Raw genomic sequence first — 115,343 nt, forward strand, 5'->3', positions numbered from 1 at the left:
ATCATATTATTCATTGCAATGATATTAAGTTTCTCTTTTGCTTCGAATGCTTATACTTTTCAGGAGGATACAACACTTACCAAGAAAGAATTAAAGGCATTAAAAAAAGAACAAAAGAAAAAAGCGAAAGAGCAGAAAAAAGCAGAGCGTCAAGCTTTGGAAGAAATAGCACATAATGCAGCGGTTGTGGCCATAGATAGTCAGTCGTTTGTATTAGAAGCCAATCAATTATATGATAGAAGAGGACGAACAGTAAACGTACAATCCAATATTAACTTCCTAAAAGTAGAAGGAGATGTTGGAGTTTTACAAATTGGATCAGCTTACTTAATTGGTTGGAATGGTGTAGGAGGTATAACAGTTGATGGTCGAATTTCAGACTGGAAAGTAGAAAAGGATGAAAAGACCGGTAGAACGAAAGTTTCCTTCAACATTATGGGAACAACACTAACAGCAAGAGTTATTTATGATCTAGATGGATCTGGCAACTTTTGTAATGCAACAATAAATGGTGTCTTCAGTGCGGGACAGCTTAAAATGCGTGGCGTGTTAGTACCAAATAATCAGAGTAGAACATACGAAGGTATGATAAGATATTAATCCTACTTGGTAGGATACCCAGAACAAACTCACTTATGTATAATGTTTACGTCCTATTTCCGTTTGGAAGTAGGACGTTTTGTATATAAAGATTTTAATTTCTTTCTTTTTCTATAAGCATATTCATAAACTCCACTGATAATAATAAATATAAAGAACAAGCTAACTATTGGTATAAATAAGATTCCCACTTTACCCAAGATGAAACTAAATAAACGTCCATTGTGCAGTTCAAACATATAGTTCCATAAAGGCATCTTGTATCCGTCGAGTAGTTCTTTTGGCATTGGAAAGAAGCTATCTTCATTTGGTGTATTTAATGTCAATAAACCCTGTTGGAAAGTTGAAATATATTGTATTCCGTTAGGAGATGTAAAGGCAGACATCACCATAAAGTCACTAGGCCTTTTCATAGTTTGATAATGAGGAGTCTTGTTACCATACAATAGGTCATAAGAATAGTTGTCTCCTTCTTTATAGTCGAAAAGACCATAAAAAGAACCAATTAAATAATGATGGTTGGGTAGGCTTTCAAAAACAGTAGCTCCCATCACGAAAATATTTACAGCCCACTCTGTTTTTACAAATGGTTTTTCTAAAGACCTCTTACCTTTATAAATTCCCTCAGTTGTATCGAGAATAAATTCATCATTTTCTGCATTGTAAGTAGCATTTCTAATACTATGGTACCAGGGATTTTCTAAAAGATAATTTGGTACTAGACTCACCGGCACTTTTCCATCAACTAGAGCTACCAATGCTGGTGGTCTCATGAAAAAACCAGTACCACCTATTACTAGCAAAAATAAACTTGTATAGACACCAATAACCGTATGGTTTTTAATCATCCATCCCATTCGTTGGTTAACCTTCTTCTTCGCTGTTTTATCGGTAGGCTTTCTTTTCTTTCTGAAAGTAATATATAGAGCACTTATACTTAAAAAAATCAGTATTGCTGATAGGATATCATAAAATACTCTCCCTCCAAAACCCCATAACCAACCGCTATGAAGAGCAAAAGTATATTGAATCAGATCCATAGTCTCCCTTTTATCTTTTAGGAGATGTTTTGGAGATAAACTTTTAGAAGAAGCCAATAAAGTTGTATATAGATGGGATTGTGAAAAGGCATACAATGTATCTTCCACAACGATGAGTTTTACAAATTGTTGAAGTGTTGATTCAGGAGTCTTGATCTCAGTCCATAAATTATTAGAAAGGTCTAATTTATAAACTCCCTCAAAAGTAGCAGCATATAAGATGTTGTGTTTTTTATCGAATAATAGATCATTTGTTTTTAGGTAGTAAGGAGCTGTTGTAAAACCATTATTCATTGCAGAATGAAAGGTTTTACCTCCATCTTTACTTTCCCATATACCAAACTTTCCACCTAAAAAGATATGGTTTTCATTGACGAAAATAGCATCATTAATTCCACCTCTATTCCAATTTTTTAGGACATAATCCTCTGGTAACCAATTGGTGGGAACTCCATAATTTGCAATCCAATTACTATGATTCAAAAGAATTCCAGAAATACTCATCCAGATGAGAATAATGGATATCCCAATACCAATGTATTTGTGCCATTTTTTGAAAAATGAATAGAGTTTTTTCATGAGATACTTCTTTCAGAATAAGCATAAAAGCCAAACTCATAGAAGCCTGGCTTTAAAGCTTAACTGTTCTACTATTTTATCTAAATAAAACACTAGACGATTGCGAAAAAAATATGTAATAGAGTGGAAACTCTGATAGAAAACGAAACAAATAAAAATATCTTAACCTGGTAGAAAGTAAGGAGATATTTATTTTTCACATTGTCTAATGCTGTATGTTTTGTGAACATTCAAATATAGATAGGATCTTTAAAAGATAAAAAGGTCTTTTATTCTTTTTCTTTAATAAATTTTAAGTGAGAAGGCTAAATATGATAAATATGGTGTAAATTAAGTGCTATAAATAAGAGAGCGTTTTTCAATTATGATGTTATCAAAAGCGTGTACATACGGTATTAGAGCGTTGATACTTGTGACACAGAAAAGTAATATTGGGAATAAGATAGGAGGTAAAGATGTCGCAAAACTGACAGATATGCCTGAGCAATTTGTTTTAAAAATACTTCAACAGTTAAGTAAAAAAGAGTTGATTGAATCTGTAAAAGGACCAAGAGGCGGTTTTTACATGAAAGAAGAGCAGCAAGAAGTTACTTTATATCAGGTAGTAAACGCCATTGATGGAGATCAGCTAATGACATCTTGTGGATTAGGTTTTGAGGAATGCTCTGATCTAAAACCATGTCCATTGCACTCAAAATATAAATCTATTAAAACTGAGTTAGTGAAGATGTTACATAACACTACGATCAAGGAAATGAGTGATGATGTTTTAGAGGGTAACTCTTTTCTAAAAAATATAATTAAAGACTAGATATTTAAGCCAACATCATCTTTAGTTTTAAAACCAAAGAAAGCTTTAACTTCTTTTTTTACTAAGTTCTTCTGATAGAAGAAGTAATCTTTTGCTGCCACATATAAGATTTTATCCTTTTTAAATTGAGACCTTAATAAAAAAGCAAAACCAATATAAGGTATGGAAGCCCAATAAGCTTCAAATACAGTAATCTGGTCTTTAAGTCTGTACTTAATAAATAGTGCTTTTAAGGTAGCATTGCCTACAAGAAAAAGTAATGGAGATATAGTTACCCAACTAAACTCTCCCTTAAAAAAAGAATACCCTAAAGCTCCTGGAAAAAGTAAGTTGTCGATCCAAACCGCTACAAAACTCCAAACAACAAGAACATATCCAACTCTGAGAATTTTGGATACTCCTTTTCCAAGACTACACTGGATGAGGTAGTCCATTTCTTCATTGGTATATTTTTTATTTCCTTGAACGAAACGGCAAAAATTATCTCTTGCACACTCGCAGGATTCATCAAAATCTTTCATAGGCTGATTGAATGGGAATTACTAAAATAACTCTTTATCATTTTCTATCCAACCTTTTTGCTCTCTGACCCAATCCATAAGGTTTTGATGGATGTAAGATCTAGATAAAATTGATGGAGAACCAAAGAAGAACATTTGTTGTTTTGCCCTAGTTATTGCAACATTTAGCTTACGATCTACACTACCATCCTCAGTCATTGATAGCATACTTTGCATCTGAAAAGGGGTGTTTGCACAAAAAGAAATGAGAATTACCTCTCTTTGACTTCCTTGGTATCGTTCTACAGTGTCAATACTTAAGGTGTTGGCCTCTTTCATACCTTCTTCTTCTAAAGCTTGTCGAATGGCAGCAATTTGGTTCCTGTAAGGGGCAATAATTCCCAAAGTTTTATCAATATCAAAGTACCCTTTTTGCTCTAAATATCTCTTTTTAGTTGCTGCAGCTACTTTTGCAATTTTTCTTGCTTCTTCCATATTGATCTTGTCTGAAGTTTCAGATCCTAATTGAGCAGTAGGGAAAAATAATAACCTGTTTTCGCAAAGAAGTTTTTCTAACGGAGTATATTTTTCTTTGAGTTCCCAAACCATTTCATCACTTTGCCAAGGAAGAGGAACGGTAGTTAAATTGCCTTGGTAGAAGTGTTCGTTCGCAAAGTTACCTAATACTTGATGCATCCTTCCTTGATTTCTTAAACGGTCATAAGCCCAATCCCATTTATTTTCTTGGCATAAGGAATAGATACGCTCAAAATAAGCGGTTCTTCTATCTCGAAGGTGAATATCTTTCAGTTTGTCATATTTAATTTCTGATAAAGAAGGATCTTGTTGAGTGATGGCAGGAAGCTGTTTCTGATCTCCAATAAGAACAAATCGATTCACTTTAGTCAATAATTCCATTAGTTGCGGCTCAAGTATTTGAGAGGCTTCATCAATTACTGCCATATCAAATTGCTTTAATGAAAATAGGGAGGAACGACCGGCAATAGATGCTAGTGTTGTGACAAAAATTCTATGTTGATCAATACCCTTTTTTAAGCTGTTTCTATTGTTCGATTCCTCTGCCATTTTATTCAATAGAGAGTTTCTCCATTGAGGTGAGCAGCTGTGCTCAGATCCAATTCTTAAGAATTTTCTGCCGTCTTCTAAAGGAGTTTCAATGGCTTCATCTAAGGCTTCACATATTTCATCTACAGCCCTATTGGTATAAGCAATAAATAAAATATTTCTAGTTGAGTCTGTTTTATGAAGGATATGGGCAAGGTTTTTTAGCATTCTAGAGGTTTTGCCAGTACCTGGAGGGCCTACAACTAAGCAATAATCCTCTGTAGATATTGCTTTTGAAAGTGTGTTTAACTCAGTTTGATTTAAGTTTTTATCCTGAGCCAAATCAAGAACTTCTGAATGTGTATACATTTTATCAGGATAAGTAGGAGGCTTTAATCCCAACAGAATGTCTTTCTTTCCTTTATTTTCCCAAGTAATAAAATTGAAAATTCCTCTATACATCGCATTGAAAGAAGCTTCCATAAAATCTCCTTCCAAAGCCCATTTTGTATCCGTATCAAAAATTTCAGCATTACGTTGACGATGTCTTAACTGTACGTGAACAGCGTCTTTTGTTATCATTGTGATGGTTCCACGGTTAATCTGCCCTTTGGTTGCCACACTTTCTTTATTGTTTCTTGGATAGATCGTGACGATATCACCGACTCTGAAATTCACAAATGCATTGTCTTCATTCGTTCTCTTAAAAATTAGTTCTGGAGTTGGTTCGTTGACATTATTTTCAATGACTTCTAAATCAAAAAAGATTTTAAAGCTATCTTTCTTTGCATCAAAATCATCTAACCATAAGGAAGCTGTACCCTGAGAAAAGATGGTGTCACCTACCTTTGCTAATTGATGCTCTTTGGCAATAAAGCTACAAAATGAGTATAAATAAGCCCTTTCTAGTTGAGAAGTAGCCTTCATCTTACGGATAAATGTATTCACATCCTCTTTTGTGAACTTAGCGGCAGTAGCAAAAGTCACCTCATTGATTTGTTGTAAAACCTCCCCAACGTCCTTTAAAGTTTCTGATTTAGCAAGAAGAAACTCATTCAATACCATTTCATTACGGGTATATAAAATAGCTTGCTCCATTTTAGTGGTATAAGTATCATACCTTAATGGAGCTTGTAAGGCCTTGGAATAAAAAATAAATGGATAGATAGATTGACGTTCAGCATTAAATGCATCTTGGAGTATCATCTGATACATTAATGTTTGTACGGAATGATTTTTCCATAAGCCAGAATTCCCTAAACCAGCTTGTGGGGCAGTACCAGACTTTAGCTCGACAATTTTATATTCCTTGTTTTTCTGATCGATGTGCAATAAATCTAATCGGCCTTGTAACCCATATTTTGGAGAATAAAATGATGGTTCGATGACACACCCTTCTCTTACAATATTCTGCTGAATGAAGTTATCATTAACAGTATGAAGGATATTTTTGAATTGAAACTCTGCATCTCGCATAAATCCCGTAAATCCTTCTTTCGTTTGTAAATCGGGTAAAGTGATATAATCTAGAGGATTTGATTTAAAAGTTTTGGTAAAAACATCTAAGAAATTTAGTTCATCTGTTGATGCAGAATGTATCGCTTCATCTAAAAAAAAGTTGGCAACATTACCCAATAACATGGCTTTGCTTGTATGAGTCGTTGAGAACTTTTTTAGTAGATGCATTAATGGAATACTTTGATGCATATTGAAAGATTCAGCAACAGCAGTTACATCGACAAGGTAATCTGGTTCTAACACAAAATGTGATGGGATTATAGTATCCTCGTCAAGTCTCGATGTAACCAAATGTAACTGGGCGCCTTCCCATAATTTTGAGATAAAAGTAGTGTACACATCATTAACATGGGGAACACCATATTTTACTTTTACGGGAGCCTCATTTTCGATATCATCATCTTCAATACAATGAAGAATTTTATTATCATGATCTATTTTGATTACCTCAACACGAATTTCATCAATATAATTCTCCTTATTCTTCCTAGATTCTTCAATATCAGGAAGGGGAGGAAGTGCTTGATCTAATGCCTCAGGTATATCTTCTTTGTAAATAATTTTAACGGTTTCGGCTATTCCTCTAGCAGCAAAACTCACGTCATGTTTTGTAATCGTTTTTGTAGATTTTCTAGATTGTCTATCATTAATTCTAACCTTTTGTAACCTCCACGTAAGAACATTTGGTAGTTTTAGCTTTTGACCAATGAAAGCAATTCTAGAAAATAAACTAGACAAAAGAATTTTTTCCCCTTTCGTTTCTTCTTTACATAACCATTCTAGTAAATCTTTAATTCTATGGTGCTTTTGTTGGTATGTAAACTGTACATCCTGTAATGTCGAAGAAATATAATTGTAATAATCAGAAGCTTTAAGCATGATTTTTAGATCAAATTAATGTAAAAGGAATTCTCTAGTAAATTTAGGAATACTATACTTTTGTCATTTACTTTCAAAAAATAAACTCTTGTAAAAATAATACAGATAATTGTATTTTTTTTATAGATACATCTTGAGTTTTCATAAAATAGATTAACTTTGCTTAACAATATTGCCCTATCTTGAATCTTTCCTGTCGTTGAACCAAAATCAACTATTAAAAGATGTTTTTTTAAATAGGCAACTACAAACCTATGTGAACTATTTTTAAACATGAAAAAAAATAATCTCTCGAGCCGTAGTTTTTCTTCGGCTATTCTAATTACTTCTTTGATGCTATCTACTTCTTGTGGACCAGAAATTGATGAAATTGTGGTGCCACCAATAGAAGATTATTCCATCGGTATACCAATTCTTAATGGGGGTTTAGGCTTTTCTGATTTACTAACAGAAGAGCAAATGGAAGATGTGACTATTAATGGAGACACCATGTCTTTTAGTTTTGCGGATACTTTAGAAATCGCAACAACTGAAGATCTTGTTCAAGCTTTCGGAAGTAGTAGTACTGACGACTTTTTTAGTGTGGACTTTCCAGATCCGATTGACGGATTAGGAGGAAGTGTACCAATTCCTGCAGAAGGTGTTACTTTACAGTTTGCTAAAGACGCAAGCGATTGTACACCGTCAGTTCTTCCTTGTATAGAACTTACCAATGATGTTGCCGATGCGACCGTATCATATATTAGATATATGAGTGGTAACTTGGTGGTTGGTTACAATAGCCTAGGAGTAAATGAAACTTTTAACCTAGTGTTGTCAAATATTACAACATCAACCGGACAGTCTAGTATTTCTGCAACTGGTGTTAACGGTTTAGCTCAAATTGACCTTACTGGGGTTGAATTTGAAATGTCTGAAACACCTACTGTAACAATGAATGTAACTAATTCTTCAGGTACTCCTGTGGCAAGTGGTAATCTTTCTAGAATTACATTTTCTAGCGATAACGAAGCGGATAGAGTAAAACTATTCTTCCCTAACGGTATGGCGGATGCAGGGTTTGATATCCCTATAGAAGATATCGACACAGATTATCTATCAGATATCTTCCCAGAAGGAGCACAGTTGACATTTAGAGATCCAATAATTTCATTCGATTTTGATAATCCTCTAGGTACAGCGGTACAGTTCGATTTATCAGAAGCACAGAATGGAGGTGTTGTAGCGATTGTAGGAAGTGATGAAATACCTGTTTCATTTACAGAGTCAGCTGCAGATACTGGGAATGTAAGTAGTTGTTCTCAGATTATTGATGTTGTTCCTGCAACAGATTTTGAGCAGCCTTCAAATACACTTCGATACATGTGTGATGCAGGAAATATCTTAAGTCAAAGACCTACTATTGTTAGGTTTACGGGTGCAGCAACTTATGAGATCAACAATGGAGACGAAATTTTCTTCTCTAATAATGATAAAGTAACAGCAATTTTCTCTACTAAAATCCCAATCTATATGGGCTTTACAGGTATGAACTTTACAAGTGGTTCAGATCTGGATTTAGATTTTAATTCAGAAATCGAAGAAATTAATACAGCTGTATTACGTTCACAAGTAAACAATGGGATTCCAATCGATGGTACATTGAAATTTGTCATGAAGGAATCTGAATTCGGTATTGCAACGGATTCAATCATTGTAAATGGTGGAGTAGAAGGTGCAAACCTTATTCAATCAGCTGAAGTAAATAGTGATGGTGTAGTGATTGGTGAATCTGAACAATACCTCGAAACGCCTTTGAATGAAGGACAAGTTCGAGCACTATTGAATGCAGGTTATTTGGATATTTCATTTGGATTGAAAGCAGATGCTAATCCAGATACTGAAGTACCGGAGCCAGTTTTTATTTCAAATTCACAATCTATGGATATCAAGATGGGGATGCTACTTAACGGTACTATCAATTTTGAATCTGATAATTAATCCCATCTTTTTAAAACTACACTAGTATTAACTATGAAACTTAAAAAATATATATTACTCACTTTTTCTCTAATGGCTTTAGCACATTGGAGTTCGGCACAGCAGATAAATACATTGTATTTCATGAATAGTGTGCCACAAAACACAAAACTTAATCCAGGTAAACAATCTGAAGCAAAGTGGGCTGTAGCATTTCCTGTAACTAACATGGGACTGAATGTTTTCAATGGCGTTAGTTTGAATGATGTTACTTACAGAAGCAATGACTCGACCATTTTAGATATCGATGGCTTGTTAGATAAATTGGAAGATACTAACCGCCAAATGTCGATGTTAAACTCAGAAGTGTTTGGCTTGTATTTCCAAAAATATAAGTGGGGTGTTAACCTGAGAGTGAATTACACTAACATTGAACACCTAACTTATTCAAAAGGATTGTTCAATACAGTATTAAAAGGACCTGCTTCTCAAGAAGTATTAGGCAATCCGCAACCATTAGAATCAGTAGCTAAGGTTTTTGGTTTTATGGATGTAGCGATTGGAGGTAATTATAGAATCAACGATAAATTAGTAGTGGGTATGACGGCTAAAGTATTGTTTGGTTCACATAATGTCAATGCAAAATTGAATGGTCAGATCTATCAAGACGATGAAGCAAACTTACCTTTAGTATTAAATGGTAATATTGAACTTGCTTCTAATGGCTTAGGTGATATTGTTGATGAAGAAGGTAGTGTAACTATCGATGGAGACAATATTGCAGAAGATATTGCTACATTTAAAAATGTAGGTTTTGCCATAGACTTAGGTGCTACTTATCAGTTTAGTGATAAACTATCTTTCGAAGCATCAGCGTTGAACTTAGGTACAATATTCTGGAAGGACGATACCAACTATAATTACAATGCTTCATTAGATTCTATCAATTATGATGGTATGGATCCTGTAAGTTTAATCAATGGTAATGCTGATAATCCATTTCCTAGTATTGGAGATTCATTAAATTTTGTTGATGTAGCAGGCGAAGCACCAGGTAATACACCATTACCAACTATCGTAAACCTTGCGGCAACCTATGAATTTTGGGATAGAGCTACAGCTGGAGCATTATTCTCTCAAATGTTTTACGAAGGAGAATATTATCCAAGTTTTACACTTTCTGCGGATAAGCAGTTTGGTAAATTCTTCGGCTTTGGCTTAAGTTATACAGCAGATAAATTCAATGCTTTTAACCTTGGTGGTATGATTTCAGTTGGCTTCCCAGGTTTACAAGTTTATGTGTTATCTGATAATATTTTGAGTGCTGCTATTCAATATGATAAAGCAAGAGCGGCTAACTTAAGGTTCGGTATTAACTTACCTTTTGGTGACGTAGAAAAAGACGATATGCCCAACTCTTTAAAAAAGAGAATGAGCAACAGAAGAAGACGATAAAATTAAAGGCCTGAATCTACTAAGATTCAGGCCTTTTTTATTTTATAAATTCATCATCAAAACTAACTGCAATACTCAATTACAGCTTCTCTGATATGTGTGAATGTCTCTTTTAGAAGCTCTTCATTCTCTTCAAGAAGAGTTACCCTGAATCCTTCTAATTCCGAACAAAATGAAGATATAGGAACAACACAAACCCCTTTAGCAGCCAATAAGTTGTAAACAAATTGTTTATCAAAAGGCATTTCTTCTTGAACCCATTCATCTCTCATTGCAGCAATTTTAGGATCATCAATTTTTAATGATTGTCCTGCTTTCAACATCCCTTTTTTGAAGATGATTGTATTGTAAAATGCACCATACGTTTTATTAAAAGTCAGTTGAGGTAAATCACCCAATAGACTAGCAATAATTTCAGCACGCTTTCCAATTGCATCATTCGCTTCTTTTCGATAAGGAAGGTAACGAGGATCTTTCATTATTCTAGGGATAGCCATTTGAGGAAGTTTTGTAGAACATACCTCAATCATCTTAGCATTGTCTAATGTCTGGCACAATGCATTGAATTGTGGATCGCTTGAACGGTTATAATATTCCATCCAACCACATCGAGATCCTGGCCATGGAAATTCCTTAGAAATACCTTTTAAAGCTATACCAGGAACATTTCCAATATATTCAGCCAAAGTGATGGCTTTCGCACCATTATAGGTCACATTTGCGTAAATCTCATCGGATACTAAGAACAAATTGAATTCTTTAGCAATCTCGACAAATCGATCTAGAATCTCCCTTGGATAAACCATACCTGTTGGGTTATCTGGGTTGATAATTAGAATACCTACAATATTAGGATTGTATTTGATCTTAAGATACAAATCGTCCATATCAGGATACCAATTGTTTTCTGGATCCAACTTGTAAGTAAGAGGCGTAGTGTTGGCGTGGGCGGCTTCGGCGGATGAGTGTGTTGAGTAAGCTGGTGAAGGACCAATAATTCTTGATGTAGGAACCAAGAACTGATATAATTTGGAAATGGCATCACCTAGGCCATTAAAAAAGAGAATGTCATTGGCATCAATTTGAACACCATTTAATTCATTTGTTTTTTCTGCTAAGTATTCTCTCGTCTCAAGAACACCTTTAGAGTGACAGTACCCAAAAGTTTCGTTTTCATTGATCAGGCCACCAATAATCTCTCGCATCCATTCCGGCATACTACCGTTTTTCTGAATTGGATCACCGATGTTTTCCCAATAAATTCTTCTACCTTCTTTTTTGAGTAGGTCAGCCTTTTTTACAATTCCTCGGATTTCATAGCTAAGTTCATTAGCTCCATCCCTTAATAATTTTTGTCTCATCGCACAATTTAATCGTCGACATTACCCGCCAAAGTAATGAAGACTATTGAAAATATATTATATCCTACAAAATAGAATGCCCACAAGGTATTTACCTAAATTCTATTTTTGGATGATTGTCCTCAAAATTGGGAGTTCATTAGGAAAATATCAAAAAAGTTAACAACAAATTACAATATTCAATTTGAATATAGAGTTTTATTGAGATTTCCTATAGTTTCAGGTGTTTGTGTTCTGTTGTGTAGCCTTCTCGCCATATACGAAACTTCACTCGATAGATAGTTTTTCATTTCTTCTACCGTAATCTTTTTATCTTTATTCTTATCTGCTGCTCCTTGGAGTCCTTTAAGGAAGAAATAGGTAAACATGGAATGGTAGTTTTCATCATACCAACTCGATACTTGTTCTGAAGCAGCAGAACTAAAAATTACAGCATTATCATCTTTTAATACTTTATTTTCTGTTTTGATAAATACTGGAGATATACTCTTTAATAACATTCCTCCATCAGAAGAGCCACTGAAACAGGCATCGATCACCACGGTTAGTGATTTGTAGGGAACTTGCCCCAAATTTTCATAGAACGTTGAAAGTGCATACCCATTAAACTGTATCAAAGAAGGATCTGTATCCACAGGGACAAAATATCCTTGTTGGGTTTCGGGATTGGGAGCACCATGGCCAGAGTAGTAAACAAAGACATCTGATGCATTGGGTTTGACATAATTAAAAAGCTTGCCTTTTCCATTACCTTTAATACCAAAAACAGCATTGAAATCAGCCTGTGTAGCATCCTCTAAATAAATGATATTTCCCTCTTGGAAACCATACATCTTTACAAGATATTCTTTCATAGTTTTAGCGTCATTGATTGCATAGTCTACTTTTGGAACATCATTGTGTCTATAGTTTTTATTACCAATGATCACAGCAACGGCGTCTTTATTTACTTTATCCCAAGAAGGAATGTCCTTGTCGACATCACTTAAAGGGTAGTTGTCCACAGTCTTTTCTTCTTTACTTTTTGATATTGGAACAACTACTTCATTCGTAGTCGTCGAAGTTGTTTTCTTCGGAGTTGCTGGAGCAATTGAAGGGATATTTAGTGTTGACAAATCAATATTCTTACCACTTGATTTTGCCCAATTGTATTCTTCTAAAAATGTTGAAAAATACGCATTCATTATTTCAGAAACAAAAGACTTGAGTTCATAAGAAAACCGAGTTGATGATGTCTTTTTGAAAGCTACAGTTGTATTTCCAGAAGTAGCATCTTTTACTAAAAGGTATAAATCTAAGTAATTACCTTCTATAGTTTTATTGAATTTATAAGAAACATCAACATATACATTTTGCCACCCGCCTAATAGTAAATGCCTCAACTCTTTGTTGGATAAATCGCAAGAGTTTTTGGATTTAATTTCCATCATTGGTGCATAAGTATTAATGACATTAAAGCCATTATATCGAAACACTTCTTCAATACTTTGTACTACTACTCTATTGTTATATAAAAAATAAGAATCACAGAAAGATTCATTCTCTTGTGTGTAGGGGAGAATAGCAATGCTTTTTTGAGCATAAATTTTTTGTGATGATATAAGAATAAGAAGTAGTAGAATTGAGGATCTCATATTTATTCTGATTGCTGTTAATGAAGTTTTGGTTGAATCTTTTTTAAATTCCAATTAAATATGGAACTCTTAATATAATAAACCAATTAAAATTGTAATTTTGTATGGCAAATTAGTCTTCAACACAATCCATTAAAACTCAAAATTATATGGTCGCCCACGACAAGATCCAAGCTTTAATAAATAGTAGTAATTATATCTCAAGAGACCTATCATGGTTACAATTCAACTACAGAGTTTTGGCGCAAGCTCAGATGCCTTCTAGAACTGTATTTGAACGTCTAAAATTTTTAGCAATTACGGCTTCAAATTTTGATGAATTCTTTATGATTAGAGTTGGATCACTATATAATTATATTGATTTTGGAAAACGTCGTTTGGACTATTCTGGGTTAAGAGAAGATCAATTTAAAGAAAAACTTTACGCAGATATCCAAGAGTTTACTCAAGCACAATTTGAGTTAGTACAAAAAGAATTAGAGCCACAGTTTGAAGACAATGGTTTTAAGATCGCTAAAGTAAAAGACCTTAAGAGTTCGGAAAAGCAACAAGTGGGTGAGTATTTCAAAAAAATGGTATTCCCGATGTTGACACCAATGGTATATGACACATACCATGCTTTTCCTGTGTTGAATAATTTGCTGACTATTCTTGGGGTTGTTACTGTAAATAAAAAAGAAGAAACAGGAAATAGACGTAAAATATCTTTTGTTCAGATACCTAAGAATTTACCAAAGTTCTATCAAATTGAACGAGAAGATTATTGGGTTTTTGTTCCGATTGAAGATATTATTGAAGAGCATGTTTCTCAGCTTTTCAGAAACGTTGAGATTGAGTCTGTAGATATTTTCCGTATCACAAGAAACGGTGATTTTACATTAGACGAAAGTGATGATGTAGATACTGATTTCCTAAATGAGTTAAAAGCTAAACTTAGAACAAGGAAAACAGGTAGAGTGGTAAGAATGGAGATGTCTGCCAATCCAAACCCATTATTAAGAGAAACATTAATGGAGAAGTTTGATATTGCTGAGGATAACATTTTCCTTTCTCCAGTATTCTTAGACTTTACAAGATTGTGGCAAATTGTATCACATAAAGCTTTTGCTTATTTACAGCCACCATCTCCAAACTATGCTATACCTGTAGCATTGCAATCAATTAAAAAAGGAGATTCAGACAATATTTTCAACCGTCTGAAAAAACAAGATATACTTCTTCATCATCCATACAATAGTCCTGACCATATGTTAGAACTATTGGAAGCAGCCGCTGATGACCCTAAAGTAATGGCCATTAAAATGACGATCTATCGTTTGGCGAAAGACTCTAGAGTAACAAAAGCATTATTGAGAGCCGTTGAAAATGGTAAACAAGTTTCTGCTTTATTTGAGGTGAAAGCTCGTTTTGATGAAGAGAATAACCTGAATGAAGCCAAGAAATTGCAAGAGGCAGGGTGTTTTGTGATTTATGGTGTATCAGCTGTAAAGACGCATACCAAGTTGATGCTTGTAGTAAGAAATGAGTCTGAAAAGGTAAGAAGATATGTACATTTAGGTTCTGGTAACTATAATGAATCTACAGCAAAACTGTATACCGATATTGGATTAGTGACTACGAATGATGCTTATGGTGAGGATGTATCGGAGTTTTTCAATGCCATTACAGGACACTCTCAGCCGAAACGATATAATAAGTTACTTACAGCTCCTCGACAAATGAGAAAGGGCTTTATTGACTTAATAGAAAAAGAAGCGAAAAATGCTAAAGATGGTTTGCCTGCAGGTATTGTGATTAAGGTAAACTCTCTACAGGATGATAAGATGATGGATGCTCTTTACTTGGCTTCTCAGGTAGGGGTGAAAATTCACCTTATCATTCGAGGAATTTGCTGTATTCGCCCTGGAAGAGAAGGTCTAAGTGAGAATATTACGGTGCGTTCGATAGTTGGAGACTACCTAGAGCATACAAGATTGTTCTATTTCCATAATAATGGAGATCCTGTGGTATATGGTGGTTCTGCTGATGCGATGACAAGATCTTTCGATAGAAGAATCGAATCGCAATTCGAAATTGTGGATCACTTATGTCGTCAAGAAGCAATTAATATCTTGGAGTATAACTTAAAGGATAATGTAAATAGCTTTATCATGAATGAAGACGGTACTTATTCTAAGATTACTCGAAAAGATGGTGAAAAAGCATTTGATATATTTAAAGAATTTTATCTAGTGACTCAGAAGTCTGTCAATAAGGCTAAGCTTTTCTAGGTAAGCCTCTACATAAGATTATTAAAGAAGCTAAATGTTCGGTTCTCGGGCATTTAGCTTTTATTTTTACATGGATAATTCAAATTGATCAAGTAAATGGAATTCACTTTTAAACAGATATTACCAAAGATTGCAGCTTATTGTTCCTATCAAGATCGTTGTAAACAGGAGATTACCAACCGATTGTTGAAATGGGAATATCCAGAAGAGGATATAGAAGAGGTATTGGCTTGGTTAAAGGATAATAAATTTTGGGATGAGTCTCGCTATGCAGCTTCTTTTGTGAGAGGTAAATTTAGAGGGAACAAGTGGGGAAAAAGAAAAATTTCTATGGCTTTATACCAAAAGGGAGTTGAGCAAAATATTGGAAAAGAAGCCCTCAATACAGAAATAAAAGACGAAGAATATTATGAAATGGCATTAGGAATTGCCCGAAAAAAAGTGAATCAATTGATGGGGAAAAGTGATGAAAAACACATCATCAAAGGCAAAGCACTGCAATACTTGGCAGGAAAAGGCTTTGAATCAGAAGTATGCTTTAATGCCGTTGAAGATGTGTTGTATGAATTAGAGTTATAGTTTACCAAATAGAAACACGGTCTTTTTTATTTCTCCACATACCATCACCTTCTTCTACATCAAATGCATTGTAAAAAGGAGTGAAATTTGAAAGAGGACCGTTAACTCTAAATTCTCCAGGTGAATGTGTTTCTGTTAAGAGTTTAGTTCTTAAAACTTGCACTCTTGTTTTAGATCTCCAGATCTTAGCCCAAGAGAGAAAGAAACGTTGTTCAGGGGTAAATCCATCTATTGTATTATCATGTTCCCCTTTACTTTTTTGAATATCACTAAAAGTAGCGTATGACAATGCCATACCACTGATATCAGCAATGTTTTCGTTTAAAGTTAAATTTCCGTTGACAAATCTACCTGGTAAAGGTTCATAGCGATCATATTGTGCGATCAGACGATTTGTTCTTTGTTTAAAAGTATCGTAATCTTTTCTTGTCCACCAATTCTGAATTTCACCTTTGTCATTGTATTGCCTACCGATATCATCAAATCCATGGGTAATTTCATGAGCGATAACTGCACCGATCGCTCCATAGTTAATAGCATCATCTGCCTCTGGATAGAAAAATGGAGGCTGTAAAATCCCTGCAGTAATCACAAACTCATTATGTAAAGTATGATAGTAAGCATTTACCGTTTGAGGAGTGATAATCCATTTTTTCGCGACATTCTTATCTTTTAACTTCTTTATCTTTCGCTCAAATAACCATTTGTTGCCATTTGCGACATTTCTTAAATACGATGATGTGATCTCAAAACTTTCATACGAAGGGAACTTGTTGGGGTAGCCAACTTTAACACTCAACGCATCTAGTTTTTTTCTAGCGTAGGATAACGTAGTTGGGTCCATCCATTCAATTTTACTTAAACGATCTTTTGCTGTATCCAATAGCTTTTTGATCATATCATTAGCTTTCTGCTTTTTCTCTTCAGAGAAATTTTTTTCGATATAAATCTCACCCACAGCAAAACCCATGGCTTTATTGGTAGCATCTAATACTCTTTGCCATTCTTCTGGCTTCGCCAAAAGACCATCTCTCTTCATACCAAAGTACCTGAAGTCTTCATCAACAAATTCGCTAGATAGGAATGGAGCAGAAAAGTGAATTAGTCGCCATTTTAAATATTGCTTTACTTTTTCTAATCCATTTTTAAGAATAATAGCATCTATACTTGAAAAGTAAGTCGTATTCGTCACAATAACGGTATCTGTATCAATTCCTAATTCTTTGAAGTAATCTTCCCAGATAAAAGTTTGGCAAATGTCCGTTAAACCTTTGATGGTATAGGGGTTGTAATACTTGTCATTTTTATGAGTTTTAACGGAAAGGTTGTATTGTTCTGCAATATTTTCCTCTACGGTATAGGCTATTTTAGCATGTTTTAAAGCAGATTCTTCTTCTTCACCTAAAAGCATAAACATCTTTTTAATATGCTGTACATAATCAATTCTCATATTAATAGAATTTGAATCCTGCAAGGCATAAAAATCTGTATTGTGTATGCTGATACCAGAAAGTTCTAAATAAACGGCTTGCTTTTGAGGCTGCTTTAGATCTTGAAATATGGTGGGTTTAAAGAAGGGGTTAATTTGATGTTTATGTAATCTTATGATTGCACTTTGTAGATCAAAAAAGGTTTTAATTTCATTAACCTGATCAAGTATTGGCTTTATTGGAGCCCCTTTTTCTTTTTCCCGTTTTTCTAAATCCATTCCTATACGGAAAAACTCAGCAGCTTTGTATTGGTTCGAGCCCTTTTTGTAAGTATTGTTTTGATAAGCATCAGTCAGAAGACCTTTGATAATGAGGTTGTTTTTAACCCTTAATTCGGTATAACTTCCCCAACTCCCTCGGTTTTTTGGTATATCTTCATGGTGCATCCACCCACCATTGGCATAGAGGTAGAAATTATCCTGAGGAGCAACTAAGGTATCCAAGTCGTTCCTGTTGATATAATTTGATGATGAATTTTCAGTTAATGATTGACACCCTAATAAAAAGGGAAGGTAACATAAGATAATAGCAAGCTTTTTCATAAGTTCTAATTTCAGAAAACTGAAAGAGCTTACAAAACAAGGCTTAAAGTTTTTCTGTAAAACCACTCACTAATTGCTTTCGCACAATCTCTTGCCGTAGCAAATGAATCGACAGTGATGTCTCTTAAATCGTTAGATGCTTGTAAAGTGAAGAGCTTTTGCTCAACATAATATGAGATATACATTGTTAAGTGTCGTCCTTCAATAGCTAATTCAATAAATCCATCAAATTTATTTCCATTAGAAAACATCTTTGTAAGATCTGTTTGAATCCCCTCATTTAATAATTGAGATTCTAGGGAATATAAATTTTGTTGTTGGATGATCGCTGAATTTCGAATACGCATCTGACACTTTTTCAATGCATGTGCAATTTCCATAGCATCTTCAGATACAGCTAAATCAGATTGATGGTGCCTTAATGTAAACATATAGGACTCCATTTCATGATCAAAAGCATAGTCTATGGTAATTTGGTGGAACCAAGGTGACTCCCACTCAAGGAATAAAGGAGAAGGTACAATACCGGAAACATCAAAAGTATTGTGCCATACATTGTAGAAGAAAGCTTCGTTTTGAACTACGTCTACTTCACTTTCTGTTATTTCTTCACTGATTTTTTGAACTTCATCCAGTTTACTTCTTAACAGTAAGTTTGTAGTTGTTTCTTCATCAATGTGTTTCCAAGCTCTCCAAGTAAAGTCATTCCAAGAAAAATACTGTAGATTATTTAATCTCTTTTTATAATCAAATACAGAGTCTTCGTCTAATACGTATCCAGGGTAATAATACTTTTTATTACTCATTTGGGCATATTCGATCTCAAAAAGCATACTTGTAATCCCTAAAGATTGTTTGCTGTATTTTGGATCGAAAAGGGCAAGAATACTACAGATAGATTCTTCTCCAATATCAATAAATGAAATGGCAGCGAGATGATCACCATCTAAAATTTGAAGTTCCCATGTTTCGAATGGAGATTCATCATTTCCTTCTTCGAGGAAATAGTTTTTTAGAGTAGTAGGAGAGTTCGGAGATTGAAAGCGACCTTTATGCTCTGCGTACATTCTCTCTTTCTCATCAGTAATCTCTAATGGCTGAATTTTGACATTAAAATCTTTATTCTTTCGAATAAGTTTTCGTTGTGTCTTTGAAAAGGTGAAATTTTCTAGAGTTACTCGAATTGGGACAATAGAATACACATGCTCTCTGAAATAAATCATTTCATAGCGCGACATCATTGGTCCGTCACGAAACCAAGCCTCCTCTAAATACTCATCTAATGTGCTTCCTGTACACTCAACAGGCATAAAATAATCAAAAGTCATCGCCATTGTGCCACTTCCCGTTCTATCTACTCCCAAATAAAAAATGAAATACGTACTTTTGTCGCTCGATTGCAAAAAGTTTTGCCTTCGAGACTTCAAATTTGAAGTAAATTTATCGAATATAAAAAAACTAAGTGAGATAATAGTGGAACTCATCAAGCAAAAAATTGGAGTAGTCGGTGGTAGCCAAGGTTTAGGTAGCTGGATTGTAAAATATTTTCGTTCAAAAGGTGCGGATGCAAGGTTTTCTTCTAGGAAGGAAAACAGTGAGTTCGACTCTAACTTACAACTAGCTGATTGGGCTGATATTGTGGTGCTTGCAGTGCCTATTTCGGCGATGGCTAACGTGATGGAAGAAGTTTTTCCAGCGCTTGATGATAAGTATCTTATCGATGTTTGTTCGGTAAAAAAGTTTGTGATAGAAAAATATCTACAATTACGACAAGTTTACACAGAAGTTTTACCAAAATACTGTTCTATCCATCCAATGTTTAGTCATCGCATTAAAAGTTTTGATGGGAATGTGGTATTATTTAATCACAATGATGGAGCAGAAGATCTAGAAGATGCACTGAAAAAGTGCTTTTTAGAAGACGGTGGAGTTGTTAAAGATGTTCAATATATCAAGCATGACAAGCTGATGGGCCTTGTTCAGGGACTAAATCACTTCAATGTCTTTGTTTCTGCGAAGACAATGGCGAGATTTGATGAAGATTTTGAAGATATTAAGAGCGTTGCATCACCTCCATATCGTATCTTTATCGTGTTTTATACAAGGTATGTTCTTCAGAACCCATTATTATATGCTGATATCCAGATGAGGAATGAATATGTATACGAAGTAGTTAGGATTTTCAGAGATGAAATGAACAGACTTTTCGATATTATTCAAACTCGTGATAGGGATCAATTTATGGAATACATAATGGAGATGCAGGGTTTCTTCGGACAAAATGAAGGTGATATTGAATTGTCATCACATTTGATGCAGAAATTAAGTCAGAAATTGGAAGAGAAATAGAACATCTGGGTATTTAATAAGTTAAATAAACAAAGAGGGGAGAAGGCACACTTCACGGATTAACAAAATGGAACAATATAGTCAGGCGATCGAACTCATCAAGAAAGGAGAGTTACAAGAAGCGATTTCTCATTTGAACAAAGTAATTGCACAGGATGATAAAAATGTGGGCGCATTTTACCATCGTTCAGTTGCTAGATACAAAATGAAGGCATTTGATGGAGCAATTGCAGATATCAACAAAGCAATAGATTTACAGCCTTTGAATGCTGACTTATTTGCACATAGAGGTATCATTCTTCATATGCAAAAGCATTCAAAAAGAGCCTTATTAGATTTTGATAAAGCACAGCAATTAGAGCCAGATAATCCATATAGATATTCAAGTAGAGCATTTATAAAGGCTCACATTAAAGATGTGGAGGGAGCAATTGCTGACTATGAAAAGGCAATTGAATTAGATCCTGAAGATGCTATTGCTCATAATAACTTAGGAATTATCCATGAGCAGCAAGGATATAAAGACAAAGCACAAGAGTCTTATGATAAATCAAATGCTTTAGTAGGTTACGAGGGGTTAAACCCAGAACGTTCTGATGTCTCAGACCTTTTAGATGAATGGAAAAAAGAGAAACAAGAGCAGGAAGAACATCAACGTAAACTGATTCAGGAAAGAGAAGCACTGCAAAAAATACAACAGGAAAATAATACTGAAAATGGTTATTGGGGTATTGTAAAAAGTGTTTTTACGAACAAAGCAGTTTTTAAAGAGTTCATTGATTTTATCAAAAACGGATTTAAGTTGCCTTCACAAAACGATAAATCATAAAGTCTTTTTCATATTTCGAAGAATCATTGTAAGAAATATTACATAAGTTGTAAGTATTGCGTACGCAGTGTTTTAGGAATTATAATTTTACATTATATTACCTATAGCTGTTATTCGTTATAAGTTTATCATTACTATTTAAATATTCTAATTCTACTGTTGATGATGCTGTCATTCAATAGAACATAGCTTAAATAAAAGCCTAATTAGGCTAAATTTCTCAAACCTATTATAAACTTGATACTTACTATACATGACTGAAAGAGATATGAGCGGGACAAGCAATTTTGTGAACAATGACGATTTAAACCATCATAATAAACAAAAGATGTTGGAAGACGAAAAAGAAAAAAAAGTCTCTTCAAAAGCAACAAATAATGAGGCCAATGACGGTTACTTTAGACCTGAAGATTTTAACCTAACGGAAGAAGATTTACTGTCAGAACGACAATTTGATGAGCTTCGAATTGAAGTCGATCCCAAACAAACTGCCTTAAGAATTGACAGATTCCTTGTGGATCGAATCCCTAATTTATCCCGTAATAGAATTCAAACAGGGTTAAAAGAAGGTCATTTTGTCGTTAATGGTTTACCGGTAAAACCTAACTACAAAGTAATGCCAGGTGATGTAGTAATGGTATTTATGCCAAAACCTAGATCACAAGAATTAGAGCCTCAAAATATTCCATTAGATATTGTATATGAAGATGAAGATCTTCTTATCGTCAATAAAAAACCTGGTATGGTTGTGCATCCAGGGTTTAACAATACATCTGGAACGTTAGTCAATGCATTGATCTATCATTTCAACGGATTACCTACTTCATTTAATGGTGAAGATAAACCGGGGTTGGTGCATAGAATCGATAAAGACACTTCTGGTCTTTTAGTAGTAGCAAAAAATGAAAATGCACTAACTCACTTGGCCAAACAGTTTTATGACCATACTATTGAGCGTACCTACCAAGCGATTGTTTGGGGAACTTTTCCAGAGGATAAAACGACAGGTACCATTGAGTCAATGATTGGTCGTTCAGATTCAGATAGAAGGATGTATACTGTTTTACCAGATGATACTACCAGAGGTAAACATGCCATTACACACTATAAAGAATTGAAAAACTTACGTTATGTGAGCTTAGTAGAGTGTAAATTGGAAACAGGTAGAACTCATCAGATTCGTGTGCACATGAAACATTTAGGTCATCCTTTATTTTCAGATGCCATGTACGGTGGAGATAAAATCTTAAAAGGTGAACGTACTGGTAAGTATAAAACTTTTGTAGAGAATAACTTTAAACTCTGTCCAAGACAAGCATTACATGCTAAATCTTTAGGGTTTGAACATCCAGTGACAAAGAAATGGATGCAGTTTAACTCTGAGATACCTCAAGATATGCAAAAGCTTCTCAAACGATGGGAAGATTATTTAAGATATAGTTAAAAAAATAAGGCTGTCACAATTTTGCGACAGCCTATTTTTTTTGATTGCAAAGGGTAATATAACTAAGTCTAGCAGGAATTATTATTTAGATAATTCAAACTGCTTCATTTCTTCTTCAGTGTATTTATGAGAAGTTGAAACATTGTTTCTGATTTCATTAATCACAAAGTCAACTTCTTCTTCTGTCATTTCATCAGCTTTCCAGAACAGTACTGTACCTTCTGCATCTACTAATAAAATTGAGAATGCATTATTACAATCGCCTGTATTCCAAGCATCTTGAATAAATCTCTTTGGATCAGTAAGGATTAAAGCATCAGCTTCTTGCTTTGATCTCTTTCTTACCTGACGCGTCATAAAACGTATAACACTGTTAGGGAAAGGTGAATCTGCAAGGTTCACAATACCATAAGCCATATATTCATCTTCAGGGAATTTCCATTTTTTTACTTCTTCAATAAAGTATTCGTTCATTGAAGGTTTATCTGGATCTGGGTAAAAGATTAATGTAACTTTTTCTCCAATACCAGGTGTAACAGCAGGTTTATTATTCAAGTCTCTTATATCGACTTTCTCAATTTTGTCTCCTCTTTTTAATGTCTCTTGAGCATTAACAGACGTGGCAAAAAACGTAAATAGGGAGAGTATAGTAAGTTGATAAATAAGTTTCATAATGATTCTGTTTTTGAATGATATACTTTTTAGAACGGTACTCTTTTTTCTTGAGTTGGATCTATTCGTATTTGTTTACTATTCATTTAGGTAGTTATTATTTTATCCTTTTTTAATAATAACTGATATTGAATTAATTATATTTCACAGTAAAGTGGTGGATAATCAAGGAGTTAATCCTTGTTTGTGCAATGTTTTTTAACAACAAAAAAAGACCTCTTTTATGAAAGAGGTCAATAGTTTATGAAATTTCTTTTTAAGGATTTTCTGAATTAACGTCGTTTTTCAATTTTTTGTCATACACTTTTCTATTCAGAAATTCATTGAGTTGATCAATCGAGTAAGAGCTTTCAATTTCACCTGCACTGTTGATTTTAATATCAAAGCCTTCTAGCTCTTGATTTACTTTAGGCTTAGCTGCGGTTCGCTGGAAACCATAGCGTGCTTTTAGGGATCTTAACATAGTAAGTAGTAATATTAGGTTTAACAAAACGTAGTTATCTCTGAAAAAATAGAGATTTTGATAGTAGCTAAAGATTCCCTCAATTGTCCGAGAATCCATTCATTTTTCTTTTAGATCTATATGTAATTTAGCTAATAATCACTAAATGAACTAGTTGATGTACACTATTTAGCCTCTTTGAAGAAAAAAACAAAAAAAACGATCAAATCCATTAAATTGCGTACTATAAAATCTTAATTAATTAATATCTACATCAAAATTGAACATACTAGAAGTAAACGGACTTTCTAAAAAGTATGCAAATCATACCGCTTTAAATAACATTTCTCTTAGTGTACCCAAACAATGTATCTATGGATTGTTAGGCCCAAATGGAGCCGGTAAAACTTCCTTAATACGATCAATCACTCAAATTATCACTCCAGAAGAAGGTGAAATTCTTTTTAATGGTCAAGCATTAACTCCAGCTGATGTTTATAAGATGGGGTACCTGCCAGAAGAAAGAGGCCTTTATAAAAAGATGGGAGTTGCTGAGCAGATTCTATATTTTGCTCAGTTAAAAGGAATGTCTTCAAAAGAAGCAAAACAGAAAACAAAATATTGGTTAGATCGCTTAGAGTTAAAACCTTGGCATGCTCATAATGTCGAAGATCTTTCGAAAGGAATGCAGCAAAAGGTTCAATTTATCTCAACAGTTATCCATGAGCCTGAATTACTTATTTTAGATGAACCATTTTCGGGTTTTGATCCTGTGAATGCCCAATTAATTAGAGACGAGATATTAAGATTAAGAGAAGATGGTGCTACTATCATTCTTTCTACCCATAGAATGGAATCTGTAGAAGAGCTTTGTGATAGAATTGCTTTGATTAATAAGTCTGAGAAAGTAATTGAAGGGACTCAACTTGAAATCAAGAAAGCATACAGAAATAATCAGTTTGATCTTCTTACAACCGATCCAGTTGAAATTGTAACCACTCCACATGAACTTATTCATCCCACTCAACAGGAGTTATATGGTTATAAACAAACTATTAGGTTGAAGGAGTGCTCTCCAAATCAGCTATTAGAAGAAGTAATAAAGAAAACTACTGTTCTTGGTATTCAAGAGAATATACCTAGTATGCATGATATCTTTATTGAGGCGGTTAAAAAAGGAAATGTAAAAGAATTAGTTAATTCAAATCAGGATGCATAAAGTATTACTCATAATCAAGAGAGAATATATTACAAGAGTTCGTAAGAAGTCGTTTATCATTATGTCGATATTAGGACCTTTAATGATTGCTACTTTTTACGGTGTGATTATTTGGGCCAGCATTTCTGATGGTGAACAAAAAGATATAGCTGTTTTAGACGAGTCTGGACTTTTTACAGAGTTGGTAAATGAAGAAACTGATTTGTTTAGGTTTGTCAGTATTTCAGGAGGATCAGATGTCGGGAAAAGCGAACTAAGCAGCGGAGATATTGATGGTTTTCTACATATACCAAGAGATTTTACAGCAGAACATGCTGATGGAGTGTTGCTCTATGAATCCAAAGGCCTTGGTGCTAAGGTTGTTTCTGAGTTAAAAAGAAAATTGTTAGAAAGAGTACGAGACTTAAGGTTACCGAAATTGGGTGTTACTCAAAAACAGATATTATCATTGGATCAGCCTGTTGAAATCAGAACTATAAGTTTGAATGAGGAAGGTGAAGAATCTAATAGTAATGTTGCTATTTCTACAGTTGTAGGTATCATTGGTGGGTTAATTATCTACTTTTTTGTCTTCATGTATTCTACAATGGTGATGAAAGGAGTATTGGAAGAGAAAACCAGTAGAGTGGTTGAAGTGATTGTTTCTTCTGTGAAACCCTTTCAATTAATGTTAGGTAAAATTATCGGTGTTGGTGCTGTTGGATTGACACAATTAGTTTTGTGGATCATTTTAGGTACTGTAACCATTACTCTTTTATCAAATTTTGTTGAAATTCCATATGAAGAAATCCAACAAGCAAACATGAATAATCCTCAAGCTGCTAATTTAGAGGTGGATGGTCTTTCAAAAGCATATTACATGATGCATGATTTTGATTTCTATTCTATCATCATGGTGTTTGTATACTACTTTATTTTTGCCTACCTAATGTATGCTTCTTTATTTGCAGCTATTGGAGCAAGTGTAGATAATGAAACAGATACACAGCAGTTTATGTTGCCAGTGACAATGCCATTAATTTTAGCTATAGCATTGTCGGGTGGTATTGTTTCAGACCCTCAAGGGAGTTTGGCATTTTGGTTTTCTGTGATACCATTAACATCTCCAGTGGTGATGATTATTCGAATGCCATTCATTGGTTTTGGTGGAGAAGTGGTCTTATCAATGGTATTATTACTAGGAGGTTTTCTATTTAGTTTATGGATTGCTTCTAGAATTTACCGTATAGGGTTACTTACCTATGGTAAAAAGCCAACATACGGAGAAATTTTTAAGTGGCTATTGAGAAATGATTAAAGATAACATCAAATAAAATCTCAACATCTTTAAATATTTGGTTTTTGTCTTTTTTTTAAGGCATTTTTCCTTTTAAAAAGGGAAGATGCCTTTTATATTTGTAGCCAATTAAGGAAATGTTTAAAACACTTATCTTTCCACAAATTTTTACTTATGGAACTATCAGTAGTAGTACCTGCAGCGATTGTGGCCTTTACGGTCCTAATCCTGTTTTTGGTTTTTGTACTTCTGTTCGCTCAGATGAAGTTAGTCCAAAGTGGCGACGTTAAGATTGTACTTAACGGCGATGAATCTAATCCTGTAGTTGTTGCAGCGGGTTCAACACTTTTAACTACACTTTCAGCGCAAAAGATCTTTTTGCCTTCTGCGTGTGGTGGCGGTGGTACATGTGCGATGTGTAAATGTCGCGTTACAGACGGTGGTGGAGATGTTCTCCCTACCGAAGTAGGTCACTTATCTCGTGCCGAACAACATGAAAACGTTCGTCTTGCTTGTCAAGTTAAAGTTAAACAAGACATGCAAGTTCAAATACCAGAAGAAATCTTCGGAATTAAGAAATGGGAGTGTGAAGTTGTATCTAATTACAACGTAGCATCTTTCATTAAAGAATTCGTAGTGAAGCTTCCTGAAGGTGAAACATTAGATTTTGAAGCTGGTGGTTATATCCAAATTGACGTACCTGAGGTAACAGTTAATTTTAAAGATATCGATATCACTGCTCACCCTCGTATGGGTAAGAAACCAGACGAATACCAACCAGAATGGGATAAATTCGGTCTTTGGGATCTTAAAATGGTTAACGATGAGGAGATCTTCAGAGCTTACTCAATGGCTAACCACCCTGCAGAAGGTAACATCGTCATGTTGAACATCCGTATCGCAACTCCACCTTGGGATAGAGCGAAAAACGGTTGGATGGATGTTAATCCAGGTATCTGTTCTTCTTATGTATTCTCACGTAAGCCAGGTGATAAAGTGACTGTTTCAGGTCCTTATGGTGAATTCTTCATCAAAGACACTGGTGCTGAAATGATTTACGTAGGTGGTGGTGCAGGTATGGCGCCAATGCGTTCACACTTATTCCACTTATTCCATACATTAAAAACTGACCGTAAGGTACAGTTCTGGTATGGTGGTCGTTCTCGTAGAGAATTATTCTACGAAGAAGATTTCAAGAAGATCGAGGAAGAATTCCCGAACTTCCGTTTCTATAAAGTATTGTCTGAGCCACTTCCAGAGGATAACTGGGTGCCTAAAAAAGACATGGATGATAGAGAAGGCGACGGTTTCGTTGGTTTCGTTCACCAAGCTCTTATCGACAACTACTTATCGAAACATGATGAGCCAGAGGAAATCGAATTCTACTTCTGTGGTCCTCCAATGATGAACGCAGCGGTAATTAAGATGACTGATGACTTCGGTGTACCGAAAGAGAATGTATTATTTGACGACTTCGGTGGTTAATCAATACATAAAATATATAAAAGAAGGCTGTTCGAAAGGACAGCCTTTTTTTGTATCTATCTTATAAAGAACTATAGATGATATTCGAAACATAGCATATCATTGTCAATTAAAATGCTGAGTTTACCCGTTTGTTATTTTTAGGTATAGAAATGTCGATTTCTATCCATTAACGGTCTTAAAGTGCAAATACGAGCTACTTAAACTATTTTTTAAAGAAGTATATATTATTTAATAAATGTTTTAATAAGCTGTTTTTCTTGTTATTATATTATAAATTTGTAACTTAATTTAAGTATGCTTGCATACAATTAAACTCTCGAACATATTATATTATCCGACTACTGATTCTGTCTAGTCAATACCAACTTCTACCTAATAACATTAAAAGCATGATAAAATATATCTTCTGCTTTCTGCTTGTATTTAATTTGTTTGCTACCCCTAATGCTTCAGCTGTTAATGAGATCCCTTTAACATATGAAGAAATTACCCCAGACACCATTAAATTACTTCAAGAACAAGGAAAGCTTGTTGAAGCGAAAGAATTAGTTAATCGATGGTTAAAAGTAACTGAAAGCGAATATGGTGATGAATCCATTGAGATTGTCATTCCACTATTAATTGCTTCCGAGTTGTCGATTATCCATTATGAGTATAAAGATGCGATCAAGCATTTAGAAAAATCCATTGCTGTAATGGATAAGTCTTCAGGATGGTTGTATCCTGATTATGCGATGGCTTTGAATTATTTGGCTTATTGTAAAGTAAGTATTGGAGATTCATTTGCAGCTTTTCCTCTTATAAATGAGGCTGAAATGATCTACTATAAGACTTTAACTCGCGAATACCCAGGTTATAATCTTTGTAATATCAATAGAGCTATCCTAAATAGAGAGTTAGGTGAGTTTCAGAAAAGTGAAGATTATTTTAAGAAATCAATAGAATTTATTGAAAGTAGAAAAGACATTATTTCTCATTCAAAAGTAGATAATGTCATTACAATGGAGTGGTTAAATATTCAATTTGCCAAGTTATATACTGATTGGTATAAACCTGAAAAAGCATTGCCATTATTACAATCTGCTCAAAATTCATTAATAGCGAAAGACAGAAAAACAAGTCCTATATACTCGACATTACTACAAGCTTTAGCAGAACATTGCTATTTGAGTAACAACTATAAAATGTCATTTTCATTCTATGAGCAGTTAATTGACCATAGAACTCAACATTTTGGAGAAACTCATTTAGCTACTATGCGAGCCTATTTAGGTTTGGGTAAGCTATTGGCTGATACTGGTTATCTAGATAAAGCCTTAAAATATTATGGTTTAGTTGATAAAACAGTTAGTAAACTGAAAGGGTATAACAACCTAAAAGCAGATTTATATTTAAGTATTGCTGATGTTTATTTACAAAAAGGTAAACCTTTAGAAATAGAGGATTACTTAGAAAAGGTTGAAATAGAGAAAACAACGGTTAGAGACCTTTATTTCTTCCACTTAAAAGTATTAGGAGACTATTATTTCTTAAAAGGTGATTACATCAATTCGGAATTAAAATTAATGGAATTGATATCATTGGTTCGTCAAGAAAAGGTATTTTATACGAAGTATTATAGCGAGGCGATCACGACACTTACAGACCTTTTTGTAACCTTAGGGAGAATCCAAAATGCCATAGGACTTTGTGATTCTGAAATAAGATTCCTTAAGAAAAGAGGTATGGAAGTAAGTATAGTGTATTTGGATTTAAAACTTACCTTATTAAATGCTCAATTAATTGAGAATATGATTAATGAGGAGCAAACAATGGAAAACATTGTAAGTATTGAAGATAGCCTTACTCGTTTTATTAATCCCAATCATCCTTTATTTATAAAATCAAATACTATAAAAGGAGCAATCTCGAAGAGAAAGAAGGAATACAATGCTGCTGCATCTTATTTTCATTTAGCTATTGATGTAGCTAACCGTCATGGTATTGATGAAATGCAGTACCAACGTATAAAAATTATTGATCAGGCAGGAGCGATGTTTATTGAGAAAAATGAACTGAGTAGTGCATTGGATGAATTTAGAGTTTTAAAGGGTAAGTTTTCTGAAGAATCTGTGTATTGGCCAGGATTTCTGGGTAGAGTTGCTTATGTGAAGGCATTATTGGGAGAATGGGAAGAAGCAAGAATGTTGGCAATTAAAGGAGTTGATATGCGCTTTGACCAATATGATACCCAATTAAACTTTAAGAGTGAAGATGAAAAAATAAACTATATACATCATACCTCTGGAATTTTTAATTACTTCTTTAGTTTAATGACTAGAAGTGAGGGTTTTAAATCCCCGATGATGGTAGAAAAATGTTACGACCTTCAACTTAATTACCGTAAGTATTTCTTAAAAGAAGCCGAGTTAAGAAAACGTAAGATTGAACAATTAGGTAAGTATAGAAGTAAGATGAACTTCCCTTATTATTATGAAGAATTGGATAAGCAGAAATCTAAGCTTGCAACAGCCAATTTCTTCTCAATAAAAGAAAGGAATGATCTTCATATTGATACTTATATGCTAACAGATCGTATCAATAACCTTGAAAAGTCTATAGGATTTGCAGCAAAAGCAAATAAAGACTCTTTGGATGTTGAAGGATATCTGAGTTGGAAAGATGTTCAGGCAAAATTAGAAGAAAATGAGGTAGCTGTTGAGATCATTAAACTGAAAAGTATCAACCCAACAGAAGAGTTTTATGTTGCAATTGCCGTATCATCTGACTGTAAGACTCCTAAATTTATTCCAATTGGCAATGCGAAAATCATGGAGAATGATCTTTTCAGAGCTTATAACAAAGAAACGGCTCCTCGAACAAGGTCTCTAGTGTACAAGAAAAAGTCGGAAAAGACGGTGAATGCTTATGACTTTTATTGGAAGCCAATTCAGAAAGGTTTAAATGAGTTATCACCAACAATTGATAAAATCTACTTAAGTAAAGATGGTATTTATAATGCTATCAATCTTAATGTACTTCATAATAAAGAAACAGATAAATTCTTAATTGAAGAAAAGGATATTCAATTGGTTATCAGTACTTCTGAAATTAATAAATCAGAATACCTGAATAACCTTAAGAACAATGAAATATGCTTATTTGGCAACCCAATTTTTGAAGGAGAGGTAAGCGAGCAAGCAACTCGCCAAGTAGATGAATCCAGTGCTGACCAAGAGAAGTATAGTTTCTTCTTACCTAATTTACCTGGAACAAAGACAGAGTTGGAAAACACTGAAAAACTTTTCAAAAGCAAGGATTGGAAAGTGAGTACGTATTATCAAGCAAGAGCAACGGAAGGGAATATCAAGAAATTAAGTTCATCTCCAGCAATTATGCATATTGCAACACATGGTATCTACATGGATGAGATGATTAATCCAATTCTTGAAAACCAACTACTCAAGTCCGGGTTATTCTTTACAGAAGTCAATTCTAATCAAGAAAAATCATTAGAAGATATTTATGCATCCGGTAATGATGGAATATTAACCGCTTATGAAGTGAAAGGGTTAAACCTTAAAAATACGTCATTATTGATATTATCAGCGTGTCAGTCTGGTGTATCTGATATTTCTGATGGGGATGGTATTTCTGGATTACAGTATGCTTTTAGTATCGCGGGTGTAAAATCGATTATTATGAGTTTATGGAGTGTTGATGATATTGCAACACAGAAACTGATGAACGAGTTTTATAATCAGTGGTTTTTAACGAATGATATTGATAAAGCTTTCAGAAATGCTCAATTACAATTAATGAAAGAATATAAGGATCCTTATTATTGGGGTGCTTTTGTGTTGGTTCATTAGAAAATTTCTTAAAAATCAGTCTTTTAACGAATTTTAATACACATAATCAGATTCTCTATTGTCTTTAATTATGTAAGTGAATATTCATTCAATAATTAAGCCTGATTATGCATATTATCACAAAAGACAAAGAGGAAATTTGGAACTCTATTACCCATGGACTTGGAGTGGTATTGAGTGTAGTTGCTTTGATACTATTGCTATTTAAAGCAGAATCAACAACTGAATATGTTGTTTACAGTGTATTTGGTGCAAGTATGGTCTCTTTATACTTTTCTTCAACGATGTATCATCTGGTAGCTGTTGAAAAAGTGAAATCATATTTGCAGCGTTTAGACCATAGCGGGATTTTTTTACTAATTGCGGGTACTTATACACCTTTTGCTTTTTTATCCTTAGAAAATGATGGGGGAGTAATATTAGGTATCATTGTATGGAGTGTCGCTTTAGTAGGGATGGTTTATAAACTATTCTTTAAAATGAAGTATGCTTGGTTATCGAATATCACCTACCTGGCGATGGGCTGGTTAGCTGTTTTTAAAATGGGGCAGTTACATTCTGAGTTGCAAGAAGGCTTTTGGTACTTAATTGCAGGCGGGGCCGCTTATTCCATTGGAGTTATCTTTTATATTTGGGAGAAACTACCCTATAACCATGTAATTTGGCATTTATTTGTGCTTTTAGGAAGCTTATTTATGTTTCTAAGCATTTACTTATATACTTAAACATAAAACCCCTTCTAAGTTAAATTAGAAGGGGTTTTATGTTTTATAAATCTGAATCAATCAATGTTTTCTTTTTATCTACCATTTGTTGGTCTAAATCATCTCCATCTTCCATTCTAGGAGCAATATGTAATATAGCATGCCAACGATGCCCTATTTCATCATGATAGATACCTAAAGAGTATACAGCGATCTGATTTTTTGAATCAATTTTCTTTTCCAACTTTTTGTAGAATAGCCAAACATAATCCTCTGATTTTACTTCTGTCCAGCCATCAGATTCTTTAAAGGCACTTTCAATATGTACTAAACTGTGTTTTATCGCCTCTATATCTTCATTTTTAAAGATGATTTGTACTTTTTTTAACTTGTTATGTTCAAAGACAGGTAATAAAAAAGCATCTTCATCTAAGAAATTGATTCGATAATCACCATTTACATTTTTCTTAGTTTTAAGCGTTTCTAGTAAGTACTCTGAGACTTGATCTCCAGTCATCTCAGTGTAAATACCTTTGTATAATTTAATCTGTTTTGACTTATCTATTTCTTGTCCAAATCCGAAAAAAGATAATAGTAAAAAAGAAAGGAAAAGGTAGCTAGATCTCATTGTTATTGGTCTTACATGGGTGAAATAATATACCCAATAAACTAAAAACAGTATTGATCTTTAAGTAATGCAATCAATTATCTTTTTAAACTATAATGCTTTATTGATATTCTTTTATTTAGCTGATTTTAAAGCCCATAACTAGCACATCATCAATCTGTTTCTTGTCTTTTTTCCAATGTTCAAAAGTGTCGTCGAGATGAGTGTTTTGTTCATTTAAAGAAAGGTGTGCTATTTCACAGAACTCAGCAATTAAGTGCTTTCTCATAAACTTCTTATTGTCCGGTCCGCCAAATTGATCCTGATAGCCATCTGAATAAATATAGAACATATCTCCAGGTTCAATAGTGATTTCATGTTTATTAAAACCAATCATTTTCTTACTACTTCGGTTTCCACCCACATGCCTGTTGACACCTTTATAGATCATCGGCTGACGATCTCTAACTAATACCAATGGATTTTTAGCTCCTGCATATTGTAATGACTGTTGATCAGGAGAGATCACACAAAGTGCGATATCCATACCTTCTCTTGAATCATTATTTAACCCTTGATGTAGAGTTTCAGCGATGTATTGATCTAATTTAGTAAGTATTTTATCTGGAGAAATAGCTCCTTCTACATTGATTACTTGGTTTAATAATGCATTACCCAACATTGACATAAATGCACCTGGTATACCATGTCCTGTACAATCGATAGCAGCAATGATCGTATGTTCTTTTTCTTTTCCAACCCAGTAAAAATCTCCAGAAACAATATCTCTTGGTTTGTATAATACAAAGTGCTGAGGTATGATATCATCTAATTGTTGGTTGGCAGGTAGCATAGCATTTTGTATTCTCCAGCCAGCAAGAATACTTTCATTGGTTTTTTTATTCTGAATTTGTAATGTGGATAGTGCGTTTTGTAGCTGATCTGCTGTAGTTTTTATTTCTACATTCTGCTCTGATATTTTTTCGTTTTGTTGTGATAAAGCTCGATTAACCTTTTTCTTATCATTTACGATTTTATATTGATAGCCACCAATAGTACCGATAAAAATAACTAGAAGAACTAAGGAGATACCAATCCAATTTTGTTTAGAGATTAAAGCTTCTTGTAATTGATTTTTCTGCTCCAGCATGACTATTTTCTCTGTTGCTATTTTTTCTGTTTCAATGAGCAAGTGTCTAAGATATGATTTGTCATCTTCTAGGTTTTTCAACTTCTCTTTCTGTCGGTCCAAATAATCTTTTAATAACCTGGCAGCTTCTTCTTCATCCAATTGGTTGATAGAGTCTAGAAATGAATAATGCTGTTTGAGTTCAGATAGAGCATTTCTAAGATGTTCCAATTCTTCTTGATCAGGGTTTCCAAATAACTCTAACTCTTCTTTTACCGCTTGATTATATTGACTCAAAGATATTTCCCCTCTGTAATATTTTAGTGAGTTCTGATATGAAATAGCTTCCGCATAATATCGGTTGAAATTCAAAGGATCATCTAAACTTCTATATTCTCCTGACAGGTACTCTTTTTCTTTATAAGGTTTTAATTGCTTTACCGCTTTCACAAAATAATTATAGGCATAGGTCATCTTATTTTCCTTCAGGTAGATACGGCCTAAATCAATGTTGCTAATACCTTCAAAAAATTGCTTCTTTCTTTTTTGAGAAGATTTGATGGCAGCAGAGAAATATTTTTTCGCTTTTTTACGCTCGCTGTTGGTATTTGAAGGAATATAAGTTTTACCAATACCAATTGTTGCAATTATATACAGATCTGTAAGTTGGTGCTCACTGGATAGTTTTTCAGCCTCCATGAAAAAGTGTTGAGCACTTTTAGGTTCGTCTAGATCTAAGTACATAAAGCCAATATTAATTAGCGAAATACCTTCATACTCCCACATTTTTAGAGTATGTGAGAGCTCTTGCGCCTTTGTGAAGATATCTTTGGCTTCTACAAAATTATGACTTGCTCTATAGGTGGCCCCAAGATCAAGGTAAAGTTCTATCTTTCTCGCTTCTTCTAAATTCTTTTCAGCAATAATGATTGCCTTCTTATGGTAATCAATAGCTTGATCAAAAGTAGAAAACTCACGAAACAAAATGGCTTTGGTATTGTATGCTTGAAGAAGTGCGTTCTCATCATTAATCTTACGAGCAAGCTTGATAGCCTTATTAGCAAGCATCAATGGTTTACTCTGATGATGAGGATTCTTCTTTTGTTCCATTAATGCTGTTGAAGTAAGAAAAGTAACCTTTTCTGTATCATCATTCATTAAATTCAATTGTTCATCACTTTGTTGTTGATGTGCATAAACAGAATTGATGATGAAAAATAACAGTATTAGTATAGATGTATTAGTCCTAAAATGTAATGTATTACCCAAGTTAGTTGATCTTTAAATGTATTTAGTCTGTTTAGAATCGATGGTTTCGTCGTAGTTAATTCATCAAAAAGTTTCTTACAAACTATGGTTTAATCTATTTTCAGATTACTAAGAACAAAGATGTAACCAATTTTTTATAATCAGGTGTCCTACCCCCTCAGTAACCTCTGGGTGGAATTGTACTCCATACCATGGTTTTTGCTTATGTTTCATACATTCATTATCACAACTATTGGATTCTGCTAACTTTATAAACCCATTGGGGAGAGAAACACTTTCACAGTGATCTTCTTGAAAAAGAGCATTTTGATCTATACCATTAAATATCGGATCTTCTGGGATAAGCTGATGTATTGTTTCCTCAGCTCTAGCTTCTGTGGTTAGGGATACCTTTCCACCGTCAAGTAATCCTAACATCTGATGACCAAAGCAAATACCAAATACAGGAACATTAATATCTCTTAAGAATGATAGTTTTTCTAGATATGGCTGATTATCCACTTTGGAAAGGAGGATAGGTGCACCACTGATCAATATTTTTTTTGCTTGCTGGTAATGAATAGGAAGAAGTTCATCGAGTTTTCTAATCACCCAAGGTAAATTTTCAGCTTCAAGTATTTCAGCTATGTGTATTGTTTTTGTACTTCCACAATCAATGATTAAGTGATATTCTTCCATTTTCATATTCCTAGTTAAAAAATAAAGCAGCTGTATATTAATAAATACAGCTGCTTTTTGAAAGTCATTTGATGATAATGCTATTATAACTGGTTAAAATCTGTCGATCTTTATGTGACAATAAGGTTTCTTCTGATGTTTGAAATAATACATTTGATGGTATTCTTCTGCATCCCAGAAAGTATCTGCCATAGTTACTTTTGTAGCTACTTTAAATCCTTTTTCCTTTAATTCATTAATTAATTTCTCAGCGATGTCTTTTTGATATTGATTCATATAAAAGACTTCTGATCTATATTGTGTTCCTACATCTGGCCCCTGACGGTTCACTTGAGTAGGGTCATGTATTTCAAAGAATAACCTTGCTAACTCTTCATAAGAAACCTTGTTAGGGTCATAAGTAACTTTAAGTGCTTCAGCATGGCCGGTATCTGTGTAACATACTTCTTTATAGGAAGGGTTATTTTTCTTTCCTCCGGTATATCCAACAGAAGTAGAGGTAACACCAGGAAGTTCAGCAAAGAAGTATTCTACCCCCCAAAAACATCCTCCTGCAAAGATGGCAACATTTTCTTCTTTCTTATCTGCTTCCGCCGTAGGTGTAAAGTTTAAAGAAACTGAATTGACACAATGTCTAACGTTTTTATCTGTTAGTCGTTCCCCTTCAAAAACATGCCCTAAGTGTGCATCACAATTAGCACATAATATCTCCGTTCTTCGACCGTCTTTATCTGTTTCTCTTTTAATGGCTCCTTCAATTTCATCATCAAAGGCAGGCCAACCACAGTGTGCATCAAATTTATCATCAGACTTATACAATGGAGCATTACAACGCTTACATGTATATATACCGTCTTCAAAATGTTCATCATATATGCCTGTTCCCGGACGTTCAGTTCCTTTATTGACAATGACATATTTTTCGAATTCATTTAATGAATTCCAAGTAGATTTATCTTTCATATCTTGAGCTAATATTGATACCGAACTAATGAGTAGTAATGTAAGTAATTTGATAAGTGTTTTCATAGGTGTAATGTTTTGTGATAATGTATTTTTATCTTAATAATGTTACAATTTTAAGGAAGTCTACATTATCCAAATGTGGCATAGTTCACATTTGTTTTAAATCCATTTGATTTTAACACTATTTATACCCTAAAGCATCAACCTAAATAACAGGTTGTAGGTGCAAACATCAATAAATAGATTTTTGATAAAATAAAAAAGCCATGCTGAAAGAATCAACATGGCTTTAATATTTTTATTCAGAATAACAGAGGATTATTCTGCTCCTAATTCTACTAATTTGAAACCTTGACCGTGAACATTTACGATACGTAAATTATCGTCAGGTTTTAAGAATTTTCTAAGCTTTGTGATATAAACGTCCATACTTCTTGAGTTGAAGTAGTTATCGTCTAACCAAATTTTCTTTAATGCTAATGATCTGTCCATAATTTCATTTTTATGGATAGCCAATAAACGCAATAAAGCAGATTCTTTTGAAGTTAATCTTTGCTCAGAACCGTCTTCATTGTATTTCAACATTTGAGCGTTGAAATCGAATGTAAATTTACCAATTTCGAAAATAGTTTGTTTCTCTTTCGAATCAGTTTTACTTTTAGTTCTACGAAGAATAGAAGTAATACGCGCTAAAAGCTCTTCCATACTGAAAGGCTTAGTGATGTAATCATCAGCACCCACTTCAAATCCTCTAAGAGTATCTTCTTTCATTGACTTTGCAGTAAGGAAGAAGATAGGAATATCAACATCTGATTTACGGATACGTTCAGCTAATGTATAACCATCCATTTTAGGCATCATAACATCAAAAATACATAAGTCATGATCGCCGTCTTGGTAGGCTCTTAATGCTTCTTCCCCGTCTTGTGCACGAGTAACTTCAAAGTTTTTAACTTCTAAATACTCTGTTAATAACATTCCTAAATTAGGATCATCCTCTGCAAGTAAAATTCTAGTTTTATCCATTTTCAGATATTGGTAGTTGTATTATAAATTCACTTCCTTTGCCGAGCTCACTCTTGCATTTAATATTACCTTTGTGTGCTTCGACGATATTTTTCACATAACTTAAACCTAAACCGAATCCTTTTACATTGTGTACATTTCCTGTAGGGACTCTGTAAAACTTATCGAAGATTTTACTGATATGTTCTTTTGGTATTCCTTGACCTTCATCTTTAATATGAATTTCCAAATTATCACCCTTTCTGATAGCTGAAAGGTCAATTTTTGGGGCGTCTGGGGAATACTTATTAGCATTATCTAACAAGTTAAAAATAATATTAGATAAATGTAACTCATCGCCTGTAACTTTTACATCTCCTGCAGCCCAATTGAAAGATAATTCACCGCCTCGATCTTCAATCTTAATTAATGTATTGTCGTAAGCCACTTGCATGGTCTTTTGGAGGTCTACATCAACCATTTTTAATTTAAAATCTCCTCGTTCAATTCTAGCAATTTGTAGAACTCTTTCTACTTGTCTGCTGAGACGCTGATTTTCATCTTTAATAACACCGAGATACCTTCCGGAAATACTTGGCATCTTCTGAACATCTGGATCCATTAGGGCTTCTGTGGCGAGGGCTACAGTAGCAATTGGTGTCTTTAATTCGTGTGTCATGTTCGAAATAAAATCATTCGTTATTTCTGAAATACGTTTTTGCTCTATGATAGTTCGTGCTGCGAACACAAAAGTAAGAAGTGTTAACAAAATAAATCCTAAAGAGGAGAAGAGGACAAACCTCATTTTACTGATTAAAAACTTCCTTTCTTCAGGGAATTGCACAAACAAAGTGTTAGAATTATCAAAAACGTCTTTAGGGAAAAGCGTAATATGATACGCACTTGCTATTATAGTTGCATTGCGTTCTACATTACTACTCATAATAACGGTCTCCCGATCACCTTCCCTTTGTAACACGGCAAAATCATAATCAGTTCGTATACCTTTATGAATCATTTCCTGTTTTAGAAGGGAGTCCAGCATACCGAAATTTACTCTGTCTTGTAACATTGTATTTTCGGCTAGGATCATTTCAGAAACAACCTGATTCACCAAGTCTGTTTTCTTCATAATAAGATCCATAGCGATGTCTAATCGCTTTCTAGCAGTAGAATCTGAGGTGATATTACTAACTATATGCTTGTTTTCTGTAGAATCTGTGATACCGTACTTTGCACCTTCGATATCCGATAATACGGTTTTTGTTGCCGTACCTGTTTTTTTGATAACGGCTTTTTCTTGAACCTTATAAGCTATACCTTGTTTTGCTAACTTATCAGAACTGATTGTTTGACTGATATTTATGTTTTGTTTGCTTGTCCAGTAAGCCTGTTGTTTTACGGAGTCATACTTTACATTGACATCACTATTCGTGACAGAAATGTCATCCAGAAACCTTTTGGTCACTTGTAAAACTTCTTGTTGTTCTAAACGCTTAACAACATTGGTCAACAATTCTCCAATTTCTTGTTCAAAATGACTTTTTCTCTCCGAGATAGCTTCTTTAATCCAATAATATTGTAAAGATGCCAAGCCAAACATGGCGATACACATTAATGTGATTATGGTAATGAGTCGTCTTCTAGTCATATTATTATATGATAGTATGTTGAGGTGCTAACATACCTTTTTTGTTTCAAGGTAAACAAAGTAGCTAAATAAAAACGAATAAAAAAAGCTTTGTTATTAGGCCTAAAGCCCATTTCTAACGCAGCTATTTATTGAAATACTCATTAAAAGTATTTTCACAAAGAAATAAAATGTTTTACAGTTTATTGACGATTTAACGTTTCTTATTTAAAGAATTTGTAAGTAATGCACTCAACACTGCGTACTTATATATGTATGTGAAAATTGATATAAAATTTTAAAAAAGATGTAGTAGGCCTTTAAATAGGCTTTAGCATTATTTCTAACGGGATTTATTGAGGGGGAATTAAGAAAGAATTACATATCTTAAACATTTTTAAAACAGTGTTAAAATAGGGTAAGATTCTGTTTTTAAGTCTGTTAAACTCTTGGGTTGTCTTTGTTTAAACTTGTTAGCAATTCAACGGTCTAAATCGCTATGTATACTTTATACATATTTGTATAATTGTAAAAGAAACAATAACCAATGAAAGCAAATAATTGTTTTATCAGTGAAAATAGCTCAACGGTAGAGCGTAATCAAATTCATAAATATGATTAAGATATGGGTTCGACTCCCATTTTTTGCTCTCATAGTAGAAAGTAGCAATGAGAAATAGCGAAAAAGAAGGCTTGTTTTACGAGCCTTTTTTTTATTTTCTAATAATCCCCATTTCATTCTAATTAGTGTATGAAATGGGGATTTATTTTGCTTAATTCTTAGGTGTAGTTACCGCATAGTTTGATGTTCCATTTTGTTGAGGCATTGCTGTATACCAAATGCCATTGCATACATAATACGTTTCTCCGTTAACAATCTCAGTTTTAGTTCCTTCAGGTAATTGATTAACTACAGCTCCTTGTGGTGCAGTAATTACAGTATATTCTTTTCCATTGTTCTGATAATAGTTTCCTGCATAATAGTAATATGTTCTTCCTTCAATAATTAAGGTTACCGAACCTTTGGGTAAGCTTTTTATGGTAGACCCAATTGGTGCTGCTACTACTTTATATTTACCATTGGATTGTTTTTCGTAATACACGCCATTATCGCAATAGTAATCTTTTTTCTGGTTGTTTTCATCTATCGCATGTACAACAATTGCAGTTGCGGCAATAGTCGCAGCGGTATATCCAACAGGATGCCAATAAGGTCCCCAGACAGGAGCACCTACATATACAGGATGATAAACCGGGTGTGCAACAAATGTAGGACCTGTATGTATAAAAGTAGGACCAGTATGTACCACAGCTGTTGAATGATATGGATAAGCTCTCGTAACAGTTGCTCCTCTATGCAGATATACTTGTGCAGAAGAGGTATGACTAATACAAAACAGGCTAACTACTCCTAAAATTGTATGTATATTTTTTTTAAAGAATTGCATGGTTGATAAATTTTGATTGATACCAACACATACGGTGTGAAATAAGAAAAGAGTTAAGTAGTTTGTAGTTTTTTTTGAAATGTTTAATCTGTAACAGAAAATAAATTATTTACTGATAGAGAGTAATAAGAAATTGATATAAAAAAAGGAAGCTTAAAGCTTCCTTACATCTTGATAACTTCCTGAAGTGTGTTCAAGAAGTTTAGGAAAAATACTAGCAATGTTTTCTGCAGCTTCTTTTGGTTTTGGCATTACTTCAGTACCTCTCGCAGCTTTAAGTCGCCCCATACTAGGGAATTCCTCATGGTTTACTTTTTCACATAAGTAATCTTGCATGCCTGTATCGATTAATCCAGGTGCAAGTGCTGTATAATGTGTCTTTTGGTATTCAACAGCATACAGTTTAACCAACATGTTTAATGCTGCTTTGGAAAGCGAATAGCCAGACCATCCTTTATTACCATTTACAGAAGCACCAGAAGAAATAGCGACCACCTGCTTTACATCTATACCCAAACCATATATTGTATCTAAAACTACTTTATTAGCCCATAGGTTAACATCCATAAGGTGTTTCATTTCCTCAATATTAGCGTCAGATATCCCTTTTATTTCACCTAAAAGGCCTGCGTTTAAAACTACGGTATCTACTTCTTTTACATCAGATAATAACTCTTTTAAACCACTTTCAATAGATTCAAAATTACCTAAATCAATATTTTGATGATGGTATAAATCTGCTCCTGTGAGATCATTGGGAGTGTTTCTACTTACACCATAAACTGTTGCTTTCTGATTTAAGAAGTATTCAACAAATCCATGACCGAGGCCTTTGCTGCTTCCTGTAATTAATATATTTTTCATTCGTTTAGTTACTTCAGTTTCTTTGTAATATTATCATAAATATATTCGGCATGAACTCTTGAATTTTCTATAAACCATGAGTTGGTTTTCATACCTCCACAAACAACACCGGCTAGGTATACATTTTCCATATTGGTTTCATGTGTTTCCGCATTATATTCGGGTTGTTTGATTTGATCTTCTGATAGTTTTATACCAATACGTTGTAAAAAGTCGAAATTAGGTTGATAACCCGTCATGGCTAAAACGAAATCATTCTTTATTCTGATATCTTTTTCCTCTAAATGACTGTAGAAGATAATCTCAGTTGATGTGATCTCTTTTACTTCACTTTGAAAATAACACTTGATGCTACCTTCTTTGATACGGTTTTCAATATCAGGTTTAACCCAATATTTAACTCTGTCGTTTATTTCAGGTTCCCTAATGATAAGCGTTACATTAGCTCCTTTTCTGTAGGTTTCTAAGGCACAATCGATAGCAGAATTGGCACTACCAATAACTGCAACCTCAGTGAAGGAATACAGATGAGGGTCGTCGTAGTAATGCTTTACTTTTGGTAGATCCTCACCGGGTACATGCATTAAATTGGGGATGTCGTAAAAACCGGTAGCAACAGTCACAGTTTTAGTGAGGTATGTTCCTTTTGATGTTTTTACTTCATAAATAAGGTCTTTTACAGAGTGGGGTTGCACATCTAAAACGGTTTCAAACAGATGCATATTTAGATCCCAAGTGGTTTGTACTCTGCGATAATATTCTAATGCTTCTCTTCTTACAGGTCGATGATTGTGAGAAACAAATGGAGCTCCTCCAATTTCCAACTTTTCCGATGTAGAAAAGAAGGTCATGTTGACAGGGTAATTATATAAAGAGTTGACTAAACATCCCTTTTCAATGATCAGATAATTCAGGTCTCTTTTTTTTGCCTCAATTCCACAGGCCATACCTATTGGACCTCCTCCAATAATGATGCTATCGTATATCATTTTTATTTCTTCTTAAGGCGAATAATTTCAATCTTTTGTTTTAACTGATTAAAGTACTCTTTGTTCTCAAAAATGGAGAAACCAAAATCGTTAATTGCTAAAGCTAAATCGATATGTTCTGTCTCAGTTAAGTCGTCGAAAGTGGCTGTTAATTGTGCTCTTTTTCCATCTTTAAATGTTCCATATAATGTTATGGAAACAGAGTTGACAGTAGAATAAACAAGCCTTCCACAATGTTTATAGTGTTCTTGCATTACTTTGGAAGACATTAGGGGAGCTTCAACTGCTTTTTTCCATTCCTCAGCCATATCACCCCAAAAAATATCATTGCTTCTTTCATTGATCTTTTGCATCAGAAGGTTGTAATCTGATACGAGTCCCAGAGGAAGTCTGTCAGTAAGAAGAGCAGCATATTTTTTGTGTTTATCAGGCCTAAATTGAAAACTTGCTTTTACTAAACCTGTAGAGTCATGTGTTAAAGTATCGAACATCTGAAATGTATGTTGTCTAAACTCCTGTAGGTTTTCACTTTTTAGCTTATTGACAAAAGCATTTTCTTCTTCCTGATAGGGGTTATGAGCATAGATGATAGCAGAAGACATAGGAAACAAAGCTGTAGTGTTATGCATATGAAAAGTTCGTACAGCTTGCTGAACAGAATCTACAGAAAGCAAACTCATTAAATAGTCACTGTTTGCATCTGTAGTAAAATTGATTAATCCGCTTACTACTTCTCTAATTCTTACTTTTTCCTTTAATAATTTTCGGTTGTGATGCAGGTAATCATGCCATATTTTCATCTTATTAGAATTGGCATCGAATTTTTCCAACTCATCTAATTTCACTCTTTCGGTAGGAGAGAAGTTACCATTATTTACCTGTCTAACATATTCAAGTACATAAATCCAATAAACTAATCCACCCACAGTACTTAGTTCATCATCATTCCATTTTATTAAACGTCCGAAATTATCATTGTAGGTAAGGTGAAATTTATCAGGGTTTTCCTCCATAAATTCTAAGAAATAACTGGGAGGAGTAATTTCTTGGGCATGAGTTATCTTACTAATAAATAGACATCCAAAAAAAACGACAATTGATAATGTTCTCATAAGTTTGAGGTTCTCAATGTTAGGTAGTAAAGTGAATACTAAAAAATCCCACAGCGCTTAACTGTGGGATCAAGTGACTGTTTAAGTCTTAAATATAATCAATTTTTTAAGGCGAATTTTCTTATTCGTCTTCAAGTATCATCAATTTAGCGAATGTAAGAATCAATGTTTTCTTTCCTACTTCTTCAAAAGCAATAATAGCTCTACGATCTAATCCTTCTTCTGAAAGCTTTTCAACAATGCCGTCACCAAACTTCATATGACGCACTTTAATTCCAGCAGCGAGATTATCTGTTTTCGAAGGAACAAAAGGACGGTCATCTTTTGGTTTAACAACTTTCTTAGTGAAATTCGATGGTTGCTGACGTAGAGACCTAAAGTTGGAGAAGCCAGGTACACTTCCTGGTCCTAAGTCTTCATTGATTGAACTTCTTCTCATACTGATATATTGAGGTGAAATTTCATCTATAAAGCGAGAGGGATCACACATAATCTGTTTACCAAAACGATACCTTTGCAGTGCATAAGACATGTATAGCTTTTGCTTGGCTCTTGTGATGGCAACATAGAATAATCTTCTTTCCTCTTCTAGATCTTCTCTAGTCTCCAGCATCATTTGAGATGGGAAAAGGTTTTCTTCCATACCTACTAGGTAGACATAATCATACTCCAAACCTTTAGACATATGAATGGTCATTAAGGTAATGGCATCACTTACGTCTTCCTTGTCTTGAGTTGTGATTAAAGAAATCTCTTCAAGGTAGGTAACAAGACTTTTATCTTCTTTCTCTGGATCATCTGTAAAACCCTGAATACCGTTAAGCAATTCTTGAAGGTTGTCATAACGGTTTTTTCCTTCTGGAGTTTTGTCTTCGTAAAGCTCTCTAAGAATACCAGAATTTTTGGCAATAAATGAGGCGGTTTCAAATGCATTCTTCTGTTCTGATTGCATTTGGAAAACCTTAATCATGTTCGCGAAGTTCTCTACCTGAGTAGCTACCCTTCCGCCAAAAAATTGGCGAATATTTGATACAACATCCCAGATACCTAATTTATTTTCCGCCGCCTTCACAAATAAGTTGTTGACGGTAGTTGTTCCAATACCTCTTTTAGGATAGTTGATGATACGCTTAAATGCTTCCTCATCCTTAGGGTTGGTCACAAACTTCAGATAAGCGATCATATCTTTGATCTCTTTTCTTTGGTAGAAAGAGAGACCTCCGAAAATCTGAGCTTTGATGGAGAGTTTAACTAAAGCTTCCTCCAACGCTCTTGATTGTGAGTTGGTACGGTATAAAATAGCGATATCACTAGCAGGGATATGATCTTTTATAATGGCTTGTTGAATACTCTGAGCAACAGATCTAGCTTCTTCTAAATCAGATGGAGAGCGAATAACTTCAATTCTATCACCAATAGCATTTTGTGTAAATGTATTTTTCTCTAGTTGATTTTTGTTGTGAGCAATTACCGAATTGGCTGCTTCAACAATAGTCTGTGTAGAACGATAATTCTGCTCTAATTTGATGACTTTCAACTCAGGGTAATCTTTTTCAAAGTTCAGAATGTTTTGAATATTGGCCCCTCTAAATGCATAGATGGATTGTGCATCGTCTCCTACCACACAAATATTACGGTTTCTTGCCGCTAATTTTCTTGTGATATAATATTGAGAGATGTTGGTGTCTTGAAACTCATCAATCATGACGTATTTGAACTTATTTTGGTATTTGTTCAAAACATCTAAATGCTGATGAAGAAGTACATTGGTATTAAAGAGAAGATCATCGAAGTCCATGGCGTTGGCTCTAAAACAACGGATGGCATATTCTTTATAAATTTCAAAAATTTTAGGCCTACCGCTTGCCTCATCTTCTAGTCGAAGATCATTATTTTGCTCATAGGCTCTCCATGATACTAAGTTATTTTTTGCACTAGAAATTCTAGATAAAACAACATTAGGCTTATATAGCTTATCGTCTAAACGAAAGTCTTTTACGACCCCTTTTATGACCGATTTAGCATCTTCAGTATCATAGATGGTAAAATTGGATTGATAACCTAGTTTTTCAGCTTCAAAACGAAGGATACGAGCAAAAACAGAGTGGAAAGTACCCATCCATAAGTTTTTTGCATCATCACCAACAGCTTCAACAATACGCTCCTTCATTTCTCTAGAAGCCTTATTGGTAAAGGTCAATGAAAGTATATTGAAAGGCTCAACGCCATTATTGATCAAGTGAGCAATCTTATAGGTTAAAACTCTTGTTTTACCAGATCCAGCACCTGCAATAATCATCATTGGGCCGTCCATATTCACAACAGCTTCTCGCTGTGGTGGGTTTAATCCTTCTAAATAATCCATCTTAATATTTATGATCTCTTCATTCTGAAATGCTAATTTACAATCAATTTTGTTACTTTTTTAATCAATTTGGCATTTTTCGTTAAAAAGATGCGCAAACAAAATTCAATTAAAAAAGTTCTCTATATCGTGACCTTTTATTAGGCTTTTTTATGAAAAGTATATTACAATTTCAATTTCTTGCTTATTTATTTTGGTTTATTGGATGATATTTAGAAATTAAGAATGTAATGCAATCGCTTGAAAAAATTAATGCTTAAGATGTATTGAAAATTGTCTATCTAGACTTTACTGCTATGGATTTTACTATCAATTTTGGAAATAGACCCATCGGAAATGGTGATTTACTTATCTCAGAACCATTTATGAAAGATCGTAATTTTGAACGATCAGTGATCATTGTGTGTGAACATGATGAAGTGGAAGGGTCTTTTGGTCTAATTTTAAATAAACCTTCTTTAGTTACAATCGAGGAGGTGGAAAGTAGGCTTGAAATAGATAGCCCAATATACGTCGGAGGTCCAGTAGAACAGGATACATTACATTACATCCATAAATTTAAAGATGTAACCAACGCAATACCCCTAAAAGACGGTTTGTATTGGGGAGGGAATTATGATGAAATCAAAGAATTAAATCATAAAGGCCTACTTAATGTCAACAATTGTCGCTTCTTTATGGGATACGCTGGTTGGGAAGAAAAGCAGCTTAGAGGCGAGTTAAGAGAAGATTCTTGGGTAGTTTCGAATATGAAATTAAACAATATTCTTGATGAACCTGTTGATACGCTATGGCAACATGTTTTGTATAACATGGGTGGCAAATACAAAGTGTTTGCAAATGCACCTAAGAATATTAGAATGAACTAGATTTTTATCATATAGTATACGATATTGTGTAGCCTTTGACTCAGAGCAGTTGGAGGCTACAATTTTTTAGAACAAAACTTTACTTTACATATAGAATGCAAAATCCTTTATTAAAACCTTTTAATACACCGTTTGGAACGGCCCCTTTTACTGAAATCAAAGAAGAACACTTTCTACCAGCATTTGAACAAGCAATAGTTGAAGCAAAAGAAAATATTCAAAAAATTGAAAGCAGTACAGATGCACCAACTTTTGATAATACAATCGTTGCATTAGAGCACTGTTCTGATCTTTTAGGAAAAATAAGTAGTATCTTTTTTAATCTGAATTCAGCAGAAACAAATGATGAAATTCAGAAGATTGCTCAAGAAGTTTCTCCAAAATTAAGTGGGCTTCGTAATGATATTTTATTGAACGAAAAGTTATTTGATAAGGTAAAAGCTGTATACGATCAAAGAGAGCAGTTAACATTGTCTACTGAAGACAGTAAATTACTAGAAAAATCATATAGCGACTTTGCTTTAAATGGGGCAGCTTTAGATTCAGAGAAAAAAGAACAGCTAAGAAATGTAGATCTTGAGCTATCAAAGTTATCTCTTACTTTTGGTGAACATGTATTGGCCGCGACAAATGCTTACGAAATGGTTGTCGACAATGAAGCTGATTTAAAAGGATTGCCTGATGCAATTAAAGAAGCAGCTAGCATGACGGCAAAAGAGAAAGGAAAAGAAGGTAAATGGGTATTTACATTACAATATCCTAGTTATATACCATTCATGACTTATGCGGAAAACCAAAGCTTAAGAGAAGAATTATTTAGAGCATTTGGTAGCCGTTGTTTTGATGGAGGTGATAATGATAACCAAGAAATTGTACAGAAATTAGTACATCTACGTAATGAGAAAGCACAATTACTTGGCTTTGAAAATTATGCAGATTATGTTCTTGAGAAACGTATGGCTCCATCACCACAGGCTGTTGTTGATTTCTTAAATGATTTACAGCAAAAAGCTCGCCCTGCGGCAGAAAAAGAAGTAGAAGATGTGATTGCTTATGCAAAAGCAAATGGAGCAGAAGAAGTGCAACGTTGGGACTGGGCATTCTGGTCTGAGAAATTGAAAAAAGAACGTTTTGATATCGACGATGAAGCTTTAAAGCCATACTTCAAACTTGAAAATGTTTTGAACGGCGTTTTTGATGTATCTAATAAATTGTATGGATTAAATTTCAAGGAGAGAACGGATATTCAAAAATACCATGAAGATGTAATGACTTATGAAGTTACAGATGAAAATGGCCGCTTAATATCAGTCTTCTATGCAGACTTTTTCCCGAGAGAAGGGAAAAGAGGTGGAGCTTGGATGACTTCATTCAGAGGACAAAGCTTTGTAGAAGGTGAAGAGCAAAGACCACATGTATCTATTGTATGTAATTTCACTAAGCCAACAGAAACAAAACCATCGTTACTTACTTTCAATGAAGTAACTACATTGTTCCATGAGTTTGGTCATGCATTGCATGGAATGTTGGCAGAAGGGAAGTATGAAAGTTTAACAGGAACATCAGTTTATTGGGATTTTGTAGAATTACCATCTCAGGTTCTTGAAAATTGGTGTTATGAAAGAGAAACATTAGACCTTTTTGCAAAACACTACGAAACAGGTGAAGCTATTCCTCAAGAAATGATTGATAAGATCAAAGCATCTTCAACTTTCTTAGAAGGATATCAAACATTGCGTCAAGTTAGCTTTGGTTTGTTAGATATGGGATACCATAGATTAGCAGATGGGGTAGTGGATAATGTTGCTGACTTTGAGAAAGAAGCCATGGACTCGACATCATTAAATGCGATGGCAAAAGTAGAAGGAGTTAACATGAGTGTAGCATTCTCTCATATTTTTCAGGGGGGATACGCCGCAGGATATTACTCATATAAATGGGCAGAAGTATTAGACGCAGATGCCTTTGAGTTATTTAAAGAAAAAGGAATTTTCGATAAAGCAACTGCGGATAGTTTTAAAGAAAATGTGCTTTCTAGAGGCGGAATCGAAGATCCAATGGTACTTTATAAGCGTTTTAGAGGTCAAGAACCAAAGGTAGATGCTTTATTAAGACGAGCAGGTCTTTTGAACTAGACAAAAAAATGTGCTACCTTTGTACTTATTACAAAAATTGTTTGAACAAATAAGAGCTAGCTCTTTTAAAAATAGATAATTATGATTCAAGTTTCAGATGCAGCGGCACAACGCATTATTGAATTAAGAGAAAAAGAAGGAAGAGGTGATGACCAAAATGTAAGAGTTTCTGTAAAAGGAGGCGGTTGCTCAGGTTTAATGTATGATCTTTCTTTTGATGCAGAAATAAAAGATACAGACGATATCTTTGAAGATAAAGGTGTGAAAATCTATGTAGACAAGAAAAGCTTACTTTATTTAGTAGGTACTACATTAGACTTTTCTGATGGTTTAAACGGCAAAGGTTTCCAATTTGTAAACCCAAATGCCTCTAGAACATGTGGATGTGGAGAAAGCTTCTCTATCTAATTCCCACCAAATACAAAATATTAATGAAAAAACTACTTCAGAAATGGAGTAGTTTTTTTATTTTTGTTGTGATACATCTAGCTTGAATTAAGGAAATTCCTGATGAAAATATTAAAAAGTAATTATTTAAACTTTATTATAATATTCTGGTTCTGTTTACCTATTGCTGCTTCAGCAAATGATAAATCACCGTTCTTAATAGAAGTTCCAGATTATGTTGACAAAATTTTTATTCCATCATCAAAAGTGATGGTATTAAAAGATAGAGACTCAAGATATACAATAGACCAAATTGTAAATAATAATGCAAAAAACTTTATTCCTCTTCCCAAGGTGGATAACATTGTTTTATCTGAAGAATCTTACAGTTATTGGGTTAAAATCCAATTAGAAGGAGAAGCATTATCGAAAGATCGTTGGTTTTTTGAAATTCCTGATAGTCATGTCGGTGAAATTATTGCCTATATGCAAGTTGGAAACGATCCTCCAGTCTTAATGGAAAAGGCAGGGTATGATCATATTTATACGACAAGAACATTTAGACACAAGAATATCATCTTTCCCATCGACCAATTAAATATTGGTGATAATAAAGAGGTGAAAGTATATTTAAAATACACTTCACTGTTTCTAAATGTATTGTTCTATAAGATTAGTAAGTCAGAAACATTTTTAGAGTATTCCAATACAGAATACTTAATGCTTGGGTTAAACTATGGTATTCTAGTTTGTTTAATTATTACCTCACTTCTACTATATATTACCATTAGAGACAAATCATTGATTTTCTTAATAGCATTCTTAATTGGTAGTATTTGTGTGGGCCTCACCGAAGATAATTTAGGAGCAGAATATCTATTTACCAATAAGCCCTTTCTGAATTATATTCTAATGAAGTACGCTGCTCCTGTGAGTATGCTAACGATTGTTTTCCTTGCTGTACAATTTTTAGAGATTAGAAAAGAAGCATTTAAACTCTATTTAGTAATTGTTGGTATTGCCTTATTGAATGCATTTTATTTCTTGATCTTTAAATCCATGAACGATGTGATTTGGAGAATGCCAACATTTCTATTGCCTTTCTTATTGATCTTTGGATTCATTTTAACGAAACTAAAAAGAGAAGGTGTTAAGGTGACTTACTTCTTTTTAGGATACATTGTGATTTTAGGAGGTTTAATCACCCAAGTATTGAGAAGTTATGGGATTTTTATCTCTGACAACATCTTAGTAGTGTATGCCTACAATATGGGATTACTTATAACGGGGTTATTCATGACGTTATCCCAAACTGAAAAATTTAAAATTTTAAAAGAAGAGAAAGAGGAAGCACAACAAGAACTAATTAAAGACCTCCAAATAAGAGAAAGAGTTATTGAAGAAAAAGTAGTTGAAAGAACCGAGAAAATTAAAGCCCAGAACGAGATCATTGAATTAAAAAATAAAGAATTAGAGTGGGTTAACAATGAATTGAATAAACAAAGGGTTCAAATTCAAGACTTAAATAGCCAATTACAAATAGAAAATGAACAGCTGCATGTAGATGTTGAACACTTAGAAAGTGCAAGGGTACTGATGCAGGAGGTAACCTTAGAAGAGTTTGAAAATATGTTCCCTACTGATGAAAGCTGCTATGATTATCTAGAGGAAATTAAGTGGAAAAACGGTTATAACTGTAAGAAATGCGGTAATGAGCTGTATGCAAAAGGTACAGGTCCTAATAGTAGACGATGTAAAAAGTGTAATTATAATGAATCAGTTACCTCAGGAACCTTATTTCATCGTCTACATTTCCCAATTAAGAAGGCCTTTTATATGGTATTTATTGTATACTCTAAAAAAGGGGACATCTCTTCTACTAAGATTGCAGAGCTTTTAGAGATGAGACAGAATACATGTTGGAAGTTTTCAAAGAAAATCAAAGAAGCAATGGATGTGAAAATTCATGAATTTGGTTCAGAAGAAGAATTAAAAAAGAAAGGATGGGAAGCATTGATTTTGGCTTAATTTGATTTTTTTTCTAATAAAACAAGAATGGATTTTACTATATAAATGTTAAAATCCATTTTTTTTAAATGATAGTATTATTACTTGTTAACAATACACTTATTTACTAACTTATTGATTATTAGTAGTATTTGTCACTTTTTTTTAAGTGATAAATTTTTTGTTCACCCCAAAAACACAATTTGCTCTTGAAATATTTTCCTATGACATTTGAATTAGAAAACAACAGTTGACGTCCCTGTTTTTTACTAGCAAGAGAGATATCAAATTTTTTATCTCTACAATTTATTCATTTATCGTATCTGACTTTGAAATGAAATTTTATCTACAGTTAAAAAAGCAATTTACTCTACTGCTATGCATTGGTATGTTAATAACTGCTAATGTGGTGAATGCACAAGAGAGAGTAATTTCAGGCGTTGTAAAAGACGCAAGTGATCAATCTGTACTACCAGGTGTTAGCGTACAGATTAAAGGTACATCAACCGGTACTATCACCGATTTTGATGGTCATTTTAAATTATCATTAAACCCTCAAGCTGAAGTTGTAGTATTTTCTTACATTGGATATTCTCCTCAAGAAGTTACAATTGGAACCCAAACAGAATTTACAGTCAACTTAGAGCAAGATGTTGAACAATTAGAAGAAGTAATCGTTGTTGGTTACCAAGTCCAAAAGAAATCAGTTGTTACTGGTGCTATTGCTTCAGTTAAAGCTGACGACATCACGCAAACTCCTGTACAAAATGCAGCACAATCATTACAAGGTAAAACTCCAGGTGTTTTAGTAGCTCCTGTTTCTGGTCAGCCAGGTGCCGGTATTGATATTCGTGTTCGTGGTACGGGTTCAAATGGAAGTAACACTCCATTATATGTTGTTGATGGTGTACAAATGGACAACATCAACTTCTTAAACCCAAATGATATTGAATCGATCGAAGTATTAAAAGATGCTGCCTCAGCGGCAATCTATGGATCGAGAGGTGCAAACGGTGTAGTTTTAGTATCTACTAAGAAAGGTAAAGCAGGTAGAACAATTGTTTCATATGATGGTTACTATGGTATTCAAGAAGCATGGAGACAAGCTCCCGTAATGAATGCAAGAGAATATATGACTTTCCACAACGAAGGTTCAATTAACGCTGGTGGTGCTCCTCGTTTTACTCAAGACGAAATTAACTCAAATACAGTTGATACAGATTGGCAAGACGAAATGTTTAAACAAGCACCAATTCAAAGCCATACTGTACAAATGTCTGGTGGTACTGAATCATCACAATTCTTAGCTTCAGTAGGTTACTTTGGTCAACAAGGTATTGTAGCTCCAGAGAAATCAAATTTTGATAGATATTCTATTCGTTTGAATTCTTCACACAAGATTTCACAATACTTTAAGGCCGGATCAAACATCACTTTCTCAAGAGAAGAAAAAGAAGGAATCAATGAACAAAACCAATTTGGTGGTGTTTTACAAAATGCATTGTTACATGATCCATTAACTCCAGTATGGGAGGATGATCCTACAAAAATCCAAGAATACGATACTTATGCAGTAAAACCTGCTAACAAAGATGGTCGTTACTATGGTATTTCAGAGCAAGGTTTAAGAGAGGTGGTTAACCCAATGGCTCGTATCAACAATACTTACTCTGATGATGCTTCAAATAAGTTTTTAGGTAACGTATTCTTAGAAGTAACACCAGGTATTAAAGGATTAAGATTTAAAACAGATTTCGGTGTAGATATCGGTAACTGGAGTAACAGAGGTTACAACCCAGAGGCTTACTACAATAATGTAAATCAAGTAGCTACTTCTGGTATTAACCAAGCTGCGGGTTCTTATTTAGCTTTCCAATGGGAAAATGTATTAACCTACGAAAAGAAGATTGGTGATCATAAAGTAGATGCCTTATTAGGTACTACAACAAGAAATGGTTCTGGTACTAGTGTAGGTGCTTCTAGAAATAACTTACAAATTCCAGGATGGCAGTATGCATGGGTTTCAAACGGTGCAGATGATGAAACTCAGAAAGGTTACGGTGGTCAAGATTGGCAACATAGATTAGTATCTTTCTTTGGTAAGGTAGGTTATAACTACAAAGAAAAGTACTTAGTATCTTTCACAGCTCGTTATGATGGTTCTTCTAACTTTGGACCAAACAATAAATTCGGTTTCTTCCCTTCAGTTCAAGCAGGTTGGATTCTTTCACAAGAAGACTTCTTAAAGAATAATGATGTTGTTAACTTCTTGAAATTAAGAGGTTCATGGGGTAGAGTTGGTAACGAAAACATTGGTGCTTTCGGTTACTTAGAATTATTCGGACAAACTCCTTCATATCCTTTCGGAACAACTCAAGTAATGGTACCAGGTTATGCAATTACTTCAATGTCTAACCCTGATCTTAAGTGGGAGCAAGCACAAGAAGTTGATTTAGGTATTGATATGGGATTCTTGGATGACAAAGTTACAGCAACTGTAGATGTTTACTCAAGAGAGCGTCAAAACTTATTAGGAGTACTTCCTGTTCCAGGTTTCACTGGTGTTGGTGGTCCTAACTACAACTTAGGTACAGTTAGAAACCAAGGTATTGAAGCATCATTAACTTACTCGAAAAGAGATGGTGATTTCCACTTTGATGTGACTGTAAACGGTTCATACAACGATAACAAAGTAATGGAAGTAGCTAACGGAGATGGTAAAATTTACGGTCCTGGCTTATTCCAAACTGAAGGTCAATTAATGATGGAAGAAGGTTATTCACTTCCTTACTTCTACGGATTTAAAACTGATGGAATCTTCCAAAATCAAGGTGAGATCGATGCTCATGCAAATGAAGGAAGCCCAATCCAACCAGATGCTCAACCAGGTGATATTCGCTATGTTGATGTTAACGGAGATGGTGTAATTGATCAAAATGATAGAACGAACATTGGTTCACCGGTTCACTCATGGATGTACGGTTTAAATGTTAGAATGGATTACAAAGGTTTTGACTTCTCAATGTTCTGGCAAGGACAAGCAGGTGGTAGCTTAGTAAATGGTACATTAAGACCTGACTTAAGACAAGCAGAAAACTATCCATCACGTTACCTTAACCGTTGGACAGGTGAAGGAACAACAAATTCATTCCCTCGCTTTACTTATGACGATAGAAACCAAAACTTAACACGTATGAACGATATGGTTCATGTTGAAGATGCTTCATACTTACGTTTGAAAAACCTTCAAATTGGTTACACTCTACCACAAAAAGTAAGTAAGAAAGTAGGTATGAGTAAATTAAGAATGTATGTGTCTGGTAACAACTTACTGACATTTACAAACTACACTGGAATGGACCCAGAAGTTGCTCACGGTGGTGCATGGGTAGGTTATGACAATGGTTCATACCCTCAAGCAAGAGCTTACTTATTCGGTTTAAATGTAACGTTCTAATTCAATAATTGACTCAAAATGAAAATCAAAGATATATTAGTTGCAGGTAGCATTTTAGTAGGCGTTATGTCGACTACTTCATGTACTCAATACTTAGAATTGACACCAACAGATAAGCAGTCTGCAGATACATTCTTCAAGACTTCTACAGAAGCGAAACAAGCTTTGGTTGGTATTTACGAAAAACTTCGTTCTGATTATAATGGTTATACAAACAGCGTTCAGTTTTTTGATATGGCCATGGGAGATGATTCATATGTAGGTGGGGATCCATCAGGTACAGATATGATCGAGTACCAACGTATTATGCGTTTCTCAGCTCAAACAAACAACTATGCTGCTCAAGTAGCTTGGAATAAATGTTATGGTGGTATTCAAAGAGCTAACACTCTTTTAGCCAACTATGACAATATCGACTTCACAACAGCTGAAGAAGATATCAAAAACAACTATAAAGGTGAAGCTTTATTTTTAAGAGCACACTTTTACTTTGAGCTTGTACGTTTGTTTGAAAATATTCCAATGTATACAGAGCCATTAATTGGTGATGCTTGGAAAGAACTAGAGCAAGCTACTCCGGAAGCTGTTTATGCACAAATTGCACAAGACATGAATGATGCTGTTGCATTAATGGCAACAGAAGCTCCAGAAGGAGATGAAGGTAGATTAACAAAATACGCTGCAGAAGCTGAATTAGCTAAAGTATTTTTATTCTACACAGGTTATTACAATAAGACTTCTTTACCAACTACATCAGGTGCAGAAATTACTTCATCTCAAGTAGTTACAATGTTGGAAGATGTTATTGCTAATTCAGGTGCATCACTAGTTACAGATTATGCTGATCTTTTCAACCAAAATGGTAACTATAACACAGAAGCTATTTTTGAAATTGCATTTGCTAATACAGGTTCAGGAGATTGGGGAGACTATTCATATGGTAATATGTTCTGCCAAGTCAATGGTCCTCGTGGGCATAACAGTGATATCTTAGTGCAAGGTTGGGGATTCAATTCACCATCTAGAGACTTAGAAACATCTTTTGAAGATGGTGATGCTAGAAAAGCAGCAACAATTGTTTATGCAAAAGATCTAATTGATGCAGCAGGTTCTATTTACCAAGCAAATTATAATTTTACGTCAATGCATGGCTTCAAGTACACAACTCACAAGTGGAATCAAGCAGATGTGAATGTAGAATTGAACTGGGCACAGAACTTCCAGTATATCCGTTTAGCAGATGTTTTATTAATGGCTGCTGAATTAACAGTAGATTCAAATAATGGTCAAGCTTCTGGTTATGTAAATCAAGTTCGTAATAGAGCAGGTTTAGCTTCAATTTCTGGTGTTACTTTAGAAGACATCAAACAAGAAAGAAGAGTAGAATTAGCACATGAAGGTCATCGTTACTTCGATGTATTAAGATGGTCAAATGGTAATATGGCAAATGTTTCATCAGAGATTAATGTTTCTAATTATACATTAACTCCTCCAACTGAAACAGATGCTACATATATTGATGATCAGGGTCAAAACTTAACAGGAGATTTAGGTAATGCTACAGACTTCGAAATTACTTTTGATGAGTCTAAAAAAGGTTTCTTACCAATTCCTCAAAGTGAGATTGACTTACATCCAATGTTAAAACAAAACGCGGGCTATTAATTCTTAAGATCTGATAATCATGAAACAAAATATATATTCGATATTCAGCTTAGTCATCCTATTTTGGATGGCAAGCTGTACTGAAAAAGCACCTTCATTAGGTCCAAATCCGACTTCTGATGATGTAAGTTTTACAGCAGTTCCGACTTCTGAAAACGCTAATATTTATGAGTTTACTAATACTACTCCAAACTCAATTGCTTACTGGTCTTTTGGTACTGGTGCTTCTGGTAAAGGAGAAACTGTAACTGCTGAATATGCGGTACAAGGTGATTATGATGTAACTCTATTAGTAGTAACAGCGGATGGTCAAGCTGAAGCTACAAAAACCATTACAATTGAAAGTACTGACTTTACTTTATTGGATAGAGAGGATTACAACCTTTTAACAGGTGGTGCAGATTCAATCAATGGTAAAAGCTGGGTGTTTGATAAAATGACTTTAGGTCATATGGGTGTTGGTCCTGGACCTACATTTGCAGATGGTGAAACTTTTGAACCAACTTGGTGGCAAGGTGGACCTTTAGCAAAAGAAGGTTTAGGTATGTATGATGATGTGTTAAACTTCAACTTAAATGGTTTTAAATTTAACCTTGAGAATAACGGAGATACATACGCAAAAAGTTATATGGCTGATTGGTTTACTTCTAGAGGAGGTTCAATTATCCAAGATTCAGATGACCATACTTATGCAATTACTTTTGAAGATCAATCTGATTGGACATGGTCAATTTCAGATCGTGATGGTAAGAAATATTTAACATTCTCTGGTGATGCATTCCCAGGATGGCATGTGGGTGGTTCTCAAGAATATGAAGTAATCACTTTAAATGAAGACGAATTATATTTAAGAACAGTTGGTGAGAATACTGACGAGGCTTGGTACTTTGGTTTTGTTAGAGAAGGTTTTGAAAGACCTATTATAGAGAAGCCATACCAGTCTGAAGATATTTTTGACAACTTTGCAGGAAATACAAATGTTTCTTTTGTTGCCGATGGTGCTTTATCTTTCGTAACGGGAGTATCAAACTTCGACTTTAACGATAATGATGCAGAATCAGTAGGTAGATATGTAAGAACTGACGCTGCTGGTGAAGATGGTTGGATTCAAAATTACCAAACAGAGCTTCCTTACAGAATTGATCTAACTGAACGTCATGTTTTCAAAATGAAAGTATACCTAATGCCTTCTAATGATTACACAACTGTGACACCTGCAGGAGAGACAGCTGGTTGGTTAAATGCTGATACACCATTAGCAACAACAGTTGCTTTACGTTTAGAAAGTTCAGAACATGGTGAAGCTTGGAGATCAAGAGCAGAAGTTGCTCATACAATTGGTTCAGATCAATTGGGTCACTGGGTAGAATTAACTTTCGACTATTCATCAGTAATGACTGATGGTAACTTTAACTGGGCTTGGGACGCACCAGCAATTGGTAATGACTTTTATGATAAAGTGATCATCCAAATTGGTGGAGAAGGACATACTCGTCCAGGCACATTCTACATTTCAGACTTTAGATTAGAAGAGTAAATAGACAAATAGAAGAACGAAGAGAGGGAAAAGTACCTTTCCCTTTCTTCCTCTTTTAACGAGATAACTAAATAGGGAAAAGATCACTACTGCATTTTATAATAGCATGAAACATACTTGGAGAAAGGGATTAGCAACAGCAGCATTATGCTCTATTTTATTGGGATTCGACTCACCTGATGTAGACCCTGTACAAAAAAACAACATTGAAAATATCGTCAAAAGTAAGTTGTCTACTGAAGAGAAAGTAGATAAAATACTTAAAGAACTAACTTTAGAAGAGAAAGTAGGTCAAATGACACAGATTACTTTAGACGTTATCACCAAAGGAGAAAACGTTTTTGTAAGTGACGAACCACTAACTCTCGATCAAAAATTATTAGAAGAAGCGATTAAAAAATATAAAATCGGTTCGGTGCTTAATACTGCTAATAATAGAGCTAGAACTCCAGAAAAATGGAATGAAGTCATCACACAGATTCAAAAACTGGCGATGAAAGAAATTGGAGTACCCGTTCTTTATGGTGTAGATGCTATTCATGGTACTACATATACTGCAGGAGCAACTTTCTTCCCTCAACAAATTGGTATGGCTGCTACATGGAACCCTGATTTAAACAAACAAGGGTGTGCAGTAACAGCTTATGAAACAAGAGCGAGTTCAATTCCTTGGGACTTTTCACCTGTACTGGATATGGGTAGAAACCCGGCTTGGCCTCGTATCTGGGAGACATATGGTGAAGATGTGTATTTAACGTCCCAAATGGGAATAGCAGCGGTTGATGGTTACGAAGGAGTGAACAATGATTTATCAGATGAAACTAAAGTAGCTGCTTGTATCAAGCACTTTATTGGTTACGGTAGTGAAAAATCTGGTAAGGATAGAACTCCTTCTTATCTTCCAGAAGTGGAGTTAAGAGAGCATTATATGCCTTCATACAAGGCTGCAATTGATGCTGGTGCACATACTATCATGATCAATTCAGGAATCATTAATGGTACACCTGTACATGCTAGCTATAAACTCCTTACAGAATTATTAAAAGAAGAATTAGGTTTTAAAGGTCTAGTAGTAACAGACTGGGCAGATATTGAAAACCTTCACAATAGAGATAAAGTAGCAGATACACATAAAGAAGCTGTAAAACAGTCGATTAATGCTGGTATCGATATGTCTATGGTACCTTACAACTTCAAATTTGCTGATTATCTAATTGAATTAGTTCAAGAAGGTGAAGTGCCAATGTCTCGAATTGATGATGCTGTAAGAAGAATCTTAACTGTAAAAATGGAGTTGGGATTATTCGAAAAACCAGCACCAAAAGTAAAAGAATACCCTGATTTTGGTAGCGAAAAGCATGAGAAAATTGCTTACAATGCCGCTTCAGAATCAATCACTTTATTAAAAAATAATAAAGATATTCTGCCACTTAAGGAAGGAACAAAGCTTTTGGTTACAGGACCAAATGCTAATTCTATGAGAACATTAAATGGCGGATGGACTTATTCATGGCAAGGAGAAAAAGTAGAGGAATTCGCTAAGGATTACAATACTATTTTAGAAGCCGTTGAGAATAAGTTTGGCAAAGAGAATGTAAAGTTTGCTGCTGGAGTGGAGTACAACCACGAAGGTCAGTATTATGAAGAGAAAAATATCGATATCGATGCAGCAGTAAAAGCGGCAGAAGGTACAGATGTAATTCTACTTTGCTTAGGAGAAAACACTTATACTGAAACTCCTGGTAACTTGCATGATCTTTATATCTCTCAAAACCAAAGAAAACTTGCTGAAGCTTTAGCAAAAACAGGAAAGCCTGTAGTATTGGTATTGAATGAAGGTCGTCCTCGTTTGATTTCACAATTTGAATCAGAAATGACAGCAGTAGTTCATACTTATCTTCCAGGAAACTTTGGTGGAGATGCATTAGCTGATATTTTATCGGGAGAGGTGAACCCATCGGGTAAATTACCTTATTCGTATCCTATGTATCCTAACTCTTTAGGAACATACGATCATAAACCATCTGAAGCATCAGAAAAAATGGAAGGTATGTATGATTACAACTCATCACTTCCTTTACAATATGCCTTTGGACATGGATTAAGTTATACCACTTTCGATTACTCTGATATCACAATCTCAAAATCAGATATTGGACCAGACGAACAATTTACGGTTAAAGTAAAAGTAAAAAATACAGGAAATAGAGCAGGTAAGGAAGTAGTACAATTGTACTCTAAAGATTTATATGCATCTATCACTCCTGATAATAAACGTCTTAGACGTTTTGAGAAGATAAATCTTGAAGCTGGTGAATCGCAAGAGGTGGTATTCACCCTAAAAGCTAGAGATTTAGCGTTTGTGGACGCGGATTTAAATTGGACTGTAGAAAAAGGCGAATTCAGATTCATGATCGATGATCAATCTGTTTCCCTTAACGTAAGTGAAACAAAGAAGTTTGATAAACTGTCGAACTAATTCACAAACTTTCTTTAAGTTAGAGGGGGGTATAACTTGGTTACCTCCCTTTTTTAAATCTAATCATTAAGGAATGAAACAACTTTTACTTCTTTTTTCACCTATTTTACTTTTTATCTCTTGTGAGAAACCTAAAGAGAATTCAACAACTCAAGCTACTGAATATTCATTAGTTTGGAGTGATGAGTTTAATGAGGGAACCATGCCCGATACTTCTAAATGGTCTTATGATATTGAAGGGAATAAATGGCAATGGGGAAATCAAGAGCTACAAGCCTATACTAAAGCTAGACCTAACAATATTAAAATCAGTGAGGGTAACCTGATTATCACTGCTGAAAAAGAAGAATTTTTAGACCCTGTATCCAATAAGAAATTCGATTATACCTCAACTAGACTAATTTCCAAAGGAAAAGGAGATTGGTTATACGGTAAGTTTGTTGTGAGAGCAAAGTTGCCTTCAGGTCGAGGAACTTGGCCAGCTATATGGATGCTTCCAACAGATTGGGAGTACGGTGATTGGCCTAAAAGTGGTGAGATCGATATTATGGAGCATGTAGGATACGAAAAAGATAGTATCTATGCATCGGCCCATACTGAGGCTTACCATCATTCTATTGGGACCAACAAAACAAAAAGTATCGCGATTACTGATGCAGAATCGAATTTCCATGAGTATATCGTTGAGTGGGGTCCTGAAGAATATAGTGTTTATGTAGATGATCAGAAGTACTTTACTTTTAAGAATGAACATAAAACCTATAAGCAATGGCCTTTTGATAAACGTTTTCATTTACTTTTAAACATTGCTGTTGGCGGAATGTGGGGAGGAATGAAAGGTATAGATGAAAACATTTGGCCTCAATCTATGTATATAGATTATGTTAGAGTTTACCAGAAACAATAATGAACACTTTGTTTTGCTCTTCTTCTAATTATATGATTACAAACATGAAACAACTACTTTTTATATTCATTACTTTTTTCTCATTTCAACAAGCTTTTTCACAAGACGATTGTTATGAATTAGTATGGAATGATGAGTTCGATTATAATGGTGCTCCCGATTCGGAAAAATGGGGGTATGATATTGGTGGAAATGGTTGGGGTAACAACGAGGACCAATATTACACAGATAACCTATCTAATGCCCAAGTGACTGGAGGTAGACTATTGATTACTGCTAGAAAAGAATCATTTGGTGGAAAATCATATACTTCTGCAAGATTAATTTCTAAGAATAAAGGAGATTGGTTGTATGGTAAAGTAGTCGTAAGAGCAAAATTACCAAAAGGGCAGGGTACTTGGCCAGCTATTTGGATGTTACCAACAGATTGGGAATATGGTGGATGGCCATCAAGTGGTGAGATTGATATCATGGAGCATGTTGGTTACGAAGAAAATGTAGTTCATGGTACAGTACATACGGAGGCCTATAACCATTCTTCGAATACACAAAAAGGCCAAAAGGTAACCATCAGTGATGCTACTACTGCATTTCATGATTATACATTAGAGTGGACAGAAGATAATATTACCGTAGGATACGACGATCAGACGTATTTTACATTTCCTAAAAGAGGAACATATAAAGAATGGCCTTTTGATAAGCGTTTCCACTTACTATTAAATATCGCTATGGGCGGTAATTGGGGTGGAGCAGGCGGACCTACTGATGATACAGCTTTACCAGCAACTATGGAAGTTGAATATGTAAGAGTGTATCAGAATACAGTAGGAGAACTTTCGATCTCAGGGGACAATGTTGTAGATAAAAATTCTGAGCAAACTTACTCGGTGAGTGGTTTGGATGGTACTGTTACTTGGACTTTACCAGAAGGAGCAACAATTACTTCTGATGACGTCACAGCTTCTACAATCACAGTTGAGTTTGGTGATAATGCAGTGGGTGGTGAAATTAAGGCTGCTGTTCAAGGAAATTGTAGTACTTATGATGTATCAGAAGACATTATTGTGGTACAAGGAGCACCATCAGAAGATGAAGCATTATTCCCATCATTGGATACAGATGTTTCTAATTGGTCTATCCCAGAAGATTTTACAGAGATATTCGAAGTGTCTGCAGATGGAGACATGACTTTGGTGAAATTCGATGTTAGTGATCCATCAGAAAACCCTTATATCGATTATTATTTTTCTGAAGTTTATGATTTCAGTGGACACAATAACTTTAGTATTGCTTTAAAGCTTTCTTCATCTACTTTACCTGATGCGATGGGTATCTATTTACTAGATGCTAATCTTGATGAAATTGGAGGTGATCAATTACGATTATTGCCAAATGATGTAGAAGCAGACTGTAATGTAAGAACATATACATATCAATTCGAAAATACTTTAACGAGAGTTAGAGGTATTAGAATGTATATTAATCATGGACTTTTTTCGGGGCCTAATGCAGGAGGTTTATTGATTGGTGATATTAAAGTATCCAATCAAACACTTTCTGATGAGCAATTGTCAACCGATGGAGATTGTGGTATCTTGGATGAGATCATTTCAAGTACCAATGATACCCTTTCTTCTTTTTCTATATATCCAAATCCAGTAAAAAATGGTGAAACATTATACTTCGGAGAATTAGCAAATGCGAAATTGTATTCGACTATGGGAGTATTACAGTTCCAAACGGAGGAGGAAGTAGGTTCTATTACTATTAACCATCTTGAAAAAGGGTTTTATATTCTAGTATTAGAACAGGAAGGATATTCTGTTAGTAAAAAGATTTTAATAGAATAAAGAAATAATAATAACCGATTCAACTATACCTAAGCCAAAGAGAATGTATAACGTTTTCTTTGGCTTTTTTTTGTCGTGAATTCTACACTAAAAATACTTTGGTTGCTCTGTTAATCTGTTAAACAATTTTAATTTCAATTTTTTTTTGAATGATTGGGAAACATTTTTTTTAATCGAGTAACAACGCGTAAACATAACTGTAACAGTGTTTTATGTTCTTTTTTTAATTGATAAATGATTGCGCAAACGATTGTGGAAGTTATTTTTTTACACTTAAACCTTGTAACATTGCAGAAGCAAACCAACCTCTTGTCTGCAGGCAATAAACTATTGGTGAACCTAATTTTTAATTTTTAGAATCCTCTATATGAGTTTTCGCACACAGTGTTTTACTAACAACGAAATTTTAAATGAAATTGAAAACATTACTTAGTAAACACTTCATCTTAACTTTGTTCGTATCGCTAATTTTCGGAGCAAACGTAATTGCACAAGAAAGAACGGTATCGGGTGTTGTTAAAGGTGCAAGTGATGGAATGCCTTTACCTGGCGTTAACGTATCAATCGAAGGTACAACTATCGGAACAATCACAGATTTTGACGGTAAATACTCATTAAATATCAAAGATGAAAAGACAAGTATTATCTTCTCATTTATTGGTTACAAATCACAAACTGTTGTAGTTGGTACTCAAGGTACAATCAATGTAACTCTTGAAGACGACTTAGAAGAATTAGAAGAAGTAATCGTAGTAGGTTACGGTGTTCAAAAGAAATCTGTAGTAACAGGTGCGATTGCATCAGTGAAGTCAGATGAAATTACAGAAACACCAATTACAAACGCTTCTCAAGCATTACAAGGTAGAACTCCAGGTGTTTTAGTAACAAACACTTCAGGACAGCCAGGTGCTGGAATTGAAATCCGTGTTCGTGGTACAGGTTCTAACGGTGATAACTCTCCGTTATATGTAGTTGACGGAATGCAAGTTGACAACATTAACTTCTTGAACCCGAATGATATCGAATCTATGGAAGTACTAAAAGATGCTGCTTCTTCTGCTATCTATGGTGCTCGTGGTGCGAACGGTGTTGTAATGATTACGACTAAAAAAGGTAAAGAAGGTAAAGCAAGAATTACATATGATGGTTACTTTGGTATTCAAACAGCTGCAAGAACATCAGATTTGATGAATGCACAACAATACATGGAGTTCCATAACATGGGTGCTGCTAATGCAGGTTACGACCAACCATTCTCTGCAGCTGATATGGCTAATCCTAGAGCTGATACAGATTGGCAAGACGAAGCATTTGGTAATGCTCCTATCCAAAGTCATAACATCTCAACATCAGGTGGTTCTGAAAGCTCTACTTACTTAATGAGTTTCGGTTACTTAGGACAAGACGGTATTGTTGCTCCTGACAAGTCGAATTATGAGCGTTTCAACTTTAGATTAAACGGTACTCACAAATTATCGAAGTCTTTAACTGCTGGTGCTAACATGACGTACGTTCACGAAAAGCAAAGTGGTATCCAAGAAAACAATGCTTTTGGTGGTTCAATCCAAAACGTATTACTTCATGATCCATTAACTCCAGTATACGAAACTGATCCTAATAGAATTGCTGAGTTAGAGACTAAGAATGGCGCCGTAAAAAATAGCAATGGTCAATACTATGCAGTATCAGACCAAGACTTAAGAGAGATTGTAAACCCGTTAGCTCGTTTTGAGAATACTAACGACGAATCATTTACAAATAAATTAATTGGTAACGTATTCTTAGAATATAAGCCAGTAAACATCGAAGGATTACGTTTTAAGACTGACTTTGGTATCGATCAAGGTTCATGGTCAAACAGAAACTATACTCCAGAAGCTTACTACAACCCGAATAACACTGTAGCAACTTCATCAGTGAGCCAAAACATGAACAACTACATGACATGGCAATGGGAAAACGTAGCGATGTATGATCGTACTTTCAATGAGAAGCATCAAATTAATGGTGTTTTAGGTATGACTATGCGTCAATCAACAGGTATTGACATGTCAGGTTCAAGAGCTAACTTACAATTACCAGGATGGCATTATGGTTACTTAGGTAATGGTGCTGATGACAATAACCAAAAGTCAAATGGTGGAGCTTATGACCAGAGATTATTATCATACTTTGGTAGAGTAGGTTATACTTACGACAATAAGTACATGTTAAGTGCAACAATGCGTTATGATGGTTCTTCAAACTTTGGTCCTAACAATAAGTATGGTTTCTTCCCATCAGTTCAAGCAGGTTGGGTATTATCAAACGAAGATTTCTTATCTTCTTCAGAGACTATCAACTTCTTGAAACTTAGAGCAGCTTGGGGTCAGGTAGGTAACGATAAGATTGAAGCATTCGGTTATATGCAAGCAATTGCTCCTACATACGCTTATCCAATCGGACCTGATGGTAACCCTCAGCCAGGTTATGGTGTAGATAGAGCAGGTAACCCAGATTTGAAATGGGAAACAGCTCAAGAATTTAACTTCGGTTTAGATGCAGGTTTCTTCCAAGACATGCTAACAACGAATATCGATGTTTATTCAAGACAACGTAAAGACCTTTTAGGGTACCAACCAATTCCTGATTACGTAGGTATGCAAGACCCAATCACAAACATGGGTACTGTACAAAACAGAGGTATTGAAATGGCTTTAACTTACCAAAATAGAGAAGGTGAATTAAAGTACTCTTTCACAGGTAACTTTGCTTACAATGACAACAAAGTATTGGATGTAAACAATGAAGACGGTATCATCTACGGTCCTACAATGTTCCAAACTGATGGTCAATTAGTAATGATGGAAGGAGAGTCTCTACCAGTATACTATGGTTTTAAAACTGATGGTGTATTCCAATCTCAAGCTCAAGCAGATGCATACAACGAAATGTATGGTAAAAATGCAGTAGCAGGTGATATTCAATATGTAGACTCAAACGGTGATGGTGTAATCGACGCAAATGATAGAACAGCAATCGGTTCTCCAGTTCACAATTGGTCTTACGGTTTAACAATTAAGTTAGAATACAAAGGATTTGATTTCTCAATGTTCTGGCAAGGACAAGCAGGTGGCGAAATGATCAATGCTGCAATGCGTCCTGACTTAATGACTACACAAAACTACCCTACAAGATACCTTGATTCTTGGACGCCTTCGAACCCGAATGCAAGCATGCCAAGATTCACTCACAACGATACAAACAAGAACTACACTTGGATGAACGATATGGTTCACTTAGAGGATGCTTCTTACCTACGTTTACAAAACATTCAAGTAGGTTATAACTTCAGTGACAAAGCTTGTGAGAAAATCGGTGTAGGTAGACTAAGAGTTTATGCTTCAGGTAACAACTTAGTGACTATCTCTGAATACTCAGGAATTAACCCTGAAAACGGTCACGGAGGTGTTTGGAGTGGTTACGACTTAGGTTCTTACCCTGTAGCAGCTTCTTACTTAGTTGGTCTTAATGTCACATTCTAATTATTGAAACAATGAATTTAAAACATATATTAATTGCAGGTGGTGTGGCATTATCATCAATGATGACTACATCATGTACAAAATTCTTGGAAGTTGATCCTACAAACAAAGTAGATGATTCTAATTTCTTCCAAACATCAACAGAAGCTTATCAAGCGTTGATGGGTATTTATTCTCAAGTAATCTTTGCTTACCCATATTCTGTAGCCTTACAATCAGACGTTCTTTCGGATGATATGTATACTGGTGCTGCCAATATTGGTGACATGAGAGAATACCAAGAAATGGCTCGTTTCCAAACCACTACTACAAACCCTACAATCGCAAATGTATGGTCGAAGTGTTACACTGGTATTCAAAGGGCCAATACTTTATTAGTCAACTATGACTTAATTGAGTTTAAAGGAACAGAGGAAGAAGATAAGAAAAACTACAAAGGAGAAGCATTGTTCCTAAGAGGACACTTCTACTTTGAATTACTTAGAAACTTCGAAAACGTACCATTAATCCTTGAACCTCTAGACGCTACAAACTGGAAAGGTGTAGAACAATCAGATCCAAGTGTTGTTTATGCTCAAGCAGCAAAAGATATGATGGATGGTATCGAGTTGATGGCTGAAAGAATTTCAGATGGTCAGCAAGGTCGTTTAGATAAATATGGAGCGAAGGCAGAATTGGTGAAAATGTTCATGTTCTACACAGGATACTACAACCAACAAACAATGCCTGTTGAAGGTGGTGCTGCTATTGATGCTAATCAAGCATTAACTATGGTAGATGATATCATCAATAACTCTGGTAGAATGTTGATCGAAAACTATGGCGACTTATACTCTCCAATTAGTGCAGATTTCAACCAAGAAGTATTATTTGAATTCCCTTATGTAGCTACAGGTTCATCAGATTGGGGAGGTAGCTTCAGAGGTAATTATCAATGTATCCAATCAGGTCCTCGTGATCGTGAAGCGAACCCAGGTACACCAATTTTAGCTGGTGGATGGGGTATAGGTATTCCTTCTCAAGAGCTATATGAAGCTTATATGGAAGAAGGAGATCTTGAAAGAATGCACGGTACTATCGTTCTTGCAGAAGAGTTGATCGATGCAGGTGGAGGATTAGGTGCAAGCTTTAACCACTCAGGTTTATTTACCAACAAGATTACTACACACACCTCTCGTTTCCCTGATGCTGGATCTAGAGAGTTGAACTACAGTGTTAACTACCACTATATCCGTTTAGCAGATATCATGTTATTAGGTGCAGAGTTGGCTGTAGAATTGGGTCAAGATCCTAGTAAATACTTCAACCCAGTGAGAGAAAGAGCGAATCTTCAACCAAAGAGTGGTATCACTTTAGAAGATATCAAGAAAGAAAGAAGATTAGAACTAGCATTGGAAGGTCATCGTTACTTTGATGTATTAAGATGGTCTAAAGGTGATATCAACTATGTAAACAACGAATTAAGTGTTACTTCATATACTCTAAGAGGTCCAAGAGTAGAAGGAGATGAATACTTAAACGGAACAGGTCAGAACCTTACTGGTGATATCGGAGCATCTGCAGACTTTATTGTCAACTTCGATAACTCTAAAAGAGGCTTCCAACCGATTCCTCAAACAGAAAGAGACTTAAATCCATTGTTAAAACAAAATGCTGGTTACTAATCAGTAAGTTGTTGAGACAAACTAAATAGAAAACTGCCATTGCCTTTTGGTAGTGGCAGTTTTTAAATAAACAAACTTCAATACCTGAATAGATGAAGCAATATAAATTACTAATTATCGGCATTCTTTCTCTATTATTAACTTCACCATCAATTGCAAAAACTTCTGATTCTGAACGTCCAGATAAGAAGAAAGAAACAAGGGAAGAGAAAGTAGAGAAAATATTAAAAGAGCTTACTTTAGAAGAGAAAGTAGGACAAATGACTCAAATCACATTAGATGTAATCACTGTAGGTGAAAATGCATATGTAAGTAATGAGCCATTAGCAGTAGATACTAAATTATTACAAGAAGCAATTAGAAAGTATAAAATTGGTTCGGTATTAAATACTGCAAACAACAGAGCTAGAACTCCTGAAAAGTGGAATGAAGTGATTTCTGCCATTCAAGATGAAGCCATGAAAGAAATTGGTATTCCTGTTTTATACGGAGTAGACGCCATCCATGGTACTACTTATACTGCAGGGGCAACTTTCTTCCCTCAACAGATTGGTTTGGGGGCAACTTGGAATCCAGAGTTAACAAGAAGAGGAGCAGAAGTAACAGCATACGAAACTAGAGCAAGTTCAATTCCTTGGGATTTTTCACCAGTATTGGATATGGGGAGAAACCCTAGGTGGCCACGTATTTGGGAAACTTATGGTGAGGATGTTTATTTAACATCTCAAATGGGTGCGGCAGCGATTAAAGGTTATGAAGGTGAGAACAATGACTTATCTGATGAAACTAGAGTAGCGGCTTGTATCAAGCACTTTATTGCTTATGGTGCTGAGAAATCAGGTAAAGATAGAACACCAACTTATTTACCAGAAATTGAATTAAGAGAACATTACTTACCTTCTTATAAAGCAGCTATTGATGCAGGTGCTCATACAATCATGATCAATTCAGGTATCATTAATGGTGTTCCTGTTCATGCTAACTATGAGTTAATCACAAGACTATTAAAAGAAGAGTTAGGTTTTCAAGGTTTAGTGGTGACTGACTGGGCGGATATCGAAAATATTCACAACAGAGATAAAGTTGCTGAAACACACAAAGAGGCAGTAAAATTGGCTATCAATGCAGGGATCGATATGGCAATGGTTCCTTACAACTATAACTTCACAACAAATTTAATTGAGTTGGTAAAGGAAGGTGAGGTAAGCATGGAACGTATCGATGATGCTGTAAGAAGAATCTTATTGGTAAAAGAAGAGTTAGGTTTATTCAAAACTCCATACCCTAAAGTAAAAGATTACCCTAGGTTTGGTAGCGAAGAATTTGAAAAAGATGCATACAAAGCAGCTGCGGAATCTATTACATTATTAGAAAATAACAACGATATATTACCTTTACCTAAAAATGCTAGAGTATTAGTAACTGGACCAAATGCTAATTCAATGCGTACATTAAATGGAGGCTGGTCATACTCTTGGCAAGGTGAAAAGGTTCATGAATTTGCAGCTGAATACAATACTATCTTAGAGGCAGTTCAAAATAAGTTAGGAAAAGAGAATGTAAAATACGCTGCTGGTATTGAGTATAAAAACGATGGTCAGTACTATGAAGAGCAAAACATTGATATTGATGCTGCAGTAGCGGCTGCAAAAGATGTTGATTACATTTTACTTTGTATAGGTGAAAACACGTATACAGAATCACCAGGTAACTTGCATGACTTATATATTTCTCAAAACCAACGAAAGTTAGCAGAAGAGTTAGCTAAAACAGGTAAGCCAGTTGTGATGATTTTAAATGAAGGTCGTCCTCGCTTAGTATCACAATTTGTTGATAAAGCAGAAGCGGTATTACATGTATACTTACCAGGTAACTTTGGTGGAGATGCATTAGCAGATGTGTTAGTTGGTGATGTAAACCCTTCAGGTAAATTGCCATACTCATATCCGATGTATCCAAATGCTTTAGGTACTTATGATCATAAGCCATCAGAAGCTCCAACAAAAATGGAAGGAATGTATGATTATGATTCATCAATGCCTTTACAATGGAGATTCGGTCATGGTTTAAGCTATACTTCTTTTGATTACGCTAACTTGACATTATCTTCAAATGAAATCAATGGAGAAGATACTTTTACAGTTTCTGTTGATGTCAAAAACACTGGAGAAGTGGTTGGTAAAGAAGTAGTACAACTTTATACATCGGATTTATATGCTTCTGTAACACCAGACAATAAGCGTTTAAGAAGATTCGAAAAAGTAGAGTTGAAGCCAGGTGAAACTAAAACGATTAAATTCACATTGTCTGGTAAAGATTTAGCTTTTGTAAGAGCTGATCTTAAAACAGCAGTAGAAAAAGGTGACTTTAAAGTGAAAATAGATAAGTTGTCAGCAGATCTTAAAGTGAAAAATACAGTCGTATTTGATAACAAAGAAATCTAGGCAAAGAAAATAATTATCTAAAAAAGGGGTTGAAATGAAGGTTTCAATCCCTTTTTTTTCATTTTAATTTATTCTCCATTACATTACGAGAACTAAACCTGTTACTTTTTGATATGAAAACTACAAACGTACTTCACTTACTATTACTGATTATATCGACAAGTTTGTCACTTAATGCTCAAACAAAGCATAAGGCAGACAGTCTAATTGTCGTCTTAAATGAAAAGGAATCGACTCTTTCAAAAGATTCGTTAGCGATCTATTATAATCGTATTGGTTATCATTTAAATAGTTTAGAGTCTATTCCCTATCTAGAAAAATCTATTCAACTTGCAGAAGAGTTAGAAGACTATGATCAAAAAAGTGTAGCGATTGAAAACCTAAGTAATATTCATAGAATACTAGGAAACAATTTGAGGGCTATAGAATTACTAAATGAAGCATCCCAGATAAATATTAGGCTAGATAATAAGTATTATGAATGTTTGAACTATGCCCAATTGGCAGGGATCTATTATACCACTTATGAATATGAGGAGGCAATAAGGTATTATAAAAAAGCAATCAGAACCTTTCCTGAGAACAAGAAAAAACTTAATTACATATTTACGATCAACAATACTGGAGAATGTTATCGCCTATTAAAGCAATATGATAGTGCAAAGGTTTATTTAAACAGAGCAATAACACTCAATAAAGCAACAAAATCTGAAGTTATTGATGGCTTTGCATATGGTAATCTTGGTATGGTACAGTTTGCTTTAGGTGAAAACGATATTGCAAAGACCAATCTAAAAAAAGGGGTAGTTAAACTCAAGAACAATGGAGATGATTTAAATGCAGAAATCTACAATGTAGAATTGATAAAATTGGATGAGATAGAACATAGAACCGAAGGGTTAGAAACTAGGTACCTAACATCCTATAAAGTATTTAAAGAACTACAAGCGAAAGAACAGGTAAAAGAAATTTCTAAAGAACTAGTAAGATATTATAAAAATAAGGGGCAGTATAAAGATGCTTTATTTTTTGAGGAGGAAATGATCTTATACAAAGACTCATTGATTAATATTGAGAGTTTAAGGAAACTAGAAGATGCAAAACATCAATTTGATTTAGATCGAGTAGCATTTGAGCTAGAATTATTAAAACAGAAAGATGCTTTAAAATCTTATGTTTCCATATGTGCAGCTGTAATTGCAATGATTTTTATTGCACTATCAGTTTATCTCAACTATGAATCCAAGCGAAGAAAAAAAACAAATCTGTTATTACAGCAGCAGAAAGATATTATAATGGAAAGGGAAGAAGAAAAAGCCCTTCTTCTAAAAGAACTGAACCATAGAGTGAAAAATAATCTTCAAATGATTTCTAGCTTATTGAATCTTCAAAGTAATCAATTAGGAGATCATCCTGCAGTAAAAGCGATAGACTCTGGAAGGTTTAGAGTAGAGGCAATGTCATTGATCCATCAGAAATTATATCAGACTGATGCACATATAGATATTGATTTAAAAAACTACTTAGAAGATTTAGTCCTAAATCTAACTTTTAGTTTTGATGCTTCTTTACAGCCACAATTTGAAGTGGATGATATTCCATTACATATTGATAAAGCAATTCCATTAGGCTTAATAGTTAATGAATTGGTGACTAATGCAATGAAATATGCTTTTGAAGGAATCGACAATCCTCAGTTAATCATTAGTGTGAAGAAAGAATCAGAGCTATTAATCGTTAAAGTAATGGATAATGGTATCGGGTTGGAAAATAGCGTATCTAATGGAACTTCTTTTGGATTACATCTTGTAGATTCACTGGTAAAGCAATTAAATGGTACATTAAGTAAAGACTCTTCCAAAGGAACTATAATTACTTTAATCATAAGTGTTTAGATTATGAGTTAATAGTATAAATAATTAAGGTCAAGTTCTATGATAGTACTTGACCTTTTTCTTTCTAGAAGAAACTGAAATATCATTTATTAAAAAAGACCGCTTGCTGGCAACAAGCGGTCTTAATAGTATTACGAGTACGTGATGGATTATTTCAACGTACGTTTTGTTTCTGTGATTTCGAATGCTTCTACAACGTCACCAACTTTGATATCATTGTAGTTTGCGATGCTAAGACCACATTCGTAACCGAATTTCACTTCGTTTACATCGTCTTTGAAACGCTTAAGAGCACCGATTTCTCCGCCTTCAGTACCACCGTAAATAACAACACCTTCACGGATTAAGCGGATTTTAGAGTTACGCTTGATGTAACCATCTGTAACGTAACAACCTGCAACAGTACCCACTTTCGAGATTTTGAATACTTCACGAACCTCAACGTTACCAACAATTTTCTCTTCCGTATCTGGCTCAAGAAGACCCTCCATGGCAGCTTTAACATCATCGATAGCGTTATAGATTACTGAGTAATGACGTACTTCAATACCTTCTTTCTCAGCTAGCTTTCTTGCATTTGGAGTAGGACGAACTTGGAAACCAATGATCATCGTTGGGTTCTCCTTATCGGCAGCAGCTAAAAGGATATCTGATTCAGTAAGGGCACCAACACCTTTGTGGATAATTCTTACTTCAACTTCGTCATTCGACAGTTTCAATAATGAATCTGATAATGCTTCCACTGAACCATCCACATCACCTTTGATGATTAAGTTCAATTGTTGTAACTCACCTTGAGCAAGACGCTTGAATAGGTCTAAGTTAGGACGTTGAGAAGCTCTTAAGCTTTGCTCACGTGATAACTGCTCACGCTTGTTAGCAATTTCTCTTGCTTCACGTTCTGTATCAAGTACATTCAGTTTATCACCTGCTTGAGGTGCACCTGAAAGACCTAGTACCTGAACTGGAGTAGAAGGACCAGCTTCTGCTACTCTGTGTCCTCTATGGTCAAGCATTGCTTTCACTTTACCATAGTAACCACCAGCTAGCATTACATCACCAACTTTCATTGTACCAGCTTGTACTAATACAGTAGCTAAGTAACCACGACCTTTGTCTAATGATGCTTCAACTACAGTACCAACAGCGTTCTTATTAGGATTAGCTTTTAATTCTAATACTTCAGATTCTAGAAGTACACCTTCTAAAAGCTCATCGATACCCTGACCAAATTTCGCAGAGATTTCGAATGCTTGGTATTTACCACCCCAATCTTCAACAAGGATATTCATTGCTGAAAGTTGAGTTTTAATATTATCTACATTCGCATTTGGCTTATCTACCTTGTTAATCGCAATAACGATAGGTACTTCAGCTGATAATGCGTGGTTGATTGCTTCTTTTGTTTGAGGCATCACGTTATCATCGGCAGCTACAACGATAATTGCAACGTCAGTAACTTTTGCACCACGGGCACGCATCGCTGTAAAGGCTTCGTGACCTGGAGTATCTAAGAAGGCAATTTTCTTACCTGTCTTAGTTGTTACATCGTATGCACCGATGTGCTGTGTGATACCACCTGCTTCACCATCAGCTACGTTTGCATCACGGATGTAGTCAAGTAATGACGTTTTACCGTGGTCAACGTGACCCATGATTGTTACAATTGGAGCTCTTTCAAGTAAGTCTTCTGGCTTATCTTCTTTTTCTAAAGGTGCATCTACTTCTTCTTCAGCAGAAGCGAATTTAGGTTCGAAGTTAAATTCAGCACAGATTAACTCAATTGTTTCTTTATCAAGACGTTGGTTGATGGATATAAACATACCACTGTTCATACACGTCATGATGATATCTGCAACAGGAACATCCATCATGTTTGCTAAGTCGTTTGTAGAAACGAACTCAGTAACCGTTAAGATATGTTGTTCAGCTGCTTCTCTTTGTAAACGTGCTTCTTGTTCAGCCTCACGTTTATTTTTCTTCGCTTGTTTATGCTTACCACGAGTTGATTTAAAACCAGATTGGTTCAACTGTTGGTTCGCTCTCTTCATTCCTGATTGGATATCCTTTTCAGAAGGTTTACCCTTCTTCTTATTGCCTCCTTTCTTATTGCTACCTTGTCCTCTTTGAGAAGTAGCATCAGCATTACGGAATGTTTTTTCTTGGTTGCCGCCTTGGTTACCACCTTGGTTTCTGTTACCGCCTTGGCCACCTTGGTTTCTGTTACCACCTTGACCGCCTTGGTTTCTGTTACCGCCTTGGCCACCTTGGTTTCTGTTACCACCTTGACCACCTTGGATTCTGTTACCACCTTGGCCACCTTGGTTTCTGTTACCGCCTTGACCACCTTGGTTTCTGTTACCACCTTGGCCACCTTGGTTTCTATTACCGCCTTGGTTTCTATTGCCACCTTGGCCACCGCCTTGTTTAGCTCCAGATTCAGAATTTCCTACAGGAACTCTTTTCTTCTTGCGTTGTTTCTTTTGGCCACCTTGGTCATCAGAAGAAGCAACAGGACGTTGTTTTTTCTTACGTCTGTTTTCAAAAGAAGAAAGATCGACTTTACCTACTACAGTAAGTCCTTTTAACTCGTCTGCCTTAGCACTGATAGCAGCGTCTTCCTTTTTAGCATCTGCAGAAGGCTGAGCTTCGTTAGCAGGGGCTTTGCTAGCTACCTTTTCGTCTTGCTTCGGTGCAGCTTTTTCTTTGTTTTCGTTCTTTTTCACTTTTTCAGTAGGTTGCTCAGGTTTTGGCTGAGCTTTTGGCTCTTCTTTCTTTGGAGTAGCTTTAGGCTGTTCTGGTTGAGCCGGTTTATTTGGCGTTTCTTTAGCCTTTGGAGGCGTAGAAACTTTGTTTTCTTGTTTCTTCGGAGCTGGTGCTTCTGGTTTTGGAGCAGTTTTTTCTGCTTTCTTTTCAGGAGCTTTGTTTGCTGGTTTTTGAGATTTAGCCTTTTGAGAATCCAAATCAATTTTTCCAACTACTTTTAAGCTAGGTCTTCCGCTGTACGATTCAGCTTTTTCTTCTTTCTTTTCTTCCTTTTTAGGTGCAGAAGGAGCAGACTCAGCTTTTTCATCAGGATTACTGTTTTTAATGATCAGATGATCCTCTTCCTTATCTGTTGTTTTTGGTCTATTTGATTTTTTAGACTCAATAACTGTATTCCCTACTTTAGAAGAAATAGAGATTTGTGATGCCTCTTCTTTGTCTTGCATAGACTTGGCATTCATTTTCTTAAGCAAAGCAAATTGCTCTTCTGTGATCTTAGCATTTGGAGATGAAGATTCAATTTCAATGTTCTTCTTCTTCAGCTGCTCGATCAAGGTCGAGTGTCCTACGTTTAATTTTTTGGCCGCTTGGCCTAATCTGATCATCTTTTGATCTGCCATATAATCCTTTTCGTAATACTTTGTTCGTAACCTATTGCTATCACAGCAATTAATCAATAATAAGCTTAAAGCTTGACAAAGTGTTTTATGACGAACTTTACATATTAACACTTCTAGATTGCAAAGATATAAGTTACTTTCTTAAAACTTAAATTTAATTGCAAATCAAATCGACCTTTTTGCACTTATTATAGTTAATATTCCAATTTATAATACAAAAATAGAATTTTCAGCCCTCTTTCTGCTTACAAATTGTTGGAATAACATAATTAAAGGAGGTCATTTTTATTAATAACCTCCTTCAAAAAATATTTTTTATCTAAAAAACGGAGAATTTAGAGATTACTTTTTGATAGCAGCTAATACTTCATCAACTGTTTCTTCTTCTAAATCTGTTTTTTCGATCACTTCTTCTCTTGTTAAAGATGTTACATCGATAACTGTAGCTAAACCAACATTTTTGAATTCATCGATAATCCACTCTTCAATTACGTTTTTGTATTGGTCAAGGCTCACTGCATTTTCTTTTGTATCCGCTTCTTCGTACTCTTCAATGTCATCAGAGTAGTCGATAAGATCTTCTAAATCTTCATCGTCTTGATTGGCATTGTTTTGAGCTCTACCGTTACCACCTTTTTGGTCTTCCTCGAATTGTCTCTTCATCACTTCCATAATAGCAATGATAGTTTCTTCTTCAAGTTCAGTTCTACGCTCAAGCTCTGTAACGGTGTGGTCAAGAACGGCACCTGCAGTATCTAAACCAATACGCTTGAATTCATTTAACATCCAGTCATCAAACATATCGTTGAATTCCATTACATCATAGTCCATGTCGTCATCTTGACCTTCCATGATTTCTCTAAATACGTCGATTTCGTAACCAACTAATTTAGAGGCTAACTTGATGTTTTGGCCATTCTTACCAATAGCTAATGAAACTTGATCTTGAGGTAAAGTTACTTCAACACGCTTCTCTTCGTCATTGATTTTAATACCAGCAATATGAGCAGGGCTTAATGCTCTACGGATCATTAAGTCTAAGTTCTCAGTGTAGTTGATAACATCAATGTTTTCGTTTTGTAACTCACGTACGATAGAGTGAATACGAGAACCTCTCATACCTACACATGCACCTACAGGGTCAACTCTTTCGTCGAAAGATTCTACAGATACTTTTGCTCTTTCACCTGGCTCACGTACAATGTTTCTGATAGCGATTAAACCATCAAAAATTTCAGGTACTTCGTTTTCAAATAAAAGACGTAAGAATAGAGGAGAAGTACGAGACAATACAATTTTAGGGTTGTTATTGTTCATTTCTACTCTATCAATTACAGCGCGGATATGATCACCTTTTCTGTAACGGTCTTTAGGAATCATCTCGTTTCTTGGTAGAGATAATTCGTTGTTATCTTGGTCGATGATGATAAACTCTCTGTGTAAAGTTTGGTATACTTCACCCATGATTAATTCACCAACACGCTCTTTATATTGATCGAAAAGAACTTTCTTTTCTAAATCTTTTACTTTTTGAATTAGTGTCTGACGAGCAGTTTGAACCATTCTTCTACCGAAGAAATCAATTTCTACTGCTTCAGCTACTTCCTCGTCAACCTCGAAGTCTTCTTCGATTTTCTTTGCATCAGTTAAATGAATTTGAGTCTGAGCATCAAAGTCCTCAGCATCATCAGCGACAATTTGACGGTATCTCCAGATTTCTAAGTCACCAGCATCAACGTTAATAATTACGTCAAATGTAGCGTCATCGCCATATTGCTTACGAATCATTGTTTTGAATACATCCTCTAGGATTTTGATCATAGTAGGACGGTCAATGCCTTTCATTTTGGCAAATTCCTTAAACGATTCGATTAATTCTGAACTGTTCATATCTGCAAATGTTTTGTTGTTATGTTTTATGTGTAAAAATTAATTGAAAGAAACCTCAATTACCGTTTGTTCGATATCTGAGAAAGGAATTTCCATCTCTTTAATTTCTACTTTCTTTTTTCCTTTTTCTTTGATTTCAGCATCAATAATAATGCTTTCTTCATTGACTACTTTTAGCTTTCCAGTAAACTTAGTATCGTTTTTACGAGTTACTTTTACCTTACGGTCAATATTTTTAACGTATTGACGGTGTAATTCAAGAGGTTCACCTACTCCTGCAGAAGTAACTTCAAAAGTATACTCATCTTTGATTAGCTCTCTTTCATCAAGCTCTCTACCTACAGCTCTTGAAACAGAAGTAACTTGTTCGATTGTTACTCCATTGTCTCCATCTAAAATGATGAGCACTTTTAAGCGTCGCATGCCTTTTGCTTCAATTTTCACAATGAAAGTTGATTCATCAGGTAAGTTTTGCTCAGCGATTTCTCTTATTTGTGCAGCTAAATCCATTATTTTTTCTTCAATTATTGAAATCTTTTCAGAAAACAACATCAAGCTTTTCTTAATGTGGAATGAATATCAATTATTTTTATTTGATAGTCAATGATTTAATGGTGATCATTTCCGTTTTTAAGAAAAAATGACAAACAAAAAAGGGAGACGATTTTCGCTCCCTTCTAGATGCTTTCCATGATGTTGTCACAAAGATAGAGATAACATCTAAAAATGCAATAAATTTTTTGTGCTACTTTCTTAGTGTTAACACATAATTAGCCAATGCCTCTAAATCTGAATCACTGATCTGAGTTTTGTTGTATTCTGGCATGTAAACACCTTTACCGTTTCTTACAACATTTTTAATACCGTCAAGATCTAATTCGCTTTCAGATAATTTTGCAGCACCACTTCTTTGTGCATCACCGTTTGGTCCATGACAACTTAAACAAGTTTTTCCATATACTTTTTGACCTTGTTTTTCTATTTCTGTTAGACCTTCTGAAGATACTTCTACAGCAGGTGCGTTAGTCATTGCTTTACGTTGCTTAGCTTTGTGCATTTCTGCCATTCCATAAGCCATTGTTAAGCATAATAATGAACCTAACATCATAACCTTGTTGCTCTTCTTTGTCGCAATTACTGCTAATGGAATAGAGGCCACCACTAAGCCGAATTTAATCCATAATGCAGTTGAGATGACAATATCCGAAGCGAATATCATATATAAGCCTGTAGCCAAAAATGAAAATGAAACGATCATTTCTGGTACTTTGATCACTTTACGAAACTTCTCGAATGACCCTTGATTTACAAAAAGTAAAATCGTCTTAATTAAGTAGATAAGGAAAAAAAGACTTACTACAATTCTGTGCGTTAAAATAACGTGTGACATTGCTGAAACTGAGATGTTTATTTGAACTAAAGTTTATTATTTGCGTGTTGATGAATGCTCTTTCATCTACTAATGCGTTGCAATATGCATCATAATTATTAAAACTTGAACATAATTAAATTGTTTTTACATGATGCCTGCTAATTGGGTTCCCACTTCAGAACCAATAGCAACTCCCATTCCTCCCATTCTAACTCCTATACCGATTCGATCTGATAATAACTTAACAATAGGAGCCTTTTGGTCCCCAAATCCCATAATTCCAGACCATCTCATATCTATTGTAAAATCATTTTTAGGTAGAATAACTTCTTTTAATAAAGATTCTAATTGCTGTTGAATATATGGAGTCGTTTGAAGAGATGTTGTAGTTTCTCCTTCATAATCGAGATGTCTGCCTCCGCCAAAAAGGACACGATCTCCAACGTTTCTAAAATAATAGTAGCCTCGATCATAATGGAAAGTGCCTTTAAAAGGAAGATTTTGAATAGGGGAGGTTATTAAAACCTGACCTCTTCCTGGGTTGACGTTAAGTTGAGGTAATAAACGGTTGGTAAACCCATTGATACAAATACAAAGTTGTTCAGAATAAAAATCAACTTTTTGTAATTCATGATGTGCCTGTACAATGACTCTGTTTTCTTCATCATAGAAATCAATGACTTCTACCCCCGTTATAATTTCAATGTCTAATTGTCTTGCTTTACTTAAAAGACCTTTCATCATTTTTCCGGTATGGATTTGCCCTTCAAACTGATTGAAAAGTAATTGTTGGACATGGGCATTTGAAAACTTGAATGCTGCGATTTTATCACTCACGTTTAAAAAAACGGGTGCTTTAAAAATCGGTTCTAATAATTTATTGACTTCTTGTAGTTGATCTAAGTAATGTAATTGTTCATTACTGATTAATTCATATCCACCGTATTGATGGTAATCAAATGGAAAGTTGGTCAACCGGTTCTTTAACTTTTCCAGACCCTTATACCTTTTCTCTACAGTACTTAAAACAATATCCTCACTATAATGCTGTAGATCGTCAATGATTTCGGTAAGGCTTCCAAAACAGGCAAAACCTGCATTTTTTGTACTTGCCCCAGTCGGAAAAATCCCTTTTTCTAAAATTAGGACTGATTTCGAAGGGTTTTTCTCTTTAAATTCAATAGCAGTGCTTAAGCCTACAATACCACTACCTGCAATAATCAAGTCGTATTGAATAAAGCTGTCTTTCTCCCAGAAGCTAATCATGTGTTTGTTTGGTATAGTAAATGTGTTGTTTAACTTTATTGTGGTTTATCTTTATGATTGGTAGATAAATCGTTTCTATAAGTTACAAAAGATAGCGTAAACTTTACTGATTCTATGGCAACGAAGATTGTAAAAAAAGGCAAAGGAATAAAGTTACAGGAAGTAGCTGCAAATAAGCTTACTAAAGTGAAAGTAGGTTTAGGTTGGGAAGTACGAAAAGGCGGGCAACTCGATTTGGATGCTTCTGTTTTTATGTTGGGTAAAGATAAAAAACTACCTAGTGATGAATACTTTGTGTTTTATAACAACCTTCAGTCACCCGATGGAATGGTACGTCATAAAGGTGACAACAGAACAGGAGATGGAATTGGAGATGACGAAGAGATTTTACTTAACCTTCCATATATAAGTCCAATGGTACATGAATTACGTTTTGTGGTAAGCATTTATGATGCACAAGCTAGGAGACATAATTTCGGTAACCTTGAAGAAGCTTATATTAGAATGATCGACTTGGAAACAGGAGGAGAGATTCTTCATTATGATTTAGATGCAGAGTTTAGTGATGATACAGAAGTGGAGTTCGCTAAACTGGTAAGAGATGGTGACGGATGGCAGTTTGTACCTACTGAGTTGGGAACGAAAATAGGACTGCAAGGTTATGTAGATCGCTTTATTCCAGAGCTATAGAAACAGAGTGAAATTTAATTTTCATAGTGATTTATAACAAAAAGTAGACTTTTAGTTAAAAAAATATGTTACAATATTGGACTTCTTGTTGGGGGTCTTATAAATTATTTACATCTTCGCAGTCTATTACACCCACTGTCCTAAGACAAATTTTTAGAGGGAATTAACTGCAAATACAGCATATAAGCATGAAAGTCGGAATCATAAAAGAAGGCAAAATACCTGAAGACAAAAGAGTGGCTCTAACGCCTGCACAATGTGAGGAAGTTTTAGAGAAATACCCTGATGTTGAAATTTATGTTCAAAAAAGCCCAATTCGTTGTTACAAAGACGAGGAATATCAGGAAGCAGGTATTGCTGTGGTAGATAATGTAGATGATTGTGATATCCTTTTAGGAATCAAAGAAGTGCCAATTCCAGAATTGGTTGAAAACAAAAAATACTTCTTCTTCTCTCATACTATCAAAAAACAACCATATAACAGAGAATTATTAAGAGCGATCATGTCCAATAATATCGATATTATGGACTATGAAGTACTAACAAGAGAAGATGGATCAAGAGTTATTGCTTTTGGACGTTTTGCTGGTTTAGTTGGTGCTTATAATGGTTTGTTAGCCTATGGTAAAAGAATGGGGACTTATGATTTAAAGCCCGCTCATCTTTGCCATGACTTAAATGAACTTTGGATCGAATGTAAAAAAGTGAAACTGCCACAAGACTATAAAATTGTTCTTACAGGTAGTGGTCGAGTAGCTAATGGTGCCGTAGAAACATTATTGGCCGCTGGAATTAAAAAGGTAAGCAGAGAAGACTTTATTAATGAATCTTTTGGTCAGCCTGTATTTGTACAGTTAAGATCAAAAGACTACCATGTGAAGAAAGACAATACTCCTTTCGAAATCAAAGATTTTTATGCTAACCCAGATGATTTTAACTCTACTTTTGGAGATTTTCTTCCTGTAGCAGACATGTTGGTTGCTGGTGCATTTTGGCACCCTGCTGCTCCAGTCTTGTTCACAAAAGAAGATATGAAAAAGGATGATTTTAAAATTAAAGTAATTGCCGATGTGACATGTGATATTGAAGGTTCTATTCCTTCTACTGTCCGTCCGTCTACAATTGCAGATCCTTTATATGATTTCAATCCTAAAACAGGTAAAGAGGAAGCCGCATTGTCTTCAGAAGATAACATTACGGTAATGGCAGTAGACAATTTGCCAAACGAATTGCCAAGGGATGCTTCTGAATCATTTGGTCGTCAGATGATTGATAACGTATTGGAAGATTTATTTATCGAAGATAAAGGGATTATTGAAAGAGCTACAATCACACATGGTAAACAACTTACTCCTAAGTTTAGTTACTTACAGGATTATGTTGATGGCAAAGAATAATCAATATTGATATAACATAAAAGGTTGCTGAAGATGAGTCCTCAGCAACCTTTTTTTATTGAATAGATTTTACTTTTTGTGGCAGTACAGGTGAGTGTTCGTTCATGGTAATCTCTCCATTTATAGCTTTAGCAATAGCCCTCTGACTGTATGGATCATCATTGTATACATTGATACGACTCCATATTTGTGGTAGGTATAAGATATTTTTATAAGGATCTCCAACACCAATAGATACTACCTTATTTCGTGGTAACATATTTGATGACCACATGCTGAGGGCTTCATCGCCATTAAATAATAGTGAACCCCAAGGTGCATTAGGTTTTGAATGATATATAAATAGAATTTTATCATAAGTGTTGTTCACTTCTTGAAGTTTACCCGCATTAGCAAAATATGATAGACCAACTTTTTCATCTACTTTATATCCTCTTTCCTGAAGTTCATTTTTTAAAGTCTTGAATTTACTTTTGATAGTATTTTGACTTACGTAAACGAATAATAGAGAAGGAGTTTCATCTGACTTAATTGGTAAGACATCATGTTTATTGGCGATAAGTGTGATGGCTTTATCGGCAATTTTTTGAGCAGTTTGCTTATTCTCCAATAAGGTAGTTTTAGTGATGTTTTTACATGCTTGATAGTCTTTATTAAATAATCCTTGCTGGGTTTTTATTCTCCAAACTCTTTGTACAGCATCATCTAGCCTGTCCATGGTAATAATTCCTCTTTCCACTCTTGCAACAATAGTATCCATAGTAGCTAAAGAGGGCCATAAAAGGATATCACAACCCGCAACGAAGCAGGCAACTTCAGTCTCTAATTGATTTGGGTAATAATTCGTGATCCCTGCCATATTGAGTGCATCAGAAACAACAACTCCATTGAATCCCATCTCTTTCTTCAATAATCCTTGTAAAAGTTCAGAAGAGAGTGTCGCAGGAAGGTATTCTCCATCTACTTGTTCTTTCTGATATGCTGGAAATGTAATATGGCCTGGCATAATTGCCTGTACACCTTCATTAATTACAGTCTGAAATACTTTACCATGTTCTTGATACCATTCATCCATAGACAGCTGCATAGAAGAAGTTGCAAAATGTTGATTGATAACATCTGTTCCATCTCCTGGAAAGTGCTTCGCAGTGGCTACAACACCATTACTTTGGAGTCCATTAATTTGATGTGGTAGCACTTTAATGGCTACTTCTGTTTGGTCTCCTGTTGACCTTGAATTAGTTAAAAAATTAGAAGGATTAAGGTTAATGTCTGCCACAGGGTTTAGTACCCAATTTATACCTAAACTTCTGGCTTCAGTAGCTAAAACTTTCCCAAATTGATGAGCTAATTCGGGTGACTGAGCTGCACCTAAAGACATTTCACCAGGAAGGTATGTATATTCTTTAATTACCTCTCCAAGACCCGATTCAAAATCTTCTGAAAGTAACAAAGGGTATTTGCTATTTTTTTGTAGTTCTTTTGCTATGGATTGAAACTTTTCAGGTGAAGTACCAACACTCCAATTGGCAAGAAAGGAAGATCCAATAGGGTATTTGGATAGAAAAGTTTTAATACTTCCATTGCCGTATTTTTCAATGTCTTTTTCTGAATAATTAAAGCAGATCACTTGCCCTACTTTTTCTCTAATCGATAACTCTTTCCAGCTCTCATCTATTGGGAAGCTATACGCTTGGTTAGGAGTGATGTGGGTTGTTTGCTCTTTTTGGGGTAATGAAGAGCAACCTATCAATAGACTACTTGCTATTAAAAGGGTACTTTTAAAATAATTCATTCTCTTTACTTCTTAATTTAGTTGCTTGCTATGACCGATAATGTTCTCGGAGCAATTTATTAAATTCTTTAGTTATTAAATCTTAAATACATAAAAAGCATCACTCTTCTTAATACTCAAGAAAAGTGATGCTCTGATGGATAGGTGACTACCTCAATTTATAGAATTCCTTTGTTAGAATTTTTAGGGAATTTGACTGTAGAAGTAACTTTTAAGTCTACTTCTTGATCACCAACATATAATTTGAAATCACCTTTTTCAGTAACATACTCCATATCCTGACCAATAAAAGCGAGATCTTTTCCAAATACTTTAAAAGTGATATCTTTTGTTTCTCCTGCTTTCAAATCAATCTTATCGAAACGTCTTAAACGAACTACATCTGGAGTGACTGATGCATATAAATCTTTAGAGAACAATTGAACTACTTCTTGTCCATCTCTTTTACCTGAATTCTTCACTTTTACTGAAACCGTAAATGATTCATCACCAGCAATCTCTGATTTAGATACTTTTAGGTTACTATAATCAAAGTCTGTATAACTTAAGCCGTAGCCAAAAGGATATTGTATACTTGTAGAGCCAACGTAGTCATACATACCTTCCATTTTTTCTGAAGATTCAGAAGGCTTATGATCGTATGTAGTTAAAGCGTTAGGGTATTTAGGATAAGTGTATGGAAGCTTACCAGATGGGTTTACTTCACCTACAAGAATATCAGCCAAAGCATCTCCACCAAAGTTACCAGGAAGGTAAGTATGGATTACACCTTTTGCTAAAGGTTCGATATTACTAATTAAGCGAGGGCGACCTTCATTCAATACCATAATGATAGGTTTTCCTGTTTTAGCTAATGCTTCAGTTAATGCTTCTTGGTTCTTGGAAATATATAAATCATCTAAGTTACCTGGAGCTTCAGTGTATGTATTTTCTCCTATACATAGTACAATATAATCAACACCTTTTGCGGCATTTACTGCTTCTTGAATATTGATATTTTGCTCTTCAAAGTATTGTCCATCGTTTACATATTCTAGGCCGGCAGCATATTTTACATTCGACTTTCCTAGCTTATTCTGAATTGACTTCAAGATCGTATTGTACTTGTCTGTAAACTCATGAACTTTTTCACCTTGCCAAGAATATGACCAACCTCCATTTAACGTTCTCATCGAGTTGGCATTTGGTCCTGTTACCAGCACTTTTGCATTTTTAGGTAATGGAAGAATATTCTTGTTGTTCTTTAATAAAGTAATCGATTCAGAAGCAGCTTTGTAGGCAGCATCTTCATGTTTTTTACTACCAAAATCAGGGTAGTCTTTTATATCAGTATAAGGCTTGTCAAAAAGGTTTAAGGCTAATTTAACTTGAACGATACGCGTTACAGCATCGTCAATTCTCTCCATACTTACTTCTCCTTCATTTACCAATTCGATTAGGTTAGTAGTGAAGTTGTAATTGTAGGGAACCATTGCCATATCGATACCTGCATTGATCGCAAGTTTTACTGCTTCTTTATGAGTGGCCGATACTTTGTCTCTATTGTGTATATTTTCGATATCAGCCCAGTCTGTTACTACGAGGCCTTTAAAACCAAGTTCTTCTTTTAATAAAGTTGTAAGAATTTTGTAGTTGGCATGTACAGGAATACCATTAATGATTCCTGAATTGATCATGATAGTATGAGAACCTGCATCGATCGCAGCTTTGTATGAAGGTAAGTAATGCTCTCTTAATTCGATTTCAGGTAAGTAGGTTGGCGTTCTGTCTTTCCCTGATTTTTCAGCACCATAGGCCACAAAGTGTTTGATACATGAGGCTACAGCATTTTTATTGGTTAAGTCGTTGTTTTTACCTTCATAGCCATCTACTGCAGCAGCACCCATTACTGAAGTGAGATATACATCCTCTCCATATGTTTCCCAAATTCTTGGCCATGCAGGGTTTCTGCCCATATCCAATACAGGTGAGAAAGTCCAAGGTATCGAACTTGCTCGAGTTTCATAAGCACAAATCTCAGAACCAATACGATTTAGTTCGGGATTCCAAGTGGCAGCCATACCGATTTGTTGAGGAAAAAATGTCGCTCCAGCCGTATAGGTAGTACCATGAATAGCATCAACACCATACAATAATGGAACACCAATTTCTGACATACTTTCTTTTTGAAGCATGGTAATTACTTCGTTCCACTTTTCTGGTGTTCTCGCTCTGTTGTTGGCTGTGTTTAATACTGAACCTACCTTATACTTTGCGATAGCTTCTTTTACTAATTTAGCATCCAACGATAATGGCTCATCACTTTCAAAAGCATTTTTACCTTTAGTGATCACATCTAATGTGATTTGAGTCATTTGTCCTACTTTTTCTTCCAATGTTAGTTTTTGGACAATTTGTCGGGCTTTTTCCTCGTTGCTCAAGTTGCTTGAGGCAATTTTTTCGATGTTGTTGAAATCATTGGCAGTTGTTGGAGAGCAAGAATAAATACTTGCTGCCAATGCAATCATTGCAAATCCTCTGACTGTGTTCTTAATCATCTTTATTTAGTTTTAAATGAAATGTGTAAGTATCGAGAAGAGAAAAATTCCCTTCCCGATGACTTATATTTTATAGAAAGTGTTTTGTTACTTCTAGTATCCTTGATTCTGCTTCAGTTTATTATTTAAATCAAGCTCTCTTTGTGGTATTGGTAAGAATCCTCTTTTTGATGCGTCGAAATTGATTATGAAATCATTTTCTACACCGACGTCTCCGGTCATATTTACTCCATTGATAATGTATTTTTCATCATCATGTGTTGGAGGAGTAAGTGTGTATGAAGGGACATCAAGTGTTTGCTTCGCATAATTTAATCCTCTTCGTAATACATCGAAGTATCTGTGGCCTTCAAGTGCTAATTCCAAACGTCTTTCTAAATAGATGGCGTCTAAATCTACACTTGCTAAAGGCTGAAGACCTGCTCTGTTTCTTACCTGATTCACATATTGTAATGCTTTCGCATCATTTATTCCTAAGTTCAGTTCTGCTGCCATTAATAAAACATCAGCTAATCTGATATAATGGTAGTTCTGATCGTAGTTTAATTCTGGAGCACCCGCACCTGCATATCTATAAGCATGTGTAGTGTACTTGTTGACAAACATTCCTGTATAGTTGAAGTGGGCTTCCATACCGTTGGCATTTGGAGCATCCAATAATTCTTTTGCATAGACGATAGTAGAAGATTTTCTAGTATCATTTTCTTCGAATAATGCTTCTAATTGACGAGTAGGAGCACCAAAACCCCAACCTTGTGCTAATAAATCTGACGAGTGACCTCTAGGGCCTGACATAATACATTGGTAGTTACCAAGTTTGTTGTGAGACCAATCTCCAGTTCCTGTATTGGCAAAACAGATTTCAAAAAGAACCTCCTTGTTGAAGTTGCCGTTTGCGTTGAATAAATCCGCATAATTTGCTGATAGACTAGCACCTGAATTTTGAATGATATCTTCAGCCATTGCAATCGCATCAGCTTTAGTAAAAGGTTCATGATCTTCAACAGGCATTGCATCTTTTTGGTAATACCCTGTGTAGAATAAGAACATCTTAACTAGTTCAGCTTTTGCAGCATACTTTGTCAGACGACCAAGGTCACTATCTACATGACGTTCTGCCATAAGTGGGATAGCATTAATCATATTTGCTGCAGCGTATGCATAGCTCTCGTCTGGAGTAGCCTGTTCTATATCTTCCCAGTTATCACCACCTAATGTTTCTCTTACGATAGGTACATTTTCAAATAGACGTAAGACTTCAAAGTAGTAATGTCCTCTTAGGAAAAGTGCCTCGCCTTCGATATGACTTTTTAACTCTTGCTCATTTGATTTGAACTCGATCTTATCGTAACCTTCTAATAAAGTGGTAGCTCTTTGGATACCTACGTAACATTTTTTCCATGTTTTCTCACCCTGTTGGCTTACTGCTCTAGCATCAAACCTTGCAGCTTGTTGCCATCCTAGCATATCGTTCGAATTGGCTCCACCTGGATAAACATCATCTGACATTACATCAGCAGTCATTGCTTGAGGCATGGCTTGCCAATCCAAATTATCATTTCTCAGTAATTCATACGTTCCAATTAAAGCTTGCATGGCTTCAGTAGATGTTCTGAAGAAACTATCCTGATCTTGAGAATCTTTAGGAGTAATTTCGAGAAATTTGGAACAAGAGGTCATCGTCATAAATAATGCGAAGACGACGGTTATATATTTAATGTTTGTTTTCATTGTTGTTTGGTATTAGTTTTTAGAAAGTTACGTTTAGGCCTACTAAGAATGATCTAGCTTGAGGATATGAGCCAAGATCGAAACCTGACCCCATTGCACCACCATGTCCCATTTCAGGGTCAAGACCTGAGTAATCAGTAAATGTCAATAAGTTGTTTCCTGATACATACACTCTAAGTTTTTGCATTTGCATTTTCTGTGAGATATGTGCTGGCAGGGTATAACCAATCTGAACATTTTTTAGTCTTAGGTAAGATGCGTCCTCGATATGTACCATGTCATTCATCCACAGATAGTTGTTGTTTGTATCGTTGTGTGTGAATCTAGGCATGGTGTTACTTCCGTTTTCTGGAGTCCAGCTATTTAAATATCTAGTATTGTAGTTTTGATCAGATAGTAAATCTTGACGAGTCGCAGCATTCATCATTTTTCCTCCTGCTTGACCTTGCCAGAACATTGAGAAATCAAATCCTTTGTATTCAGCTCTTAAAGTGATACCATAGGTCCAATTATGAATCGGAGTACCAATGTCGGTTCTGTCATTTTCGTCGATTACACCATCGCCATTTGTATCAACATATCGGATATCACCTGGTTTGGCATTTGTACCAAACATCTCATTGTAAGCATTGGCCTGCTCTTGATTTTGAATTATACCGTCTGTTTTAAATCCGTAGAAGAATGGAAGTGAGTGCCCAACAGCCATAGCCATATTACCAACGGTGTTGTGAAGGCCATCACCGAAAATAAAACCATCAGTGTTGTTTACTTCTGTTACTTTGTTGTCGTTGTAGGCAACATTACCAGTGATAGAGTATTTGAAAGCACCTTCGTTGTTTTGGTAAGTAAGTGCGAGTTCAATACCTTGGTTTCTTACTGTACCTAAGTTGGTGATAGGATCTTCTTGACCTGTGTAATCAGGAACAGGCTTATTTCCTAAAAGGTCTTGTCTCTCTCTCGAATAGATGTCCACATTGGCTAAGAACATATCATTAAATAAACCTAAGTCGATACCAAAGTTAAACTCGGCAGCAGCTTCCCATCTTAAGTCTGGGTTGGCCATTCTAGTGATACCATAACCCGGCATAGGAGTTCCGTTAGGTCCAAGTGGATAAGAAGGAGTTGGTCCAAAAGCAGAAAGGTACCCAAAAGGAGGAATGTTCTCATTACCCACTTTACCCCAAGAACCTCTTACTTTTAAGAAATTGATAGTTTCACTATGCTTTAAGAAATCTTCTTGAGTAAGAATCCATCCAGCTTGTACGGATGGAAAGAAACCAAATTGGTGATTAGGACCAAAATTCGATGATCCATCATAACGCATTGTAGCGCTCAATAGATACTTTTCTTTGTAATCGTAACCTACTCTACCAAAGAATGACATTAATCTATGGTCGTAGAAGCCACCATTTGTTTTTTGTGAATTATCGTCAGAACCGTTTCCGATGTAACCATAGTCCCAACCTGGTAATTGTAGGTTGTTTCTACCGCCCCACATATCAGTACCCGTACTTTGTCGCATGGTCATACCTGCAAGTGCAGAGAACTTATGGTCTTCATTGATTGTCCATTCATACATTGCGGTATTTTCCCATTGCCAAGTACTATATTCTCCCATACTTTGGTTCACAGAACTTGTCGCTACCTGATTTACTGAGTTGTAATACGCTTCAGGTTGGTAACCTCTATTGGCCCAAGAACCGATATCCACACCAAAATCTGTTTTTAATGTTAATCCTTTAACTGCTACAGGTTTTACCTCAACAAAGGCATTACCAATAAACTTATTAGAAATATTATCTTCATAAGTGTTATGTAATCTTGCCATTGGGTTAACAATCTCTCTTAGTTGCTGATCAGAGATACCATAATATGCACCATTTTGCCCTGTTACTGGGTTGTATTGGTTAGGATTATATACTGGTGGAATTTGGTAAGTATCGTATTCGTCATTTTTATCATAGGCATATACTGGAGTCAATGGATCATGTAATAATGCATTCTGAATGGCTCCACCAAATTGTTCATTTTCATTAATACCAGACCTTTCCTCTCTCACAAAAGTGGCATTTACACCTACCTTAACAGATTCAGAAACTTTATGTGATGAGTTTAAACGGAAAGTATATCTTTCAAATTGAGATTTTTCAGGAGCTACAATACCTTCTTGTCCGAAATATCCAAAACTTGCTAGGTAGTTAGATGTTTCTGTTCCCCCAGAAGTAGAGATACTATGGTTTTGGATCGGTGCTGATTGAAAAATTTGATCTTGCCAATTTGTATCGTGCTTAGGGTTGTTGATTTGATCACTAGAAAAAATAGCATCCCCACCAGAATTTATAGATCCTTGGTTATGTAAGGTCATGTATTGTTGAGCGTTCAAAAGTGGAGATTGTCTCCATGCATTTTGAATTCCATAATACCCGTCGTAAGTGACAGTAGACTTACCTGCTTTTCCTTTTTTAGTTGTGATCATAACTACACCATTGGCACCTCTTGAACCATAAATAGCTGAAGAAGCTGCATCCTTTAATACTTCCATCGACTCAATGTCATTTGGATTTAGGAAATTGATGTCGTCCACTTGCATTCCATCGACTACAAATAGAGGGCTGTTATTTCCGTTTGATCCAGTTCCACGAATCCTAATATCTACACCTGCACCTGGTTGTCCAGAAACGTTTGTAACCAGAACACCTGGCGTTCTACCTTGCAAAGACTGAGCTGCGTTGCCGATAGGTGTTTCCGTTATCTCATCTGATTTAACTGATGCAATGGCACCAGTAACTACAGATTTCTTTTGAACACCGTAACCAACAACTACAACTTCTTCTAGTTGTTCGACATCTTCTTCTAGTTGAATTTCAAAATTACTTCTAGATCCGATGTCTATAGTTTGTGTTTTATATCCGATGAACGACACTGCTAATCTTTTGTGTCCTTCTGATATTCTTAAGTTGAATTTTCCATCGAAGTCGGTAATAGATCCGATCTGAGTTCCTTCAATAGATACATTTACTCCCGGTAAAGGCATTTCATCCCTAGTGTCGACAATAGTTCCAGAGATAGTTCTTTCCTGTGCTAATACATTTATTGATGATAGGAGTACCATGGCAATAAATTGCATCAGTAGTATTGGTTTTACTTTCATAAAGTATTCTTGTAAGTGATTATTAGTTTTAGTTACATCTCATTTCAAATTCTGCAGATATTTTTAGCGAGATCGCGATGACACTGCAATGATAGAGAGAATAAGTGTATAAAAGCAATTACTCGAATAACTGTAAATCAAGGGCGTATCAATTAAAAAATAATTTTAAAGATTTGATTTAGAGTTGACTTCATGATTGTAAAAAATGTTACTAAAAAGGATTTATCAGTTAAAAAAAATCCATTCTTAACAAGAATTACGATAAAGGTAGTAAAGTTTTGGGAATTTTAATAAAGTTTATCCTCGAACTAAAGAAAAATTCAGATAAAAGCGGATAGTTCTTAAAATAGCAAAAATAAAGCCACCAAATATCTCTATTTATAGACCCGTTTTTTTGTTTTGAAGTTGTTTCTAGAAAGTGAAAGTTCTTGAATCTTAAAAAAATGTATTATTGGAGGAATCAATCGCTTCAATTTTTCTTTTAATAGAATTGTTATGAATAAATATTCATTTTATAGCTTATTTATACCCAATAATTCTACAACTTTTTCTACTTTTTTTGATGGATAAAAACATCACGATTCAGTCACCTCCTAATTGTTATATTTTTTTACAACATTAACTCAAAATGCATACTACATTTTTACTACATTAACATAAAAATCGCTGTTTTTGATGTTGTTTAAGTACATTTTTCTATAATTTAGCATCACATTACTAAAATTGTTAGGTCTACATTTATTGGATAGTTTTAAATCGTTTGCCGGATTCATTTAGAGAAAGAATAAGTACTACTTTTTATTTCGCTTTAGATCTAATAATAGACGAAACTAACGCAACATATTATTGAAGAAGAGAAATGAATGAAAAAATATCTATTAAAGAAAAAATAGGTTATGCTCTAGGTGATGGAGCAGCAAATATCGCTTGGAGGGGTGTAGCTACTTTTTTGTTAATTTTTTACACTGACGTATTTGGGATTGCACCAGCAGCTGTAGGATTATTAATGTTTTTTGCTCGATCATTTGATGGAGTAAGTGATGTTTTTATGGGTATGGTTGGTGATCAAACAAAATCTAAGTACGGAAAGTTTAGGCCATGGATTTTATGGACGGCCATACCACTAGGAATGATTTTATCACTTCTGTTTACAACTCCTGATTTATCAGACAGCGGTAAACTTATATATGCATACGTAACTTATATATTATTTACTTTAATTTATACGGCTAATAATATCCCATATGGAGCATTAATGGCAGTAATGACGGGTGATGATAAAGAACGTACAAGTATTGGTTCATATAGAATGGTAGGTGCTTTTGCAGGAGGAATGTTGGTTCAAGGTACCTTACTGTATTTAGTGACAACTTTTGGTAATGTGAACCCAACTATCGATATGGTAAGATTGTCTGAAGATACCGCCAAAGTAACTGTTTCTGCGGCTATTGACGTTCCTAATGCCTATATCAAAACCAAAGATGGGATTGCAACTTTTAAGTGGGGAGGCGATAAAGATGACACTCCTACACAGAGTAAAAGTTTTAATTTAGAAGCAGATAAAGAATATACTTTTATAGTTAATGGGGAGAGAAATCTATCTACAGATAATATTTCTATCATTAACCAAAAAAAGGGATATAGCTATTCGATTTACTTAATGTCTGCTTTTCTAACGGGCTTTATGTTTATCACATTCTTTAGTACGAAAGAAAGAGTGAAAGCTCCTGTAGCTCAGAAAACAAACCTCAAGAAAGATTTTAGAGACTTAATACATAATAAGCCATGGCTGGTATTACTATGTATTGGGTTGCTATTCAATATATATAATGCCATAAAGCAAGGGATAGTTGTAATCTATTTTACTCATTATCTGCATGACCAATTAATGGCGGCAACGTATATGGTTGGGTTAACCTTAGTATCGATTCTAGGTGCAATGGTTACTGCTCCGATTAGTAAAAAGATGGGGAAGAAAAACTTATTTATCTCTGCACTAGTCTTTTCCGGAGTAATCAATGCTTTAATAGTACTGTGTAATAAATCTGATATCACCGGTATTTTTGTTCTGGGTATGCTGTCAGAATTTGCTGCAGCGATATTTCCAACTTTATTCTTTGCCATGTTAGGTGATGCAGCCGATTACTCAGAGTATAAGAACGGAAGAAGGGCAACGGGTCTTGTATATTCCGCTGGTTCATTTGCGACCAAATTTGGTGGCGGTATAGCTGCTTCAATAATTGGTCTTGTATTATCAATGTACAACTATGATGGGTTGGATTCCTCATCTATCCAAGGGGCAATACCTGGTATTATTATGTTGATGAGTTGGGTACCGTCATTGATTGCAGTATTAGCTGCAGCCTTGATGATGCTGTATCCATTGGATGATGATAAATTATCCGCAATCACAACAGAATTAAGTAACAGAAGAATTCAAGAAAAAAATCAAGCTTCCACTGATTTGTCATCAGAAGAATTAGTGAACGCATAACAAACTAAGAAATAATATAAATATTAAAGATACGATCATGAAATACGGTTTTTTTGATGATGCTAACAGAGAATATGTAATTACGGATCCCAAAACGCCATTTCCTTGGATAAACTATTTGGGTAATCATGACTTTTTCTCTCTTGTTTCAAATACAGCTGGCGGCTATTCTTTTTATAAAGATGCTAAGTTTAGAAGACTAAATAGATATAGATATAACAATGTACCAATGGATAATGGTGGCCGTTATTTTTATATCAATGACGGAGAAAACATTTGGTCTCCAGGATGGAAGCCTGTCAAAACACCTTTAGATCATTACGAATGTCGTCATGGATTGAGTTATACGACAATCAAAGGTAAGAAAGCAGATATCGAAGCGGAAGTAACATTTTTTGTTCCATTAAATGCTTGGGCAGAGGTACAAAAAATGAAATTGACCAATAAAGGGAAAACGGAGAAGACTTTTAAACTTTTCTCTTATAATGAATGGTGTTTATGGAATGCTGAAGATGATCAAAATAACCTACAGCGTAATTTATCTACTGGAGAAGTAGAAATTGATGGAGCAACCTTATACCATAAAACAGAATATAAAGAACGTAGAAACCATTATGCTTTCTATCATCTGAATCAGGAAATAGATGGTTATGATACAGATAGAGAGTCTTTTATTGGTTTGTATAATGAATTCTCTAATCCTAGAGCAGTATTGGATGGAAAACCATCAAATTCAGAAGCTCATGGTTGGTCTCCAATAGCATCTCATTACAAAGAAATTACTTTAGCTCCGGGTGAGAGTACTGATTTGATCTTTATTCTTGGATATATAGAGAATGAAGAAGAGGAAAAATGGGAGAGTAAAGGAGTAATCAATAAAACAAAAGCAAAAGCTTTAATTGAGCAATACAATACCGTTGAAAAAGTAGATGCGGCTTTAAAAGAATTAGCTGATTACTGGACGGAGTTACTTTCAGTCATCACATTGAACCACGCTGACGATAAACTTAACAGAATGGTCAATATCTGGAACCAATACCAATGTATGGTTACTTTCAATATGTCAAGATCTGCTTCTTTCTTTGAAGTAGGTATTGGTCGTGGTATGGGCTTTAGAGATTCAAATCAGGATCTAATTGGTTTTGTACATCAAGTTCCAGAAAGAGCGAGAGAGAGAATTATTGACATTGCTTCCACACAGTTCCCTGATGGTGGCTGTTATCATCAATATCAACCATTAACAAAAAGAGGAAATGATGCTATTGGTGGTGGATTTAATGATGATCCAATGTGGTTGATCTTAGGTACGGTAAGTTATATCAAAGAATCTGGAGACTTCTCTATCTTAGATGAAATGGTACCTTTTGATAATGATCCTAGTCTAGCTCAAACGTTGTTTGATCACTTAACTATATCTTTCAATCATGTCATCAATAATCTAGGGCCAAATGGTTTGCCATTGATAGGAAGAGCAGACTGGAATGATTGTCTCAACTTGAACTGTTTCTCTAAAGATCCAAACGAGTCGTTCCAAACGACAGAGAATAACACTGAAGGCTCTAAGGCAGAATCAGTAATGATTGCAGGCTTATTTGTAGTATATGGTACTGATTATGTTGCTCTTTGCCAAGAGTTAGGAAAGACTGAAGAAGCAGAAAGAGCACAGAATTGTGTAGATGCCATGAAAGAAGCTGTGAAGCAATTTGGCTGGGATGGTGAATGGTTCTTAAGAGCTTACGACTTCTACGGAAATAAAGTAGGTAGTGATGAAAATGAAGAGGGTAAAATCTTTATCGAATCTCAAGGTTGGTGTTCAATGGCTGAAATAGGTCTGGAAGAAGGAATGGTAGAAAAGGCATTGGATAGCGTAAAAGAACGTTTGGACACTCCATACGGTATTGTACTTAATAACCCTGCCTTTACAGAATATAAAATCGAATACGGTGAGATTTCTACTTACCCGGCTGGATATAAAGAGAATGCAGGTATCTTCTGTCATAATAACCCTTGGATTATGATTGGAGAGACAAAATTAGGTAGAGGAAACCAAGCATGGGAATACTTCAAACAAATTTGTCCTGCTTATCTAGAAGATATCCACGATCTACATAAAGTTGAACCTTATGTGTACTGCCAAATGATTGCAGGAAAAGATGCATATAAGCCAGGCGAAGGAAAAAACTCTTGGTTATCAGGAACAGCAGCATGGAATTTCTATACAGTAGTACAACATATTTTAGGTGTTAGCCCCGAATATAAAGGATTAAAAGTCGATCCTTGTATTCCTAATGAATGGGATACCTATTCAATCAATAGGAAGTTTAGAGGTGGAGAATATGCAATTACAATTAGTAATCCTGACAAAGTAAGTAAAGGAGTAGCAAAATTAATTGTAAATGACGAAGTGATTGAAGGGAATATTATTCCAGACTTAGGTGAAGGAAATCATAAAGTTGAGGTGATAATGGGAACTACTTCATTAGTAGATTCTGCCTCAGCTGAAGCAGTTGTTGCAGAGTAAATAAGTAATATAATATAATAATGAAAAAGCCTTCCTGAGTAATTGGGGAGGTTTTTTAGTATATATACGGGGTGTGTTAAGTAGATAAATCTATGTTTGTTATGTTTTTTAGATATTTTATACGTATTATTGCTTAATTTTTTACGCAAAACGTGTTTCATATTACTTTCACCAGACAACAAACTATTACTATAATATGATTAAACTATTCACCTTAATTCTAGGCATAATTATGCCCTCTCTTTGTTATGCAGTAGAATCAACGAACAACTCTCCATTAGTAAATCAAGATACCTTGTGGGTATTAGTATGTGCGATTCTTGTATTTTTAATGCAAGCAGGATTTAAAACATTAGAGACGGGTTTAGTAAAGAAAGAACATAAAGCAGGTGTTGGAGCCAAAAACCTTTTAGATATGGTAGCCGGTATTATGGGTTTCTTTTTGATTGGTTATTCTTTTATGTTCGGAGAAAGTCTTTGGGGATTTATTGGAATTGATACCAATTTAATGGCAGGGAACCATTTTACAAATGGAGACTTAAATGTTAATGGTACCGTATTTTTCTTATTCCAAGTTGCCTTTGCAGGAACAGCTTTAACTATTGTTTCTGGAGCTATGTCAGGTAGAACAGGAGTTTTACCTTATTTCATAGGTTCTATAGTGACTGCAATTATTATTTATCCAATTTTTGGTCACTGGGCTTGGGGTAACCTATTGTTTAGCAGTAACCATGCTTGGTTGGCAGAACTTGGTTTCCTTGATTTTGCTGGATCAACTGTTGTACATACATTAGGAGCAACTGTTGGTTTAGTAGGTATGATATTAGTAGGACCAAGATTAGGCCGATTTGATAGAAAAGGAAAGGTCTTACCAATTAAAGTATCTGATTATTCATACAGTATCCTTGGTGTAATGTTGCTTTGGGTAGGCTGGTGGGGCTTCAACGGAGGTAGTACATTAAAATTTGATGCTTCGGTATTCGAGATTATTTTAAATACTAACCTGGCCGCTGCAGGTGCTGGATTTTCAGCATTCTTAATGTGTTACTTTTTTCAAGATAGATCAGAGCTTATTGAAAAACTAATGGGCGGTGCACTTACAGGTTTAGTAGCCATTACCGCTTGTTGTAATATTGTGACTCCTTTAAATGCATTAATTATAGGATTGTTAGCAGGTATTATCCATAACCTTTCTTTCGATTTAATTCTTCGAGTATTTAAATTAGATGATCCTGTAGGAGCAATTCCTGTTCATGGATTCGGAGGTATCTTTGGTACTCTAGCTGTAGCACTTTTTGGTAAGGAAGAATTATTAGTTCTACCAAGATGGGAACAATTATTAGTTCAAGCAATAGGTATTGAAGTGTGTATTGCTTTTACAGTAGTAATTGCATTTATCATGTTTAAATTGATAAAAGTAACTTACGGATTAAGAGTAGCACCTGAACAAGAACTTGAAGGAATGCTTATTGGTAGAAATATGCCAGAAGAATTTTACCAAGAAGAAGGAGTTGTTAAAGTACAATATGTGTCGATGAAAGTATCTGATAAAGGTTATAACTTAATTAACTTTAAAGATTTCGTTGCTTTTAATAAGCAATACCGTGAACAATTGATCCAAGCGGAAAAGGTTAACTTTATCGATAGTAAGGGTAAAAAAGTGGACAATGCCACTGCTCTTAAACAATTGGCTATCCTTCTTAAGGAACCTTTAAAAGAAAATAATTTACCTAGCGTAGGGTAATCTTTATTCTTACCTATTAAATATAGAAAGTAGTGAAACACGAAGTTAAGTATTAATAGATACTTAGTTTATATATATAATAAAGCCAGAGTTGAATTGAATGACTCTGGCTTTTTCTTATATGTAGAGAATCGAACCAATCTTTAACATATCCTGTTTTTTATATAGACATATATTCAAAGAATCTATTTTTGATATCAGAAAAGCGTATTATTAAAGTAGCTTAATAGTAATAAAAGGTATATAACCTGTAAGCATTTAAAGTTCTCATGATCCTCTTTTGATTACTTATATTGTTTTCATTAGTTAGATAAAACTAATAGGAAAAAACAGTCTCATTAGAAAAGTATAATTTTCTGAGTCAATCTTTATATTAAGCGAATTGAGAACTTTTAAATATGACCCATTCACATAAATTTTAAATAAATACGTAACTAAAGTGTATTTTTAACGTTTAAAATTTACTATATTATTGTAAGAGAATTACAATTGAATTATTTTTGTAACCACACACATACTTATATAAACACTATCAGAAATGAGCCAGGTAAATACTGATATATTATCCACCCAACTTGATTTCAAGTGGAGTTTGAAGTTCAAAAGTGGTTTAGTACATGCTGCTACTTTTGCATTCAGAGTATTATCCAATGATCCTCTTGTTAGTAGAGTAAAAACAGAAAAAATTCATAGAGAGTTATTAACCAATAGCACATTCCGTAGAACATTTGGGATTGAAGATGTTAATCACGATGAATTAGTAGTTTATTCTACAAATATTAGTTCAAGTACTCAAGAATTAGATAGGAAGATGCATCAATTCCAGCGTTGGGTGAGGCAAGCTCAAAGAGATGCCAACATAATTATTGAAAAATTTTCACCAACTATTTAAAAAAAAGCAGAGATTACGTAGAAAATAATCTCTGCTTTTTTATTACGTATAAGTACTTAATTGTATTGTAACTATCTGTTGTACAGTTTGTTTACTAAATAGTACTGCAAAAAAGCAGTTTTTAACATGATTTAAAAACATTTTTCAATCTGCTTAATTCCCTAAATAACTTTTAATAATCACTTTATGTTTGCGTAAGAACTAAGTAAAAATACTTATTTAACAACAACAAAGCGTAAGCAAAAATGAAAAAACTAATCTACACTATTGTATTGCTATTGTGTGCAGCGGTAACAGAAGTAACAGCACAAGAATTCAAGCTCTCAGCAGAAATCCGTCCAAGATCTGAACTAAGAAATGGTTTTAAGAAATTGAGAACAGATACTCAAGAACCAGCATTTTTTACAGAACAAAGATCTCGTTTAAATCTTGATTACAAATCTGATAACATTATTATGAGATTGTCATTACAAGATGTACGTTTATGGGGATCAACAAACCAAATTTACAAAACTGATCCTAACGCTTTAACTAATATCTCTGAAGCATGGGCACAGTACAATTTCAATGAGAAAATTGGTGTAAAAGTAGGTCGTCAAATCATTTCTTATGATAACCAAAGATTTTTAGGTGGTTTAGAATGGGCACAACAAGGTAGAAGACATGATGCTGCTTTATTTATCTATGATGATAAAGCTTCTAAATTCAAATTTCATGTAGGTCTTGCATTTAACCAAGCAGGTTTCGAACCAGGTAAACTTGTAGGTAATGATTATACAGGTGTAAATAACTACAAAGCAATGGAATACATCTGGGCGCACAAAGATTGGGAAACGGGTAAATTATCAGCTCTAGTATTCAACGATGCGTTCCAATATGGATCAACTTCAGATAGTGTTTCTCAAAGACAAACTTTAGGTTTAGTAGGTAGCAAAAGCTTTGGTGGTTTAACAGTAGCAGGTGAAGGTTACTACCAAACAGGTACTTTAGGTATGGCAGATGTTAATGCTTACATGTTAGACTTAAACTTAACAGTTAAAACTAAAGTTACTCCAATCACATTAGGTTACCAAGTACTTTCAGGTGGTGATGCTGAGTCTGGTGAAATGAAAAACTTTGCTCCAGCATACGGAACAAACCACAAGTTCAATGGTTTTATGGATTACTTCTACGTAGGTAACGCTCACAACGATAAGAAAGGTAATAGTGCAGGTCTTCAAGATATTTACTTAAACACTGCATTCAAAGTTGGTAAAGGTACATTCAAAGCTCAAGTACACCAGTTTATCTCAGCAGTAGATATCTACAATACTGTTGAAGGTTCTGATTCACAATTCGAAAAAGTATCATCAAACTTAGGTACTGAGATTGACTTAATCTACGCTAGATCGTTAGGTAAAGATGCTTCATTATTAGTTGGTTACTCACAAATGTTTGCTACTTCATCAATGGAAGTATTAAAAGGTGGTAACGCTGACTTGATCAACAACTGGGCATTCGTAATGTTAACTTTCAAGCCGACACTATTCGTTTCAAAAGCAAAAAAAGAAGCTAATAACTAAATATATAGATTAATGATAATGGAGATCAGCCACTCCATTATCATTAACCAATCTTCTTTCAACAATCATCAAAAAATATACTCATGAAAAAGTTATTATCAAGATCACTTTCTACTGTAGTAGCGAGTGTGGCATTAGCTACAGTGATGTTTAGCTGTGGATCATCGAAAACATCGTCAGAAACACAATCAAACGTTACAGTATCAGCATCAAAGACAAAGCAGTTAGACATTGAAAAGCCACAGTTAACATTTGGCTTTATCAAGCTAACAGATATGGCACCTTTAGCCATCGCAAAAGAATTAGGTTACTTCGAAGATGAAGGGCTTTTCGTAACTATCGAAGCTCAATCTAACTGGAAAAACGTATTAGACAGAGTTATTGATGGTCAGTTAGACGGATCACACATGTTAGCAGGTCAGCCAATTGCTGCTGGTGCTGGTTTTGGTCGTCAAGCAGACTTAGTAACTTCTTTCTCAATGGACTTAAATGGTAATGGTATCACAGTATCTAATGATGTTTGGTCTAAAATGAAGCCAAATGTACCAAAAGATGCTGAAGGTAAGCCAGTACATCCAATTAAAGCAGACGCATTAGTGCCTGTAATTAAGGAGTACAAAAACGAAGGAAAAGCATTCAAAATGGGTATGGTATTCCCTGTATCGACGCACAACTATGAGATCAGATATTGGTTAGCTGCAGCAGGTGTACACCCAGGTTATTATACAAAAGAAAATATTCAAGGTCAGGTAGATGCTGATGTATTACTTTCAGTAACACCTCCACCACAAATGCCAGCAACATTAGAAGCAGGTACAATCTTCGGTTACTGTGTAGGTGAGCCTTGGAACCAACAAGCGGTATTTAAAGGAATTGGTGTTCCAGTAACTACTAACTATGATATCTGGAAAAACAACCCTGAGAAAGTATTCGTAATGACGAAAGAGTTTACTGAAAAGTACCCTAACACAGCTACTGCTGTAACTAAAGCATTAATTAGAGCAGGTAAGTGGTTAGATGAGCCAGGAAACAGAGCGAAAGCTGTAGGTATTTTATCAATGCCAGAATATGTTGGAGCTGATTCAGTTGTAATTGCAAACTCAATGACTGGTACTTTCGAATTTGAAAAAGGAGACAAGCGTTCGATGCCTGACTTCAACGTATTCTTCCGTCATAACGCAACTTATCCTTTCTATTCTGATGGTGTGTGGTTCTTAACTCAAATGAGACGTTGGGGACAAATTCCAACAGCTAAATCAAAAGGTTGGTACGACGAAACAATCAAGAAAATTTACAGACCAGACATCTGGGAAAAAGCTGCAAAATTATTGGTTGAAGAAGGTCACTTATCTCAATCTGACATCCCACAAACAGATGGTTATAAAGCACCTACTAAAGATTTTATCGATGGTGTATCGTATGATGGAAAAGATCCAATCGGTTACATCAATAGCTTTAAAATTGGTAACAAAGACGGGGCAATGTAATTCAATCTATGAAGTATGAACGGTAGAAATATCGTTCATACTTCCACTAACAAATCAATTATCATCATATCAGTACAAACTAATTAAGATCATGAAAGAGAAAATTTTACATCTAACAGGCATTCAAGCTTTCTTAACCCCTTGGGTAAACATATTCAAAGGTGAAGAGACTAAAAAGAACATTAACGTACTTATAAAATCTTATTTATTTCCTTTACTATCTATTTTGCTATTTGTATTAGTATGGCATACAGGTTCAAGTTATCTGTATAACAAAGAAGCTACTGCAAGAATCGAGAAAGCAAGAGTAGAGCAAGGAGAAGCTGCAGCTTTAGAAATTCAAAATTGTATTTATTCAGGTGATATTAGCTGTCAGCCGAACACACTTCCTTCACCAACTAAAGTTTGGGAAGCATATCTTTCACTTTTAGCAGATCATAAGATCATCTCACAAAAGAAAGATGCTTTTGAAGTGAAAGTAGCTAAAACTAACGAAAAACGTATTGCAGAAGGAAAATCACCAATTACATACACAGGTCGTCCTTCATTTGTAGACCAAATTGGTACTAGTTTAAAAACAGTGTTTGCAGGTTTCTTATTAGCAGCATTTATTGCTATTCCGATAGGTATTATCATCGGTTTATCTGCAACATTAAGAACATCTTTTAATTGGTTGATTCAAATTTTGAAACCAGTATCACCTGTAGTTTGGTTATTACTTGTATTCATGATTGTAAAGACATTAATGTCTGATTCTGATATGGATAAGTCGTTTATGATTTCATTTATCTCTGTAGGTTTATGTTCTATGTGGGCAACTTTGGTCAACACTTCTATGGGGGTTTCTACAGTAGATAAAGACTTTGTAAATGTAGCAAGAGTATTAAAATTAAGCATCGGTCAAAATATATTTAAAGTAGTTCTTCCTTCGTCATTACCAATGATTTTTACAGGATTAAGAATTACACTTTCAGTAGCATGGATGGTATTGATTGCTATTGAGTTATTAGCTCAGTCTCCAGGTTTAGGTTCATTTGTTTGGGAAGAATTCCAAAATGGTGCAAATGATTCCAATGCAAAAATCATCGTAGCCATGTTCGTAATCGGTCTAATTGGTTTCATGTTAGATAGAATTATGATGGTAATCCAAAAGATGATGTCGTTTAACAAAGATGTAGCTTAAAACGTAGGAGATATGGCATATTTAGAATTAAGAAACGTAAGCAAGTCTTACGGAAGCGGAGATCAAAAAGTCGAAGTACTTAAAGATATAAATCTATCAATTGAAGAAGGTGAGTTTGTCGCTATTGTTGGATTCACTGGAAGCGGAAAAACTACTCTTATCAATTTAATCAACGGATTGGAATTCCCAGACAAAGGTGAGGTGCTTTTGGAAGGGAAGCCCATCACCGGACCAGGGCCTGATAGAGGCGTGGTTTTCCAGAACTACTCTCTATTACCTTGGTTAACAGTTTCTCAAAATGTAAAGTTAGCGATTGATGAGGTTTACCCATCTAAAAGCAAGGAGGAGAAGCAAGAGTTGATCAAAAAGTATGTAGCGATGGTACATCTATCGCATGCCATTGATAAAAAACCTGCTGAACTTTCAGGAGGTATGAGACAAAGGGTGTCAGTAGCAAGAGCTTTAGCCATGAACCCTAAAATGTTATTAATGGATGAGCCTTTATCAGCATTAGATGCTTTGACTAGAGGTACACTACAAGAGGAAATCGTTAATATCTGGAGTGAAGATCGTAAAACATGTTTATTGATTACGAACGATGTGGATGAAGGTATTGTAATGGCAGACCGTATTATTCCATTAAATCCAGGTCCACAAGCTTCATTAGGTCCAACTTTCTCAGTCAATTTAGCTCGCCCAAGAGTGGTCGCTGAGATCAATAAGATGGATGAGTATAAGCATTTAAGAAACGAAGTGCTTGAATATCTAATTGAGGTTGGTGCTTCTCGTAAATCACAAAAGACTACCTCTTATGAATTACCAGACTTAAAGCCAGTAATGCCTGGTCGAATCAAGTTTGGATTCAAGAAAGCAAAAGAAAAACTACAATACTTCTAATATCAATTTACATCAAATACAATCATTACATTACATCTAAAAAAATACAACTATGAGTTTAATTGCTAAAGATATTTTATCCCCACAAAAAGAAATAATTGAAGATACTAGACCTGATATGTTGGTGTGTAGAGATATCGCTAAGATCTACCCAACTCCAAAAGGGGATTATACAGTGTTATCAGACCTTCAATTAACCGTTAAAAAAGGAGAATTTATTTCTGTAATTGGTCATTCAGGGTGTGGTAAGTCTACCTTGTTGACAATGATTGCCGGTTTAAATGATATCAGCAAAGGACAAGTTTTTGTAGACGGTGATGAAGTAAGAGAAGCAGGCCCAGATAGAGCTGTAGTATTCCAATCACCAAGTTTATTCCCATGGATGACAGCTTTACAGAATGTAATGATTGGTGTAAAGCAAGTTTTTCCTCACGCATCCAAAAAGCAAAAACAAGACATTTGTAAGTACTACTTAGATAAAGTGGGCTTAGGAAATGATTTCGATAAAAGAGCATCGGAGTTGTCTCAAGGTATGCAACAAAGAGTAGGTATTGCAAGAGCATTTGCTTTAAAGCCTAAAGTATTGCTTTTAGATGAACCTTTCGGAATGTTAGATTCTTTAACTAGAGGTGAGCTACAAGATGTACTTCTTGAAGTATGGCAAAAAGAGCAGATTACAGCGATTATGATTACTCATGATGTGGATGAATCGATATTTTTAGCCGATAGAGTAATTATGATGACAAGTGGTCCATTTGCTAAAATCGGAGATGAATTAGCGATTCCATTTGAACGTCCAAGAAATAGAAAAGATATCTTAGAGCATCCAGATTATTACCATTACAGAGGATATCTAATGGACTTCTTGAATCACTAAAACCACTTGTATCATGCCAGATTCTAAACTCTAAAGAGCATAAATATTACTCTGAAGTAACAAACTAAATTAACTAGCACAATGAGTAACACGAATTATCTAAAAAGTCCGAAGAAAAAACTTACAGCATCTTATATAATTGCACTTTCTCTTATAGCTTTCTTAAGTATATCAAGTCAGGTGATTATTAGAACTGTATTGAGCAAACAAGAAAAAGATGCCCGTGTGATTAACATATCTGGTAGACAAAGGATGTTGAGCCAGAAGATCAGTAAAATAGCCTTACAGCTAGAAAGAGCATCTTCTAATCGTCAGTATGCAAAGTTACAGGGAGAGTTTAAAAGTGTGATAGAGCTTTGGTCTACCTCACATTATGGTCTAAAAGAAAGATCACTAGAGTTGGATCTGGGAGGTGAAAATAGCGAGACGATCTCTAAAATGTTCGCAGAGATTACTCCAAATTTTGACCAAATGAAACAGGCAGCAGAAAATATCTTAGAAGAAAGTTCTCCTCAATATATTGATCCCTATGTTTCAGTGATTTTACAAAATGAAGCATCATTTCTTAGACAAATGAACATTATTACTTTCCAATATGATCATGAGTCTACTAGTAGAATTAAACAAGTAGAGACGATAGAAACAATTCTTTTAGTGATTACACTTCTTTCTATCTTCTTGGAAGCCAAATTTATCTTTAGGCCAGCTGTAAAAGCGATAGATAAATACTTAAATGAAACGATCAGTAGAGGTTTAGCTTTAAGAGATGCTCATCAAAACTTATTGAATACAAATCAAGAAAAAGAGTCTGTAGAAAAGGAGCTTTATGAACAGCTAGAAAAGAATCACCAACTACAGATCAATATTAATAAGGATCTTGAATTGAAAATCAACGAACGAACAAGAGAAATTCAAGATCAAAAAGAAGAAATTGAACAACAAGCATCGAAACTGCAGAAGCAAAATGAAGTAGTTTCGAATGTAAATAGAAAGCTGACTGACAGTATTTCATATGCAAAAAAAGTACAGCATTCTATCTTAGGTCACCGTCAGAATATCATTGATGAATTTAAAGATGGATTTATTCTTAACCGTCCAAAAGATATTATTTCAGGTGATTTTTATTGGTTCTATCAAAAGGAGGATTTAAGGATTTTGGTAGCGGCCGATTGTACAGGGCATGGAGTTTCAGCGGCATTTATGACAATTATTGGGAATCTGTTGTTGAATGATATCGTGATCAACCAGCAAATACACTCTCCAAAAGAGATATTAAATTTCTTAGATATGGAATTGTATGCCTTGCTAAATCTGAAAAATGTAAACAAGATTTCTGATGGTATGGATTTAGGTTTAGTAGCCATCCATTCTGACCGTAGAGAAATTGAATTTGTTGGTGCGAAACGACCTTTGTATTTCGTAGGAAAAGACAACAAGATTGATAAGATACAAGGATCTAAATCTACTATTGGATATCATGCTAAAGATGTTCGTAAGCAGTTTGAGTCAAGTATCATAGATTATCAATCAGGAGATAGATTATACTTAACAAGTGATGGGTTCCAAGATCAGTTTGGAGGATCACAAGGAAGTAAGTTTTTACAAAAGAGATTAATTGAAGCCTTGAATAGAACAATCAACTATCCAATGGTGAAACAAAAGAAAGTTTTAGAGGGCGTATTTGAAAAATGGAAAGGTACTGCACCTCAAACTGATGATGTATTGATAGTGGGCGTTGAGTTATGATTCTCAATGTCAGTATTACCGATGTAATGATGAAAATTGATGTAAAGCAAGAAGGCGCCACAACTTTGTTGAGACGCCTTCTTTTTTATATTATGAATTTCTTCTAGTTCTGAGGTTTTGATTGTAAAGACTGTAATACTTTGTCTATACCTAATGATGAACCTTGAACAGGAGGGAACTCCTTAAATGTTGCCAAGAACTTAGCTGTATAGGCTTGAGCAGGAACAAATGTCCACATATTATCTGCAAACCAACGGATGTAAAGAGCAGACTTGTAAGATACCTCATAAGGATCGGCTCTTAAGTTAATTAAGATAGGCCATGATGGAGTTTTTCTGTAAGCAGTATTAATAGCTCCTTCCATGATTGAGAAATGTAACTTCCAGTCATTATAACGTAAAGCATTTAGATGACCACCTGCATCGAAATAGAAAATTTCTTTACGAGGATCTTCTTTTACTTGTCCTGTCCAGAAAGGCATCATGTTATAACCGTCAAGATGAACTTTAAAGTTTTTATCACCTGCTTGGTGACCAGTTAATAACTTTTCTTTTACATCAGAAACACCTGCAGCCGCTAATAAAGTAGGCATCATGTCTTCATGCGAGTAAATGTTGTTATCAATTGTACCTGGTTTAATCACACCTGGCCAACGAATTGCACAAGGAACTCTGAAGCCACCTTCCCATGTAGTACCTTTTTCACCAGCAAAAGGTGTAGTACCACCATCAGGCCATGTGAATTTTTCAGCTCCATTATCTGTAGAATACATAATGATAGTGTCATCAATAATTCCAAGCTCTTCAAGTTTGGCTAAAACGACACCAATATTTTTATCATGCTCTACCATACCGTCAGGGTAGATACCGATACCTGTTACACCTTTTGACTCTTCTTTTAAGTGAGTCCAGACGTGCATACGAGTAGCCGATAACCAAACAAAGAAAGGTTTGTCTGCTTTATGTGCTTTTTCGATAAACTCTAATGCAGCCCCTGTAAATTCATCATCTACAGTTTCCATTCTTTTACGAGTTAATGGCCCTGTATCTTGTACTCTACCATCAGCATATGAATGGATTACACCTCTTGGTCCAAACTTTTTGTGGAATTCTGGGTCCTTAGGGTAGTAATATGTCTCTGGCTCCTCTTCAGCATTTAAATGATAAAGGTTACCAAAGAATTCATCAAATCCATGGTTAGTAGGTAAGTGCATATCTTGGTCTCCAAGGTGATTCTTACCAAATTGTCCTGAAGTATAGCCAAGAGGTTTAAGTAATTCAGCAATTGTAGGCTGATCTTCTCGTATACCTTGTTTTGAACCTGGCATTCCGATCGTTAAAAGTCCCGTTCTGAATGGGTGTTGGCCTAAAATAAATGCCGCTCTACCTGCTGTACAAGATTGTTGTGCATACCAATCGGTAAACATAGCACCTTCATTAGCAATACGGTCAATATTAGGTGTTTGGTAGCCCATCATTCCGTGGTTGTATTTGCTGATGTTTGCCCAACCGACGTCATCACCCCAAATTACTAGGATGTTTGGTTTTTTGTTTGAAGATTTCTTTTTCTTCTGAGCATAGTTTAATAATGGTATTGCAAAAAATGCAACGACCAAGAGTAACTTTTTCATAAAGGGTTATGAATAGATTATTAAAAATTTGGATATATATGCCGTTTTTAAATGAGGTTTTGAGTTATTATTTAATTGGATTATCCTCTTTTGAAAACAGATTGATTCGTTGTTGTTAATATAAAGTTAGAAGAAAAAATAAAAAAAGGAACTAATCTGTAAAGATTAGTTCCACTCTAATGAGGATCTTTTTGCCCAATAATTTTCAGATTCTTCTACTAGTTCATCCAACATTTGGAAGTCCATTAAGTCTAGTTGTAATTGATTTCCTTTTAAATTTGCTTCCAACATTTCAAAGGTAGTCGCACCGCTCAGTGCTGTACTTACCCATGGTTGAGACAATACAAAAGCTAATGCAATGGCATCGATGCCTACATTGTGCTTTTGTGCAATAAATTGAAGTTTCTGTTTTGCATCATTAAAGTCGCTTTCATTATTTCTTTCTGTGAGTCTGCCATTGGCAAATACCTCTTTAATAATGATTCCCCAACCTTGATAAGCGGCTTCTTCTAATAACGTAGCAGCAGATCTTTCTAAGATATTATATGTGGCTTGTACGGATTGGAAGAGGTGTACACCGTCTCTTTGGATTCCTAAGGCTTTTTCTAAGGTTTCAGCTTGTTTTGTACCACTTAAAGAAAGACCCACGACAGTGTTTTTTTCTTTAATATTCCACAATTGATCTAAAACTTCTTCATTATCTAGCACACCAGATTCTAACGTGGCAGAATGGATATGATAAATATTGAGTTGTTCTTGAAGAATATCAATACTTTCTCCCCACTGTTTCTTTAAAAGTTCTAGGTTGTGGTTTTTAACTTCATGATGTTGTGCAGTAACATTCCACTCTGCGGTATATTCATACCCCCATTTACTGCCTACTACACAATCGGTATGATGATTAGTTCTTAACCAATGATTCAAAAACTCTTCCGCCTTGCCATAGCTTCTTGCTGTGTCAAAATATGTAATACCAGCATTGGCCGCAGCAGTTAAAATATCACTGCTTCTGTTTTGCATGGCATCTATATTATAGTTTTCTTCTAAGTCTTTTCCATGACCTAAATTGATATATCCAGGTCTACCTAACGCAGCAAGGCCTAAACCAATTCGTGATACATATAAGTTTGTTTTCCCAAATGGGACAATAGAGATTTTACTCATAGATAATAAAAAGAGTAATAAAATATTTTTACCACTAAAGTGTCCATCATTTTTCAATCTCACTTTAGCTGAAATTGTTTTTTCTTATCTATAAAGATACGATTTTACTCTATTAACAATAATTTATTTTTCAAGATTATTTATTATTTCTGTATTTATTACACTTATAAGGTGATTTGGATAAATTAAAACAGAAGGAATTTTAAAACTTTTTTAATAGAAGTGGAAAATCTTTGAAAAATAATAAAACGATGATTTTTTTCTCTAAAAAAATAGTTGAAAAAAAGTTTGTTCTTTAAAAGCGTAAAATATACATTTGATGTAACAAATCGAAACACTTACCACAACCATATATAAACACAAAATTATGAGAAATTTCACAATAGCAACTTTAGTGATCGTAGCGGGATTCGTGATCGCTTTTGCACTATCAATGTAGATATTATACCATATTAAAAACACATATTTTGCACTCACAAGCCTATTGATATTAATCAGTAGGCTTTTTTTGTATATTTATGCTAAATTAAATTTCTCTATTCAAATCTAACTTTCCATCACCGGATGAAACATAAATCACAATTTGGCTTACCCAAAAGGCGTAAAGAAGTAGTTTCAATATTAGAAAAAGCATTTATTGAAGGGAATTTAGATGAGCATGATTATGAAAACCGTTTAGAAATTGCAATGAATGCGGATCATGTTGAAATATTAGACGGATTACTCTCAGACTTTCCAGATCAGTATAAGAATAATACAAATGTAATTCCTTTAAAATCAGAAGCATCTAGAGGTGTCTTACCGCAAGACCCAAATAAAATGTCGGTAACGGTTCTAGGTGAAAAACATTTGCATATAAGTACATCTCAATATGCACCGTCCAGAATGTTTACAATTTTAGGGGCATTAAAACTGTCTTTTGATAATAATGCTATGCGTAATTCTGTTTCGAATTATGAAATAGTGACGATGATTGGTGAAACTAAAGTGGACTTACGTTCAAAATGTTTAGAAGGTGCTGAGTTAAAAATCAGAATTGTAAAAGTAATAGGAGAAGTTGTTATTAAAGTAGCACCTGGGACACATGTAATCGACCATACAAAAAAGATTCTTAGTGAGCATTCTTTTTCAAAGAAAAGCAAGAACTGGTCGAGTAAAATTTCTAAAGTATTTTCTAATAATAAAGCTGTGGTTACTCCATCAGTTAAAGAAAAAGTGAATTGTGTAGTTGTTTTAGAAGGGATTAGTTTGCTAGGGAGTATTACTGTTATAGAATACGATGAATAAAAGAATCATTGTAGAATAGCTATTATGAGTAAAAATTCATTTAAAATAATTTAAAAACCCATCAATTTTTTTAACTTTATTATGAACTGAATTTAATACTCCATAAAAACTATACTACTGTATGTGTCAATCATATAGAAGAACACTATTACTTTTAATAACCACATTTTTCCCATTACTATTAATTGCTCAATCTGAAATCTGTGATAACGGAATTGATGATGATGGTGATGGCCTTATTGATTGTTTTGATCCAGATTGTACCAATTTTCCGGGTTGTGACGGATTCTATTTTGGTAATGATTCTGCGACTTGTCAGGTGATTCCTCCAATTGTACCGAACTTCAATATTGTTCCCAAGTTCTCAACTGATCCCAACGTTGCTAAAATTGAGCAAAGGTCTGGTGTGATGGTTGCCGATCTTGATTTAGACAGTATTCCAGAGCTTGTAGGAAAATCTATGCCCAAGGGTGAGCCAGGCTTTATTAATATATTTAGTGGGGCAGATGGTAAACTTTTACAGCAAATCACAGAAAAAGGAAACACGCATGCTTATACTCAAGTTGCCATTGGAGATGTTGACAAAAATAAGCTTGGAGATATCTTTGTTAATGAAGGCCGCGTAGTTAGACGTTATGAATATTTGTCTGACCGTTTCATTGCTGAGTCCCTCCCCGCTAAAGTTGTTTCTAATATGCAAACTCCTCAGCTTGCAGACTTTAATGGGGATGGTGTACCTGAAGTTTATTTAGGTAATTCGATTTTCAATGCTATCACTTTAGCAGAATTAATTGCTCCAGATTCTGCAAAGAATAGTGGTTCCTTCTCTTACAATATGAATTCCGAAGATGGGAATAAAATTGAAGATGCATACCCATTAGCATATGATGTTTTTCAGCCTGGAGATAGTAATCCCAATGGAGGAACCTTTGGTAATGAAGTAGAGGGGTTAGAATTAATTGCTGGAGGAAAAGTTTATGCTGTCGATATTGCAGGTGGTACACTTACTGAATTAGTGAGTTGTCCTTTACCCTCAGGTTATGATAATCATTACAGACCTGGTGATGGCTTTGTGAGTATAGGTGATTTTACTGGTAATAATAAACTAGAAGTGATTGTTGCTTCTAAGATTAATAATAAAGGGATTTCTATTTATCTATGGTCACCTTATACGCAGACCTATTTAGGAAATTATGTTTTTGAAAATTCTGATAAAATTGGTCGCTGTAATCTTGGAGACTTTGATAATGATGGAATGATTGAAGTTGGTACAGCAGGCAAAAATCAATATGTTGTACTTGAGTATGATGCAGGAACAAATGCATTAGTAGAGAAGTGGAAAAAACAGAAATTAGATGATGGCTCTCAGATGACTGGGTCTACATTATTTGATTTTGATGGTGATGGAAATATTGAAGTTGTTTACTCTGAAGAAGAAAATTTATTTATTTGGAGGTGGGACGACGACAGTAACACTTTTATAGAAGTTTCAAAAGTAATTTCAAGAGCAGGAACAAGAACTGAATATCCTTTGGTTGCTGATGTAAATGCCGATGGACAAGCAGAGATTGTGATGTCAGCTCAAGATGTCAATGGTCCTGATTCTGAAGCAAACGGATTTATACAAGTATGGGGATCTTATGATTCTCCTTGGGTTTCTTGTAGAAATCTCTGGAACCAACATGGTTATCATGTCACAAATATTAATGACGATTTAACGATTCCTATTGCACCACAAGATAACTTCAATCCTTATTTTGAAGGTACTTTAAATTCTTTCTTGAGTCAGACCCCTTTTATTACGGATAGTTTAAATATCTCTTTTGCTACACCAGATTTAATAATTCCAGATATTGAAGCAGATTTATCAGATTGTGCTGACGGTTCAGATATTCCGATTTTTATCACCATTGAAAACCAAGGTGACTGGTCTGCTGCATTAGGTACTCCGGTAACATTATATAATGGAGATCCTTACAGTAGTTCATCAGCTTCTGTAATTGATACGGTTTTATTAAGACAAACAATACAGCCAGGCGAATCTACAATTGTCAACGCTTTGGTTCCTCAAGATGGTACAAATACCATTGAACTGTATATCCTTGCAAATCACAATCCTTATGCTTTTGATGGATCTACTGTAGATGTACCATTGCCAGCAGATACCGTTTATACTCCACTTTTGGAATGTGATTATTCGAATAACTTATCATTGAAGTTAGAAATCAATGGTTGTGTAATTCCTCCTACCTTAGACTTGGACAATAATAATAGTTCAGGTATTGATGGAGCGGATTATAATGGTGTGTATTACAGAGGATCTTTAACATCTGGAGTTATTGCTGATATAGATACGAAAGTGACACTTTTGGGGACAGACTTTATCTCTTATGCCGATATTTCATTAACGAAAATTGAAGCTACAGATTCCTTAATTGTCCGGGGGACTTTGCCGGGAAGTCTGACATGGAGTTATACCGATGAACAAAGGGTAGTACGTATAGAAGGAGGAGGAACGAAGGCAGAGTTTGAAGAAGCCTTGAAGTTAGTCTATTTTTCCAACAATGATTTAACAGACTTTACTCAAAGAACGACTCAAACTATCTTAAGAGTTGAGACGACTTCTGTAAGTAGTAATACGGCGAATTCTTTTATCACTATAAAATCTAGACCAACTTCTCAGGATGAAACTATTACTATAGATGAAGATACCTACCATCAGTTTTCGGAATCTGATTTCTTATTTAACGATGAAGATGGAGATACTTTCGATGGGATTAGAGTCTCTTATCCATTAGACCCGTTGAATTTCCATGGACGATTGGTATATGATGGAGATACCCTTACTCCATATCAATTGACTTTGGGACATGAAATTCCAGATGTTACCTTGTTAAGGTATTACCCTATTGCAGATGAAAGCAATGACAATTATGATCCTTATTCTAGGTTTAATTTTAGAGTAAAAGACAATACAGGTATTGATTTAAATAACCACCATTCAATAAGGCATTTATATACTATTAATGTGACTCCTGTAAATGACCCGCCTATATCTAAGGACTCTACAGGTATTGCACCTTTAAATGTTGTTATTGATCAAGCAGTTGAGGACTTATTTTACTTTTCATCAGTAGATGCATCTGCTACTTATAAGTCAGTGATAATAAAAAGTCTGCCGGTACATTCAGCAAATACGGTAT

The 115,343-nt window shown here is 34.9% G+C and carries 72 protein-coding genes, 1 tRNA gene and 1 pseudogene (2 of these 74 only partly in view); 43 read left to right on the top strand and 31 right to left on the bottom strand.

Annotated features, from left to right (window positions below; translation table 11 throughout):
• On the top strand, positions 1-600 hold the 3' portion of the coding sequence (locus HGP29_RS03690) for a DUF4251 domain-containing protein (protein ID WP_168880996.1). 27 nt of this gene lie to the left of the window's left edge; 600 of the gene's 627 nt are visible here — the last part of the coding sequence; its start codon lies beyond the left edge, outside the window; it ends in the stop codon at positions 598-600.
• 53 nt (positions 601-653) lie between these two features.
• Here HGP29_RS03690 and HGP29_RS03695 read toward each other — a convergent pair whose 3' ends face one another.
• Positions 654-2,219, bottom strand: a complete 1,566-nt coding sequence (locus HGP29_RS03695) for a PepSY-associated TM helix domain-containing protein (protein ID WP_168880997.1) — start codon at positions 2,217-2,219, stop codon at positions 654-656.
• 364 nt (positions 2,220-2,583) lie between these two features.
• On the opposite strand from HGP29_RS03695, the gene HGP29_RS03700 reads away from it, so the two are divergent.
• Entirely contained in the window at positions 2,584-3,030 is a 447-nt protein-coding gene (locus HGP29_RS03700; protein ID WP_235958251.1) for an RrF2 family transcriptional regulator, read from the top strand.
• Here the strand turns inward: HGP29_RS03700 and HGP29_RS03705 are convergent.
• Complete coding sequence (locus HGP29_RS03705; protein WP_168880998.1) at positions 3,027-3,551, bottom strand: hypothetical protein; 525 nt, start codon at positions 3,549-3,551, stop codon at positions 3,027-3,029. The genes HGP29_RS03700 and HGP29_RS03705 overlap by 4 nt on opposite strands.
• Positions 3,552-3,572: 21 nt before the next feature.
• Positions 3,573-6,992 (bottom strand): AAA domain-containing protein, encoded by a 3,420-nt coding sequence (locus HGP29_RS03710; RefSeq protein ID WP_168880999.1) that lies wholly within the window; start codon positions 6,990-6,992, stop codon positions 3,573-3,575.
• 273 nt (positions 6,993-7,265) lie between these two features.
• Between HGP29_RS03710 and HGP29_RS03715 the strand changes: the two genes are divergently transcribed.
• Together HGP29_RS03715 and HGP29_RS03720 are read left to right on the top strand one after the other, a co-directional pair.
• On the top strand, positions 7,266-8,972 hold the full coding sequence (locus HGP29_RS03715; protein WP_168881000.1) for a hypothetical protein: 1,707 nt from the start codon (positions 7,266-7,268) through the stop codon (positions 8,970-8,972).
• 33 nt (positions 8,973-9,005) lie between these two features.
• Complete coding sequence (locus HGP29_RS03720; protein ID WP_168881001.1) at positions 9,006-10,406, top strand: DUF5723 family protein; 1,401 nt, start codon at positions 9,006-9,008, stop codon at positions 10,404-10,406.
• 62 nt (positions 10,407-10,468) lie between these two features.
• Here HGP29_RS03720 and HGP29_RS03725 read toward each other — a convergent pair whose 3' ends face one another.
• The gene (locus tag HGP29_RS03725; RefSeq protein ID WP_168881002.1) at positions 10,469-11,767 is read right to left on the bottom strand and encodes a pyridoxal phosphate-dependent aminotransferase; all 1,299 of its coding nucleotides are present in this window, start codon (positions 11,765-11,767) and stop codon (positions 10,469-10,471) included.
• Positions 11,768-11,946: 179 nt separating this feature from the next.
• Positions 11,947-13,401: a caspase family protein gene (locus HGP29_RS03730; protein WP_168881003.1), complete on the bottom strand. Its 1,455-nt coding sequence runs from the start codon at positions 13,399-13,401 to the stop codon at positions 11,947-11,949.
• A 149-nt stretch (positions 13,402-13,550) separates the two neighbouring features.
• Between HGP29_RS03730 and ppk1 the strand changes: the two genes are divergently transcribed.
• A complete protein-coding gene (gene ppk1, locus HGP29_RS03735; RefSeq protein ID WP_168881004.1) occupies positions 13,551-15,671 on the top strand; it encodes a polyphosphate kinase 1 in 2,121 nt (706 codons plus the stop codon).
• Positions 15,672-15,767: 96 nt separating this feature from the next.
• Positions 15,768-16,250 carry a regulatory protein RecX gene (locus tag HGP29_RS03740; protein ID WP_168881005.1) on the top strand — a complete coding sequence of 161 codons (483 nt, stop codon included), beginning with the start codon at positions 15,768-15,770 and terminating at the stop codon, positions 16,248-16,250.
• A 1-nt stretch (position 16,251) separates the two neighbouring features.
• Here HGP29_RS03740 and HGP29_RS03745 read toward each other — a convergent pair whose 3' ends face one another.
• Together HGP29_RS03745 and HGP29_RS03750 are read right to left on the bottom strand one after the other, a co-directional pair.
• On the bottom strand, positions 16,252-18,282 hold the full coding sequence (locus tag HGP29_RS03745; protein ID WP_168881006.1) for a M13 family metallopeptidase: 2,031 nt from the start codon (positions 18,280-18,282) through the stop codon (positions 16,252-16,254).
• A 29-nt stretch (positions 18,283-18,311) separates the two neighbouring features.
• Entirely contained in the window at positions 18,312-19,685 is a 1,374-nt protein-coding gene (locus HGP29_RS03750) for a hypothetical protein (RefSeq protein WP_168881007.1), read from the bottom strand.
• A gap of 70 nt (positions 19,686-19,755) precedes the next feature.
• On the opposite strand from HGP29_RS03750, the gene HGP29_RS03755 reads away from it, so the two are divergent.
• From HGP29_RS03755 to HGP29_RS03765, 3 genes are all read left to right on the top strand, one after another.
• A complete protein-coding gene (locus tag HGP29_RS03755) occupies positions 19,756-20,631 on the top strand; it encodes a prephenate dehydrogenase/arogenate dehydrogenase family protein (RefSeq protein WP_168881008.1) in 876 nt (291 codons plus the stop codon).
• Positions 20,632-20,698: 67 nt separating this feature from the next.
• On the top strand, positions 20,699-21,460 hold the full coding sequence (locus tag HGP29_RS03760; protein WP_168881009.1) for a tetratricopeptide repeat protein: 762 nt from the start codon (positions 20,699-20,701) through the stop codon (positions 21,458-21,460).
• A 253-nt stretch (positions 21,461-21,713) separates the two neighbouring features.
• Entirely contained in the window at positions 21,714-22,904 is a 1,191-nt protein-coding gene (locus tag HGP29_RS03765) for an RluA family pseudouridine synthase (RefSeq protein WP_235958252.1), read from the top strand.
• Between the two features lie 81 nt (positions 22,905-22,985).
• On the opposite strand, the gene HGP29_RS03770 is transcribed toward HGP29_RS03765, so the two are convergent.
• Both HGP29_RS03770 and HGP29_RS03775 read right to left on the bottom strand, forming a co-directional pair.
• Positions 22,986-23,576, bottom strand: a complete 591-nt coding sequence (locus HGP29_RS03770; RefSeq protein WP_168881010.1) for a YtfJ family protein — start codon at positions 23,574-23,576, stop codon at positions 22,986-22,988.
• A gap of 256 nt (positions 23,577-23,832) precedes the next feature.
• Positions 23,833-24,039, bottom strand: coding sequence for a hypothetical protein (locus tag HGP29_RS03775; protein ID WP_168881011.1), 207 nt, complete (start codon positions 24,037-24,039; stop codon positions 23,833-23,835).
• Between the two features lie 259 nt (positions 24,040-24,298).
• Between HGP29_RS03775 and HGP29_RS03780 the strand changes: the two genes are divergently transcribed.
• The 5 genes from HGP29_RS03780 to trhA all read left to right on the top strand — a co-directional run bounded on the left by HGP29_RS03780 (position 24,299) and on the right by trhA (position 32,577).
• Positions 24,299-25,237 (top strand): ABC transporter ATP-binding protein, encoded by a 939-nt coding sequence (locus HGP29_RS03780; protein WP_168881012.1) that lies wholly within the window; start codon positions 24,299-24,301, stop codon positions 25,235-25,237.
• The gene (locus tag HGP29_RS03785) at positions 25,230-26,534 is read left to right on the top strand and encodes an ABC transporter permease (RefSeq protein ID WP_168881013.1); all 1,305 of its coding nucleotides are present in this window, start codon (positions 25,230-25,232) and stop codon (positions 26,532-26,534) included. The genes HGP29_RS03780 and HGP29_RS03785 overlap by 8 nt, the downstream gene beginning before the upstream one ends.
• Before the next feature lie 153 nt (positions 26,535-26,687).
• Positions 26,688-27,998, top strand: a complete 1,311-nt coding sequence (nqrF, locus tag HGP29_RS03790) for an NADH:ubiquinone reductase (Na(+)-transporting) subunit F (RefSeq protein WP_168881014.1) — start codon at positions 26,688-26,690, stop codon at positions 27,996-27,998.
• A 392-nt stretch (positions 27,999-28,390) separates the two neighbouring features.
• Positions 28,391-31,852, top strand: a complete 3,462-nt coding sequence (locus tag HGP29_RS03795; protein WP_168881015.1) for a CHAT domain-containing protein — start codon at positions 28,391-28,393, stop codon at positions 31,850-31,852.
• A gap of 107 nt (positions 31,853-31,959) precedes the next feature.
• Positions 31,960-32,577: a PAQR family membrane homeostasis protein TrhA gene (trhA, locus tag HGP29_RS03800; RefSeq protein WP_211093192.1), complete on the top strand. Its 618-nt coding sequence runs from the start codon at positions 31,960-31,962 to the stop codon at positions 32,575-32,577.
• A gap of 43 nt (positions 32,578-32,620) precedes the next feature.
• Here trhA and HGP29_RS03805 read toward each other — a convergent pair whose 3' ends face one another.
• The 6 genes from HGP29_RS03805 to HGP29_RS03830 form a co-directional block, all read right to left on the bottom strand.
• Positions 32,621-33,184: a hypothetical protein gene (locus HGP29_RS03805; RefSeq protein WP_168881016.1), complete on the bottom strand. Its 564-nt coding sequence runs from the start codon at positions 33,182-33,184 to the stop codon at positions 32,621-32,623.
• A 118-nt stretch (positions 33,185-33,302) separates the two neighbouring features.
• Complete coding sequence (locus HGP29_RS03810) at positions 33,303-35,561, bottom strand: SpoIIE family protein phosphatase (protein ID WP_168881017.1); 2,259 nt, start codon at positions 35,559-35,561, stop codon at positions 33,303-33,305.
• A gap of 108 nt (positions 35,562-35,669) precedes the next feature.
• The gene (locus tag HGP29_RS03815) at positions 35,670-36,239 is read right to left on the bottom strand and encodes a glutamine amidotransferase-related protein (protein ID WP_168881018.1); all 570 of its coding nucleotides are present in this window, start codon (positions 36,237-36,239) and stop codon (positions 35,670-35,672) included.
• 93 nt (positions 36,240-36,332) lie between these two features.
• Positions 36,333-37,268: a bifunctional methionine sulfoxide reductase B/A protein gene (locus HGP29_RS03820; protein ID WP_168881019.1), complete on the bottom strand. Its 936-nt coding sequence runs from the start codon at positions 37,266-37,268 to the stop codon at positions 36,333-36,335.
• 255 nt (positions 37,269-37,523) lie between these two features.
• Complete coding sequence (locus tag HGP29_RS03825; protein ID WP_168881020.1) at positions 37,524-38,231, bottom strand: response regulator transcription factor; 708 nt, start codon at positions 38,229-38,231, stop codon at positions 37,524-37,526.
• Positions 38,224-39,861, bottom strand: coding sequence for a sensor histidine kinase (locus HGP29_RS03830; protein WP_168881021.1), 1,638 nt, complete (start codon positions 39,859-39,861; stop codon positions 38,224-38,226). The genes HGP29_RS03825 and HGP29_RS03830 overlap by 8 nt, the downstream gene beginning before the upstream one ends.
• Before the next feature lie 551 nt (positions 39,862-40,412).
• On the opposite strand from HGP29_RS03830, the gene HGP29_RS03835 reads away from it, so the two are divergent.
• Positions 40,413-40,490 (top strand) — tRNA-OTHER (locus HGP29_RS03835).
• A gap of 123 nt (positions 40,491-40,613) precedes the next feature.
• On the opposite strand, the gene HGP29_RS03840 is transcribed toward HGP29_RS03835, so the two are convergent.
• From HGP29_RS03840 to HGP29_RS03860, 5 genes are all read right to left on the bottom strand, one after another.
• Entirely contained in the window at positions 40,614-41,288 is a 675-nt protein-coding gene (locus HGP29_RS03840; RefSeq protein ID WP_168881022.1) for a DUF6515 family protein, read from the bottom strand.
• Positions 41,289-41,441: 153 nt separating this feature from the next.
• A complete protein-coding gene (locus HGP29_RS03845) occupies positions 41,442-42,152 on the bottom strand; it encodes an SDR family NAD(P)-dependent oxidoreductase (protein WP_168881023.1) in 711 nt (236 codons plus the stop codon).
• Positions 42,153-42,160: 8 nt separating this feature from the next.
• Positions 42,161-43,141, bottom strand: coding sequence for a YpdA family putative bacillithiol disulfide reductase (locus HGP29_RS03850; RefSeq protein WP_168881024.1), 981 nt, complete (start codon positions 43,139-43,141; stop codon positions 42,161-42,163).
• Between the two features lie 2 nt (positions 43,142-43,143).
• Positions 43,144-44,253, bottom strand: a complete 1,110-nt coding sequence (locus tag HGP29_RS03855; RefSeq protein ID WP_168881025.1) for a hypothetical protein — start codon at positions 44,251-44,253, stop codon at positions 43,144-43,146.
• 121 nt (positions 44,254-44,374) lie between these two features.
• A complete protein-coding gene (locus HGP29_RS03860) occupies positions 44,375-46,618 on the bottom strand; it encodes an ATP-dependent helicase (protein ID WP_168881026.1) in 2,244 nt (747 codons plus the stop codon).
• Between the two features lie 296 nt (positions 46,619-46,914).
• On the opposite strand from HGP29_RS03860, the gene HGP29_RS03865 reads away from it, so the two are divergent.
• The 14 genes from HGP29_RS03865 to HGP29_RS03930 all read left to right on the top strand — a co-directional run bounded on the left by HGP29_RS03865 (position 46,915) and on the right by HGP29_RS03930 (position 73,441).
• The gene (locus tag HGP29_RS03865; RefSeq protein ID WP_168881027.1) at positions 46,915-47,487 is read left to right on the top strand and encodes a YqgE/AlgH family protein; all 573 of its coding nucleotides are present in this window, start codon (positions 46,915-46,917) and stop codon (positions 47,485-47,487) included.
• Between the two features lie 95 nt (positions 47,488-47,582).
• Entirely contained in the window at positions 47,583-49,622 is a 2,040-nt protein-coding gene (locus HGP29_RS03870; RefSeq protein ID WP_168881028.1) for a M3 family metallopeptidase, read from the top strand.
• 81 nt (positions 49,623-49,703) lie between these two features.
• Positions 49,704-50,030, top strand: a complete 327-nt coding sequence (locus HGP29_RS03875) for a HesB/IscA family protein (protein WP_168881029.1) — start codon at positions 49,704-49,706, stop codon at positions 50,028-50,030.
• A gap of 102 nt (positions 50,031-50,132) precedes the next feature.
• On the top strand, positions 50,133-52,037 hold the full coding sequence (locus HGP29_RS03880; protein ID WP_168881030.1) for a 7TM diverse intracellular signaling domain-containing protein: 1,905 nt from the start codon (positions 50,133-50,135) through the stop codon (positions 52,035-52,037).
• A gap of 313 nt (positions 52,038-52,350) precedes the next feature.
• Positions 52,351-55,473, top strand: coding sequence for a SusC/RagA family TonB-linked outer membrane protein (locus HGP29_RS03885; protein WP_168881031.1), 3,123 nt, complete (start codon positions 52,351-52,353; stop codon positions 55,471-55,473).
• Between the two features lie 18 nt (positions 55,474-55,491).
• A complete protein-coding gene (locus HGP29_RS03890) occupies positions 55,492-57,138 on the top strand; it encodes a RagB/SusD family nutrient uptake outer membrane protein (protein ID WP_168881032.1) in 1,647 nt (548 codons plus the stop codon).
• A 19-nt stretch (positions 57,139-57,157) separates the two neighbouring features.
• A complete protein-coding gene (locus HGP29_RS03895) occupies positions 57,158-58,675 on the top strand; it encodes a PKD domain-containing protein (protein WP_168881033.1) in 1,518 nt (505 codons plus the stop codon).
• A 106-nt stretch (positions 58,676-58,781) separates the two neighbouring features.
• Positions 58,782-61,154, top strand: a complete 2,373-nt coding sequence (locus HGP29_RS03900; RefSeq protein WP_168881034.1) for a glycoside hydrolase family 3 N-terminal domain-containing protein — start codon at positions 58,782-58,784, stop codon at positions 61,152-61,154.
• A 73-nt stretch (positions 61,155-61,227) separates the two neighbouring features.
• Positions 61,228-62,061, top strand: a complete 834-nt coding sequence (locus HGP29_RS03905) for a glycoside hydrolase family 16 protein (RefSeq protein WP_168881035.1) — start codon at positions 61,228-61,230, stop codon at positions 62,059-62,061.
• A 44-nt stretch (positions 62,062-62,105) separates the two neighbouring features.
• A complete protein-coding gene (locus HGP29_RS03910; RefSeq protein ID WP_168881036.1) occupies positions 62,106-63,914 on the top strand; it encodes a family 16 glycosylhydrolase in 1,809 nt (602 codons plus the stop codon).
• A 410-nt stretch (positions 63,915-64,324) separates the two neighbouring features.
• A complete protein-coding gene (locus HGP29_RS03915) occupies positions 64,325-67,438 on the top strand; it encodes a SusC/RagA family TonB-linked outer membrane protein (RefSeq protein WP_168881037.1) in 3,114 nt (1,037 codons plus the stop codon).
• An 11-nt stretch (positions 67,439-67,449) separates the two neighbouring features.
• Positions 67,450-69,102, top strand: a complete 1,653-nt coding sequence (locus tag HGP29_RS03920) for a RagB/SusD family nutrient uptake outer membrane protein (protein ID WP_168881038.1) — start codon at positions 67,450-67,452, stop codon at positions 69,100-69,102.
• A 92-nt stretch (positions 69,103-69,194) separates the two neighbouring features.
• Entirely contained in the window at positions 69,195-71,546 is a 2,352-nt protein-coding gene (locus tag HGP29_RS03925; RefSeq protein WP_168881039.1) for a glycoside hydrolase family 3 N-terminal domain-containing protein, read from the top strand.
• Between the two features lie 113 nt (positions 71,547-71,659).
• Positions 71,660-73,441 (top strand): tetratricopeptide repeat-containing sensor histidine kinase, encoded by a 1,782-nt coding sequence (locus HGP29_RS03930; RefSeq protein ID WP_168881040.1) that lies wholly within the window; start codon positions 71,660-71,662, stop codon positions 73,439-73,441.
• Between the two features lie 149 nt (positions 73,442-73,590).
• Here the strand turns inward: HGP29_RS03930 and infB are convergent, their stop codons facing one another.
• The 5 genes and pseudogenes from infB to HGP29_RS03955 form a co-directional block, all read right to left on the bottom strand.
• Complete coding sequence (gene infB, locus HGP29_RS03935; protein WP_168881041.1) at positions 73,591-76,827, bottom strand: translation initiation factor IF-2; 3,237 nt, start codon at positions 76,825-76,827, stop codon at positions 73,591-73,593.
• A gap of 645 nt (positions 76,828-77,472) precedes the next feature.
• Positions 77,473-78,717: pseudogene (nusA, locus tag HGP29_RS03940) on the bottom strand (transcription termination factor NusA); the annotation flags it as partial.
• Between the two features lie 39 nt (positions 78,718-78,756).
• On the bottom strand, positions 78,757-79,227 hold the full coding sequence (locus tag HGP29_RS03945; protein WP_168881043.1) for a ribosome maturation factor RimP: 471 nt from the start codon (positions 79,225-79,227) through the stop codon (positions 78,757-78,759).
• Between the two features lie 235 nt (positions 79,228-79,462).
• Positions 79,463-80,107 (bottom strand): c-type cytochrome, encoded by a 645-nt coding sequence (locus HGP29_RS03950; RefSeq protein WP_168881044.1) that lies wholly within the window; start codon positions 80,105-80,107, stop codon positions 79,463-79,465.
• A 126-nt stretch (positions 80,108-80,233) separates the two neighbouring features.
• Positions 80,234-81,355 carry an NAD(P)/FAD-dependent oxidoreductase gene (locus tag HGP29_RS03955; RefSeq protein ID WP_168881045.1) on the bottom strand — a complete coding sequence of 374 codons (1,122 nt, stop codon included), beginning with the start codon at positions 81,353-81,355 and terminating at the stop codon, positions 80,234-80,236.
• Between the two features lie 114 nt (positions 81,356-81,469).
• Here HGP29_RS03955 and HGP29_RS03960 point away from each other — a divergent pair, with 114 nt between their 5' ends.
• Both HGP29_RS03960 and HGP29_RS03965 read left to right on the top strand, forming a co-directional pair.
• Positions 81,470-82,045 carry a TerD family protein gene (locus HGP29_RS03960; RefSeq protein WP_168881046.1) on the top strand — a complete coding sequence of 192 codons (576 nt, stop codon included), beginning with the start codon at positions 81,470-81,472 and terminating at the stop codon, positions 82,043-82,045.
• A 188-nt stretch (positions 82,046-82,233) separates the two neighbouring features.
• On the top strand, positions 82,234-83,442 hold the full coding sequence (locus HGP29_RS03965; protein WP_168881047.1) for an NAD(P)-dependent oxidoreductase: 1,209 nt from the start codon (positions 82,234-82,236) through the stop codon (positions 83,440-83,442).
• Positions 83,443-83,497: 55 nt separating this feature from the next.
• Here the strand turns inward: HGP29_RS03965 and HGP29_RS03970 are convergent, their stop codons facing one another.
• The 4 genes from HGP29_RS03970 to HGP29_RS03985 all read right to left on the bottom strand — a co-directional run bounded on the left by HGP29_RS03970 (position 83,498) and on the right by HGP29_RS03985 (position 92,656).
• Positions 83,498-85,237, bottom strand: a complete 1,740-nt coding sequence (locus HGP29_RS03970) for a glycoside hydrolase family 3 protein (RefSeq protein ID WP_168881048.1) — start codon at positions 85,235-85,237, stop codon at positions 83,498-83,500.
• Positions 85,238-85,395: 158 nt separating this feature from the next.
• The gene (locus HGP29_RS03975) at positions 85,396-87,774 is read right to left on the bottom strand and encodes a glycoside hydrolase family 3 N-terminal domain-containing protein (protein ID WP_211093193.1); all 2,379 of its coding nucleotides are present in this window, start codon (positions 87,772-87,774) and stop codon (positions 85,396-85,398) included.
• A 93-nt stretch (positions 87,775-87,867) separates the two neighbouring features.
• Positions 87,868-89,505 (bottom strand): RagB/SusD family nutrient uptake outer membrane protein, encoded by a 1,638-nt coding sequence (locus HGP29_RS03980; protein WP_168881049.1) that lies wholly within the window; start codon positions 89,503-89,505, stop codon positions 87,868-87,870.
• Positions 89,506-89,524: 19 nt separating this feature from the next.
• Positions 89,525-92,656 carry a SusC/RagA family TonB-linked outer membrane protein gene (locus tag HGP29_RS03985; RefSeq protein ID WP_168881050.1) on the bottom strand — a complete coding sequence of 1,044 codons (3,132 nt, stop codon included), beginning with the start codon at positions 92,654-92,656 and terminating at the stop codon, positions 89,525-89,527.
• Positions 92,657-93,515: 859 nt separating this feature from the next.
• On the opposite strand from HGP29_RS03985, the gene HGP29_RS03990 reads away from it, so the two are divergent.
• The 10 genes from HGP29_RS03990 (at position 93,516) to HGP29_RS04035 (ending at position 108,059) form a co-directional block, all read left to right on the top strand.
• Positions 93,516-95,150 (top strand): MFS transporter, encoded by a 1,635-nt coding sequence (locus tag HGP29_RS03990; RefSeq protein WP_168881051.1) that lies wholly within the window; start codon positions 93,516-93,518, stop codon positions 95,148-95,150.
• Positions 95,151-95,187: 37 nt separating this feature from the next.
• Positions 95,188-97,671 carry a GH36-type glycosyl hydrolase domain-containing protein gene (locus HGP29_RS03995; protein ID WP_168881052.1) on the top strand — a complete coding sequence of 828 codons (2,484 nt, stop codon included), beginning with the start codon at positions 95,188-95,190 and terminating at the stop codon, positions 97,669-97,671.
• 196 nt (positions 97,672-97,867) lie between these two features.
• Positions 97,868-99,415 carry an ammonium transporter gene (locus HGP29_RS04000; RefSeq protein ID WP_168881053.1) on the top strand — a complete coding sequence of 516 codons (1,548 nt, stop codon included), beginning with the start codon at positions 97,868-97,870 and terminating at the stop codon, positions 99,413-99,415.
• A 538-nt stretch (positions 99,416-99,953) separates the two neighbouring features.
• The gene (locus HGP29_RS04005; RefSeq protein ID WP_168881054.1) at positions 99,954-100,307 is read left to right on the top strand and encodes a hypothetical protein; all 354 of its coding nucleotides are present in this window, start codon (positions 99,954-99,956) and stop codon (positions 100,305-100,307) included.
• A gap of 245 nt (positions 100,308-100,552) precedes the next feature.
• Positions 100,553-101,869 (top strand): alginate export family protein, encoded by a 1,317-nt coding sequence (locus tag HGP29_RS04010; protein WP_168881055.1) that lies wholly within the window; start codon positions 100,553-100,555, stop codon positions 101,867-101,869.
• Between the two features lie 83 nt (positions 101,870-101,952).
• Positions 101,953-103,356, top strand: a complete 1,404-nt coding sequence (locus tag HGP29_RS04015; protein ID WP_168881056.1) for a CmpA/NrtA family ABC transporter substrate-binding protein — start codon at positions 101,953-101,955, stop codon at positions 103,354-103,356.
• Between the two features lie 91 nt (positions 103,357-103,447).
• Positions 103,448-104,539 carry an ABC transporter permease gene (locus HGP29_RS04020; RefSeq protein ID WP_168881057.1) on the top strand — a complete coding sequence of 364 codons (1,092 nt, stop codon included), beginning with the start codon at positions 103,448-103,450 and terminating at the stop codon, positions 104,537-104,539.
• A gap of 12 nt (positions 104,540-104,551) precedes the next feature.
• A complete protein-coding gene (locus tag HGP29_RS04025; protein ID WP_168881058.1) occupies positions 104,552-105,436 on the top strand; it encodes an ABC transporter ATP-binding protein in 885 nt (294 codons plus the stop codon).
• Between the two features lie 52 nt (positions 105,437-105,488).
• Positions 105,489-106,313: an ABC transporter ATP-binding protein gene (locus HGP29_RS04030; protein ID WP_168881059.1), complete on the top strand. Its 825-nt coding sequence runs from the start codon at positions 105,489-105,491 to the stop codon at positions 106,311-106,313.
• Positions 106,314-106,394: 81 nt separating this feature from the next.
• Entirely contained in the window at positions 106,395-108,059 is a 1,665-nt protein-coding gene (locus HGP29_RS04035) for a type IV pili methyl-accepting chemotaxis transducer N-terminal domain-containing protein (RefSeq protein ID WP_168881060.1), read from the top strand.
• A gap of 103 nt (positions 108,060-108,162) precedes the next feature.
• On the opposite strand, the gene HGP29_RS04040 is transcribed toward HGP29_RS04035, so the two are convergent.
• Together HGP29_RS04040 and HGP29_RS04045 are read right to left on the bottom strand one after the other, a co-directional pair.
• The gene (locus tag HGP29_RS04040; protein WP_168881061.1) at positions 108,163-109,689 is read right to left on the bottom strand and encodes an arylsulfatase; all 1,527 of its coding nucleotides are present in this window, start codon (positions 109,687-109,689) and stop codon (positions 108,163-108,165) included.
• Between the two features lie 165 nt (positions 109,690-109,854).
• Positions 109,855-110,853 (bottom strand): aldo/keto reductase, encoded by a 999-nt coding sequence (locus tag HGP29_RS04045; protein WP_168881062.1) that lies wholly within the window; start codon positions 110,851-110,853, stop codon positions 109,855-109,857.
• 564 nt (positions 110,854-111,417) lie between these two features.
• On the opposite strand from HGP29_RS04045, the gene HGP29_RS04050 reads away from it, so the two are divergent.
• A complete protein-coding gene (locus HGP29_RS04050; RefSeq protein WP_168881063.1) occupies positions 111,418-112,140 on the top strand; it encodes a DUF1707 domain-containing protein in 723 nt (240 codons plus the stop codon).
• A 121-nt stretch (positions 112,141-112,261) separates the two neighbouring features.
• A protein-coding gene (locus HGP29_RS04055; protein WP_168881064.1) for an Ig-like domain-containing protein crosses the window boundary here: on the top strand, positions 112,262-115,343 show its 5' portion. It continues 2,393 nt past the right edge of the window; the window shows 3,082 of its 5,475 coding nt (coding positions 1-3,082); it begins with the start codon at positions 112,262-112,264; its stop codon lies beyond the right edge, outside the window.

It is taken from the genome of Flammeovirga agarivorans, assembly GCF_012641475.1.
GTDB lineage: Bacteria > Bacteroidota > Bacteroidia > Cytophagales > Flammeovirgaceae > Flammeovirga > Flammeovirga agarivorans.

What these genes read in the sequence shown, in the direction of transcription:
- HGP29_RS03695 (WP_168880997.1), bottom strand. Translation starts at nt 2,219, where the DNA reads ATGAAAAAACTCTATTCATTTTTCAAAAAATGGCACAAATACATTGGT.
- HGP29_RS03700 (WP_235958251.1), top strand. Translation starts at nt 2,584, where the DNA reads ATGATGTTATCAAAAGCGTGTACATACGGTATTAGAGCGTTGATACTT.
- HGP29_RS03705 (WP_168880998.1), bottom strand. Translation starts at nt 3,551, where the DNA reads ATGAAAGATTTTGATGAATCCTGCGAGTGTGCAAGAGATAATTTTTGC.
- HGP29_RS03710 (WP_168880999.1), bottom strand. Translation starts at nt 6,992, where the DNA reads ATGCTTAAAGCTTCTGATTATTACAATTATATTTCTTCGACATTACAG.
- HGP29_RS03715 (WP_168881000.1), top strand. Translation starts at nt 7,266, where the DNA reads ATGAAAAAAAATAATCTCTCGAGCCGTAGTTTTTCTTCGGCTATTCTA.
- HGP29_RS03720 (WP_168881001.1), top strand. Translation starts at nt 9,006, where the DNA reads ATGAAACTTAAAAAATATATATTACTCACTTTTTCTCTAATGGCTTTA.
- HGP29_RS03725 (WP_168881002.1), bottom strand. Translation starts at nt 11,767, where the DNA reads ATGAGACAAAAATTATTAAGGGATGGAGCTAATGAACTTAGCTATGAA.
- HGP29_RS03730 (WP_168881003.1), bottom strand. Translation starts at nt 13,401, where the DNA reads ATGAGATCCTCAATTCTACTACTTCTTATTCTTATATCATCACAAAAA.
- ppk1 (WP_168881004.1), top strand. Translation starts at nt 13,551, where the DNA reads ATGGTCGCCCACGACAAGATCCAAGCTTTAATAAATAGTAGTAATTAT.
- HGP29_RS03740 (WP_168881005.1), top strand. Translation starts at nt 15,768, where the DNA reads ATGGAATTCACTTTTAAACAGATATTACCAAAGATTGCAGCTTATTGT.
- HGP29_RS03745 (WP_168881006.1), bottom strand. Translation starts at nt 18,282, where the DNA reads ATGAAAAAGCTTGCTATTATCTTATGTTACCTTCCCTTTTTATTAGGG.
- HGP29_RS03760 (WP_168881009.1), top strand. Translation starts at nt 20,699, where the DNA reads ATGGAACAATATAGTCAGGCGATCGAACTCATCAAGAAAGGAGAGTTA.
- HGP29_RS03765 (WP_235958252.1), top strand. Translation starts at nt 21,714, where the DNA reads ATGACTGAAAGAGATATGAGCGGGACAAGCAATTTTGTGAACAATGAC.
- HGP29_RS03770 (WP_168881010.1), bottom strand. Translation starts at nt 23,576, where the DNA reads ATGAAACTTATTTATCAACTTACTATACTCTCCCTATTTACGTTTTTT.
- HGP29_RS03775 (WP_168881011.1), bottom strand. Translation starts at nt 24,039, where the DNA reads ATGTTAAGATCCCTAAAAGCACGCTATGGTTTCCAGCGAACCGCAGCT.
- HGP29_RS03785 (WP_168881013.1), top strand. Translation starts at nt 25,230, where the DNA reads ATGCATAAAGTATTACTCATAATCAAGAGAGAATATATTACAAGAGTT.
- nqrF (WP_168881014.1), top strand. Translation starts at nt 26,688, where the DNA reads ATGGAACTATCAGTAGTAGTACCTGCAGCGATTGTGGCCTTTACGGTC.
- HGP29_RS03795 (WP_168881015.1), top strand. Translation starts at nt 28,391, where the DNA reads ATGATAAAATATATCTTCTGCTTTCTGCTTGTATTTAATTTGTTTGCT.
- trhA (WP_211093192.1), top strand. Translation starts at nt 31,960, where the DNA reads ATGCATATTATCACAAAAGACAAAGAGGAAATTTGGAACTCTATTACC.
- HGP29_RS03805 (WP_168881016.1), bottom strand. Translation starts at nt 33,184, where the DNA reads ATGAGATCTAGCTACCTTTTCCTTTCTTTTTTACTATTATCTTTTTTC.
- HGP29_RS03815 (WP_168881018.1), bottom strand. Translation starts at nt 36,239, where the DNA reads ATGGAAGAATATCACTTAATCATTGATTGTGGAAGTACAAAAACAATA.
- HGP29_RS03820 (WP_168881019.1), bottom strand. Translation starts at nt 37,268, where the DNA reads ATGAAAACACTTATCAAATTACTTACATTACTACTCATTAGTTCGGTA.
- HGP29_RS03825 (WP_168881020.1), bottom strand. Translation starts at nt 38,231, where the DNA reads ATGGATAAAACTAGAATTTTACTTGCAGAGGATGATCCTAATTTAGGA.
- HGP29_RS03830 (WP_168881021.1), bottom strand. Translation starts at nt 39,861, where the DNA reads ATGACTAGAAGACGACTCATTACCATAATCACATTAATGTGTATCGCC.
- HGP29_RS03840 (WP_168881022.1), bottom strand. Translation starts at nt 41,288, where the DNA reads ATGCAATTCTTTAAAAAAAATATACATACAATTTTAGGAGTAGTTAGC.
- HGP29_RS03845 (WP_168881023.1), bottom strand. Translation starts at nt 42,152, where the DNA reads ATGAAAAATATATTAATTACAGGAAGCAGCAAAGGCCTCGGTCATGGA.
- HGP29_RS03850 (WP_168881024.1), bottom strand. Translation starts at nt 43,141, where the DNA reads ATGATATACGATAGCATCATTATTGGAGGAGGTCCAATAGGTATGGCC.
- HGP29_RS03855 (WP_168881025.1), bottom strand. Translation starts at nt 44,253, where the DNA reads ATGAGAACATTATCAATTGTCGTTTTTTTTGGATGTCTATTTATTAGT.
- HGP29_RS03860 (WP_168881026.1), bottom strand. Translation starts at nt 46,618, where the DNA reads ATGGATTATTTAGAAGGATTAAACCCACCACAGCGAGAAGCTGTTGTG.
- HGP29_RS03865 (WP_168881027.1), top strand. Translation starts at nt 46,915, where the DNA reads ATGGATTTTACTATCAATTTTGGAAATAGACCCATCGGAAATGGTGAT.
- HGP29_RS03870 (WP_168881028.1), top strand. Translation starts at nt 47,583, where the DNA reads ATGCAAAATCCTTTATTAAAACCTTTTAATACACCGTTTGGAACGGCC.
- HGP29_RS03875 (WP_168881029.1), top strand. Translation starts at nt 49,704, where the DNA reads ATGATTCAAGTTTCAGATGCAGCGGCACAACGCATTATTGAATTAAGA.
- HGP29_RS03880 (WP_168881030.1), top strand. Translation starts at nt 50,133, where the DNA reads ATGAAAATATTAAAAAGTAATTATTTAAACTTTATTATAATATTCTGG.
- HGP29_RS03885 (WP_168881031.1), top strand. Translation starts at nt 52,351, where the DNA reads ATGAAATTTTATCTACAGTTAAAAAAGCAATTTACTCTACTGCTATGC.
- HGP29_RS03890 (WP_168881032.1), top strand. Translation starts at nt 55,492, where the DNA reads ATGAAAATCAAAGATATATTAGTTGCAGGTAGCATTTTAGTAGGCGTT.
- HGP29_RS03895 (WP_168881033.1), top strand. Translation starts at nt 57,158, where the DNA reads ATGAAACAAAATATATATTCGATATTCAGCTTAGTCATCCTATTTTGG.
- HGP29_RS03900 (WP_168881034.1), top strand. Translation starts at nt 58,782, where the DNA reads ATGAAACATACTTGGAGAAAGGGATTAGCAACAGCAGCATTATGCTCT.
- HGP29_RS03905 (WP_168881035.1), top strand. Translation starts at nt 61,228, where the DNA reads ATGAAACAACTTTTACTTCTTTTTTCACCTATTTTACTTTTTATCTCT.
- HGP29_RS03910 (WP_168881036.1), top strand. Translation starts at nt 62,106, where the DNA reads ATGAAACAACTACTTTTTATATTCATTACTTTTTTCTCATTTCAACAA.
- HGP29_RS03915 (WP_168881037.1), top strand. Translation starts at nt 64,325, where the DNA reads ATGAAATTGAAAACATTACTTAGTAAACACTTCATCTTAACTTTGTTC.
- HGP29_RS03920 (WP_168881038.1), top strand. Translation starts at nt 67,450, where the DNA reads ATGAATTTAAAACATATATTAATTGCAGGTGGTGTGGCATTATCATCA.
- HGP29_RS03925 (WP_168881039.1), top strand. Translation starts at nt 69,195, where the DNA reads ATGAAGCAATATAAATTACTAATTATCGGCATTCTTTCTCTATTATTA.
- HGP29_RS03930 (WP_168881040.1), top strand. Translation starts at nt 71,660, where the DNA reads ATGAAAACTACAAACGTACTTCACTTACTATTACTGATTATATCGACA.
- infB (WP_168881041.1), bottom strand. Translation starts at nt 76,827, where the DNA reads ATGGCAGATCAAAAGATGATCAGATTAGGCCAAGCGGCCAAAAAATTA.
- HGP29_RS03945 (WP_168881043.1), bottom strand. Translation starts at nt 79,227, where the DNA reads ATGGATTTAGCTGCACAAATAAGAGAAATCGCTGAGCAAAACTTACCT.
- HGP29_RS03950 (WP_168881044.1), bottom strand. Translation starts at nt 80,107, where the DNA reads ATGTCACACGTTATTTTAACGCACAGAATTGTAGTAAGTCTTTTTTTC.
- HGP29_RS03955 (WP_168881045.1), bottom strand. Translation starts at nt 81,355, where the DNA reads ATGATTAGCTTCTGGGAGAAAGACAGCTTTATTCAATACGACTTGATT.
- HGP29_RS03960 (WP_168881046.1), top strand. Translation starts at nt 81,470, where the DNA reads ATGGCAACGAAGATTGTAAAAAAAGGCAAAGGAATAAAGTTACAGGAA.
- HGP29_RS03965 (WP_168881047.1), top strand. Translation starts at nt 82,234, where the DNA reads ATGAAAGTCGGAATCATAAAAGAAGGCAAAATACCTGAAGACAAAAGA.
- HGP29_RS03970 (WP_168881048.1), bottom strand. Translation starts at nt 85,237, where the DNA reads ATGAATTATTTTAAAAGTACCCTTTTAATAGCAAGTAGTCTATTGATA.
- HGP29_RS03975 (WP_211093193.1), bottom strand. Translation starts at nt 87,774, where the DNA reads ATGATTAAGAACACAGTCAGAGGATTTGCAATGATTGCATTGGCAGCA.
- HGP29_RS03980 (WP_168881049.1), bottom strand. Translation starts at nt 89,505, where the DNA reads ATGAAAACAAACATTAAATATATAACCGTCGTCTTCGCATTATTTATG.
- HGP29_RS03985 (WP_168881050.1), bottom strand. Translation starts at nt 92,656, where the DNA reads ATGAAAGTAAAACCAATACTACTGATGCAATTTATTGCCATGGTACTC.
- HGP29_RS03990 (WP_168881051.1), top strand. Translation starts at nt 93,516, where the DNA reads ATGAATGAAAAAATATCTATTAAAGAAAAAATAGGTTATGCTCTAGGT.
- HGP29_RS03995 (WP_168881052.1), top strand. Translation starts at nt 95,188, where the DNA reads ATGAAATACGGTTTTTTTGATGATGCTAACAGAGAATATGTAATTACG.
- HGP29_RS04000 (WP_168881053.1), top strand. Translation starts at nt 97,868, where the DNA reads ATGATTAAACTATTCACCTTAATTCTAGGCATAATTATGCCCTCTCTT.
- HGP29_RS04005 (WP_168881054.1), top strand. Translation starts at nt 99,954, where the DNA reads ATGAGCCAGGTAAATACTGATATATTATCCACCCAACTTGATTTCAAG.
- HGP29_RS04010 (WP_168881055.1), top strand. Translation starts at nt 100,553, where the DNA reads ATGAAAAAACTAATCTACACTATTGTATTGCTATTGTGTGCAGCGGTA.
- HGP29_RS04015 (WP_168881056.1), top strand. Translation starts at nt 101,953, where the DNA reads ATGAAAAAGTTATTATCAAGATCACTTTCTACTGTAGTAGCGAGTGTG.
- HGP29_RS04020 (WP_168881057.1), top strand. Translation starts at nt 103,448, where the DNA reads ATGAAAGAGAAAATTTTACATCTAACAGGCATTCAAGCTTTCTTAACC.
- HGP29_RS04025 (WP_168881058.1), top strand. Translation starts at nt 104,552, where the DNA reads ATGGCATATTTAGAATTAAGAAACGTAAGCAAGTCTTACGGAAGCGGA.
- HGP29_RS04030 (WP_168881059.1), top strand. Translation starts at nt 105,489, where the DNA reads ATGAGTTTAATTGCTAAAGATATTTTATCCCCACAAAAAGAAATAATT.
- HGP29_RS04035 (WP_168881060.1), top strand. Translation starts at nt 106,395, where the DNA reads ATGAGTAACACGAATTATCTAAAAAGTCCGAAGAAAAAACTTACAGCA.
- HGP29_RS04040 (WP_168881061.1), bottom strand. Translation starts at nt 109,689, where the DNA reads ATGAAAAAGTTACTCTTGGTCGTTGCATTTTTTGCAATACCATTATTA.
- HGP29_RS04045 (WP_168881062.1), bottom strand. Translation starts at nt 110,853, where the DNA reads ATGAGTAAAATCTCTATTGTCCCATTTGGGAAAACAAACTTATATGTA.
- HGP29_RS04050 (WP_168881063.1), top strand. Translation starts at nt 111,418, where the DNA reads ATGAAACATAAATCACAATTTGGCTTACCCAAAAGGCGTAAAGAAGTA.